The sequence below is a fragment of the Enterobacter sp. 01-M-03-SI-ECC genome, assembly GCF_047530215.1.
GTDB classification, from domain to species: Bacteria; Pseudomonadota; Gammaproteobacteria; order Enterobacterales; family Enterobacteriaceae; genus Enterobacter; species Enterobacter chengduensis.
In genome coordinates, this window is record NZ_JBLKDA010000010.1 from 1 (window position 1) to 114,293 (window position 114,293).

Annotated in this window: 108 protein-coding genes, 1 tRNA gene and 2 rRNA genes (1 of these 111 running past the window's edge); 55 read left to right on the forward strand and 56 right to left on the reverse strand. The window is 54.7% G+C overall.

Annotated elements, in window-relative coordinates; genetic code table 11:
- From rrf (ACMWKK_RS11210) to rrf (ACMWKK_RS11220), 3 genes are all read left to right on the forward strand, one after another.
- A 5S ribosomal RNA gene (rrf, locus tag ACMWKK_RS11210) occupies positions 1-113 on the forward strand; the annotation flags it as partial.
- 14 nt (positions 114-127) lie between these two features.
- Positions 128-203, forward strand: a tRNA-Thr gene (locus tag ACMWKK_RS11215).
- 43 nt (positions 204-246) lie between these two features.
- Positions 247-362 (forward strand): 5S ribosomal RNA (gene rrf / locus ACMWKK_RS11220).
- A gap of 106 nt (positions 363-468) precedes the next feature.
- Here rrf (ACMWKK_RS11220) and ACMWKK_RS11225 read toward each other — a convergent pair.
- From ACMWKK_RS11225 to ACMWKK_RS11255, 7 genes are all read right to left on the reverse strand, one after another.
- The gene (locus ACMWKK_RS11225) at positions 469-1,227 is read right to left on the reverse strand and encodes an amino acid ABC transporter ATP-binding protein (protein WP_014171880.1); all 759 of its coding nucleotides are present in this window, start codon (positions 1,225-1,227) and stop codon (positions 469-471) included.
- Between the two features lie 7 nt (positions 1,228-1,234).
- Positions 1,235-2,338: an amino acid ABC transporter permease gene (locus ACMWKK_RS11230; RefSeq protein ID WP_045329579.1), complete on the reverse strand. Its 1,104-nt coding sequence runs from the start codon at positions 2,336-2,338 to the stop codon at positions 1,235-1,237.
- Between the two features lie 9 nt (positions 2,339-2,347).
- The gene (locus ACMWKK_RS11235) at positions 2,348-3,529 is read right to left on the reverse strand and encodes an amino acid ABC transporter permease (protein ID WP_112780535.1); all 1,182 of its coding nucleotides are present in this window, start codon (positions 3,527-3,529) and stop codon (positions 2,348-2,350) included.
- A 67-nt stretch (positions 3,530-3,596) separates the two neighbouring features.
- Positions 3,597-4,622, reverse strand: coding sequence for an amino acid ABC transporter substrate-binding protein (locus ACMWKK_RS11240; RefSeq protein ID WP_045329583.1), 1,026 nt, complete (start codon positions 4,620-4,622; stop codon positions 3,597-3,599).
- 475 nt (positions 4,623-5,097) lie between these two features.
- Positions 5,098-5,319 carry a lipoprotein gene (locus tag ACMWKK_RS11245; RefSeq protein ID WP_008502867.1) on the reverse strand — a complete coding sequence of 74 codons (222 nt, stop codon included), beginning with the start codon at positions 5,317-5,319 and terminating at the stop codon, positions 5,098-5,100.
- A 303-nt stretch (positions 5,320-5,622) separates the two neighbouring features.
- Positions 5,623-8,736, reverse strand: coding sequence for an efflux RND transporter permease subunit (locus tag ACMWKK_RS11250; RefSeq protein ID WP_112780534.1), 3,114 nt, complete (start codon positions 8,734-8,736; stop codon positions 5,623-5,625).
- A gap of 11 nt (positions 8,737-8,747) precedes the next feature.
- Positions 8,748-9,887, reverse strand: coding sequence for an efflux RND transporter periplasmic adaptor subunit (locus ACMWKK_RS11255; RefSeq protein WP_284948523.1), 1,140 nt, complete (start codon positions 9,885-9,887; stop codon positions 8,748-8,750).
- 387 nt (positions 9,888-10,274) lie between these two features.
- On the opposite strand from ACMWKK_RS11255, the gene envR reads away from it, so the two are divergent.
- Positions 10,275-10,994, forward strand: a complete 720-nt coding sequence (gene envR, locus ACMWKK_RS11260) for an acrEF/envCD operon transcriptional regulator (RefSeq protein WP_161656372.1) — start codon at positions 10,275-10,277, stop codon at positions 10,992-10,994.
- Here the strand turns inward: envR and ACMWKK_RS11265 are convergent.
- The 14 genes from ACMWKK_RS11265 to ACMWKK_RS11330 all read right to left on the reverse strand — a co-directional run bounded on the left by ACMWKK_RS11265 (position 10,910) and on the right by ACMWKK_RS11330 (position 23,824).
- Positions 10,910-12,991, reverse strand: a complete 2,082-nt coding sequence (locus tag ACMWKK_RS11265) for a putative bifunctional diguanylate cyclase/phosphodiesterase (RefSeq protein WP_161656373.1) — start codon at positions 12,989-12,991, stop codon at positions 10,910-10,912. The genes envR and ACMWKK_RS11265 overlap by 85 nt on opposite strands.
- Before the next feature lie 138 nt (positions 12,992-13,129).
- Positions 13,130-13,294, reverse strand: a complete 165-nt coding sequence (locus ACMWKK_RS11270) for a DUF2556 family protein (RefSeq protein WP_032642458.1) — start codon at positions 13,292-13,294, stop codon at positions 13,130-13,132.
- A 176-nt stretch (positions 13,295-13,470) separates the two neighbouring features.
- Positions 13,471-13,767: a DNA-binding transcriptional regulator Fis gene (fis, locus tag ACMWKK_RS11275; protein ID WP_000462905.1), complete on the reverse strand. Its 297-nt coding sequence runs from the start codon at positions 13,765-13,767 to the stop codon at positions 13,471-13,473.
- Between the two features lie 23 nt (positions 13,768-13,790).
- Complete coding sequence (dusB, locus tag ACMWKK_RS11280; RefSeq protein WP_045329658.1) at positions 13,791-14,756, reverse strand: tRNA dihydrouridine synthase DusB; 966 nt, start codon at positions 14,754-14,756, stop codon at positions 13,791-13,793.
- A 330-nt stretch (positions 14,757-15,086) separates the two neighbouring features.
- Positions 15,087-15,827, reverse strand: a complete 741-nt coding sequence (locus ACMWKK_RS11285) for a carbonic anhydrase (RefSeq protein WP_112780519.1) — start codon at positions 15,825-15,827, stop codon at positions 15,087-15,089.
- Between the two features lie 128 nt (positions 15,828-15,955).
- Positions 15,956-16,837, reverse strand: a complete 882-nt coding sequence (gene prmA / locus ACMWKK_RS11290; protein WP_094945088.1) for a 50S ribosomal protein L11 methyltransferase — start codon at positions 16,835-16,837, stop codon at positions 15,956-15,958.
- 11 nt (positions 16,838-16,848) lie between these two features.
- Positions 16,849-18,300, reverse strand: coding sequence for a sodium/pantothenate symporter (gene panF / locus ACMWKK_RS11295; protein ID WP_112780518.1), 1,452 nt, complete (start codon positions 18,298-18,300; stop codon positions 16,849-16,851).
- On the reverse strand, positions 18,290-18,532 hold the full coding sequence (locus ACMWKK_RS11300) for a YhdT family protein (RefSeq protein ID WP_112780517.1): 243 nt from the start codon (positions 18,530-18,532) through the stop codon (positions 18,290-18,292). The genes panF and ACMWKK_RS11300 overlap by 11 nt, the downstream gene beginning before the upstream one ends.
- Before the next feature lie 108 nt (positions 18,533-18,640).
- Positions 18,641-19,990, reverse strand: coding sequence for an acetyl-CoA carboxylase biotin carboxylase subunit (gene accC, locus ACMWKK_RS11305; protein WP_003860388.1), 1,350 nt, complete (start codon positions 19,988-19,990; stop codon positions 18,641-18,643).
- A 10-nt stretch (positions 19,991-20,000) separates the two neighbouring features.
- A complete protein-coding gene (accB, locus tag ACMWKK_RS11310; RefSeq protein WP_010436174.1) occupies positions 20,001-20,462 on the reverse strand; it encodes an acetyl-CoA carboxylase biotin carboxyl carrier protein in 462 nt (153 codons plus the stop codon).
- 21 nt (positions 20,463-20,483) lie between these two features.
- Positions 20,484-20,936, reverse strand: a complete 453-nt coding sequence (gene aroQ, locus ACMWKK_RS11315; RefSeq protein ID WP_032642454.1) for a type II 3-dehydroquinate dehydratase — start codon at positions 20,934-20,936, stop codon at positions 20,484-20,486.
- A 234-nt stretch (positions 20,937-21,170) separates the two neighbouring features.
- Positions 21,171-21,770 carry a protein-methionine-sulfoxide reductase heme-binding subunit MsrQ gene (msrQ, locus tag ACMWKK_RS11320; protein WP_112780516.1) on the reverse strand — a complete coding sequence of 200 codons (600 nt, stop codon included), beginning with the start codon at positions 21,768-21,770 and terminating at the stop codon, positions 21,171-21,173.
- Positions 21,771-22,772, reverse strand: a complete 1,002-nt coding sequence (gene msrP, locus ACMWKK_RS11325; protein WP_112780515.1) for a protein-methionine-sulfoxide reductase catalytic subunit MsrP — start codon at positions 22,770-22,772, stop codon at positions 21,771-21,773.
- Positions 22,773-22,849: 77 nt separating this feature from the next.
- The gene (locus ACMWKK_RS11330; RefSeq protein ID WP_045329672.1) at positions 22,850-23,824 is read right to left on the reverse strand and encodes an MDR family oxidoreductase; all 975 of its coding nucleotides are present in this window, start codon (positions 23,822-23,824) and stop codon (positions 22,850-22,852) included.
- Positions 23,825-24,013: 189 nt separating this feature from the next.
- On the opposite strand from ACMWKK_RS11330, the gene csrD reads away from it, so the two are divergent.
- From csrD to tldD, 8 genes are all read left to right on the forward strand, one after another.
- Positions 24,014-25,954 carry an RNase E specificity factor CsrD gene (gene csrD, locus ACMWKK_RS11335; RefSeq protein WP_047723262.1) on the forward strand — a complete coding sequence of 647 codons (1,941 nt, stop codon included), beginning with the start codon at positions 24,014-24,016 and terminating at the stop codon, positions 25,952-25,954.
- Positions 25,955-26,236: 282 nt separating this feature from the next.
- Positions 26,237-27,280, forward strand: coding sequence for a rod shape-determining protein MreB (mreB, locus tag ACMWKK_RS11340; protein ID WP_000913396.1), 1,044 nt, complete (start codon positions 26,237-26,239; stop codon positions 27,278-27,280).
- A gap of 62 nt (positions 27,281-27,342) precedes the next feature.
- Entirely contained in the window at positions 27,343-28,359 is a 1,017-nt protein-coding gene (mreC, locus tag ACMWKK_RS11345; RefSeq protein ID WP_023309400.1) for a rod shape-determining protein MreC, read from the forward strand.
- On the forward strand, positions 28,359-28,847 hold the full coding sequence (mreD, locus tag ACMWKK_RS11350; RefSeq protein ID WP_045329674.1) for a rod shape-determining protein MreD: 489 nt from the start codon (positions 28,359-28,361) through the stop codon (positions 28,845-28,847). The genes mreC and mreD overlap by 1 nt, the downstream gene beginning before the upstream one ends.
- Positions 28,848-28,856: 9 nt before the next feature.
- Entirely contained in the window at positions 28,857-29,450 is a 594-nt protein-coding gene (locus ACMWKK_RS11355) for a Maf family protein (RefSeq protein ID WP_112780514.1), read from the forward strand.
- Complete coding sequence (gene rng, locus ACMWKK_RS11360; protein ID WP_008502847.1) at positions 29,440-30,909, forward strand: ribonuclease G; 1,470 nt, start codon at positions 29,440-29,442, stop codon at positions 30,907-30,909. The genes ACMWKK_RS11355 and rng overlap by 11 nt, the downstream gene beginning before the upstream one ends.
- A 42-nt stretch (positions 30,910-30,951) precedes the next feature.
- Entirely contained in the window at positions 30,952-34,755 is a 3,804-nt protein-coding gene (yhdP, locus tag ACMWKK_RS11365) for an AsmA2 domain-containing protein YhdP (protein WP_112780513.1), read from the forward strand.
- An 84-nt stretch (positions 34,756-34,839) separates the two neighbouring features.
- A complete protein-coding gene (tldD, locus tag ACMWKK_RS11370; protein ID WP_047716087.1) occupies positions 34,840-36,285 on the forward strand; it encodes a metalloprotease TldD in 1,446 nt (481 codons plus the stop codon).
- 47 nt (positions 36,286-36,332) lie between these two features.
- Here tldD and ACMWKK_RS11375 read toward each other — a convergent pair whose 3' ends face one another.
- Together ACMWKK_RS11375 and aaeR are read right to left on the reverse strand one after the other, a co-directional pair.
- The gene (locus tag ACMWKK_RS11375) at positions 36,333-36,947 is read right to left on the reverse strand and encodes a YagU family protein (protein WP_032642433.1); all 615 of its coding nucleotides are present in this window, start codon (positions 36,945-36,947) and stop codon (positions 36,333-36,335) included.
- A 219-nt stretch (positions 36,948-37,166) separates the two neighbouring features.
- Positions 37,167-38,093 carry an HTH-type transcriptional activator AaeR gene (gene aaeR / locus ACMWKK_RS11380; protein WP_032642431.1) on the reverse strand — a complete coding sequence of 309 codons (927 nt, stop codon included), beginning with the start codon at positions 38,091-38,093 and terminating at the stop codon, positions 37,167-37,169.
- Positions 38,094-38,272: 179 nt separating this feature from the next.
- Between aaeR and aaeX the strand changes: the two genes are divergently transcribed.
- The 5 genes from aaeX to ACMWKK_RS11405 all read left to right on the forward strand — a co-directional run bounded on the left by aaeX (position 38,273) and on the right by ACMWKK_RS11405 (position 43,252).
- Positions 38,273-38,476 (forward strand): p-hydroxybenzoic acid efflux pump operon protein AaeX, encoded by a 204-nt coding sequence (aaeX, locus tag ACMWKK_RS11385; RefSeq protein WP_003860416.1) that lies wholly within the window; start codon positions 38,273-38,275, stop codon positions 38,474-38,476.
- A 7-nt stretch (positions 38,477-38,483) separates the two neighbouring features.
- Positions 38,484-39,416: a p-hydroxybenzoic acid efflux pump subunit AaeA gene (gene aaeA, locus ACMWKK_RS11390; RefSeq protein ID WP_045329683.1), complete on the forward strand. Its 933-nt coding sequence runs from the start codon at positions 38,484-38,486 to the stop codon at positions 39,414-39,416.
- A gap of 5 nt (positions 39,417-39,421) precedes the next feature.
- A complete protein-coding gene (gene aaeB / locus ACMWKK_RS11395; protein WP_112780512.1) occupies positions 39,422-41,389 on the forward strand; it encodes a p-hydroxybenzoic acid efflux pump subunit AaeB in 1,968 nt (655 codons plus the stop codon).
- Positions 41,390-41,479: 90 nt separating this feature from the next.
- Complete coding sequence (locus ACMWKK_RS11400) at positions 41,480-42,934, forward strand: NAD-dependent succinate-semialdehyde dehydrogenase (protein ID WP_112780511.1); 1,455 nt, start codon at positions 41,480-41,482, stop codon at positions 42,932-42,934.
- 45 nt (positions 42,935-42,979) lie between these two features.
- Positions 42,980-43,252 (forward strand): barstar family protein, encoded by a 273-nt coding sequence (locus ACMWKK_RS11405; RefSeq protein WP_112780510.1) that lies wholly within the window; start codon positions 42,980-42,982, stop codon positions 43,250-43,252.
- A 61-nt stretch (positions 43,253-43,313) separates the two neighbouring features.
- Here ACMWKK_RS11405 and yhcN (ACMWKK_RS11410) read toward each other — a convergent pair whose 3' ends face one another.
- From yhcN (ACMWKK_RS11410) to argR, 3 genes are all read right to left on the reverse strand, one after another.
- The gene (gene yhcN, locus ACMWKK_RS11410) at positions 43,314-43,580 is read right to left on the reverse strand and encodes a peroxide/acid stress response protein YhcN (protein ID WP_045329690.1); all 267 of its coding nucleotides are present in this window, start codon (positions 43,578-43,580) and stop codon (positions 43,314-43,316) included.
- A 111-nt stretch (positions 43,581-43,691) separates the two neighbouring features.
- Positions 43,692-43,955 carry a peroxide/acid stress response protein YhcN gene (gene yhcN / locus ACMWKK_RS11415; protein ID WP_045329692.1) on the reverse strand — a complete coding sequence of 88 codons (264 nt, stop codon included), beginning with the start codon at positions 43,953-43,955 and terminating at the stop codon, positions 43,692-43,694.
- 375 nt (positions 43,956-44,330) lie between these two features.
- Positions 44,331-44,801 carry a transcriptional regulator ArgR gene (argR, locus tag ACMWKK_RS11420; protein WP_023309388.1) on the reverse strand — a complete coding sequence of 157 codons (471 nt, stop codon included), beginning with the start codon at positions 44,799-44,801 and terminating at the stop codon, positions 44,331-44,333.
- A 397-nt stretch (positions 44,802-45,198) separates the two neighbouring features.
- Here argR and mdh point away from each other — a divergent pair, with 397 nt between their 5' ends.
- Positions 45,199-46,137 carry a malate dehydrogenase gene (mdh, locus tag ACMWKK_RS11425; RefSeq protein WP_008502835.1) on the forward strand — a complete coding sequence of 313 codons (939 nt, stop codon included), beginning with the start codon at positions 45,199-45,201 and terminating at the stop codon, positions 46,135-46,137.
- Positions 46,138-46,194: 57 nt separating this feature from the next.
- Here the strand turns inward: mdh and degS are convergent, their stop codons facing one another.
- From degS to zapG, 3 genes are all read right to left on the reverse strand, one after another.
- Complete coding sequence (gene degS / locus ACMWKK_RS11430) at positions 46,195-47,262, reverse strand: outer membrane-stress sensor serine endopeptidase DegS (RefSeq protein ID WP_112780509.1); 1,068 nt, start codon at positions 47,260-47,262, stop codon at positions 46,195-46,197.
- A 91-nt stretch (positions 47,263-47,353) separates the two neighbouring features.
- Positions 47,354-48,721 carry a serine endoprotease DegQ gene (gene degQ / locus ACMWKK_RS11435; protein ID WP_045329696.1) on the reverse strand — a complete coding sequence of 456 codons (1,368 nt, stop codon included), beginning with the start codon at positions 48,719-48,721 and terminating at the stop codon, positions 47,354-47,356.
- A gap of 171 nt (positions 48,722-48,892) precedes the next feature.
- On the reverse strand, positions 48,893-49,291 hold the full coding sequence (zapG, locus tag ACMWKK_RS11440; protein ID WP_008502832.1) for a Z-ring associated protein ZapG: 399 nt from the start codon (positions 49,289-49,291) through the stop codon (positions 48,893-48,895).
- 189 nt (positions 49,292-49,480) lie between these two features.
- Between zapG and zapE the strand changes: the two genes are divergently transcribed.
- The 5 genes from zapE (at position 49,481) to sspB (ending at position 53,197) form a co-directional block, all read left to right on the forward strand.
- A complete protein-coding gene (gene zapE, locus ACMWKK_RS11445) occupies positions 49,481-50,605 on the forward strand; it encodes a cell division protein ZapE (protein ID WP_112780508.1) in 1,125 nt (374 codons plus the stop codon).
- A gap of 302 nt (positions 50,606-50,907) precedes the next feature.
- Entirely contained in the window at positions 50,908-51,336 is a 429-nt protein-coding gene (gene rplM, locus ACMWKK_RS11450; RefSeq protein WP_032642418.1) for a 50S ribosomal protein L13, read from the forward strand.
- 15 nt (positions 51,337-51,351) lie between these two features.
- Positions 51,352-51,744 (forward strand): 30S ribosomal protein S9, encoded by a 393-nt coding sequence (rpsI, locus tag ACMWKK_RS11455; protein ID WP_003860436.1) that lies wholly within the window; start codon positions 51,352-51,354, stop codon positions 51,742-51,744.
- A 308-nt stretch (positions 51,745-52,052) separates the two neighbouring features.
- A complete protein-coding gene (gene sspA / locus ACMWKK_RS11460) occupies positions 52,053-52,691 on the forward strand; it encodes a stringent starvation protein SspA (RefSeq protein WP_014885418.1) in 639 nt (212 codons plus the stop codon).
- 5 nt (positions 52,692-52,696) lie between these two features.
- Positions 52,697-53,197, forward strand: coding sequence for a ClpXP protease specificity-enhancing factor (sspB, locus tag ACMWKK_RS11465; protein ID WP_045329761.1), 501 nt, complete (start codon positions 52,697-52,699; stop codon positions 53,195-53,197).
- A gap of 44 nt (positions 53,198-53,241) precedes the next feature.
- Here the strand turns inward: sspB and ACMWKK_RS11470 are convergent, their stop codons facing one another.
- The 4 genes from ACMWKK_RS11470 to gltB form a co-directional block, all read right to left on the reverse strand.
- A complete protein-coding gene (locus ACMWKK_RS11470) occupies positions 53,242-53,535 on the reverse strand; it encodes a hypothetical protein (protein WP_032642415.1) in 294 nt (97 codons plus the stop codon).
- Between the two features lie 321 nt (positions 53,536-53,856).
- Positions 53,857-54,081 (reverse strand): hypothetical protein, encoded by a 225-nt coding sequence (locus ACMWKK_RS11475; RefSeq protein ID WP_112780507.1) that lies wholly within the window; start codon positions 54,079-54,081, stop codon positions 53,857-53,859.
- A 271-nt stretch (positions 54,082-54,352) separates the two neighbouring features.
- Positions 54,353-55,771: a glutamate synthase subunit GltD gene (gene gltD, locus ACMWKK_RS11480; protein WP_112780506.1), complete on the reverse strand. Its 1,419-nt coding sequence runs from the start codon at positions 55,769-55,771 to the stop codon at positions 54,353-54,355.
- 9 nt (positions 55,772-55,780) lie between these two features.
- Positions 55,781-60,241, reverse strand: coding sequence for a glutamate synthase large subunit (gene gltB / locus ACMWKK_RS11485; RefSeq protein ID WP_406542797.1), 4,461 nt, complete (start codon positions 60,239-60,241; stop codon positions 55,781-55,783).
- Between the two features lie 686 nt (positions 60,242-60,927).
- Here gltB and ACMWKK_RS11490 point away from each other — a divergent pair.
- On the forward strand, positions 60,928-61,869 hold the full coding sequence (locus tag ACMWKK_RS11490; protein WP_112780504.1) for a TIGR01212 family radical SAM protein: 942 nt from the start codon (positions 60,928-60,930) through the stop codon (positions 61,867-61,869).
- Here the strand turns inward: ACMWKK_RS11490 and ACMWKK_RS11495 are convergent.
- A complete protein-coding gene (locus ACMWKK_RS11495) occupies positions 61,849-63,351 on the reverse strand; it encodes a helicase HerA-like C-terminal domain-containing protein (RefSeq protein WP_112780503.1) in 1,503 nt (500 codons plus the stop codon). The genes ACMWKK_RS11490 and ACMWKK_RS11495 overlap by 21 nt on opposite strands.
- Before the next feature lie 137 nt (positions 63,352-63,488).
- Here ACMWKK_RS11495 and ACMWKK_RS11500 point away from each other — a divergent pair, with 137 nt between their 5' ends.
- Positions 63,489-65,129 (forward strand): dihydroxyacetone kinase subunit DhaK, encoded by a 1,641-nt coding sequence (locus ACMWKK_RS11500; protein WP_045329707.1) that lies wholly within the window; start codon positions 63,489-63,491, stop codon positions 65,127-65,129.
- Positions 65,130-65,172: 43 nt separating this feature from the next.
- Here ACMWKK_RS11500 and ahr read toward each other — a convergent pair whose 3' ends face one another.
- The 5 genes from ahr to pepA all read right to left on the reverse strand — a co-directional run bounded on the left by ahr (position 65,173) and on the right by pepA (position 71,831).
- Positions 65,173-66,192, reverse strand: coding sequence for an NADPH-dependent aldehyde reductase Ahr (gene ahr / locus ACMWKK_RS11505; protein ID WP_045329708.1), 1,020 nt, complete (start codon positions 66,190-66,192; stop codon positions 65,173-65,175).
- Between the two features lie 83 nt (positions 66,193-66,275).
- Entirely contained in the window at positions 66,276-66,779 is a 504-nt protein-coding gene (locus ACMWKK_RS11510; protein ID WP_112780502.1) for a GNAT family N-acetyltransferase, read from the reverse strand.
- Between the two features lie 122 nt (positions 66,780-66,901).
- Positions 66,902-69,757, reverse strand: a complete 2,856-nt coding sequence (locus tag ACMWKK_RS11515) for a valine--tRNA ligase (protein WP_112780501.1) — start codon at positions 69,755-69,757, stop codon at positions 66,902-66,904.
- On the reverse strand, positions 69,757-70,200 hold the full coding sequence (gene holC, locus ACMWKK_RS11520; RefSeq protein ID WP_008502815.1) for a DNA polymerase III subunit chi: 444 nt from the start codon (positions 70,198-70,200) through the stop codon (positions 69,757-69,759). The genes ACMWKK_RS11515 and holC overlap by 1 nt, the downstream gene beginning before the upstream one ends.
- Positions 70,201-70,319: 119 nt before the next feature.
- On the reverse strand, positions 70,320-71,831 hold the full coding sequence (gene pepA, locus ACMWKK_RS11525) for a leucyl aminopeptidase (RefSeq protein WP_406542798.1): 1,512 nt from the start codon (positions 71,829-71,831) through the stop codon (positions 70,320-70,322).
- Positions 71,832-72,097: 266 nt separating this feature from the next.
- Here pepA and lptF point away from each other — a divergent pair, with 266 nt between their 5' ends.
- The 5 genes from lptF (at position 72,098) to mtgA (ending at position 78,357) form a co-directional block, all read left to right on the forward strand.
- Positions 72,098-73,198, forward strand: a complete 1,101-nt coding sequence (gene lptF, locus ACMWKK_RS11530; protein ID WP_024906345.1) for an LPS export ABC transporter permease LptF — start codon at positions 72,098-72,100, stop codon at positions 73,196-73,198.
- On the forward strand, positions 73,198-74,280 hold the full coding sequence (gene lptG / locus ACMWKK_RS11535; protein ID WP_045329715.1) for an LPS export ABC transporter permease LptG: 1,083 nt from the start codon (positions 73,198-73,200) through the stop codon (positions 74,278-74,280). The genes lptF and lptG overlap by 1 nt, the downstream gene beginning before the upstream one ends.
- Positions 74,281-74,415: 135 nt before the next feature.
- Positions 74,416-76,749 (forward strand): aerobic respiration two-component sensor histidine kinase ArcB, encoded by a 2,334-nt coding sequence (gene arcB, locus ACMWKK_RS11540; RefSeq protein ID WP_112780500.1) that lies wholly within the window; start codon positions 74,416-74,418, stop codon positions 76,747-76,749.
- A 232-nt stretch (positions 76,750-76,981) separates the two neighbouring features.
- Complete coding sequence (gene elbB / locus ACMWKK_RS11545; RefSeq protein WP_161656295.1) at positions 76,982-77,635, forward strand: isoprenoid biosynthesis glyoxalase ElbB; 654 nt, start codon at positions 76,982-76,984, stop codon at positions 77,633-77,635.
- Positions 77,632-78,357, forward strand: coding sequence for a monofunctional biosynthetic peptidoglycan transglycosylase (gene mtgA, locus ACMWKK_RS11550; RefSeq protein ID WP_112780498.1), 726 nt, complete (start codon positions 77,632-77,634; stop codon positions 78,355-78,357). The genes elbB and mtgA overlap by 4 nt, the downstream gene beginning before the upstream one ends.
- Positions 78,358-78,396: 39 nt before the next feature.
- Here the strand turns inward: mtgA and npr are convergent, their stop codons facing one another.
- The 11 genes from npr to ACMWKK_RS11605 form a co-directional block, all read right to left on the reverse strand.
- Positions 78,397-78,669 carry a PTS phosphocarrier protein NPr gene (npr, locus tag ACMWKK_RS11555; RefSeq protein ID WP_003861872.1) on the reverse strand — a complete coding sequence of 91 codons (273 nt, stop codon included), beginning with the start codon at positions 78,667-78,669 and terminating at the stop codon, positions 78,397-78,399.
- Positions 78,666-79,520 carry an RNase adapter RapZ gene (rapZ, locus tag ACMWKK_RS11560; RefSeq protein WP_014885397.1) on the reverse strand — a complete coding sequence of 285 codons (855 nt, stop codon included), beginning with the start codon at positions 79,518-79,520 and terminating at the stop codon, positions 78,666-78,668. Before rapZ ends, npr begins: the two co-directional genes overlap by 4 nt.
- Positions 79,521-79,565: 45 nt before the next feature.
- Positions 79,566-80,057 (reverse strand): PTS IIA-like nitrogen regulatory protein PtsN, encoded by a 492-nt coding sequence (ptsN, locus tag ACMWKK_RS11565; protein WP_008501443.1) that lies wholly within the window; start codon positions 80,055-80,057, stop codon positions 79,566-79,568.
- An 82-nt stretch (positions 80,058-80,139) separates the two neighbouring features.
- Positions 80,140-80,427 carry a ribosome hibernation promoting factor gene (gene hpf, locus ACMWKK_RS11570; protein ID WP_008501444.1) on the reverse strand — a complete coding sequence of 96 codons (288 nt, stop codon included), beginning with the start codon at positions 80,425-80,427 and terminating at the stop codon, positions 80,140-80,142.
- Positions 80,428-80,449: 22 nt separating this feature from the next.
- Positions 80,450-81,883, reverse strand: coding sequence for an RNA polymerase factor sigma-54 (gene rpoN / locus ACMWKK_RS11575; protein ID WP_045329720.1), 1,434 nt, complete (start codon positions 81,881-81,883; stop codon positions 80,450-80,452).
- Between the two features lie 47 nt (positions 81,884-81,930).
- Positions 81,931-82,656 carry an LPS export ABC transporter ATP-binding protein gene (gene lptB / locus ACMWKK_RS11580; protein ID WP_023309359.1) on the reverse strand — a complete coding sequence of 242 codons (726 nt, stop codon included), beginning with the start codon at positions 82,654-82,656 and terminating at the stop codon, positions 81,931-81,933.
- A 6-nt stretch (positions 82,657-82,662) separates the two neighbouring features.
- The gene (lptA, locus tag ACMWKK_RS11585; protein WP_023309358.1) at positions 82,663-83,217 is read right to left on the reverse strand and encodes a lipopolysaccharide ABC transporter substrate-binding protein LptA; all 555 of its coding nucleotides are present in this window, start codon (positions 83,215-83,217) and stop codon (positions 82,663-82,665) included.
- Positions 83,186-83,761: an LPS export ABC transporter periplasmic protein LptC gene (gene lptC / locus ACMWKK_RS11590; RefSeq protein ID WP_032642380.1), complete on the reverse strand. Its 576-nt coding sequence runs from the start codon at positions 83,759-83,761 to the stop codon at positions 83,186-83,188. The genes lptA and lptC overlap by 32 nt, the downstream gene beginning before the upstream one ends.
- On the reverse strand, positions 83,758-84,324 hold the full coding sequence (kdsC, locus tag ACMWKK_RS11595) for a 3-deoxy-manno-octulosonate-8-phosphatase KdsC (protein ID WP_112780536.1): 567 nt from the start codon (positions 84,322-84,324) through the stop codon (positions 83,758-83,760). Before kdsC ends, lptC begins: the two co-directional genes overlap by 4 nt.
- Before the next feature lie 14 nt (positions 84,325-84,338).
- On the reverse strand, positions 84,339-85,325 hold the full coding sequence (gene kdsD / locus ACMWKK_RS11600; RefSeq protein ID WP_023333606.1) for an arabinose-5-phosphate isomerase KdsD: 987 nt from the start codon (positions 85,323-85,325) through the stop codon (positions 84,339-84,341).
- 13 nt (positions 85,326-85,338) lie between these two features.
- Positions 85,339-86,316: a calcium/sodium antiporter gene (locus tag ACMWKK_RS11605; protein WP_112780497.1), complete on the reverse strand. Its 978-nt coding sequence runs from the start codon at positions 86,314-86,316 to the stop codon at positions 85,339-85,341.
- Positions 86,317-86,543: 227 nt separating this feature from the next.
- On the opposite strand from ACMWKK_RS11605, the gene mlaF reads away from it, so the two are divergent.
- The 7 genes from mlaF (at position 86,544) to murA (ending at position 91,337) form a co-directional block, all read left to right on the forward strand.
- Positions 86,544-87,356 (forward strand): phospholipid ABC transporter ATP-binding protein MlaF, encoded by an 813-nt coding sequence (mlaF, locus tag ACMWKK_RS11610; RefSeq protein ID WP_112780496.1) that lies wholly within the window; start codon positions 86,544-86,546, stop codon positions 87,354-87,356.
- Between the two features lie 7 nt (positions 87,357-87,363).
- Positions 87,364-88,146, forward strand: coding sequence for a lipid asymmetry maintenance ABC transporter permease subunit MlaE (gene mlaE / locus ACMWKK_RS11615; RefSeq protein WP_010436044.1), 783 nt, complete (start codon positions 87,364-87,366; stop codon positions 88,144-88,146).
- Between the two features lie 4 nt (positions 88,147-88,150).
- A complete protein-coding gene (gene mlaD / locus ACMWKK_RS11620) occupies positions 88,151-88,699 on the forward strand; it encodes an outer membrane lipid asymmetry maintenance protein MlaD (protein ID WP_045329765.1) in 549 nt (182 codons plus the stop codon).
- An 18-nt stretch (positions 88,700-88,717) separates the two neighbouring features.
- Positions 88,718-89,353 (forward strand): phospholipid-binding protein MlaC, encoded by a 636-nt coding sequence (gene mlaC, locus ACMWKK_RS11625; RefSeq protein WP_045329730.1) that lies wholly within the window; start codon positions 88,718-88,720, stop codon positions 89,351-89,353.
- Positions 89,353-89,646, forward strand: coding sequence for a lipid asymmetry maintenance protein MlaB (gene mlaB, locus ACMWKK_RS11630; RefSeq protein WP_045329732.1), 294 nt, complete (start codon positions 89,353-89,355; stop codon positions 89,644-89,646). Before mlaC ends, mlaB begins: the two co-directional genes overlap by 1 nt.
- Before the next feature lie 126 nt (positions 89,647-89,772).
- Complete coding sequence (gene ibaG / locus ACMWKK_RS11635; RefSeq protein WP_008501458.1) at positions 89,773-90,027, forward strand: BolA family iron metabolism protein IbaG; 255 nt, start codon at positions 89,773-89,775, stop codon at positions 90,025-90,027.
- A gap of 50 nt (positions 90,028-90,077) precedes the next feature.
- A complete protein-coding gene (gene murA, locus ACMWKK_RS11640; protein ID WP_024906358.1) occupies positions 90,078-91,337 on the forward strand; it encodes a UDP-N-acetylglucosamine 1-carboxyvinyltransferase in 1,260 nt (419 codons plus the stop codon).
- A 60-nt stretch (positions 91,338-91,397) separates the two neighbouring features.
- On the opposite strand, the gene sfsB is transcribed toward murA, so the two are convergent.
- Together sfsB and ispB are read right to left on the reverse strand one after the other, a co-directional pair.
- Entirely contained in the window at positions 91,398-91,685 is a 288-nt protein-coding gene (sfsB, locus tag ACMWKK_RS11645) for a DNA-binding transcriptional regulator SfsB (RefSeq protein ID WP_045329734.1), read from the reverse strand.
- Positions 91,686-91,917: 232 nt separating this feature from the next.
- Positions 91,918-92,889, reverse strand: a complete 972-nt coding sequence (gene ispB / locus ACMWKK_RS11650) for an octaprenyl diphosphate synthase (protein ID WP_045329735.1) — start codon at positions 92,887-92,889, stop codon at positions 91,918-91,920.
- 257 nt (positions 92,890-93,146) lie between these two features.
- On the opposite strand from ispB, the gene rplU reads away from it, so the two are divergent.
- The 4 genes from rplU (at position 93,147) to cgtA (ending at position 95,988) form a co-directional block, all read left to right on the forward strand.
- Positions 93,147-93,458, forward strand: a complete 312-nt coding sequence (rplU, locus tag ACMWKK_RS11655) for a 50S ribosomal protein L21 (protein WP_003025032.1) — start codon at positions 93,147-93,149, stop codon at positions 93,456-93,458.
- 19 nt (positions 93,459-93,477) lie between these two features.
- On the forward strand, positions 93,478-93,735 hold the full coding sequence (gene rpmA, locus ACMWKK_RS11660; protein WP_004385076.1) for a 50S ribosomal protein L27: 258 nt from the start codon (positions 93,478-93,480) through the stop codon (positions 93,733-93,735).
- Positions 93,736-93,831: 96 nt separating this feature from the next.
- On the forward strand, positions 93,832-94,797 hold the full coding sequence (locus tag ACMWKK_RS11665; RefSeq protein WP_045329737.1) for a DMT family transporter: 966 nt from the start codon (positions 93,832-93,834) through the stop codon (positions 94,795-94,797).
- A 15-nt stretch (positions 94,798-94,812) separates the two neighbouring features.
- Positions 94,813-95,988, forward strand: coding sequence for an Obg family GTPase CgtA (cgtA, locus tag ACMWKK_RS11670; RefSeq protein WP_023309345.1), 1,176 nt, complete (start codon positions 94,813-94,815; stop codon positions 95,986-95,988).
- A gap of 33 nt (positions 95,989-96,021) precedes the next feature.
- On the opposite strand, the gene pmrB is transcribed toward cgtA, so the two are convergent.
- Genes pmrB through dacB form a run of 3 tightly spaced genes read right to left on the reverse strand, consistent with a single transcriptional unit; the run spans position 96,022 to position 99,160 of the window.
- Positions 96,022-97,065, reverse strand: a complete 1,044-nt coding sequence (gene pmrB, locus ACMWKK_RS11675) for a two-component system sensor histidine kinase PmrB (protein WP_112780495.1) — start codon at positions 97,063-97,065, stop codon at positions 96,022-96,024.
- Positions 97,062-97,724, reverse strand: a complete 663-nt coding sequence (pmrA, locus tag ACMWKK_RS11680) for a two-component system response regulator PmrA (protein ID WP_024906362.1) — start codon at positions 97,722-97,724, stop codon at positions 97,062-97,064. Before pmrA ends, pmrB begins: the two co-directional genes overlap by 4 nt.
- A 2-nt stretch (positions 97,725-97,726) precedes the next feature.
- Positions 97,727-99,160: a serine-type D-Ala-D-Ala carboxypeptidase gene (gene dacB / locus ACMWKK_RS11685; protein ID WP_112780494.1), complete on the reverse strand. Its 1,434-nt coding sequence runs from the start codon at positions 99,158-99,160 to the stop codon at positions 97,727-97,729.
- A 228-nt stretch (positions 99,161-99,388) separates the two neighbouring features.
- On the opposite strand from dacB, the gene greA reads away from it, so the two are divergent.
- The gene (gene greA, locus ACMWKK_RS11690) at positions 99,389-99,865 is read left to right on the forward strand and encodes a transcription elongation factor GreA (protein ID WP_014171793.1); all 477 of its coding nucleotides are present in this window, start codon (positions 99,389-99,391) and stop codon (positions 99,863-99,865) included.
- 151 nt (positions 99,866-100,016) lie between these two features.
- Here the strand turns inward: greA and yhbY are convergent, their stop codons facing one another.
- Positions 100,017-100,310: a ribosome assembly RNA-binding protein YhbY gene (gene yhbY, locus ACMWKK_RS11695; RefSeq protein ID WP_003861814.1), complete on the reverse strand. Its 294-nt coding sequence runs from the start codon at positions 100,308-100,310 to the stop codon at positions 100,017-100,019.
- A gap of 127 nt (positions 100,311-100,437) precedes the next feature.
- Between yhbY and rlmE the strand changes: the two genes are divergently transcribed.
- The 13 genes from rlmE to icmH form a co-directional block, all read left to right on the forward strand.
- Entirely contained in the window at positions 100,438-101,064 is a 627-nt protein-coding gene (rlmE, locus tag ACMWKK_RS11700) for a 23S rRNA (uridine(2552)-2'-O)-methyltransferase RlmE (RefSeq protein ID WP_003861812.1), read from the forward strand.
- Between the two features lie 102 nt (positions 101,065-101,166).
- A complete protein-coding gene (ftsH, locus tag ACMWKK_RS11705; RefSeq protein ID WP_045329743.1) occupies positions 101,167-103,101 on the forward strand; it encodes an ATP-dependent zinc metalloprotease FtsH in 1,935 nt (644 codons plus the stop codon).
- Between the two features lie 98 nt (positions 103,102-103,199).
- Positions 103,200-104,048 (forward strand): dihydropteroate synthase, encoded by an 849-nt coding sequence (folP, locus tag ACMWKK_RS11710; RefSeq protein WP_045329744.1) that lies wholly within the window; start codon positions 103,200-103,202, stop codon positions 104,046-104,048.
- A complete protein-coding gene (glmM, locus tag ACMWKK_RS11715; protein ID WP_112780493.1) occupies positions 104,041-105,378 on the forward strand; it encodes a phosphoglucosamine mutase in 1,338 nt (445 codons plus the stop codon). Before folP ends, glmM begins: the two co-directional genes overlap by 8 nt.
- Positions 105,379-105,683: 305 nt before the next feature.
- Entirely contained in the window at positions 105,684-106,202 is a 519-nt protein-coding gene (gene tssB / locus ACMWKK_RS11720) for a type VI secretion system contractile sheath small subunit (protein WP_112780492.1), read from the forward strand.
- A gap of 29 nt (positions 106,203-106,231) precedes the next feature.
- The gene (tssC, locus tag ACMWKK_RS11725) at positions 106,232-107,710 is read left to right on the forward strand and encodes a type VI secretion system contractile sheath large subunit (protein ID WP_406542799.1); all 1,479 of its coding nucleotides are present in this window, start codon (positions 106,232-106,234) and stop codon (positions 107,708-107,710) included.
- 3 nt (positions 107,711-107,713) lie between these two features.
- Complete coding sequence (gene tssE / locus ACMWKK_RS11730) at positions 107,714-108,142, forward strand: type VI secretion system baseplate subunit TssE (RefSeq protein WP_112780490.1); 429 nt, start codon at positions 107,714-107,716, stop codon at positions 108,140-108,142.
- Positions 108,143-108,157: 15 nt separating this feature from the next.
- Positions 108,158-109,936 (forward strand): type VI secretion system baseplate subunit TssF, encoded by a 1,779-nt coding sequence (gene tssF / locus ACMWKK_RS11735; RefSeq protein ID WP_112780489.1) that lies wholly within the window; start codon positions 108,158-108,160, stop codon positions 109,934-109,936.
- Entirely contained in the window at positions 109,936-110,892 is a 957-nt protein-coding gene (gene tssG, locus ACMWKK_RS11740) for a type VI secretion system baseplate subunit TssG (protein ID WP_112780488.1), read from the forward strand. The genes tssF and tssG overlap by 1 nt, the downstream gene beginning before the upstream one ends.
- A gap of 5 nt (positions 110,893-110,897) precedes the next feature.
- Positions 110,898-112,154: a type VI secretion system-associated FHA domain protein TagH gene (gene tagH, locus ACMWKK_RS11745; RefSeq protein WP_161656292.1), complete on the forward strand. Its 1,257-nt coding sequence runs from the start codon at positions 110,898-110,900 to the stop codon at positions 112,152-112,154.
- Complete coding sequence (gene tssJ, locus ACMWKK_RS11750) at positions 112,151-112,669, forward strand: type VI secretion system lipoprotein TssJ (protein WP_112780486.1); 519 nt, start codon at positions 112,151-112,153, stop codon at positions 112,667-112,669. The genes tagH and tssJ overlap by 4 nt, the downstream gene beginning before the upstream one ends.
- The gene (gene tssK / locus ACMWKK_RS11755) at positions 112,669-114,009 is read left to right on the forward strand and encodes a type VI secretion system baseplate subunit TssK (RefSeq protein ID WP_112780485.1); all 1,341 of its coding nucleotides are present in this window, start codon (positions 112,669-112,671) and stop codon (positions 114,007-114,009) included. Before tssJ ends, tssK begins: the two co-directional genes overlap by 1 nt.
- 6 nt (positions 114,010-114,015) lie before the next feature.
- On the forward strand, positions 114,016-114,293 hold the 5' end (the start) of the coding sequence (gene icmH, locus ACMWKK_RS11760) for a type IVB secretion system protein IcmH/DotU (RefSeq protein ID WP_112780484.1). It continues 502 nt past the right edge of the window; the window shows 278 of its 780 coding nt (coding positions 1-278); its start codon is at positions 114,016-114,018; the stop codon falls past the right edge of the window.

Here is a 114,293-nt window from a genome sequence, read left to right on the forward strand (position 1 = left end):
GGCGGCTTTAGCGCGGTGGTCCCACCTGACCCCATGCCGAACTCAGAAGTGAAACGCCGTAGCGCCGATGGTAGTGTGGGGTCTCCCCATGTGAGAGTAGGGAACTGCCAGGCATCAAATTTAGCGTGCTGATATGGCTCAGTTGGTAGAGCGCACCCTTGGTAAGGGTGAGGTCCCCAGTTCGACTCTGGGTATCAGCACCACTTTATACTTAGGTTAAAGTTCGGCAAGAAGTAAAAGAATTTGTCTGGCGGCTTTAGCGCGGTGGTCCCACCTGACCCCATGCCGAACTCAGAAGTGAAACGCCGTAGCGCCGATGGTAGTGTGGGGTCTCCCCATGTGAGAGTAGGGAACTGCCAGACATCAAATAAGTGAGAAGGCCATCCGAAAGGATGGCCTTTTTGCGTTTATGCGCAGAAAAAACGGTAGGCCGGGTAAGGCGAAGCCGCCACCCGGCAGAGTAAACGATTAGTGAATCACCTGCGACAGGAATGCTCGCGTGCGTTCTGACTTCGGATGCGCAAAGAACTCATCCGGCGGCGCCTGCTCAACAATCTCCCCACGATCCATAAAGATCACCCGGTCAGCCACGGTTCTCGCGAACCCCATCTCATGCGTGACGCACAGCATGGTCATGCCGGATTGTGCCAGCCCAATCATGGTATCCAGCACCTCTTTCACCATTTCCGGGTCGAGGGCTGATGTCGGTTCATCAAACAGCATAATTTTTGGCTTCATACACAGTGAACGGGCGATAGCCACACGCTGCTGCTGACCACCCGATATCTGGCCTGGAAACTTATTGGCGTGTTCTGCGATACGTACGCGCTCCAGGTAGTGCATTGCCAACGCCTCGGCTTCCTTTTTCGGCATCTTACGTACCCAAATTGGCGCAAGCGTACAGTTCTGCAGAACGGTCAGGTGCGGAAATAAATTAAAGTGCTGAAAGACCATTCCCACTTCCTGACGCACGCGTTCGATATTGCGGATATCTTCATTCAGCTCGATGCCATCAACCACAATGCGTCCTTGCTGATGTTCTTCAAGATGATTAATGCAGCGAATGGTCGTGGATTTCCCGGAGCCGGAAGGGCCGCACAGGACAATGCGTTCGCCCTGCTTAACCTTAAGATTAATGTCCTTCAGTACATGAAACTGCCCGTACCATTTATTCACGTTTTCCAGCGTAATCATCGCGTCGGCGGGTGTCATAGTTATTTGGCTCATAATTTCCTCAGTGCGGCGTACGCCCGGTGTTAAAGCGCTTTTCCAGATGCTGGCTATAGCGCGACATGCTGAAACAAAAGATCCAGTAGATCAGTGCGGCAAAGACATAGCCTTCGGTGGACATGCCAAGCCAGACAGGGTCAACGGTCGCCTGCTGCACGCTGCTAAAGAGATCGAACAATCCGATGATGATCACCAGGCTGGTATCTTTGAAAAGGGCAATGATCGTGTTGACCAGACCCGGGATGACCAGCTTGAGTGCTTGCGGAAGAATGACCAGCCCCTGCGTTTTCCAGTAGCCGAGCGCCAGTGATTCCGCCGCTTCGTACTGGCCCTTAGGCAACGCCTGCAGACCACCGCGCACCACTTCAGCAACATAGGCGGACTGGAAGAGAATCACCCCAACCAGGGCACGGATCAGCTTGTCGATGGTTGTCCCTTCAGCCATAAACAGCGGCAGCATGACCGAGGACATAAACAGAACGGTAATAAGCGGTACGCCGCGCCAGAACTCAATAAAGATAACGGAGAGCACGCGTACGATCGGCATTTTTGAACGCCGTCCCAGGGCAAGTAATATCCCCCAGGGTAGAGCACCGGCTATCCCCACTGATGCGATAATCAGCGTCAGCGTCAGCCCGCCCCACTGGCGTGTTTCAACGCGTTCCAGTCCCAGGAAACCGCCATACAACAGCACCCAGACGATAATCGGATAAACCACCGCCCAGACGGCAATGTAGCGTCCACGGTGAGGCAGCTTTTTCCAGAACATGGCCGCGACAGAGAGCAGGCCGATAACCAGTGCCAGATTGATCCGCCAGCGCTGTTCATGCGGATACAATCCATACATGAACTGACCGAAGCGCTCATGGATGAACACCCAGCAGGCGCCCGCTTTGGTGCAGTCTGCCCGGGTTGAACCGACCCAGTTGGCCTGTAAAAACGCCCAGTTCAGCAGGGGAGGAATCAATTCCCACATGAGCCACAGGCAGACAATCGTCAGCAGGCTGTTACTCCAGCTGGAGAACAGATTCTTGCGCGCCCAGAGGATAAAACGTCCACCTGTCGAGTTGGCAGGGCGCGAGGCGTGCGACAGTATCGCTTTTGTCATCATAGATCCTTAGCGCTCGACCAGTGCTATACGACGGTTATAAAGGTTCATCAGCAATGAAATCACCAGGCTGATGATCAGATAGACAGACATCGTGATGGCGATAGTTTCAATGGCCTGTCCGGTCTGGTTAAGCACGGTTCCGGCGAAGAGTGACACCATATCCGGGTAACCAATGGCTGCAGCCAGCGACGAGTTTTTGACAATGTTGAGATACTGGCTGGTCAGGGGCGGAATGATGACCCGTAAAGCCTGCGGAATGATGACCTGGCGAAGCGTCACGGTATGGGGTAATCCCAGCGAGCGAGCCGCCTCGTGCTGTCCGTAAGGTACGGCCTGGATCCCCGCACGAATAATCTCTGCGATAAACGCGGACGTATAAATCGACAGCGCCAGCGTCAGGGCTGCCAGCTCGGGAATTAATACCATCCCGCCCTGAAAGTTAAAGCCACGCAGATGGGGAATATCCCAGTGCAGAGCGGCCCCAAACAGCCAGTGTGCGATGAGCGGCAGGCTAACGATCAGAACAGCTGCCGTGGGCCAGGTTCTGCGAAGCTGACCGGTTTTGATCTGATGTTTGCGGTTAAAGCGGAATATCCCGGCAGAGAGGGTTAGCGCGATCACAATCGCGGCGATGAAAGCGAACAGTCCTTCACCCGGCTGAGGAGAAGGAATGGACAACCCACGGTTGCTCAGGAAAAACAGCTCAAACGCGTCCACGGCCTGACGGGGACCGGGAAGGTTGCGCAGTACGGCGAAATACCAGAAGAAGATCTGCAGGAGCGGGGGAATATTGCGGAACGTCTCGATATAAACAGTCGACAGTTTCCGCAGAAGCCAGTTTTCAGAAAGACGCGCCAGACCAATAAAGAAGCCCAGAATCGAGGCGAAGACGATACAAAGCGCCGATACCAACAGCGTATTCAGTAAACCGACCACGAACACGCGTCCGTACGTGTCACCTTCCTGATAATCAATAAGGTGCTGAACAATGCCAAACCCCGCGCTGCGATCCAAAAACGCAAAACCGGAGGTAATGCCGCGGTTATTCAGGTTGGTAATGGTGTTATGGATGAGATACACGGCGATGAGAACAACCGCAACGATAGCAATAATCTGGAATAGCCAGGCGCGGACCGCGGGATGAGAAAAGGATAGCGATCCTTTTACGGCTGAGCGGCGATGGGACATAAAGAAACCTCAGTAACCATGACTCTGGAGTGGGGACTGCCTGAGCAGTGCCCGTTACAGCTATGACTTAACGTACTGGTGGCGCGTACTGAATACCGCCGTTGTTCCAGAGATTGTTCTGGCCGCGCTTGATCTTCAGCGGGCTTTCCGATCCCACGTTGCGTTCAAAGATCTCCGAGTAGTTGCCCACCTGCTTGATGATGTTGTAAGCCCATTTGTTATCCAGCTTCAGATCCTTGCCGAAATCGCCTTCTTTACCGAGCAGGTGCGCCATATCCGGATTGGATGGATTAGCCGCTTTCTCATCAACGTTTTTCGAGTTGATGCCCATCTCTTCTGCGTTCAGCATGGCAAACAGCGTCCAGCGAACAATGGAGAACCAGTCTTCATCGCCACGACGAACGACGGGGCCGAGAGGTTCTTTGGAGATCACTTCAGGCAGGACAATCCACTCTGCCGGGTTGCTCAGCTTAATACGTAAGGCATACAGCTGCGACTGGTCAGAGGCCAGCGTGTCGCAACGGCCGGATTCCAGCGCTTTGGCTGATTCATCCGAGCGGTCGAATGTCACCGGGGTGTATTTCATGTTGTTTGCTTTGAAATAATCGGCGACGTTCAGCTCGGTATCGGTGCCCGCCTGAATACAAACGGTGGCACCATCCAGCTCCTTCGCGCTTTTCAGGCCCGCTTTATTGTGGGTCAGGAAGCCAATGCCGTCATAATAGGTCACGCCCGTAAATGACATCCCCATCCCTGCGTCACGGGAAGAGGTCCAGGTGGTATTACGGGAGAGCAGGTCGACCTCGCCGGACTGCAGCGCCGTAAAGCGTTCTTTCGCCGTCAGCGGGGTATATTTTACTTTGCTGTCATCGCCAAAAACGGCAGCTGCAACGCCACGACAAACATCCACATCAATACCGGTAAATTTGCCGTTCGCATCGGCATAAGAGAAGCCAGGCAAACCGTCACTGATACCACATTGAACAAAACCTTTCTTTTTAACGGCATCCAGTGTCGTTCCCGCATGGGCTTGACCGGCTACGGCGAACAACATGCCTGCTGCGGCCAGGCTGGCTATCATCGTCTTTTTCATAATGCATCCTGTGTGGCGAAATTTATCGTTATAGAGGCGTTTTTTAAACGCTTTACCTGTCTGTGGCTTTGGCCAACGTTTATAAAGCAAACGTAATGCCAGTTTTGCGTTCGAGAAAATAAGAGACGAGTGAACGCTTAATGCTGAGTGTAGACAGGCTTAAATAAAACGAGCGCCCCGAAACGGTGCGAAATTACAACCTGTGCCACAAATCGGAGCAAAAGTTTTAAATCGGGTCAGGAAAAAGAAGAGATAGTTTCCGGTGTGAATATTGGCAGGGTATTCAATAATATGAATGTGTGAAAGTCATCACGGCAGGCCAGGTAATTTGACTGAGTATACGAAAAAGTTGTGACTAGCTTCAGGCTTAAATTAATTACGTGAATAAATACGGGGCTATTTTTTTACTTATTTGAAGATACTGCACTCATTAAAAGCAAAAAGCGCGGCCGGAGCCGCGCTTTCTCAACAGACGTTACTTCGTCAGGGCTACAATACCCAGCGTCAAACCCGCTACTGCGGCAGCACCGCCGGCGATAGCACCCGCTGTCTCCCAGTTATCCTGGGTGGTGCCTTTCATACAGGTATTGGTATGAACCAGTCGGCCCTGGTCGTCGTAAACCGGTACACATGGAGAGTCGTGCGCGCAGCCAGCAAGCAGCGCAGCGAGAAGTGCAACGGAAATGAATCTTTTCATGATGTTACCTCAGTATTATTTCTCATTCGCTATAAAGCCAGGAGGGCTATTAACGAACTGGCGGTTATTTTACCATCGGGGTAACTCCCCGTTACACGAGGAATAATCTCAATTTATGTAGTTTGTAAAAATCGTGGAGAAAAGTCGGCTTCAGGATGAATTAATGGAGACATTATGAAGATGCAAAAGACTGTTTTTACTTAATGCAAATCGTCCTGTTTTTAAAACGGCCTCTTTGTAAAACCTAATTCGTTGTTTATGTTAAAAATAAAAAGGCACCAAAGGTGCCTTTTCAGGGAAACATTAATCGTTATGGCGAGTAAACCGCCGCCGGACAACCACAAAGAAGACGGGCACGAAGAAAATCGCCAGAAGCGTTGCGGAAAGCATGCCCCCCATCACGCCGGTACCGACGGCGTTTTGCGCGCCGCTCCCGGCCCCGGTGCTGATCACCAGCGGCATGACGCCAAGGATAAAGGCCAGGGACGTCATCAGGATCGGACGAAGGCGCATCCGTGACGCTTCCAGCGTGGCTTCAATAATGCCTTTACCTTCTTTATCCATCAGGTCTTTTGCAAATTCGACGATCAGGATGGCGTTTTTCGCCGATAAGCCAATCGTCGTCAGCAGGCCGACCTGGAAGTAGACGTCATTGTTTAACCCGCGCAGTGAGGCTGCGAGAAGCGCCCCGATGACCCCTAGCGGCACAACCAGCATAACGGAGAATGGAATGGACCAGCTTTCATACAGCGCTGCCAGACACAGGAATACTACGATAAGTGAAATGGCATACAGTGCAGGCGCCTGGTTGCCCGAGAGCCGCTCCTGGTAAGACATCCCCGTCCAGTCATAGCCGATGCCTGTAGGCAGTTTCGCCGCGAGGCTTTCCATCATCACCATCGCCTCACCGGTACTTTTACCCGGGGCTGATTCACCGAGAATTTCCATAGAGGGCATCCCGTTGTAGCGCTCCAGGCGAGGCGAACCGTAAACCCACTTCGCGCTGCTAAAGGCGGAGAACGGCACCATTTTTCCATTCGCGCTGCGCACGTAAAGGTTGTTGATATCTCCCGGCAACATACGGAATTTTGCATCGGCCTGTACGTAGACCTTTTTCACGCGCCCATGATCGATAAAGTCGTTCACATAGGTGCCGCCTAAGGAAGTCGAAATCGTCTGGTTAACGTCAGAAAGACTAATGCCCAGCGCCTGCGCTTTCTCCTGGTCGACATCCAGCTTGAACTGAGGCGTATCTTCAAGACCGTTAGGACGCACGCGGACCAGCAGGTCAGGATGCTCTTTCACCATGCCGAGCAGCTGGTTACGCGCCTGCGTCAGCTGGGTATGCCCCAGGTTAGCCTGATCGATCAGTTCAAAGTCGAAGCCCGTCGCGGTACCCAGCTCAATAATGGCAGGCAGGTTAAACGGGAACACAAGACCATCTTTAATCTGACTGAAGGCTTTCGTCGCGCGACCCACAATGGCTTCGACGCCATTTTCCGCCCCCGGGCGCTCTTCCCAGGGCTTCAGGCTGATGAAGGCAATACCGGAGTTCTGACCCTGGCCGCTAAAGCTAAAGCCGTTTACGGTAAAGACGGACTCAACGTTCGCCTTCTCTTTGTTCAGGTAGTAGTCCTGAACCTGGTCAAGGACCTGCTGAGTACGCGTCTGGGTTGCCCCTGCCGGAAGTTGAACCATCGTCATAAACACCCCCTGATCCTCTTCGGGGAGGAAGGAGGTGGGCAAGCGCAGAAAGAGCACCGCCATCCCAGCGACGATAATGATGTACACCACCAGATAGCGCCCGGTCTTACGCAAAATACCGCTCACGCTGTTGCTATAGTGATCCACGCTCTTATCAAAAAGCGCATTAAACCAGCCGAAGAAGCCACCTTTCTTCTCATGATGGTCGGCGGATACGGGCTTAAGCAATGTTGCGCAGAGGGCGGGCGTCAGGATGAGCGCAACCAGTACGGACAACGCCATAGCGGAAACGATAGTCAGTGAGAACTGGCGATAGATCGCTCCCGTTGAGCCGCCGAAAAAGGCCATCGGAATAAAGACCGCCGAGAGCACCATGGCGATCCCCACCAGTGCGCCCTGGATCTGCTCCATCGACTTCTGCGTGGCCTCTTTCGGCGGCAGTTTGTCCTCAACCATGACGCGTTCAACGTTCTCAACGACCACGATGGCGTCATCCACCAGCAGACCTATCGCCAGCACCATGCCGAACATCGTCAGGGTATTGATGGAGAAACCGAACGCCGCCAGAACCGCGAAGGTACCCAGCAGAACAACCGGTACCGCGATGGTCGGGATGAGCGTCGCACGCAGGTTTTGCAGAAACAGGTACATCACCAGGAAGACGAGAATAATCGCCTCAAACAGGGTCTTCACAACTTCGTGGATGGAGATTTTCACAAAAGGTGTGGTGTCATAGGGATAGACAACTTTTAGCCCCTGCGGGAAGAACGGCTGCAGTTGCGCCAGCTTGCTCTTGATGGCTGCCGCGGTGTCCAGCGCATTGGCGCCGGTAGCCAGCTTAATCCCCAGACCGGTTGCTGCCTGCCCGTTGATTTTAGTGACCATGTTGTAGTTTTCGCCGCCCAGCTCAATACGCGCCACGTCCTTCAGATGAACCATCGAACCGTCCTGATTCACCTTGAGCGTCACGCGGCCAAACTCCTCCGGTGATTTCAGGCGGGTTTGCGCGATAATCGAGGCATTCAGCTGCTGCCCGGGAATGGACGGCGTTCCGCCCAGCTGACCTGCCGCTATCTGATCGTTCTGCGTTTTCAGCTGATTGATAATATCCAGCGGCGTCAGCTGGTATTTGTTCATCGCGTTGCTGTCGAGCCAGATGCGCATCGCATACTGCGCGCCAAACAGCTGAACGTCACCGACACCAGACGTCCGGCTGATGGCATCTTTGACGTTTGAGGCGACGTAATCAGAAATATCGTTCTGCGTGAGACTTTTGTTGTCTGAAACAAAACCGGCAACCAGCAGGAAGCTGCTGCTGGATTTCTCCACGCCAATCCCCTGCTGCTGAACCTCTTGCGGCAGAAGCGGCATCGCGAGCTGCAGCTTGTTCTGCACCTGTACCTGCGCGATGTCAGGGTCCGTTCCTGACTCGAAGGTCAGGGTAATGGTGACGTTACCCGCTGAATCGCTGGTGGAGGACATATACATCAGCTTATCGATACCGTTCATGTTCTGTTCGATAACCTGGGTCACGGTATCCTGCACCGTTTGCGCGTCAGCGCCCGGGTAGGTCGCCGATATCGCCACCGCGGGAGGCGCGATGGTCGGATACTGTGCGACGGGAAGTTTGAGAATGGCCAGCCCGCCAGCAATCATCAAGATGATGGCCAGTACCCAGGCGAAAACCGGTCTCTGAATAAAGAAATTAGCCATGTCGTCGTCCCTTAACCGGCTGGCGTCGCGGTGGTATCCGGCGTCGCGACGACGGTCACCCCCGGTTTGACTTTCTGTAGCCCGCTGACAATCACGCGGTCACCGTTTTTCAGCCCTTCCGTCACCAGCCAGCGGTCGCCAATTGCCTGCGGGGCGACGACGGTACGCGGCTCTACCTGGTTTTTATCGTTCACCACCATGACGGTTGCATCGCCTCGCGGTGTTCGGGTCACGCCTTGCTGTGGCACCAGAATCGCAACCGGCTGGGTGCCTTCATCAATGCGGGCGCGAACAAACATGCCGGGTAACAGCAGATGCTGAGGGTTGGGGAAAATGGCGCGCAGGGTAATCGAGCCGGTACTTTCATCAACCGTGACGTCTGAGAACTGCAGGGTGCCTTTGAGCGGATAGGGTTGTCCATTTTCCATCAGCAGCTCAACGCTGCTGGCGGTATCGCCTTTCTGCAGGCTCGTCTGTTTCAGGCGCATAAAGTCATTACTGGACTGGGTAACATCGACATAAATCGGATCGAGCTGCTGGACCGTGGCCAGCGCCGTGGCTTGCCCGTTCGTCACCAGCGCCCCTTCGGTCACGCTGGATTTCCCGATACGACCATCAACAGGCGAGGTCACCTTGGTATAGGCAAGGTTGATTCGCGCGCTTTCAACCCCGGCTTTTGCGGCAACCACGCTGGCATCTGCCTGCTGAGCCGTCGCCACGGCCTGGTCATACTCCTGCTTGCTGACATACTGGGTGCCTACCAGCGGGAGATAACGTTTTACCGTCAGATGGGCAATATTAGCCGCCGCCTGTGCCTTCGCCAGTTCGCCTTTGGCACTTTCATAGGCTGCCTGATAGGTCGCAGGATCAATCTGATAAAGTGAATCACCCGCTTTTACATCGCTACCTTCCGTGAAGTTACGACGCAGGATAATACCGCTAACCTGCGGACGAACCTCTGCAACGCGGAACGCATCCGTTCTGCCCGGGAGTTCAGTGGTGACAGCCAGCGGCGCGCTTTTCACAATATGCACGCTGACCTGGGGGGCCTGCGGATGTTGTTGTGGGTTTTCCTGGCCATCGCATCCTGAGAGCAGTACCGCGCAGACAATGAAACCGGCTAAGGGTAAGCGTCTGAAATGATTCGTCATTACTGTTCCTTTAAATACCCATCAACCGATATATGCCGCAAATCGGTAGCTGGGGCAGAGGGATAAAAATAAAATGTAGCTGCGTATAATAATGAGGGTATTTAATGTTTTTTAATTTATAAGTGCGAATGACCGTGCTTGTATAAAAAAATCAGAATCAGACTCGGTCCATTCAGCGATATACTTCAGGCAGATTAATCAGATAACTGGGGTTAATGTCCTTTACTCATTCATCTCGTCTATTTAATTGGTTTGATGTATTTGCATTAATTATAAATTAAGAGGGCTGACTTTTTTTGTGCAAAATTAAAATTGATTTTAGTGAATACTTACATTTTTATGAACGCATTATTATCTTCAAATCCTGTGAGTAACGAGTAGCTGCCTATGGCGCGTAAAAAGAAAGAAGAGGCCCAACAAACCCGGCAGCAGCTGATTGAGGCGGCAATCGGCCAGTTTGCGACGCGTGGCGTAGCCAGCACGACGCTGACGGACATAGCCGATGCCGCAAAGGTGACGCGCGGAGCAATCTATTGGCACTTCACCAGTAAAGCTGAAATATTTAATGCCATCTGGGAACAGCAGCTACCGCTTCGTGACATTATTCGCGACAGGCTTACTCTTTCCGATAGCGACGATCCATTGTTAAAACTTCGTGAGCAATTTATTACTGCGCTGCAATATATTGCCCATGAACCCCGACAATGTGCGCTTTTACAAATTCTGTATCATAAATGTGAATTTAGCAGCGATATGATCCCAGAGAAAGAGATCAGGAAACGGATTGGATTCAATGATGACACGCTGCGCGCCACGCTGGAGACCTGTATCTCGCGGAATATCATTTCGCCAACAATGAATGTGGATCTCACCTTGATTGTCTTCCACGGTTTTTTTAGCGGAATAATTAAAAACTGGTTAATGAATAACGACAGTTTTAATCTTTATCAGCAGGCTCCTGCGCTGGTCGACAGTATACTGGCGACACTCCCTGTCATTCGCGTGTCGCCTGATGATGAGGCCTACAGCTCGGCGCCAGGTAACATTTCCCCTCGGGCGCAAAGTGCTTCTATGGCCTGCGGGCTGGCGGGTTTACCTAACAGATAACCCTGAAGGGTGTTGCAGCCAAGCGCGGTTAAAAAGGCTTGCTGTGCTTCAGTTTCGACTCCTTCAGCCACGACTTTGAGGTTAAGCGTTTTAGCGAGGGCCACAATCGCTGAGACAATAGTGGCATCCTCGCTTTCGCCGCTGAGCTCTTTCACGAACGCCCTGTCGATTTTCAACTCACAGGCCGGTAAGCGCTTGAGGTACAGAAGGCTTGAGTACCCGGTGCCAAAATCATCAATGGAGGCCTTCACGCCCGCATCCGTCAGCTCTGTCAGCACCCTTACGCTCTCGTCCGGGTTGCTCATTGCCGTGGTTTCCGTTACTTCGAGGATCAACATTTCCGGCGGCACGTGGTGAAGTGCCAGACAGTCGAGAACCGTTTTAACCAGCGAAGGCTGTTCAAACTGCAGCGTTGACAGGTTTACCGCCATTGACCAGCTTTTATGCCCCTGAAGATGCCATTCCCGCAGCTGGCGACAGGCTTCATTAATCACCCAGTTGCCAATAGGGACGATCAGCCCCGTTTTTTCCGCTAACGGCAGAAAAAGGTCCGGCGTCAGGAGACCCTGCTTTGGGTGCTGCCAGCGCAATAACGCCTCGAATCCGAGGACAGGACCCGCGGGGGCGTGAAATTTTGGCTGATACAGCAGGCGCAGCTCATGGCGATCGATCGCCATCCACAGATCGTTCATTAGCTGGAGATGGGTCTGCGCCAGGGTGTTCATAGAGGGCTGGAAAAAGTGATAGCCGTTCCGGCCCATATGCTTCGTGTGATACATCGCCGCGTCGGCGTTAAACATCAGCTCGCGCTCGGTTTTGCCGTCGTGAGGATACAGCGCAATACCTATGCTGAGGGTCACCACCAGTTCATAGGGGCCAAGAGTGAACGGACTATCGATCGCGCGCACCAGCGCATTCGCCAGCGATGCCGCGTCGTCCGGGCCTTCTCCCTCTGCCAGCAGAACAAACTCATCGCCGCCGATACGTGCAAGGGTGAACTGGCCTTTCAGAAGCTGCAGCAGACGCTGCGTAACGGCGACCAGCAGCCTGTCACCGACATCATGGCCGTAGGCGTCATTGATGGCTTTAAAGCCGTCGAGATCCATAAACATCAGGGCAAAGTGATTCCCTTCACGATCGGCTTTGCTGATGGCCTGATCGAGTCGGTCTTCCAGCAGGATACGGTTGGGCAGACGCGTCAGGGTATCGTGCAGCGCCAGCTGAGCGAGCTCCCGGTTAGCTTCTGCCAGCGACGAGGCCAGAAGGGCGGTACGAGCCTGAAGGCGGGCATCCAGCATCGACACCAGCAGGGTGATGCCAAGAATAGAGAGCGCGACGACGCTGACCAGCACCGCCAGCCAGCTTCCGTTAATCCCCGCATGGTGAACCATGGTGGACATTGGAAACTGCGCTGCTTTCATTCCGGCATAGTGCATACCGGCAATGGCAATCCCCATCGTGATGGCGGCCCCCATGCGCATCAGCACGACCTGCGCGGCTTCGCGACGCAGGCGGAAGGTCAGCCACAATGCCGCGAGGGAAGCGGCAAGCGCAATGGCGACCGAAATAGCCACCCAGACCTTGTCCCAGATAATCCCCGGCATCACTTCCAGCGCCGCCATGCCGGTGTAATGCATCGCGACAATTCCGCTTCCCATCACCAGCGCGCCGGGCAGCAGTCGGCGCAAGCGTAATTGCTCGCAGCTCACGAGCCATAGCGCGAACAGTGACGAACCCACGGCGATGACCATGGATAACACCGTCAGGCTGGCGTTATAGCTCATGCTCATGGAGAGGTCCATCGCCAGCATGCCGATAAAATGCATGGCCCACACGCCAATGCCCATGGCAATACCTCCCCCGGCCAGCCAGACGCGGGCAGCGACGCCCTCGCTTCCGGCGACGCGTGCAGCCATGTTCAGCGCGGTATACGCAGCAAGGATGGCAACAACAAAGGAGAGGACGACAAGGATAGCGTTGTATTGGCTGACCAGCATGGACGGTTCTACTCAAGTGTGGGGTTACGCTAGAGCGGTTGAGAAGGGCGAGACATTATCACCGTCAGGTAATGGCTCAAAGGGATTTAAATCCCCGTTTTTAGTGGGTAATAACGGGGGATTTGCATAATCAGGCGATTAGTCGAGCTCTGAGCAGTTCACGAGTTTCAGCGGATTGACGGAGTTCATATTGCGACACTTATCGGTTTCGGTGCTCATCAGTTCAATCCACTGCATCAGGAGTGCATCGAAAACGAGAACGAAGATTGCAAAGACAACCAGCCACCAGTATTTACGAATCATTGTGTCATTCCGCGAGAAGAGCGCCAGTAAGGTGGGGGAAATATACACGAAAAACCGTGGTTGAAAAGCGGGAGAAGCGAAGGTTTACAATGCGTTGACGGAGCGCGCAGGAAATAAAAAAGGCGCTTCCCCATGCCGAAGAGCGCCTTTTTAAACAAGCATTTAACTGATTAGTATCAGTTCATGCCGTATTTTTTCAGTTTCTTACGCAGAGTACCACGGTTGATACCCATCATCAGCGCAGCGCGGGTCTGGTTACCGCGGGTGTATTGCATCACCATGTCCAACAGTGGCTGTTCAACTTCAGCCAGTACCAGCTCATACAGGTCATTAACATCCTGACCGTTCAGTTGAGCAAAATAGTTCTTCAGTGCCTGTTTAACCGAGTCACGCAGGGGCTTTTGAGTTACCTGGTCCTGAGAGTTAACGGTAGAAACGGTCAGTACGTCAGAATTTACGCGTTGTTCGAACATAGTTCTGTCAGCTCTTTATTTCATTACGCAAGATTTTCGAAGTATGCCTCCAACGCCTCCAGCTGTACGCTGGCATCCTCTATGGCGTTGAATGTGCGCCGAAACTGGTCATCTGGAGCGTGCTCCTGGAGATACCAGGAGACGTGTTTACGCGCAATTCGGTACCCTTTTGCCTGACCGTAGTGGTCATGCAGTTCCCGAACATGCGAACAAAGCAAGCGCTTAACCTCTGCCAGTGGCAGTGGGGCAAGCAGCTCCCCAGTGTCCAGATAATGCTGGATTTCCCGGAAGATCCAGGGTCTTCCCTGAGCTGCACGTCCTATCATCAGAGCATCAGCTCCCGTATAGTCGAGCACAGCCCTGGCTTTAAGCGGGTCAGTTATGTCGCCATTCGCGATAATCGGAATGGAAACTTTCTGCTTAACTGCCCGAATGCTGTCGTATTCAGCTTCGCCGTTGAACAAACAGGCGCGAGTGCGTCCATGAATGGTCAGGGCCTGAATGCCACAATCTTCGGCCAGTTGGGCAATCTCTACACAGTTACGGTGTTCCGGCGACCAACCCGTGCGAATCTTTAACGTAACAGGAACGTCCACCGCGCTGACAACCGCCGTCAGGATAGCTTTCACCTGATCGGGGTATTGCAGAAGGGCTGAACCTGCAAGCTTGCGATTCACCTTTTTGGCCGGGCACCCCATATTGATATCAATAATCTGGGCACCACTTTCCACGTTAATCCGCGCGGCATCTGCCATCTCTTCAGGCACGCTTCCGGCAATTTGCACGGTGCGTATACCGGGTTCATCAATGTGCACCATCCGAAGGCGGGATTTATCGCTTTCCCAAACCTGCGGGTTAGACGACATCATCTCGGATACGGTTAAACCGGCTCCCATCTCGTAGCACAGCGTCCTGAACGGCCGGTCGGTAATACCTGCCATAGGGGCTGCGATCAGGCGATTTCTAAGCTGGTGGTGTCCGATGCGCATGAGTTAAGAAATGACCATACTGTGACTGCAAGGCGGCGTATATTACGCATTTTTTGCACGAGATGAAAGGCCAAACTTTGAACAATCCACTGCGGTAGATCAAGGAATCGCCGCTGAATCTGTTCGTTCAAAATTATTCACTATTTAAATCATTGTGTTATACGTGAATGGTTATTTTATGGGCGCTTACAATTTCCCGTAACTTCTCATCATTTCTGAATAAATGCGTCGCCAAAGCGGGATAATCTGCTGTTTTAAGCAGCAGATTTCCCCACTTCTTTGCGATCTGCGTCGCATTTTAGAACATGATCGTCAGGCGAAACATGCGTCTTATTCGACCACAACACGCCCATGCAGCGACTGTAACGGCCGGTTATTATCGTGATGCATGGTACGGGTGAATCTCTCAAGCTGTTCTGCAGACACCGTCAGGGGATGCTTAAGCACAATCCAGGTGACGCCTTCTGAACACGGTGGGGTGGTCAAGGAACCGCTAAAGCGCCAGTACGTTTTATCGCCCGGCAGCAGTGAGTTCAGGTTAAGGTCCTGTTTGATGGAGACGTTCTGCTCGGCCTGCTGCGGCATCACGCGCCACAGCTTTTCAAGCTCCGGGTTTGCGGCCCCTTTATCAAACATGACCGCCACCACCGTCAGTTCTCCGCTGGCATTTTTATGAACCAGATGCATTTCCATCGCATACTTCTTGCCATGAACGGTGTTTTCGCTCGGCGCGTGGAAATGAAACTGTTGTAACGTCCAGGTTTGCTTATCAAGAGTCAGGGTGTCGCGGGTGTTCGCCTGCTCGCTTGCCTGAATGGTATGGCCATTGTTCGTCAGCGTAACCGGGCCATCAACGTAGTGGGTTTGTAGCGGGGGAAGATGGGCGTTCGCGGTCGAATCAATATTAATGGGAGACTGGTTCATCCCGCTTTGACAGGTCTTGTAGGCCTCGTCCAGTTCACCCCAGTGTTCCGGCGAACCTTCCCCTTTGTAGCTCCAGTGTGATGCCAATGCTGAAGCCGAAACCATGCTCAGCGCCAGCAGCGCTGCCTTGCCTGTAATGTGTTTCATCATATTCTTCCGGTGAATTTTTATATTACAAATCAACATGATTTGTATGGTTATTTTACCGAAGAATGGCTGAGTGACAGAGGATTATCGAAGGGAGAAAGGCGTGGTCAGATGACCACGCCAAATGCTTATTTTTTACGGCCGGTGATGCGGCACCACTCTTCCTTTTCCACCACCGGATCGAGGGCAAAGAGATCGGCGTAGGCTTCACACACGCTGTCTGCCTGGCTTGCCAGGATACCGGAAAGGCCCAGCAGACCGCCCTCAACGGGCAGCACGCTGATTAACGGGGCCAGCTCGCGCAGTGGTCCCGCCAGAATGTTTGCGACCACCACATCGGCTTTCATGGCCTCTGGCTGGGCATCCGGCAGATAGAGCTCCAGACGATCGGAGACGCCGTTACGCTCGGCATTATCCCGGCTGGCCTGAATGGCCTGCGGATCGATATCGATCCCAATGGCTTTAGCCGCGCCGAGTTTCAGGGCGGCAATGGCGAGGATCCCGGATCCGCAGCCGAAGTCGATCACCGTCTTACCGTCCAGATCCAAACCATCCAGCCACTGCAGGCACAGGGACGTGGTTGGGTGAGTGCCGGTACCAAACGCCAGGCCCGGGTCGAGCATCACGTTGACCGCATTTTCGTCCGGGACGTCGCGCCAGCTTGGGCAGATCCACAGACGTTTGCCGAACTGCATCGGGTGGAAGTTATCCATCCACTCGCGTTCCCAGTCTTTGTCTTCCAGCTGTTCGATTTTGTGCGCAAAACCCGCGCCCAGCAGCGGATGGTTTTCCAGAATGGCAACCACCTCTTTCATGTCGGTTTCGGCATCAAACAGGCCGATCACGTCGGTATCGCCCCACAGGCGGGTTTCACCCGGCAGCGGCTCAAAGACCGGCGTGTCATGCGTGTCCTGGAAGGTAATAGAGACCGAACCGGCCTCCATCAGCGCATCGCTCAGCTCTTCGGCGTTAGCACCGGTTGTGTTCAGTTTTAGTTGGATCCACGGCATGGCAAAACTCTTTATTTATCAGTAGAAATCATAGCGGGCTGCGGTACGGGTTGACCGAAACGGTTCCCGACCACAAACGCCAGTAAACTTAGCAGTAACGATGGGACAATCGGATGGAAGCCCAGGTACTGAATCTTAAACGTTGCGAGAACGGCATAGAGCACGCCGCCGACGATCATTCCGCTTAACGCACCCGCAGCATTGGCCCGCTCCCAGTAGAGACCCAATACCAAAGGCCACAGGAATACGGCCTCCAGGCCGCCGAACGCCAGCAGGTTAAGCCAGATGATCATCTCCGGCGGACGCCATGCGGCCAGCATCATCAGAATGCCAAGCACCAGCGTGGTCCAGGTGGAGATGCGTTTCAGCTTTTGCTCATTATGCAGTTTAGCCGGACGCGCGCTCAGCCACAGATCTTTGATGATAGTGGCTGAAGCCTGCAGCAGGTGCGCGTTAACGTTCGACATGATCGCCGCCATCGGTGCAGCAAGGAACAAGCCCGCGGCCCACGGCGGCAGAACCTGCACCATCAGCGTTGGGATCACCTGGTCCGGCACGGTCAGGTGAGGTAACACGGCACGGCCCAGCGCGCCCGCCAGGTGCATGCCCAGCATCAGCAGCGCAACGACGACGGTGCCAATCACAATCCCGCGGTGAACGGCCTTGCTGTCTTTATAAGAGATACAGCGCACCGCCGTGTGCGGCAGGCCGATAACGCCGAAGCAGACCAGCACCCAGAAGGAGGTCATAAATGCAGGCGTCAGGATATCGTCAGCACCCTGCGGGCTAACCAGCTTAGGGTCGATCTGCTCCAGCGTTTGCACCGCATTGTGTAATCCACCGGCCGCGTAGATGACGCCGACCAGCAGCACAAGGGTGCCTATCAGCATCACCATGCCCTGCATCGTATCGTTTAGCACGCTGGCGCGGAAACCGCCAAACGCGGTGTACAGGGCAATCGTGATCCCGAAGATGAGCAGCCCGGTCTCGTACTTGATACCCGCCGCCGTTTCCAGCAGGCGCGCGCCGCCAATAAACTGTACGGCAATGGCGCCGACGAAGGCGACAATCAGGCTGATGCTGGCAATCCAGACGACCGCGCGACTCTGATAGCGCGCCTGCAGCATGTCGTTTAGCGTAATGGCGTTATAGCGGCGGGCAAGAATGGCAAATTTTTTGCCCAGAATGCCCAATGAGAGCCAGATAGTGGGTACCTGGATCATGGCCAGCAATACCCAGCCGAGCCCATATTTGTATGCTGCTCCCGGCCCGCCAATGAATGAACTGGCACTCACGTACGTGGCGGTTAACGTCATCGCCAGCACAAAGCCGCCCATCGAGCGGCTGCCGAGGAAATATTCGCTCAGGAACGATCCGGTACTGCGCTTGCGCATGGCATAGAAAGAGAGGCCAAACACCACGATCAGATAGACAACCAGCACGGTGATGATTTCAGTTTGCATCACTGTCCTCCAGCGGGAAATCGCGGAAGATAAAGCGCACCATCAGCCAGCTGAGCAAAATGAAAATCAGCGGTACCAGCAGACACGCCATTTCAAACCAGTGCGGCAGGCCGGTTATGCCCGAGGTTGAACCCGGTAAGTAAGCAGTTACTAACCATGCGGCGAGATAGAGAAGGGTCAGCCACAGCGCCCAGCGCGCTTCTTTGTGGGCCTGAACAAAACGTTTGTCCATTTTTTGTCCCTTGTGGATGAAGAAAGCGGGGATTGTACATGATGAGGCTTTCCTGGCCCCAGAAATAAAAAAGGCCGGATAATCCGGCCTTTTCGCACGCGAGCGGTCTTACTTCTCGTTAAGACCGAGTTTCTTCTCGAGATAGTGGATGTTGGTTCCACCATTCTGGAAGTGCTCGTCGCTCATGATACGCATCTGCAGATCAACGTTGGTTTTGATACCGTCGATGATCAGCTCCTGCAGGGCGTTCTTCATGCGGGCAATCGCCACGTCACGGTTTTCGCCGTAGCAGATGAGCTTGCCGATCATTGAGTCATAGTACGGCGGTACGGTGTAACCGGCATAGATATGAGACTCCCAGCGCACGCCAAAGCCACCCGGCGCGTGGAAACGCGTGATTTTACCCGGGCTTGGCAGGAAGGTGTTCGGGTCTTCGGCGTTAATACGGCACTCTACCGCATGGCCTTTCACCACCACTTCTTCCTGCTTGATGGACAGCGGCTGACCGGCTGCAATACGCAGCTGCTCTTTGATCAGGTCAACGCCGGTGATCATTTCGGTTACCGGGTGTTCAACCTGAATACGGGTGTTCATCTCGATGAAGTAGAACTCACCGTTTTCGAACAGGAACTCGAAGGTACCCGCACCGCGATAGCCGATATCCACGCACGCTTTGGCGCAACGCTCGCCGATGTAGCGACGCAGTTCCGGGGTAATGCCCGGTGCTGGTGCTTCTTCGACCACTTTCTGGTGACGACGCTGCATGGAGCAGTCGCGCTCTGCCAGATAGATCGCGTTACCCTGACCGTCTGCCAGCACCTGAATTTCGATGTGGCGTGGGTTTTCCAGGTATTTTTCCATGTACACCATGTCATTGCTGAACGCGGCTTTCGCTTCAGCTTTGGTCATGGAGATGGACTGCGCCAGTTCAGCATCGCTGCGCACAACGCGCATACCGCGACCGCCGCCGCCGCCGGACGCCTTGATGATAACCGGGTAGCCAATGCGTTTAGCATGAGCACGGTTAGCATCCATGTCGTCGGTCAGAGGGCCGTCAGAGCCTGGTACGGTTGGCACGCCGGCTTTTTTCATCGCGGTGATTGCAGACACTTTATCGCCCATCAGGCGGATGGTGTCGGCTTTCGGGCCGATGAAGATGAAGCCAGAGCGTTCAACCTGCTCAGCAAAGTTGGCGTTCTCAGAGAGGAAACCATAACCCGGATGAATTGCCACCGCGCCGGTGATTTCAGCGGCGCTGATGATAGCCGGGATGTTCAGATAGCTTTTTACGGACGGAGCCGGGCCAATACAGACCGTCTCATCCGCCAGCAATACGTGTTTTAAATCGCGATCCGCGCTTGAGTGCACAGCGACGGTCTTGATGCCCAGTTCTTTACAGGCACGAAGAATACGCAGGGCGATCTCGCCGCGGTTGGCGATAACAATTTTATCCAGCATGTTCGCCTCGTTACTCGATGACGACCAGCGGCTCGTCAAATTCAACCGGCTGACCACTTTCGACCAGAATCGCTTTCACAGTACCTGATTTGTCTGCTTCGATCTGGTTCATCATTTTCATCGCTTCAACGATGCACAGGGTATCGCCTACGTTGACCTTCTGACCCACTTCGATGAACGCCTTCGCGTCCGGGCTCGGGGTGCGGTAGAAAGTACCAACCATTGGGGAACGTACGATGTGACCACTGATTTCTGCTGCAGCGGCAGGTGCGGCTTCTGCGGCTGGCGCAACGGCTGCGGAGAGCGCAGGCTGCTGCACTGGCGCAGCATAAGCTTGCTGCATTACCGGGAAGCTAGCGGCTGGGGCTGCACGGCTGATGCGTACAGACTCTTCGCCTTCAGAAATTTCCAGTTCGGAGATGCCTGATTCTTCAACCAGCTCGATCAGTTTTTTAATCTTACGAATATCCATGAGTGGGTTCCGTACTCTTGTTTAGTGTGATTGTGACAAGCGTTTTACCGCTGTCTGTAAAGCGTATGAATAGCCGTCAGCGCCAAGTCCACAGATAACGCCGGCAGCGATATCCGACAGATATGAATGGTGGCGGAACGGCTCTCGGGCGTGCACGTTACTCAGGTGGATCTCGATAAACGGGATACTCACCGCGAGCAGTGCGTCGCGGATAGCAACACTGGTGTGCGTAAACGCGGCCGGATTGATCAGGATATAGTCCACAGTGTCTTTAGCCTGATGAATACGGTCGATGAGTGCGTACTCCGCATTCGACTGAAAATGATCCAAATCCACATTCAGCGACGCTGCTTCCGTTCCCAGACGGTTAACAATTTCACTCAATGTTAGCGTGCCGTACTTCTCTGGCTCACGGGTGCCGAGCATGTTCAGGTTCGGTCCGTTCAAAACTAAGATATGGAACTTATCAGTCATTATGCCGCTATCTCCTGCGATTTTCGGGTAAAAAACAACATATACCTTCGAAACGCAAATGTCACCTTTTCAGAGGCTTAAAACCGCTGTCAGGCGAACCAAGGTCGCACATTATAACGATTTCGTAGCATTTAGCAGCTAAATACTGGTCTTATCAGGGAAGATTATCAACCGCTATCCGAAAAAGATTTGCGGTTGACGGGGAATCTGCGGGAAAACGCACAGTTTCGCGAACTATCGCAACCACTGGCGGAACTTCTTATAACGCCATGCTAAAAGCGCTACGGCCGCCAGTGCATACAGGACCGGCAGCGGGGAGAGGATCTTCACCGACCACAGGTAATGAATGGGCGCGAGGATGGCAACAAGATAGACGAAGTTGTGCAGCAGCTGCCAGCGCCTGCCCAGTTTTCGCTGCGCATATTGCGTGGAGGTTAGCGCCAGCGCCAGTAAAACCACCCAGCTCACGATACCCAGCGTCAGATAAGGACGCGTCACCAGTTCGCGGCCAAGCAGCGCCAGATTGTTAATTCCCAGCTCCAGCAGGGCATAGCTCGTAAGGTGCAGCGTCGCCCAGGCAAAACACCATAGCCCTAATAGCCGACGGGTACGTATCAATAATGGCTGTTTAGCGTAGCGCGCCAGGGGCGAGACGAGCAAGGTGGCCAGCAAGAATTTCAGAGCCATCCGACCGGTAAAATGCTGGATGTCCTTTGCCGGATCGGCGCTAAAGAGCCCCTGGCTGACGGCCCAGAACAGCCATATAAAAGGAAGTAACCCGGCCAGATGCAGCAGCACCTTCAGCCAGACGATCTGTTTTGCCGTTAGACGCACTCAGAAGTTCTCCCGTAAATTGAGGCCACGATACAGCGAGGCCACTTCATCCGCATAGCCGTTAAATAGCAGCGTCGGCTGGCGCTTTACGTCCAGCGCACCGCCGGAACCGATAAACCGCTCGGTTGCCTGCGACCATCGCGGGTGATCCACGTGCGGGTTCACGTTGGCGAAGAAACCATATTCGTCGGGAGCCGCCAGATTCCAGGTGGTTGGCGGACGCTCGCGGGTGAGCTTAATGCTGACGATGGACTTAATCCCTTTAAAACCGTATTTCCACGGCACGGTTAAACGGATGGGGGCGCCGTTCTGCGGCGGAAGCGCCTTGCCGTATACGCCGACGGTCAGCAGGGTGAGCGGGTGCATTGCTTCATCGAGGCGTAACCCTTCCACATAGGGATATTCAAGCCCGCCGCCGATAAACCGGTCTTTTTGCCCGGGCATCTCGTCCGGCGCGTAGCGCGTCTGAAAAGCGACATATTTTGCGTTGCTGGTGGGTTCAGCCATCGCCAGCAGCTTATGCAGGGGGAAGCCGATCCAGGGCACCACCATTGACCAGGCTTCCACGCAGCGCATGCGATAGATACGCTCTTCGAGCGGGAAGCGGGTGGTCAGGTCGTGATGATCCAGCGTCAGGGGTTTCGCCACTTCGCCATCAATCTTCAGCGTCCACGGATCGGTTTTGAGGCTTCCCGCGTTGGCGGCAGGATCGGCCTTATCCAGACCAAATTCGTAGAAGTTGTTATAGCCGGTAACTTTATCTTCCGGCGTCGGCGGCAGTTTGTTTTGCCATTCAGCCGTTTTGGTAAAGGTGAGCGGGGCGCCGGACGGGGCCTTCGGCCGATCGTTGCCCTTAAACCAGTCGAGCAGGTCGGCGTGTGCCGCAGGCGAGAGCGATAGCGCGGTGGCGCTGATGCCAAGCATTTTCAGGATCTGGCGGCGCTGTAGCATAAAGACAGACTCGGACGTTACGTCAGCTTCCGTCAGTTTTCGATTTTTCATGGCATCCTCCATCATGCGTTTTCCTAAGCATGACGGAGGAGTGGGATTCGCGCGAATATGTCACGAAAATTTGAAGATTAGGCGATTTTCACCAGCGCGCGACCGTGGAACTGGTTGTCCATGATCTTACTGGCATAGTCCGGCGCCTGGCTAAGGGTTATCTCCGTGGCGCTCTGAGTGTAGAACGATTCTGGCAGGTCGCGTACCAGACGTTCCCATGCCTCTGTTCGACGCGCCGCAGGTGTCATCACGGAATCCACGCCCTGCAGGCGGACGTTACGCAGAATAAAGGGCATCACGGTGGTTGGCAGGGCAAATCCGCCCGCCAGCCCGCAGGCCGCCACGCAGCCGCCGTAGTTCATCTGCGCCAGCACTTTTGCCAGCACCTTGTCTCCAACGGTATCCACCGCCCCGGCCCAGACCTGTTTTTCCAGCGGACGGGTTTCCGCGAATTCGTCGCGGCCAAGAATGCGGCTGGCACCGAGCTGGCGCAGGTAGTCGTGGGTACTTTCACGGCCGGTCACCGCCGCGACCTGATAGCCCAGCTTGTGCAGCAGCGTGACCGCCGTGCTGCCCACGCCGCCGCTGGCGCCGGTGACGACAATTTCCCCCGACTCAGGGCGGATGCCCGCCTCTTCCAGCGCCATCACGCACAGCATGGCGGTAAAGCCCGCGGTGCCGACGATCATCGCCTTGCGGCCATCCATGCCTTTCGGCATCGGTACCAGCCAGTCGCCCTTCACGCGCGCCTGTGTGGCCAGCCCGCCCCAGTGATTTTCACCTACGCCCCAGCCGGTGAGCAGCACCTGCTGGCCCGGATGGAAGCGCGGATCCTCGCTGGTATGAACCCGGCCCGCGAAGTCAATTCCCGGCACCATAGGGAAATTTCGGATGATTTTACCCTTACCGGTAATCGCCAGCGCATCTTTATAATTTAAACTGGACCAGTCGATGTCGACGGTGACGTCGCCTTCCGGCAGGCGATGCTCTTCTACCGCCTGCACCGAGGCAAGCGTTTTGCCGTCCTGCTGTTCTAAGATCAAAGCCTGCATACGGGGTCCTCTGTCCTCTCGACTCAGATGATTGGAAAATAATTTGTGAAGACTATACTCGCTCAGGGAAACGCAGTGCCGATTTAACGCAATAAATTGCCAGATACGCCCGATTTGGTAGTATGCCGCATTTGAAATGCAAGTTAGCGCTTACTCGCTACCCCATCAACCCACGGAGTAATCTCAAGGATGCGATTAACGACGAAGTTCTCAGCTTTTATCACCTTGCTGACGGGGCTTACCATTTTTGTCACCCTTCTGGGCTGTTCTTTGAGCTTTTACAACGCCATTCAGGACAAGCTGGTCAATCGGGTACAGTCTGTTGCATCGGTGATTGATACGCGCCTGCTGACAACGCCGCTACCGGCGCTTACTCGCGAGCTTGATGAGTTGATGGTACCTGTTGATATTGTTCAGATCGACATTCAGCAGGGAACGCATCGTGTGTTGAGCCACGAACGCTCGGGAAGCTACCATCCTGCGGGCGTAGTGAGCCAGTACCGGGAAGTGACGGTGCACTCCCTTAAAAATCCGGGGATGACCATACGCATGGTCTACCTCGATCCGATGGCCAGCTATTTCCGTTCCATGATGACCACCGCGCCGCTCACCGTCGCCGTTGCGTTTATCGTCCTGCTGATTTTTCTCGCGGTCCGCTGGCTGCGCCGCCAGCTCTCCGGCCAGGAACTCCTGGAGATGCGCTCCGTAAGGATCCTGAACGGCGAACGAGGCCCGCAGGTGCGCGGCTCTGTTCACGAGTGGCCGGCACGCGCCAGCAGCGCGCTGGATACCCTGCTCTCCGAAATCCAGTTTGCCAGCGACCAGCGCAGCCGTATGGATACGCTGATCCGCTCTTATGCGGCGCAGGATAATAAAACCGGCCTTAATAACCGCCTTTTCTTTGATAATCAGCTCGCCACGCTGCTCGACGATTCAGAAAAAGTGGGGACGCACGGGGTCGTGATGATGATTCGCCTGCCCGATTTCGATCTCCTGCGCGACACCTGGGGACAGCGGGTTGCGGAAGAAAATCTCTTTACGCTGATCAACCTGCTCTCCACCTTTATTATGCGCTACCCGGGCGCGCTGCTGGCCCGCTATCACCGCAGCGACTTTGCCGTGCTGTTGCCGCACCGCACGCTGAAGGAGTCGGAAAGCATCGCCAGCCAGCTGCTGAAGGCGGTGGATGCGCTGCCGCAAAGCAAAATGCTCGACAGGGACGATATGGTCCACATGGGGATCTGCGCCTGGCGCGGTGGGCAATCGACAGAACAGGTGATGGAGCATGCGGAAGCCGCCACCCGCAACGCGGTGTTGCAGGGGGCCAACGGATGGGCGGTTTACGATGACTCGCTGCCGGAAAAAGGGCGCGGCAACGTGCGCTGGCGTACGTTGATTGAGCAAATGCTGAGCCGCGGCGGGCCACGTATCTATCAAAAACCCGCGGTCATGAAAAACGGCAACGTGCATCATCGTGAACTGATGTGTCGTATTTTTGACGGGACGGAAGAGGTGATCTCGGCGGAATATCTGCCGATGGTGCTGCAATTTGGCCTGTCCGAAGAGTATGACCGCCAGCAAATTACCCGCCTGATGCCGTTTTTATCCTTCTGGCCGGAAGAAAACCTCGCGTTACAGGTGACCGTGGAGTCGTTAATACGTCCCCGTTTCCAGCGCTGGTTACGTGATACATTAATGCAGTGCGAAAAATCGCAACGCAAACACATTATTTTTGAACTTGCTGAGGCTGATGTAGGTCAACACATCAGCCGGTTACGTCCGGTGGTACGTTTGATCAACGCGCTGGGCGCGCGTGTTGCGGTGACGCAGGCAGGCTTAACGCTGGTCAGTACCGACTGGATCAAGGAGCTGGATGTCGAGTTATTAAAGCTCCATCCAGGGCTGGTAAGGAATATTGAGAAGCGTACGGAAAACCAGCTGCTGGTGCAGAGTCTGGTAGAAGCCTGCAAGGGAACGCGAACACAAGTATTTGCTACGGGCGTGCGGTCCAGAGCCGAATGGCAGATGTTAACAGAGCGCGGCGTCATGGGTGGTCAGGGGGATTTTTTTGCTGCCTCTCAGCCGCTTGACACCAACGTGAAAAAATATTTGCAAAGATACTCTGTTTGACCTGCCGTTTACGCTGTTTTCACGTAGAATATCGCGCCTGTAGCTTTGAGTATGTCGAGCAAAAAGCCAGTGAACGACCTTTAACGGGTTACAAACGTCAGTGGGGAACGCTACTGTTTACTCAGCCCTGAGGGAGTCAGGGGATGATTTTGTAACATCAGGAAACGTACTGCACAAATTTTCACCGTTGCAGATGATTTTTGCGCCTTGTCGCTGCTGCGTGTGGTTGGTAAAGTAAGCGGATTTTGTTTTCCGCCCCAGCTTTCAGGATTATCCCTTAGTATGTTGAAAAAATTTCGTGGCATGTTTTCCAATGACCTGTCCATTGACCTGGGTACCGCGAATACCCTTATTTACGTAAAAGGACAAGGCATCGTATTGAATGAGCCTTCCGTTGTGGCCATTCGTCAGGATCGTGCAGGCTCGCCGAAAAGCGTGGCCGCAGTGGGTCATGACGCGAAGCAGATGCTGGGTCGTACCCCTGGCAACATCGCCGCTATTCGCCCAATGAAAGACGGCGTTATCGCCGACTTCTTCGTGACTGAAAAAATGCTTCAGCACTTCATCAAGCAGGTTCACAGCAACAGCTTCATGCGTCCAAGCCCGCGTGTTCTGGTATGTGTGCCGGTTGGCGCAACCCAGGTAGAACGTCGCGCTATCCGTGAATCTGCCCAGGGTGCAGGGGCACGTGAAGTGTTCCTGATTGAAGAACCAATGGCTGCAGCCATCGGTGCGGGTCTGCCAGTGTCTGAAGCAACCGGTTCTATGGTGGTGGACATCGGTGGTGGTACCACTGAAGTGGCCGTTATCTCTCTGAACGGCGTGGTGTACTCCTCTTCCGTACGTATCGGCGGTGACCGCTTCGACGAAGCCATCATTAATTATGTGCGCCGTAACTACGGCTCTCTGATCGGTGAAGCCACCGCAGAGCGTATCAAACACGAAATCGGCTCTGCGTATCCGGGCGATGAAGTGCGTGAGATCGAAGTGCGCGGCCGTAACCTGGCTGAAGGTGTACCACGCGGTTTCACCCTGAACTCTAACGAAATTCTGGAAGCACTGCAGGAACCGCTGACGGGCATCGTGAGCGCGGTAATGGTTGCGCTGGAACAGTGTCCGCCGGAGCTGGCGTCCGATATCTCCGAGCGCGGTATGGTTCTGACCGGTGGTGGTGCGCTGCTGCGTAACCTCGACCGCCTGTTAATGGAAGAGACAGGTATTCCTGTCGTAGTTGCAGAAGATCCACTGACTTGCGTCGCCCGTGGTGGTGGCAAGGCGCTGGAAATGATCGACATGCACGGCGGCGATTTGTTCAGCGAAGAGTAGTCGAGTTTGAGAGGGTAGCAATTTGCTACCCTTTCTCTCTGACGCGAGAATACGCATAGCCTATGAAGCCAATTTTTAGCCGTGGCCCATCGCTACAGTTTCGCCTCATTCTGGCGGTTCTGGTTGCGCTTGGGGTCATTATTGCCGATAGCCGCCTCGGTACGTTCAGCCAAATCAGAACGTACATGGATACCGCCGTCAGTCCTTTCTACTTTGTTTCAAATGGTCCCCGTGAACTGCTCGACTCCGTTTCTCAAACGCTGTCTTCGCGCGACCAACTCGAACTCGAAAACCGGGCATTACGTCAGGAACTGTTGCTGAAAAACAGTGAACTGCTGATGCTGGGGCAATACAAGCAGGAAAACGCGCGTCTGCGCGAACTGCTCGGCTCGCCGCTGCGTCAGGATGAGCAGAAAATGGTCACTCAGGTGATCTCGACCGTGAACGACCCCTACAGCGATCAGGTTGTGATCGACAAAGGGAGCGTGAACGGCGTGTATGAAGGTCAGCCTGTTATCAGTGATAAAGGCGTTGTGGGCCAGGTTGTCGCCGTGGCTAAACTGACCAGCCGCGTGCTGCTGATTTGCGATGCCACGCATGCGCTGCCGATCCAGGTTCTGCGCAACGACATCCGCGTGATTGCGGCCGGAAACGGCTGTACGGACGACCTGCAGCTGGAACACCTGCCGGCAAACACGGATATCCGCGTGGGTGACGTGCTGGTGACCTCCGGTCTGGGTGGCCGCTTCCCTGAAGGCTATCCGGTTGCGGTGGTCTCTTCGGTGAAGCTGGATACGCAGCGTGCCTATACCGTGATTCAGGCGCGTCCAACCGCCGGTTTACAGCGTTTGCGCTATCTGCTGCTGCTGTGGGGCGCCGATCGTAACGGTGCTAACCCGATGACGCCTGAAGAGGTGCATCGTGTGGCGAATGAGCGCCTGATGCAGATGATGCCGCAGGTTCTCCCGCCAGCGGATTCCATGGGGCCACCTGCGCCAGTTCCGGCGCCGGCAACAGGGTTAACGCAGCCGCTGCCGGATGCGCCGCCACCGCCTAAACTCTCTTCGGGAGGGCAGTAGTGGCAAGCTATCGTAGCCAGGGACGCTGGGTCATCTGGCTCTCGTTTCTCATCGCGCTGTTACTTCAAGTGATGCCCTGGCCGGATAACATTCTTGTTTTCCGGCCAAACTGGGTATTGCTCATTTTGCTCTACTGGATCCTTGCCCTGCCGCATCGCGTAAATGTCGGCACAGGTTTTGTGATGGGTGCCATACTGGATCTCATCAGTGGCTCTACGCTTGGCGTACGCGCCTTGTCCATGAGTATTATTGCGTACCTCGTCGCACTCAAATTCCAGCTCTTTCGCAACCTCGCGCTCTGGCAACAGGCCCTGGTGGTGATGCTGTTGTCGCTTGCTGCGGATATCGTTGTTTTCTGGGCAGAGTTTTTAGTGATCAACGTCTCTTTCCGACCGGAAGTGTTCTGGAGTAGTGTAGTAAACGGTGTGCTCTGGCCATGGCTGTTCCTGCTGATGCGTAAGGTTCGCCAGCAGTTTGCTGTGCAATAAAAGGTTTCTATGACGTCTTTGTATCTCGCTTCCGGCTCTCCGCGCCGTCAGGAACTCCTGACGCAGCTCGGGGTCTCTTTTGAACGCATCGTGACCGGCATTGAAGAAAAACGTGCTGAGGGTGAAAGTGCTCAACAGTACGTGTCACGTCTGGCGCGCGAAAAAGCGAAGGCGGGCGTGGCCAGTGTGCCACGCGATCTTCCCGTGCTGGGAGCAGATACCATCGTTATTCTTAACGGTGAAGTGCTGGAGAAACCGCGCGACGCCGATGATGCGGCGCGCATGCTGCGCAAAATGTCCGGACAAACGCATCAGGTGATGACCGCCGTCGCGCTGGCTGACAGCCAGCACGTGCTGGATTGCCTGGTGGTGACAGAAGTGACGTTCAGAGTGCTTACCGACGACGACATCGCCGCGTATATTGCCAGCGGTGAACCGATGGATAAAGCAGGTGCATACGGTATTCAGGGGCTGGGTGGCTGTTTTGTCAGGAAGATTCATGGCAGCTATCACGCCGTAGTCGGCTTACCGCTGGTGGAAACGTATGAGTTGCTGAGCAATTTTAACTCACTGCGTGAGGGAAGGGATAATTATGACGGCTGAATTGTTGGTAAACGTAACGCCATCGGAAACCCGTGTGGCCTATATTGATGGTGGCATTCTTCAGGAAATTCATATTGAGCGTGAAGCGCGGCGCGGAATAGTAGGCAATATCTACAAAGGTCGTGTCAGTCGTGTACTACCGGGTATGCAGGCGGCTTTTGTAGATATTGGACTCGATAAGGCGGCGTTTTTACATGCCTCCGATATCATGCCGCACACCGAGTGCGTCGCGGGCGAAGAGCAAAAGCAGTTTGCCGTGCGCGATATTTCCGAGCTGGTGCGTCAGGGACAGGATCTGATGGTACAGGTGGTGAAAGATCCCCTCGGTACCAAAGGCGCCCGTCTGACCACCGACATCACCTTACCTTCCCGCTATCTGGTCTTTATGCCGGGCGCGTCGCACGTGGGCGTTTCACAGCGTATTGAGAGCGAAAGCGAGCGCGAGCGTCTGAAAAAAGTGGTCAGCGCCTACTGCGATGAGCAGGGCGGGTTTATCATCCGCACCGCGGCGGAAGGGATTAGCGAAGAAGATCTGGCCTCGGATGCGGCTTACCTGAAGCGCGTCTGGACCAAAGTGATGGAGCGTAAAAAACGCAACCAGACCCGCTACCAGCTTTACGGTGAGCTGGCGCTGGCGCAGCGCGTTCTGCGCGACTTTGCCGATGCGCAGCTCGACCGCATTCGCGTGGACTCTCGCCTGACGTATGAGGCCCTGCTGGAGTTTACCGCTGAATACATTCCGGAAATGCCGGGCCTGCTGGAGCATTACACCGGGCGTCAGCCGATCTTCGATCTCTATGATGTCGAAAACGAGATCCAGCGCGCCCTTGAGCGTAAGGTCGAACTGAAGTCAGGCGGGTATCTGATCATCGACCAGACCGAAGCGATGACCACGGTCGACATTAACACCGGCGCGTTTGTCGGCCATCGCAACCTGGATGACACCATCTTCAACACCAACATCGAAGCCACGCAGGCGATTGCGCGCCAGCTGCGTCTGCGCAATCTGGGCGGCATTATCATCATCGACTTTATCGATATGAGTAATGAAGACCACCGCCGCCGGGTGCTACATTCTCTGGAGCAGGCGCTGAGTAAAGACCGCGTGAAAACCAGCATCAACGGCTTCTCACAGCTGGGGCTGGTGGAAATGACGCGTAAGCGTACCCGTGAAAGCGTTGAGCATGTGCTGTGTAATGAATGCCCAACCTGCCATGGACGCGGAACGGTAAAGACGGTTGAGACCGTCTGCTACGAAATTATGCGAGAAATCGTCCGTGTTCATCACGCCTACGACTCCGATCGTTTTCTGGTCTATGCTTCCCCTGCGGTGGCTGAAGCGCTGAAAGGCGAAGAGTCACACGCGCTGGCGGAAGTGGAAATCTTTGTCGGCAAACAGGTAAAAGTACAAATTGAACCGCTCTATAACCAGGAGCAGTTTGACGTCGTGATGATGTAAAACGCAGTACGCTGCGTGACGAAAGCTGACAAGGAGAGATGCGTGAGGCGATTGCCGGGGATTTTATTGCTTACAGGGGCAACGCTGGTCGTGATTGTCGCGTTGCTCGTGAGCGGGCTACGCCTCGTATTGCCGCATCTGGACAGCTGGCGTCCGCAGCTGCTGGCGAAAATCGAATCCACTACCGGCGTGCCGGTCAACGTCAGCCAGATTAGCGCTAGCTGGCAGAATTTTGGCCCGACGCTCGATGTCCGCGACATCAACGCCAGCCTGAAAGACGGTGGCCACCTCAACATCAAACGCGTGACCCTGGCGCTGGACGTCTGGCAAAGCCTGCTGCATTTTCGCTGGCAGTTCCGCGATCTCACCTTTTACCAGCTCCAGTTTCTGACCAATACGCCAATCTCCGGCGGTGATAATAGTCAGGAACTGGAAGCTAACCATTTCAGCGATCTCTTCCTCCGCCAGTTCGATCATTTCGATCTGCGCGACAGTGAGGTGAGCTTTATTACGCTTTCCGGCCAGCGCGCCGAACTCGCGATCCCGCAGCTAACCTGGCTCAACGGCAAAAATCGACACCGCGCTGAAGGACAGGTGAGCCTCTCCAGCCTGAACGGCCAGCATGGCGTGATGCAGGTGCGCATGGATCTGCGGGACGATGACGGCCTGTTAAACAACGGCAAAGTCTGGCTGCAGGCCGACGACGTCGACGTGAAGCCGTGGCTGGGCGACTGGATCCAGCAGAATATGCAGCTGGAAACGGCCCGCTTCAGCCTTGAAGGCTGGCTGACCCTGACGAAAGGTGAATTTGCCAGCGGCGATATCTGGCTCAAACAGGGGGGCGCAAGCTGGAAAGGCGAAAAACAGCAGCATCAGCTTTCCGTCGATAACCTCACCGCACACGTAACGCAGGAAAAAGAGGGCTGGCAGTTTGCCATTCCGGATACGCGCATCACCATGGACGGCAAGCCGTGGCCGCGCGGTGCGCTGACGCTGGCCTGGATGCCGGAGCAGGACGTGGGCGGCAAGGGCAGTAAACGCAGCGACGAGCTGCGCATCCGCGCCAGCAATCTCGATTTAGCTGCCATTGAAGGGCTGCGCTCGATGGCGGCAAAGATTTCCCCGGACCTCGGCGAAATCTGGCTGGCAACGCAGCCGAGCGGGCAGATAGACGCTCTGGCGCTGGATATCCCGCTGCAGGCGACGGAAAAAACCCGCTTCCAGGCAACGTGGAAAGATCTTGCCTGGAAGCAGTGGAAGCTGCTGCCGGGGGCGGAGCACTTTAGCGGCAAGCTGGAAGGCAGCGTGGAAAACGGCAGGCTGACGGTAGATATGCACAATGCCAAAATGCCTTACGAGACGGTCTTCCGCGCGCCGCTGGAAATCGAACAGGGCAACGCGGTACTGAACTGGCTTCGCAACGATAAGGGTTTCCAGCTTGATGGCCGCCATATCGATGTGAAAGCCAAAGCGGTGCACGCGCGCGGCGACTTCCGCTATCTGCAGCCTGATGGTGATGAACCGTGGCTGGGGATTCTGGCCGGGATCAGTACCGATGACGGCTCTCAGGCCTGGCGCTATTTCCCGGAAAACCTGATGGGCAAAGCGCTGGTAGACTATCTGAGCGGTGCGATTCAGGGCGGGCAGGCGGACAACGCCACGCTGGTCTACGGCGGTAATCCGCATCTTTTTCCGTACAAACATAATGAAGGCCAGTTCCAGGTCCTGGTGCCGCTGCACAACGCCACCTTCGCGTTCCAGCCGGGCTGGCCCGCGCTGGAAAACCTGGATATCGAGCTTAACTTCCTCAATGACGGGCTGTGGATGAAGTCCGACAGCGTGGCGCTGGGCGGCGTAACGGCCAGCAACCTGACGGCCAACATTCCGGACTACTCAAAAGAGAAGCTGCTGATTGACGCCGACATCAGCGGTCCCGGCAAGGCGGTAGGACCGTACTTTGAGGACACCCCCCTGAAAGAGTCGCTGGCCGCCACGCTTCAGCAGCTCCAGCTTGATGGCGATGTGAATGCTCGCTTACATCTTGATATCCCGCTGGACGGAGAGATGACCACCGCCAAAGGTGACGTTCGTCTGAAGAACAACAGCCTGTACATCAAACCCCTTGAGAGCACCCTGAAAAACCTCAGCGGGCAGTTTAGCTTTGTGAACGGTAACCTCAGGAGCGAGCCGCTGACCGCCAGCTGGTTTAACCAGCCGGTGAATATTGACTTCACCACCACCGAGGGTGAAAAGGCCTATCAGGTGGCCGTCAATCTGGACGGTAACTGGCAGCCAGCGCGAATGGATGTCCTGCCGAAGCCGCTTGAGGCGTCAGTAGCCGGCGCGGTCGCCTGGCAGGGGAAAGTGGCCATCGATCTGCCTTATCACGCGGGTGCCCAGTACAAGGTCGACATCACCGGCGATCTGAAAAACCTTCGCAGTCAGCTTCCTGCGCCGCTGGATAAACAGGCCGGGCAGCCGCTGCCGGTCAAGCTTAACGTCGATGGCAATCTGAACAGCTTCGCGCTGACCGGAAGCGCGGGCGGGACAAACCACTTCAACAGCCGCTGGCTGCTTAACAAAAAGCTCACTCTCGACAAAGCCATCTGGACAACGGATAGCCGCTCCACGCCGCCGCTGCCGGAGCAGGCGGGCATTGAGCTGAATCTCCCGCCGATGGACGGTGCAGAGTGGCTGGCGTTGTTCCAGAAAGGCGTTGGGCAAAATGTCGATCAAACCGCTCAGTTCCCGCAAACCATTACCGTACGCACTCCGTCGCTGATGCTGGGCGGACAGCAGTGGAACAACCTGAGTATTGTTTCGCAGCCTGTCGTTAACGGCACGAAGGTGGAGGCCCAGGGCAGAGAGATCAACGGTACGCTGACCATGCGCGATCGCGCGCCGTGGCAGGCGGCAATCCGCTACCTCTACTACAATCCGGCAAGCGCCGCGAGCGGAAAAGACAAACCGGCAGCCACGTCACCGCTGGGTCAAACCTCCCGCATCGATTTTAGCGGCTGGCCCGATCTCCAGCTGCGCTGCGCGGAGTGCTGGCTGTGGGGGCAAAAATACGGTCGTATCGACGGTGATTTCGCTATCCGGGCAAACACGCTTACGCTTTCCGGCGGCCTGGTTGATACCGGTTTTGGCCGCATGACGGCCGCCGGGGAATGGGTCAATAAGCCGGGCGAGCAGCGAACGTCCCTGAAGGGCGATATTAAAGGCAACAAGCTGGATGCGGCAGCCAATTTCTTTGGCATCACCACGCCGCTGCGCGGCTCGTCATTTGACGTCGATTACGATCTTCACTGGCGTGATGCCCCGTGGAGGCCTGATGAAGCCTCGCTGAACGGCATTCTGAAAACCCGCTTCGGCAAAGGTGAAATCGCCGACGTGAGCACGGGGCGCGCCGGACAGATCCTGCGCCTGCTGAGTTTTGATGCGCTGCTGCGCAAGCTGCGTTTCGACTTCAGCGATACCTTCAGCGAAGGTTTCTACTACGATTCCATCCGCAGCACTGCCTGGATCAAAGATGGCGTTCTGCATACCGATGACACGCTGGTGGACGGCCTGGAGGCGGATATCGCCATGAAAGGCTCCGTTAACCTCGTGCGCCGCGAGCTGGATATGGAAGCCGTCGTGGCGCCGGAAATTTCCGCGAGCGTGGGCGTTGCGGCGGCCTTTGTGGTGAACCCGATTGTCGGTGCGGCGGTATTTGCCGCCAGCAAGGTGCTGGGGCCACTGTGGAGCAAGGTCTCCATTCTGCGCTACCGTATTACCGGTCCGGTCGATAAACCGCAGATTAACGAGGTGCTGCGCCAGCCGCGCAAAGATGCACAGCAATGATTTGACGTGGGCAGGTAATTGCCTCACTCTCAATAAATACGATCTTTTTACCGCCACGGGCGGCAACGAACGAGTAGCAATACGATGAGTCTGAACCTGGTAAGTGAACATTTGCTCGCAGCGAACGGCCTGAGCCATCAGGACCTGTTCTCCATTCTTGGTCAACTGACCGAACGCCGTCTCGACTACGGCGATCTCTATTTCCAGTCGAGCTATCACGAATCCTGGGTTTTAGAAGACAGCATCATTAAAGATGGCTCTTACAACATCGACCAGGGCGTCGGCGTCCGTGCCGTCAGCGGGGAAAAAACCGGTTTTGCCTATGCCGACCAGATTAGCCTTGCCGCACTTGAGCAGAGCGCGCAGGCCGCGCGCACCATCGTGCGCGATACCGGTGACGGTCGTGTGAAAACCCTGGGAGAAGTGCAGCACTCTGCGCTCTATACCAGCATCGATCCGCTCCAGAGCATGAGCCGTGAAGAGAAGCTGGACATCCTGCGCCGCGTGGACAAGGTCGCCCGCGCTGCGGATAAACGCGTGCAGGAAGTCTCTGCCAGCCTGAGCGGCGTGTATGAGTTGATTCTGGTGGCCGCAACGGACGGTACCCTCGCGGCGGATGTCCGCCCGCTGGTGCGTCTCTCCATTAGCGTGCAGGTCGATGACGACGGCAAGCGCGAGCGCGGCTCAAGCGGCGGCGGCGGTCGTTTCGGCTATGACTGGTTCCTGGCCGATGTCGACGGTGAAGCGCGCGCTGACGCGTGGGCAAAAGAAGCCGTTCGCATGGCGCTGGTGAATCTGAATGCCGTCGCGGCGCCGGCGGGGTCATTCCCTGTGGTGCTGGGCGCCGGCTGGCCGGGCGTACTGCTGCATGAGGCGGTGGGTCACGGTCTGGAAGGCGACTTTAACCGTCGCGGAACGTCCGTGTTCAGCGGTCAGATCGGACAGCTCGTCTCCTCTGAGCTGTGCACCGTAGTGGATGACGGCACCATGCGCGATCGTCGCGGCTCGGTGGCTATCGACGATGAAGGCACTCCGGGCCAGTACAATGTGCTGATCGAAAACGGCGTGCTGAAAGGCTACATGCAGGACAAACTCAACGCGCGCCTGATGGGCGTTGCGCCGACGGGCAACGGCCGCCGTGAATCTTACGCACACCTGCCGATGCCGCGCATGACCAATACTTACATGCTGCCGGGAAAATCTACGCCGCAGGAAATTATCGAATCCGTTGATTACGGTATCTTTGCGCCTAACTTTGGCGGCGGCCAGGTGGACATCACCTCCGGTAAGTTTGTTTTCTCCACGTCAGAAGCGTATCTGATCGAGAAAGGTAAAGTGACCAAAGCGGTGAAAGGTGCAACCCTGATTGGCTCCGGTATTGAAGCCATGCAGCAGATCTCGATGGTCGGCAACGATCTCAAGCTGGATAACGGCGTAGGCGTCTGCGGCAAAGAGGGCCAGAGCCTGCCGGTGGGCGTGGGCCAGCCAACGCTGAAGGTGGACAACCTGACGGTGGGCGGTACCGCCTGACCTGACCACGCATAAAAAAATGGCGCTACCGATGTAGCGCCTTTTTTTTAACGTAAGTTACCCAGCGGTATCTCCGGATCCGGCTCGTGAGTGATGCGGTTACGCAAGTCACGACGAATGATTTCGATCGACCAGAACCAGACCAGATGGCCCACGATCTCTGACACGTGTTCATACCACGGCAGCTCGAACAGCGGTGGCGTCAGCCCCATCAGCGGGAAGGAGATCATATGCACAAAAAGCTGAGCTAACGCACCCGCCAGCAAACCCTGCCAGAGTTTAATTTTCGGGAAGACTTCTGCCACTACACAATAGCCTACGGCGAAGACGATTGAGAAAATAATATGCGTCACGCCGACCCAGTTAAATATATGTCCGGCAAATGTATAAACTGCCGCGTTAGGGTCAACAACGCCCAGCCAGTCGCGTAAAAATACATAGGGAGGGTTTAAAAAATTACGTGAGCAGTCAATCTGGCTTGCGGCCCTTATTAATTGCTCAGGTCCACATGCGCCGGTGAATAAATCGGTGGGGCTGCGGGGCGGAAGCGGCACTTCGGCTCCCCATTTGACAAAGGCGGAGACAATACCTGCAATTAAACCGATGAACGCGGCGAGCCCATAGCGCCTGCGTGAAGGCGGTGTTTGTTCAAAGAGATTCATTTCTTTTCCTTGTTTAACGTCATCCTGCGGAATACATTTTATTATTCATATCAGTAACAAATTAATAACAGCCTGATGAACAGACTGCATATAAAGTAATGGGCGGGCGGCAGGAGTGTCAATTAGCTATTCCTGATAGTAACGAGGGAATATTCCAGAATGCGGATGTGATTCATCCTGGAAATATTCATCGCTCATATACTTTCACGGATAAATCGATTATTCCTTTCTTCTTCCGCGCATGCCCTGAAACAGCTCCGCCACGTCCACAAAATACTCGGTCAGATAGTTAATACACACCTGTACCTTGAGAGGGAGTTTGTCTTTTTCGGTATACAGGGCGTACACCGGACGCGGATCGGACTGATAGCGTGGGAAGAGGATCTCCAGCACGCCGCTGTTAATCTCGTTGATCACCCACATTAGGGGGACGTAGGCGATCCCGGCCCCGGCCACCAGCCAGCGCGAAATGGTCATCGGATCGTTAGTGACAAACCGCCCTTCCGGCAGCAGCCTGGTGGAGATCCCTTCCGGGGCAATCAGCTCAAATTCATTGTCGGGCCGCACGCTGTACTCCAGCCACGAGTGGTTGGTGAGATCGGCAGGCTTCTCCGGAACACCGTACTGCGCCAGATAGCTCTTCGAGGCGCAGACGACCATCGGCATGCTCCCCAGTCGACGCGAGAACAGGCTGGAATCCTGCAGCGCGCCGACGCGGATCACCACATCCAGCCCGTCGGCAATCAGATCCGGCGCCGGGATACCCGTCACCAGATTGACGGTCAGCCCGGGGTACTCCTTCAGCATATCCGCAGTCATGGCAGCGAGAACATTTTGTGCCATAGTTGAAGAACACCCGATGCGCAGCGTACCAATGGGGGTGTTGTTGAAGGCGTAGAGCTGTTCGTGGACGTCCTGCACTTCGTGCATCATGCGTCGGCAACCCTGATAGTAAATTTTACCCGCTTCCGTCAGCCCAATGCTGCGGGTACTGCGGTTGAGCAGCTTGACCTGAAGCTCATCTTCCAGTTTAGACACCGTCTGGCTGATGGATGAGACGCTCATCTGAAGCTGGCGTGCCGCGGCGGTAAACGAACCCAGTTCAACCACTTTGGCAAAGACCGACATGCGTTTTAAACGTTCCATTGTTCACTCTGGCTTAAAAGTGATTTAGAACACATATTATAGATAACAGCATAACAGTTACGTTAATATATTATTTATTACATAACGGCTGCGCCATTCTCGCCCGGCGTTTCTTGCCCTCCTGCGAAGGCGCACGCTAAAAAATTCTGAAGCCTGCACTCTCTCTTATCAAGGTCAACATGAGTCTGTTTCCCGTTATCGTGGTGTTCGGTCTGTCGTTCCCACCGATATTTTTCGAGCTTCTTTTATCACTGGCGATCTTCTGGCTGGTGCGCAAGGTGCTGGTCCCTACCGGGATCTACGATTTCGTCTGGCACCCTGCATTGTTCAATACCGCGCTGTATTGCTGCCTGTTTTACCTGATATCGCGCATGTTTGTCTGAGGTTGATGTGAAAACGCTAACAAGAAAAATCTCCCGCACTGCCATCACCATGGCGCTGGTTATCCTCGCCTTCATCGCTATTTTCCGCGCCTGGGTTTATTACACCGAATCGCCGTGGACGCGTGATGCACGCTTCAGCGCCGATGTGGTGGCCATCGCCCCTGACGTGGCCGGTCTTATCACGGCGGTCAACGTCCACGATAACCAGCTGGTGAAGAAAGATCAGGTGCTGTTCACCATCGACCAGCCTCGCTATCAGAAAGCGCTAGAAGAGGCGGAAGCCGACGTGGCCTATTACCAGGCGCTGGCTTCGGAGAAACGCCGCGAGGCAGGCCGCCGCAATCAGCTGGGCGTTCAGGCCATGTCCCGCGAAGAGATCGATCAGTCCAACAACGTGCTGCAAACCGTGCTGCACCAGCTGGCGAAAGCGCAAGCCACGCGCGATCTCGCTAAGCTCGATCTGGAGCGCACCGTGATCCGCGCCCCGTCGGATGGTTGGGTGACCAACCTGAACGTCTATGCCGGGGAATTCATTACCCGTGGTTCAACCGCCGTGGCGCTGGTAAAGCAGAACTCCTTCTACGTGCTCGCCTATATGGAAGAGACCAAGCTGGAAGGCGTACGTCCGGGCTATCGGGCAGAAATTACGCCGCTGGGCAGCAACCGCGTCTTTAAAGGTACCGTCGACAGCGTCGCGGCAGGGGTGACTAACTCCAGCAGCTCGAACGATGCCAAAGGGATGGCAACGGTGGATTCCAACCTGGAGTGGGTGCGTCTGGCCCAGCGGGTGCCGGTGCGTATCCATCTGGACGAACAGCAGGGCAACCTGTGGCCTGCGGGGACCACGGCGACGGTGGTGATTACCGGTGAAAAAGACAGGGATGCCAGCCAGGACTCGTTCTTCCGTAAAATCGCCCACCGCCTGCGCGAGTTTGGTTAATCGCTATGGGCATTTTTTCCATCGCCAGCCAGCACATTCGCTTCGCCGTGAAGCTGGCGTGCGCCATTGTGCTGGCGCTATTTGTCGGCTTCCACTTCCAGCTTGAAACGCCTCGCTGGGCAGTGCTGACGGCCGCCATTGTTGCGGCGGGTCCGGCCTTCGCCGCGGGTGGAGAGCCTTACTCTGGTGCGATCCGCTATCGCGGGATGCTGCGTATCATCGGGACGTTCATCGGCTGTTTTGCGGCGCTCACCATTATTATTCTGATGATCCGCACCCCACTGCTGATGCTGATGGTCTGTTGCATCTGGGCGGGTTTTTGTACCTGGATCTCGTCTCTGGTGAAGGTGGAGAACTCCTACGCCTGGGGTCTGGCGGGCTATACCGCGCTGATTATTATCATCACCATCCAGTCCGAGCCGCTGCTTGCTCCTCAGTTTGCGGTAGAGCGCTGCAGCGAAATTGTGATTGGTATTGTCAGTGCGATTGTCGCGGACCTGCTGTTCTCCCCGCGCTCCATCAAGCAGGAAGTCGACCGTGAGCTTGATGCCCTGATTGTCGCCCAGTACCAGCTGATGCAGCTCTGCATTAAGCATGGCGACAGCGAAGAGGTGGATAAAGCCTGGAGCGGGCTGGTTCGCCGAACCCAGGCGCTGGAAGGGATGCGCAGCAACCTTAACATGGAGTCGTCACGCTGGGCCCGCGCGAATCGTCGCCTGAAAGCCCTCAACACCGTCTCTCTGACGCTGATTACCCAGGCATGCGAAACCTACCTGATTCAGAACACCCGGCCGGAAGCGGTCACCGATACGTTCCGCGAACTGTTTGCCGAGCCGGTAGAAACCGTGCAGGACGTGCATAAGCAGCTTAAGCGCATGCGCCGGGTGATTGCCTGGACCGGGGAGCGCGACACGCCGGTAACCATCTACACCTGGGTCGGCGCCGCGACGCGCTATCTGCTCCTGAAACGCGGCGTGATCGGCAACACCAAAATCAGCGCGGCGGAAGAAGAGGTGCTGCAGGGAGAAGTGGTGATCAAGGCGGAATCCGCCGAGCATCATCACGCCATGGTCAACTTCTGGCGTACCACGCTCGCCTGCATGCTCGGCACGCTGTTCTGGCTGTGGACGGGCTGGACGTCCGGCAGCGGCGCAATGGTGATGATTGCTGTCGTAACCGCGCTGGCGATGCGTCTGCCTAACCCGCGTATGGTCGCCATTGATTTTCTGTACGGCACCATTGCCGCGCTGCCGATTGGCGCGCTCTATTTCCTGGTCATCATCCCGTCGACGCAGCAGAGCATGCTGCTGCTCTGTATTAGCCTGGCGGTGATGGCGTTCTTTATCGGCATTGAGGTGCAAAAGCGGCGGCTGGGATCGTTGGGGGCGCTGGCGAGTACGATTAACATCATCGTGCTGGATAACCCGATGACCTTCCATTTCAGCCAGTTCCTCGACAGCGCGTTAGGTCAGCTGGTGGGCTGCTTCCTGGCAATGATGGTGATTCTGCTGGTTCGCGATAATTCGCAGGCAAGGACGGGGCGCGTGTTGTTGAACCAGTTTGTGTCGGCGGCCGTGTCGTCGATGACAACCAATACCGCGCGCCGTAAAGAGAACCACCTTCCCGCGCTCTATCAGCAGCTGTTTTTACTGCTGAACAAGTTCCCGGGCGATATCGCGAAGTTCCGCCTGGCGTTAACCATGATCATCGCACACCAGCGCCTGCGTAACGCGCCCGTGCCGATAAACGACGATCTGTCGGCCTGGCACCGCCAGCTGCGTCGTACCGCCGATCATGTGCTTTCTGCCAGCAGCGATGACAAACGGCGTCGTTACTTTACGCAGCTGCTTGAAGAGCTCGACATCTATCAGGAGAAGCTCAAGCACTGGGAGGCGCCGCCTCAGGTGACCGAGCCGGTAGGACGGCTGGTGTTTATGCTGCATCGCTACCAGAATGCCCTCACGGATAACTGACTGAAGTAAAAAAACCGACGCCAAAAGCGTCGGTTTTTTTGTGGCTATACTTATTCCAGCACGTTCTTACATTTCAGGAAGGGAGGACACATGACGACCCAGGCGCTTCAGGACCATATCCTTTTTCAGACCGGTTATCTGGTCAACGGCATTTGGAAAACGCTGGACACAACGTTTGATGTGCTGAACCCCGCGACCGGTGAGGTCATTGCTAAAGTTGCAAAAGCGGGTAAAGCGCAAACCGAAGACGCAATCGCTGCGGCGACCAAAGCCTTCCCGGCCTGGCGTGCCAAAACCGCGAAAGAACGCTCGGCCATTCTGTACCGCTGGTACGAACTGATTATTGAGAATAAAAGCTGGCTCGGGCGACTAATGACCACCGAGCAGGGTAAACCGCTGAAAGAGGCGGAGGGGGAAGTCGAGTACGCCGCCAGCTTTATCCAGTGGTTTGCTGAAGAGGCCAAGCGCGCGAACGGCGAAATTATTCCACCAATCAAACCCGGCTCGCGCATTCTGGCAACCCGCGAACCCATTGGCGTGGTCGCGGCGATAACGCCGTGGAACTTCCCGATGGCCATGCTCACCCGCAAGTTAGGCCCGGCGCTGGCGGCAGGGTGTACCGGGGTGATCAAACCGGCCAATAACACCCCGCTCAGTGCCTTTGCGCTGCTTGCGCTGGCTAAACAGGCCGGTGTCCCCGACGGCGTGCTCAACGCCGTGGCCGGGAATACGCATGAGATCAGCGATGCGATCATGGCCAGCCGCGACGTGCGTAAAATCTCCTTTACCGGTTCAACCTCCGTCGGCAAAACGTTGGTGCGCAACGCCGCCGAAACCATGAAGAAGGTCTCGATGGAGCTGGGGGGCAATGCGCCGTATATCGTTTTTGAGGATGCGGACATTGATGCGGCGGTTAAGGGAGCGATTGCCAACAAGTTCCGCAATGCCGGGCAGGTCTGCGTCAGCGTTAACCGTTTTTACATTCAGGAAACCGTCTACGACAGGTTTGTGAATAAACTTGCCGATGCCGTGAAGGCGCTGAAGGTGGGTAATGGTCTTGAGGACGGCGTCGTCGTCGGGCCGCTAATTGAATCTTCTGCGCTCGATAAGGTGCGGGAGCATGTCGACGATGCCGTCGCCCGAGGCGCAACCGTGCTGGCAGGCGGTAAGCCCCATCCGCTTGGCGGGAACTTCTGGATGCCAACCGTGCTGGGCGACTGCCATGAAGGCATGAAGCTGGCTGAAGAAGAGACGTTTGGCCCGGTTGCGGCGTGCTTCCGCTTCACCTCTGAAGATGAAGTCATCCAGCGCGCCAATAACACGCCCTACGGGCTGGCGGCTTACTTCTATACCCAAAATCTCTCGCGGGTCTTCCGCGTTTCGCAGGCCATCGAGAGTGGGATGATCGGCATTAACGAGTGCGCCGTTTCCACGGAACTGGGTCCCTTTGGCGGCGTAAAAGAGTCAGGTCTTGGACGCGAGGGCTCCGTGCTGGGGCTGGAAGAGTATCTGGAAGTGAAAACCCTGCATATCGGGGGATTATAATAAACAGGGCGGCATCTGCCGCTCGCCTGGACAGGGTAGCTGGCAATGAAAACCTATACGTTTGATTTTGATGAGATTGACAGTCAGGAAGACTTCTACCGTGAATTTATTCGGGTGTTTGAGCTTGAACGGGAGAGCGTGACGAATCTGGATACGCTGTGGGACGTGGTCACCGGCAGCCAGTTGCCGCTACCGCTGGAAATTGAGTTCATCCATTTGCCCGAAAAGCTGCGCAGACGCTTTGGCGCGCTGATATTGCTGTTCGATGAAGCGGAAGAAGAGCTGGAAGGACAGCTGCGCTTTAACGCGCGGCATTGAATGAAAAAAGCCCCTGACCATGAGGCCAGGGGCAAGTCGTATGATGAGATACGACGAGGGTTTATTTATACAGTTCTGCCGTGGCATGCCAGTGGTCGCCCTGATTCAGTTCGGTGACGCGATAGCTGCTGGCGCCTGCTTTTTCAGCTTTGGCGGCAAGTTCGTGACGAATATCCATCGGTGAACCGGTGACAGACGTGACGGAGACGCTGCCCATACGCTGGAGATTCTGTGCCTGTTCGGCATTTACCTGCTGTACGGCTGCGCTCGCACCGAAAGAGAGAACGGAAGCCAGACCGAGGGTTGCGATGATCAATTGAGTTTTCATAGTCTTTACTCCTGAATAGGGTTTTTGACTCAACAGCGAGAAGGGTTGAACCGCTATTTTTATGCCTGGTGCCGTTGAGTGAAGATTTACGTTTTCAGTTATTACTAAAACTTATTTGTACAGCTCAGCGGTGGCGTGCCAGTGGTCGCCCGAACGCGCTTCGATGATGCGATAGGATGACGCACCCTTTTCTTCCGCTTTTTTGTTCAGCATCTCATGCATGTCCATTGGTGATGTGCCTACCGCACCGACAGAAACCGTACCGATGGACTGGCGGGATTGCGCCTGGTCAGCATTGATGGCGTCAGCCGCGAAAGCACCAAATGACAGGACAGACAGGACGCTCAGCGCCGCTACAGTTGTTTTGATTTTCATGATTCTTACCTCGTCGAATTTTTTAGTGGGGTCTTGTTTCGTGACCCTCATCACAAAATCAAGTATACACTAATAACGGCAAAAATTAATACCAGACTAATGGTTTCTATTGTTATTACGTGTTAACTGCGCGGTTTTTTATAACCAATTTGCATAATATTGGGTGTTTTTTGTACTTAATTGAAGGTTATATCTAATTAAATCATATGGATATCTGCTTTTGATTTTTTGTGCGATTTTTTGATTTAGCATTCACCAGATGAATGTTAATGGGCGGTAAAAAGCACTATTTGTTAAAGTGAAGGGCAGCAGAAAAGAGGGGGAAATGCAGCGGAAGTAGAACGATCCCCGCAGCGGCGCTACGGGGAGAGGGGTTTAGAGTTCCTGTTCGAACAGAACCAGAATCGCTTCGTGGAGATCTTTCACCGAGAAACCGCTGGCCGGTGTGGTAAAGATGGTGTCATCTCCGGCGATAGTGCCGAGGATACCTTCCGTTTTACCCAACGAGTCCAGCATGCGGGCAATCAGCTGTGCCGCACCGGGGCTTGTGTGGATTACCACAACGGCGTCGTTATGATCGATATCCAGAACCAGATTTTTGAGCGGGCTGGAGGTGGTCGGCACGCCAAGTTCTGCCGGCAGGCAATAGACCATCTCCATCTTGGCGTTACGGGTACGCACCGCGCCAAACTTGGTTAACATGCGGGAGACTTTCGACTGATTGATGTTATCGAAGCCTTGTTCCTGCAGCGCCTGAACGATTTCTCCCTGAGAACTGAATTTCTCTTCTTTGAGTAGCGCCTTAAACGCCTTTACTAATTCTTCTTGCTTAGACGAGCTTCGCATAAGTCACCCGGAATATGACGATAGAAACAACATTATTATGCATGTGGATGAATTTTTATGCAAATTATCTACCGAGCGGTAGGCTGAAATAATGTTATGAAAGGGAGTGATTTTATCAGATTTCGTTATCAGAAAACATGCCTGGGTCACGCCGCGCAAATAAGCTTAAAAGTAAATTAAATGTTATCAAAATGATGTTGTTTTGGTGGCGGGGCAGGGTGTATTGTAACCACCTCTTAAAGCGTTGCCCTCTGTCGTCAGATAGTCTTCTGGTGAGAGATAAAGTCGCGTGACCTCAAATTCTTTAGCTACGAAAATTGTAATTATTTACCTGCTGAATTATGGTCGCCGCAACGGATTTACAGATACTTAAGTTAACCATAATAAGGAGTTTAGGATGAAAGTCGCAGTCCTCGGCGCTGCTGGTGGTATCGGCCAGGCGCTTGCCCTACTACTGAAAACCCAACTGCCTTCAGGCTCAGAACTCTCCCTGTACGATATTGCCCCGGTAACCCCAGGTGTGGCGGTTGACCTGAGCCACATCCCGACCGCTGTTAAAATCAAAGGCTTCTCCGGTGAAGATGCACGCCCTGCCCTGCAGGGTGCCGACGTGGTGCTGATTTCTGCAGGCGTGGCGCGTAAGCCAGGCATGGATCGTTCAGACCTGTTCAACGTCAACGCGGGCATCGTGAAAAACCTGGTGCAGCAGATTGCAGAAGTCTGCCCGAAAGCGTGCATCGGGATCATCACCAACCCGGTGAACACCACCGTGGCTATCGCGGCAGAAGTGCTGAAGAAAGCGGGCGTTTACGACAAAAACAAACTGTTCGGCGTGACCACGCTGGATATCATCCGTTCCAACACCTTCGTTGCTGAGCTGAAAGGCAAACAGCCAACAGAAGTGGAAGTGCCGGTTATTGGCGGTCACTCAGGCGTCACCATCCTGCCTCTGCTGTCGCAGATCCCAGGCGTGAGCTTCACCGAGCAGGAAGTGGCTGATCTGACTAAACGCATCCAGAACGCGGGCACCGAAGTGGTGGAAGCGAAGGCGGGTGGCGGTTCTGCAACCCTGTCTATGGGCCAGGCGGCTGCACGTTTCGGTCTGTCACTGGTTCGCGCGCTGCAGGGCGAGAAAGGCGTTGTTGAATGCGCTTACGTTGAAGGCGATGGCGAACACGCCCGCTTCTTCTCTCAGCCGCTGCTGCTGGGTAAAAACGGTATTGAAGAGCGTAAGTCTATTGGCACGCTGAGCGCGTTTGAACAACACGCGATGGAAGGCATGCTGGATACGCTGAAGAAAGATATCACCCTGGGCGAAGAGTTCGTTAACAAGTAAAACGCACCGTCTCCCGGTAAAAAAAACGGAGCGTATCGCTCCGTTTTTTTATGCCTGTCAGTTCGTTGCCGGGTATTCCTGAATGGTGACCTGCAGCGTCAGTTTCTTATCGTTGCGCATGACTTCAACCGGGATGATAGAGCCCGGGCGAATTTCTGCCACCTGATCCATCGTCTCCAGCGCAGAGACCGCTGGCGTGCCGTTGACCGACACAATGACGTCATTCACCTGAATCCCCGCGTTGGCCGCCGGCCCCCCTGGCGACACCTCGTTAACCACGATGCCCTGGATTTGATCGATACCGCCGCCCTGGGTATGCATTGGAGCGATTTCGCGCCCGCCGATACCGATATAGCCGCGGATCACGCGTCCGTCGCGGATAAGCTTGTCCATAATCTTGGTTGCCAGCTGGAACGGAATGGCAAAGCCAATCCCTTCCGGCGTCTCGCCGTCGTTACTTTTATCGAACGAGAGGGTATTGATACCCATCAGCTCGCCCAGCGAGTTGACCAGCGCCCCCCCGGAGTTACCGTGGTTGATGGAGGCATCGGTTTGCAGGAAGTTCTGCCGCCCGGAGGGGTTCAAACCGATACGACCGGTCGCGCTGATAATCCCCTGGGTGATGGTCTGGCCCAGGTTGTAGGGGTTGCCGATAGCCAGGACGACGTCACCGATGTGCGGGGTACGTCTACGGTTGATCGGAATGACCGGCAAACCGCCCGTGGCGTTAATTTTCAGGACGGCCAGGTCGGTCAGGCTGTCAGACCCAACGAGCAAGGCCTCAAACACGCGGCCATCCTGCAGGGCGACGATGATCTGGTCGGCATCGTTAATGACGTGCTTGTTGGTAATAATGTAGCCGCGCTCGTCCATGATCACGCCGGAGCCGAGGGTACGGATCTCAAGCTGATTATGGGCGGAGGTGTTCAGGCCACGGTTATAAACGTTAACCACGGCAGGTGCGGCGCGGCGAACGGCCTGGTTATAGGTGGCCGGCGTTTCATCCGTGCTATCGAACCTGGGAGCCGACAGTTTATTGAACTGACGTAATGACGGCAGCGCCAGCAGCAGAAGGCCAGCGACAATCAAACCGATGACAATAGAACGTAAGAGCTTTAAAAGCATGATGCGCGTGTCGTTAAAAAAGGAACGATTTGCAGCATAACATGAGTTATCCGGACATCACACGCAGCGGTGATGTCCGGGTCGCAAATGCTTAGCGCAACAAAATATAGATGGATTCATTGCCACGCATGACCTGCAGGGCAATCACCGCCGGTTTACTCTCCAGCACCTTGCGCAGTTCGGCAATAGACTGCACGCGGTTGCGGTTTACGCCAATGATCACGTCATCCTGATGCAATCCCGCCTGGGCAGCGGGGCTGCTCTTCTCGACGGTGTCGACGCTAATGCCCTTCGTACCGTCTTTCAGCTGCCCATCGCTCAGCGTCGCCCCCTGCAGCGCCGGGGCGATAAGTTCCGCACTGGCCGAGGAGGAGGTGCTCTTGTCCAGCGTCACTTCCACGTCCAGCGGCTTGCCGTCACGGATCAGCCCCAGCTTCACTTTGGCGCCAGGTTCGGTTGTGGCAATCCGCGAACGCAGTTCTGCAAAGCTGCTCAGCGGTTTGTCGTTCAGGCTGACGATCACGTCGCCCGATTTGATCCCCGCTTTTGCCGAGCCGGAGTTAGGCAGCACTTCACTGACAAACGCCCCGCGCTGTACGTTGATGTTGAACGCTTTTGCAATATCCGCGCTCATCTCCATCCCTTTAATGCCCAGCAGCCCGCGCTTGATTTCACCGAACTGGATCAGCTGCTGTGCCAGCGTTTTGGCCATATTGCTGGGGATAGCAAAGCCGATCCCGATGCTGCCGCCGCCCGGGGCCAGAATCGCCGTGTTGATCCCAATCAGCTCGCCGTTAAGGTTAAGCAATGCCCCGCCGGAGTTCCCGCGGTTGATTGAGGCATCGGTCTGGATAAAGTTTTCCAGCCCTTCCAGGTTGAGGCCGCTGCGTCCCAGCGCGGAGACGATCCCGGAGGTGGCGGTTTGCCCTAAGCCAAAGGGGTTACCCACGGCAACGGCAAAGTCACCGACGCGCAGTTTGTCGGAATCCGCGATGGCAATCTGGGTCAGGTTGCTCGGGTTTTGCACCTGCAGCAGCGCGATGTCGCTCTGGTCATCGCCGCCAATCAGTTTGGCATCAAATTCGCGGCCATCGTTTAGCTGGACGCTGATTTTATCGGCCTGGCTGATGACATGGTTGTTGGTCAGGATATAGCCTTTCGCCGCATCAATAATGACGCCAGAACCCAGGCCTTCAAACGGCTGTGCCTGCTGCTCGGGCGACTCATCGCCAAAATATTTTTTCAGTTCTTCAGGGACGCGTTGGCTTTGTACCGCCGTGCCTTCAACCTGAACGCTGACGACCGCAGGCAACACTTTTTCCAGCATGGGTGCAAGGCTTGGAATGGCCGCCTGGCCGGGCACCTGGGTGGGAATGGCGGCGAAGACAGGGACGGACGCCGAGAGAGATAACCCGACACTTAACGCAATAGCGCTCAACAGCTGGTTTTTTTTCTTCATCGATGTTGACTCTCGTAACCTGGAATAAAGGAAAAACGGCCCCAAAAACACGTTGATGTTATTGAATTTTAAACCGCTGAACAATGAGGTGTTTAACTAAATGATAGCTGGGGTCATCAAGAAAGGACGGGCGCAACCGCTGCGCCCGCAAAATAAATTCAGGTTGTGCGATTAATCGCGTTTTACACCGCCGCGCAGCAGGCCGGACGCGCCATCGGAATAGTCGCGAGGCATCTGAACGGGCGCCTGATCGTTACCGGCTTCAGAGTCAGCCAGACGGTTGCGGAACGGGTTGGTTTCCGCGGTCATTTCCGGCAGCAGGCTGCTGGAGCTTTTTGCCATATGTTGATACAGCTGACGATAGTCGGTCGCCATGTTGTCCAGCAGCTCGGCGCTACGGGCAAAGTGGCTGACCAGCTCTTCACGATACTCTTCCAGCTCGGCTTTGTTCTTTTCCAGTTCGTACTGCAGTGACTGCTGCTGACGCAATTTGCGATTACCGAAACGCATGGCCACAGCACCGATGACGATGCCGACGACTAAACCGATTAGCGCATATTCCCAGGTCATGAACTTCTCCCGTTGTCTTGTTGTTCCGTAGGGTGTTGGCTCGGCTCCTGCCTGTGCCTGATAATGCCACTATAACCGCTATTTCTGCAGAAGTGGAATCCTGACGTATCATCGCGTAGTGTAGAACGGCCTTTTTTTCATCAGTCACGTCTGCTGGTGAGCGTTAATTGAAGGAATAACAATAAGATTATGCAAAACCTGTCCCCTGCATCGCGATACCAACTGGCCCTTAACGAGGGCACCCATCAGCCTGATGACGTTCAACGTGAGGCGGTAAACCGTCTGGAGATGATTTATCAGGAGCTCACGGCCAAACCCGCGGAAGCCGAACAGAACGGCGGGCTAAAGGCGGCATTTGGGCGGCTGCTCGGTAAAAAAGCGCCAGTGGCTCACGCGCCTGCGCGCGGTTTATATATGTGGGGCGGAGTCGGTCGCGGTAAGACCTGGCTAATGGACATGTTCTATCTGAGCCTGCCTGGCGCACGTAAACAGCGTCTGCACTTCCACCGCTTTATGCTGCGGGTGCATGAAGAGCTGACCGCGCTGCAGGGTAAAAGCGATCCGCTGGAGATTGTGGCGGACAGGTTCAAGGCGGAGACGGACGTGCTTTGCTTCGATGAGTTTTTTGTGTCTGACATCACCGATGCCATGCTGTTAGGCGGCCTGATGAAGGCGCTGTTTGCCCGCGGGATCACGCTGGTGGCCACGTCAAATATCCCGCCGGACGAGCTGTACCGCAACGGCCTGCAGCGCGCACGCTTCCTGCCTGCCATCGACGCCATCAAGCAGCATTGTGACATTATGAACGTCGATGCCGGCGTCGATTATCGCCTGCGCACGCTGACCCAGGCGCACCTGTGGCTTTCACCGCTCAATGCTGAGACCACCCGCGAGATGGATAAACTGTGGCTGGCGCTGGCGGGGGCAAAACGCGAGCACGCCCCGGCGCTCGAGATTAACCATCGTCCGCTGCCGACGCTCGGCGTTGAAAACCAAACGCTGGCGGTCTCCTTTACGACGCTCTGCGTGGATGCCCGCAGCCAGCACGATTACATCGCGCTGTCGCGGCTGTTCCACACCGTGATGGTGCTGGATGTGCCGGTGATGACGAAGCTGATGGAGAACGAGGCACGCCGCTTCATTGCGCTGGTGGACGAGTTTTATGAGCGTCACGTCAAGCTGGTGGTCAGCGCCGAGGAACCTTTATATGAGATTTACCAAGGCGAGCGGCTGAAGTTTGAGTTCCAGCGCTGCCTGTCGCGCCTGCAGGAGATGCAGAGCGAGGAATACCTGAAGCTGGAGCATATGCCGTAATAAATGCCACCCTCTCCCTGAGAAGGGAGCCTTGTAGGCCGGGTAAGGCGCAGCCGCCACCCGGCATTTTCCACCGCCCCGAAAAACCCATTCCAAATCACATTTAAGGGTCGATCTTTGACCTCAACTTCTCTATAATCTTGCGACCCCACGTTACGAGAAGGTTTTTTTCCCGAAACTTTCTATGTGTCGGCATGAGCTATTCGAAGGGGTAGGTTTGCCGGACTTTGTCGTGTGAACCTCAACTGACTAAACGTTTGGGTGTTCACCAACGTGTAACTTATTATTTGGGTAAGCTTTTAATGAAAACTTTTACAGCTAAACCAGAAACCGTACAGCGCGACTGGTATGTTGTTGACGCGACCGGTAAAACTCTGGGCCGTCTGGCTACTGAACTGGCTCGTCGCCTGCGCGGTAAGCACAAAGCGGAATACACTCCGCACGTAGATACCGGTGATTACATCATCGTTCTGAACGCTGACAAAGTTGCTGTTACCGGCAACAAGCGTACTGACAAAGTGTACTATCACCACACCGGCCACATCGGTGGTATCAAACAAGCGACCTTTGAAGAGATGATTGCCCGCCGTCCTGAGCGTGTGATTGAAATCGCGGTTAAAGGCATGCTGCCAAAAGGCCCGCTGGGTCGTGCTATGTTCCGTAAACTGAAAGTTTACGCAGGCAACGAGCACAACCACGCGGCACAGCAACCGCAAGTTCTTGACATCTAATCGGGATTATAGGCAATGGCTGAAAATCAATACTACGGCACTGGTCGCCGCAAAAGTTCCGCAGCTCGCGTTTTCATCAAACCGGGCAGTGGTAAAATCGTAATCAACCAGCGTTCTCTGGAACAGTACTTCGGTCGCGAAACTGCCCGCATGGTAGTTCGCCAGCCGCTGGAACTGGTTGATATGGTAGAAAAACTGGATCTGTACATCACCGTTAAAGGTGGTGGTATCTCCGGTCAGGCAGGTGCGATCCGTCACGGTATCACCCGCGCTCTGATGGAGTACGACGAATCCCTGCGTTCTGAACTGCGTAAAGCTGGCTTCGTTACTCGTGACGCGCGTCAGGTTGAACGTAAGAAAGTGGGTCTGCGTAAAGCACGTCGTCGTCCACAGTTCTCCAAACGTTAATTCATTCTGCTTACGCAGAACGATTGGCGAAAAACCCGCTTCGGCGGGTTTTTTTATGGATAATGCGCAGGTTATCCACAATATCCATGCATATATCTTCTCTTTTTCCACATTTCCAGAATCCCCTCACCACAAAGCCATCAAAATCTGGTAAACTATCATCCAATTTTCTGCCCAAATATCGGTGAATACTCGATTTTTGTTCGTTTCTTGAACAATGTGTCTTCTCTGGGATGGGCGATACAACATCTGGCTGGCCCCTGTTGGGCTGGTAGCAGTAAAAATTCTGAATATACCTGGAGGTTTTCATGGCTGTCGCTGCCAACAAACGTTCGGTAATGACGCTGTTTTCTGGTCCTACTGACATTTATAGCCATCAGGTTCGTATCGTGCTGGCCGAGAAGGGTGTCAGTTTTGAGATCGAGCATGTGGAAAAGGATAACCCGCCTCAGGATCTGATCGATCTCAACCCGAGCCAAAGCGTACCGACGCTGGTGGATCGCGAGCTGACCCTGTGGGAATCCCGTATCATTATGGAATATCTGGATGAGCGTTTCCCGCATCCGCCGCTGATGCCTGTTTACCCTGTTGCGCGTGGTGAAAGCCGCCTGTACATGCAGCGCATCGAAAAAGACTGGTATTCGCTGATGAACGTGATTACCAGCGGTTCCGCTTCTGAAGCTGACGCTGCACGTAAGCAACTGCGTGAAGAGCTGCTGGCCATTGCACCGGTGTTTGGTCAGAAACCGTTCTTCCTGAGCGATGAGTTCAGCCTGGTGGATTGCTACCTGGCTCCGCTGCTGTGGCGTTTGCCAACCCTGGGCGTAGAGTTCAGCGGTCCTGGCGCGAAAGAGCTGAAGGGCTATATGACTCGCGTCTTTGAGCGCGACTCTTTCCTGGCATCCTTAACTGAACCGGAACGTGAAATGCGTCTCGGCCGAGGCTAATGACTGTGGAAATGTCACAACTGACCCCACGCCGTCCGTATCTGCTGCGCGCCTTCTATGAATGGCTGCTGGATAACCAGCTCACGCCGCACCTGGTTGTGGATGTGACGTTGCCGGGCGTGCAGGTTCCTATGGAATACGCGCGTGACGGCCAAATCGTACTGAACATCGCCCCGCGTGCGGTGGGTAACCTTGAGCTGGCAAACGACGAAGTGCGCTTCAACGCGCGTTTCGGTGGCGTACCGCGCGTGGTCTCCGTGCCGCTGGCAGCGGTGCTGGCGATCTACGCCCGTGAAAACGGTGCAGGTACCATGTTCGAGCCGGAAGCGGCGTATGATGAAGATGTAGCCAGCCTGAATGATGACGAGTCGCCATCAGGTACTGAAAGTGAGACGGTGATGTCCATTATCGATGGAGATAAACCGGATCATGCTGATGACAACGATCCGGATGACGATCCGCCGCCGCCCCGCGGTGGTCGCCCCGCATTACGCGTTGTTAAATAATCAAACAGGCCCATGGGGCCTGTTTTGCTTTCTGCTTATAGCGGTTAGCTGTTACGTTCCCGCCACTCTTTTATCATTTCAGCAGTGACTTCATTCTGGTAACAAATGGGTGAATAGCCGCCAGCTTTACTCCATGCACTGCGACGCCCGCAGGAACTGCCATTTCGTGCCTGATTAAAAGGGCAGGCGCAGACGCCGGGATAATCAGCGATAGACTCCGCAATAATTTTATCCTTAACCTGAGCATCGGAGAGCAGTTTGGTTTTGGCGACAGCATTACCGACGCTGAAAAACAAAATAGCAAAGAGTAGCCCGGTGACGATTTTATCGAATTTCATAACTTCATTTCCGTATGTAGTATCAATCTATCAGCGGCAAAGAGGTGCCGATGCAGGATCGCACAATATAGTTAAATAAGATTATTGTCGTTTCGTATTAGAGAATACAGCTATATCAAAGTTGAATATTATTTTGAATATATATACAGGCGGTGAATGTTATTGTCGGTATAGACGGACATAAATCTCACCTATGCGGTTGTATTTGCTCTCTCAAAGTCATTCATGTTCAGAAACAGAATAAAAAGCCCCTAAGGGCTTTTAAATAGCGCACATTGAGGCTTTCATCCCAAGGAGTATTACAAAGCACATCTCATTGCCCTAGGGATATACACGGAACAGAGGCGGTTGATCTAAGTCCTTAAGATGGCGCTCGCGGGCGACATGGACCGCATAACCCTCTTTCAAAGCCCAATCGGCAGCCTTTTCCTGCGTTTTCTCTGTATGTATCTCTTCGCCGTCAACAATCACCACATGATGGATAACTTCTTCATCCTCACTCGTTGATTTAGGGCGATATTCTACATAGGCATGTTTTTTAGCCATTATTTTAAATCCCTTTTGTTTACGGCGCAGATATTACGCCGCTCTTCTATTACTCCGTTATATGAACTTATGCTTCAACACTTAATTATATTTTTATTGTGGATATACGATTGCGTTCACGATTTAAAGGCAATCACGGACCGTTGATAAAGGCTCGCCATTTAATGGGGCGTAATAAATCTCAGCCTGATGGAATCAGTCTGAGATTAAATGAGGGCAAAATAAGAGGAGGTGAACATGCGGTGATGATAAACCGCATGTTCAGCCGGTATTACACTTCCAGGAAGTTCATGATCCCGTCAGCTGCCTTGCGCCCTTCGGCAATCGCCGTGACCACCAGGTCAGAGCCGCGAACGATATCGCCACCCGCGAAGATTTTCGGGTTGCTGGTCTGGAACGCGTTATCGCTGCCTTCTGGTGCGATAATACGGCCCTGTGAATCCAGCTCAACGCCGTGCTTCGCCAGCCACTCCATGCTGTGAGGACGGAAACCGAACGCCATCACCACGGCATCGGCCGGGATCACGTGCTCGGAGCCAGCGACGATCTCCGCGCGACGGCGGCCTTTCGCATCAGGCGCGCCCATCTCGGTGCGCGCCATCTTCACGCCGCTCACTTTTCCGTTGGCATTCACTTCAATACCCAGGGGCTGGATGTTGAACTGGAACTCCACGCCCTCTTCACGCGCGTTTTTCACTTCGCGCTTAGAGCCCGGCATGTTCTCTTCGTCACGGCGGTAGGCGCAGATCACGTGTGCCGCATTCTGACGAATGGAGGTACGCACGCAGTCCATCGCGGTATCACCGCCTCCCAGCACCACCACGCGTTTGCCTTCCATGCTGACGAACGGCTCGTCGGCGGTTTCACCATAGCCCATGATCTGTTTGGTGTTGGCAATCAGGAACGGCAGCGCGTCGTAGACGCCCGGCGCATCCTCATTCTCCAGGCCCCCGCGCATGGACTGGTAGGTGCCCACGCCGAGGAACACGGCGTCGTAATCCTTCAGCAGGTCGTCGAGCTGCACGTCGCGGCCCACTTCCACGTTCAGTTTGAACTCAATGCCCATGCCGGTGAAGATTTCACGGCGGCGGGTCATGACCTCTTTCTCCAGCTTGAAGGCCGGGATACCGAAGGTCAGCAGGCCGCCGATTTCCGGATGGCGATCAAAGACCACCGCCTTCACGCCGTTGCGGGTCAGGACGTCCGCACAGGCCAGGCCCGCCGGGCCCGCGCCGATGATCGCCACGCGCTTGTCGGTTTGACGCACGCCGGTCATGTCCGGACGCCAGCCCATCTCAAACGCTTTATCGTTGATGTAGCGCTCGATGTTGCCGATGGTCACCGCGCCAAACTCGTCGTTCAGCGTGCAGGAGCCTTCGCACAGACGGTCCTGAGGGCACACGCGGCCGCACACTTCCGGCAGGGTATTAGTCTGGTGAGACAGCTCGGCGGCTTCAAAAATACGCCCCTCGTTGGCCAGCTTCAGCCAGTTCGGGATGTAGTTGTGTACCGGGCATTTCCATTCGCAGTAAGGGTTACCGCAGGACAGGCAGCGGTCCGCCTGCGCTTTGGCCTGGCCTTCTGAAAACGGCTCGTAAATCTCAACAAATTCAATTTTGCGGATCTTCAGCGGTTTCTTTGGCGGATCAACACGCTGCAGGTCGATAAACTGGTATACGTTCTGGCTCATCTGAATTCCTTACTGCGCCTGCACGCGCAGCTCTGCTGCGCTACGACTACGGTGACCCAACAGGGCTTTAACATCGCTGGACTTCGGCTTAACCAGCGCGAATTTCGCAGAGAACGCCGGCCAGTTCGCCAGGATCTCTTCGCCGCGCGAAGAACCGGTATGCTGCACGTGTTCGGTAATCAAACCGCGCAGGTGTTCTTCATGGATAGCCAGCGTATCAACGTCCAGCACTTCCACCAGCTCCGGGTTCACGCGTTTGCGGAACTCACCGTCTTCATCCAGGACGTAGGCGAAACCGCCCGTCATGCCTGCGCCGAAGTTCACGCCGGTTTTACCCAGAACGCACACAATCCCGCCCGTCATGTACTCACAGCCGTTATCGCCGATGCCTTCCACCACGGTGATGGCACCGGAGTTACGCACCGCAAAACGCTCGCCCGCACGGCCAGCGGCGAACAGGCGACCGCCGGTCGCGCCGTAAAGGCAGGTGTTACCGATGATGCTCGCTTCGTGGCTGCGGAAGGTGGAGCCGACCGGAGGACGTACCGCCAGCAGACCGCCCGCCATGCCTTTGCCGACGTAGTCGTTGGCATCGCCGGTAAGGATAAGCTCAACGCCGCCCGCGTTCCACACGCCGAAGCTCTGACCCGCGGTACCGCTGAAGTGGGCTGTAATCGGATCCGCCGCCAGCCCCTGGTCACCGTGCGTCTGTGCGATATAACCGGAGAGGGAGGCACCCACGGAGCGGTCGGTGTTGCGGATATCAAACCAGAACGTTTTGCTCTGCTTCTCGTCCACGTACGGCTTCGCCTGCTGCAGCAGCTGTGCGTTCAGCACGCCGTTATCGAACGGCGGGTTATTCTCGGTGCAGTAAACCGCTTTGCCAGGATGCGGCTGCGCGGTTTCCAGCAGCTTAGACAGTTCCAGCTTCTGCTGCTTCGCCGTGAAGCCTTCCAGCTCTTTCAGCAGGTCGGTACGGCCAATCAGATCCACCAGACGCTTCACGCCCAGCTGCGCCATCAGCTCGCGGGTTTCGCGGGCGATGAAGTCAAAGTAGTTGGTTACCTTGAACGGCAGACCGTGATAGTGGTTCTTACGCAGCTTCTCGTCCTGGGTCGCAACGCCCGTTGCGCAGTTGTTCAGGTGGCAAATACGCAGGTATTTACAGCCGAGCGCAACCATTGGGCCGGTACCGAAGCCGAAGCTTTCCGCGCCCAGAATAGCTGCCTTAATGATGTCGAGGCCGGTTTTCAGGCCGCCGTCCACCTGCAGGCGGATCTTGTGACGCAGACCGTTAGCCACCAGCGCCTGCTGGGTTTCCACCAGGCCAAGCTCCCACGGGCAGCCCGCGTACTTCACGGAAGAGAGCGGGCTGGCGCCGGTACCGCCGTCATAGCCGGCAATGGTAATGAGGTCCGCATAGGCTTTCGCCACGCCGGTGGCGATGGTGCCAACGCCCGGTTCGGACACCAGCTTCACGGAGATCATCGCCTTCGGGTTGACCTGCTTCAGGTCAAAAATCAGCTGCGCCAGGTCCTCGATAGAGTAGATATCGTGGTGCGGCGGCGGGGAGATCAGCGTCACGCCCGGTACCGAGTAGCGCAGTTTGGCGATGTACGGGGTAACTTTATCCCCCGGCAGCTGACCGCCTTCGCCCGGTTTTGCACCCTGAGCGACTTTAATCTGAATCACGTCGGCGTTGACCAGGTACGCTGGCGTCACGCCAAAGCGACCGGATGCCACCTGCTTGATACGAGACACTTTATTCGTGCCGTAACGCGCCGGATCTTCACCGCCTTCGCCGGAGTTCGAGTTGCCGCCGATACTGTTCATGGCTTCCGCCAGCGCTTCGTGGGCTTCCGGGCTCAGCGCGCCGATGGACATCGCCGCGGTATCGAAGCGTTTGAACAGTTCTGACGCAGGCTCAACGTCGTCAATGCTGACCGCTTCATCACCCGGGTTCAGGGCAATGAGGTCGCGTAGCGTTGCCGCCGGACGGTTGTTCACCAGCTCAGCGTACTGGTGATAATCGCTGTATTCGCCGCTCTGAACCGCCTGCTGCAGCGTGCGCACCACGTCCGGGTTGTAGGCGTGGTATTCGCCGCCGTGAACGTACTTCAGCAGCCCGCCCTGATCCAGCGGCTTACGTGCCAGCCAGGCACGTTTGGAGAGGTTCACCAGATCCTGCTGGAAGTCAGCAAAACCTGCGCCGCCGATGCGGCTGACCACGCCCTGGAAGCAGAGATTGGCGACCTCGTCATGCAGGCCGACCGCTTCAAACAGCTTCGAGCAGCGGTAAGAGGCAATGGTCGAGATGCCCATTTTGGACATGATCTTGTACAGACCTTTGTTTATGCCGTTGCGGTAGTTCAGCATCACCGCGCGGTAATCTTTATCGATCGCGCGGGTGTCTACCAGACGGGCCAGCGTTTCGTAGGCAAGGTACGGGTAGATTGCCGTCGCGCCAAAGCCTAACAGCACGGCAAAGTGGTGCGGGTCGCGGGCGCTGGCGGTTTCCACAATGATGTTGGCGTCGCAGCGCAGGCTCTTGTCCACCAGACGCGTCTGGATAGCACCTACCGCCATCGGGGCCGGTACCGGCAGACGGTTTTTCGCGATGTTGCGGTCGGACAGCACCAGCAGAACGGTACCGTTACGCACCATCTGTTCGGCTTTGTCGCACAGCGCATTCACCGTCTCTTCGAGGCTCGCGTCGTTCACGTCGAAGGTAATATCGAGCGTGTCGGCGCGGTAGTGCTCCTCTTTCATGGTGGTGAGCTGTTTGAAGTCGGAGTACAGCAGGATCGGCGACTTAAAGGTCAGACGGTGCGCCTGGCCTTCGGCCTCGCAGAAGACGTTCATCTCGCGACCGATGCTGGTGGCGAGCGACATCACGTGCGCTTCACGCAGCGGATCGATTGGCGGGTTGGTGACCTGCGCAAACTGCTGGCGGAAGTAATCGTAAATGATGCGCGGCTGGCTGGAGAGCACGGCAAACGGGGTATCGTCCCCCATCGAGCCGACCGCTTCCTGGCCGTTCTCACCGAGCACGCGGATGACGGAGTCCAGCTCTTCCGCGCTGTAGTTAAACTGTTTCTGGTAGCTGGCGAGGGTATCGTCGTCCAGCTCGCGGCTGCCCACCTCTTCGTCCGACAGATCTTCAAACGGCACCAGACGACGGACGTTTTTCTCCATCCACTCTTTGTACGGATGGCGGCTCTTCAGGTCGTGGTCGGTTTCGGCAGAGTGGAGGATGCGCCCAACGCGGGTGTCGATAACCATCAGCTCGCCCGGCCCTACGCGGCCTTTTTCGACCACTTCATCAGGCTGGTAATCCCAGATGCCGACTTCAGAGGCGCAGGTGATGAGCTTGTCTTTGGTGATGACGTAGCGCGCCGGACGCAGGCCGTTACGGTCCAGGTTACAGGCGGCAAAACGGCCGTCGGACATGACGATGCCCGCCGGGCCGTCCCACGGCTCCATGTGCATGGAGTTAAAGTCGAAGAACGCGCGCAGCTCAGGATCCATATCCGGGTTGTTCTGCCATGCCGGTGGAACCAGTAGACGCATGGCGCGCACGATGTCCATCCCGCCTGCCAGCAGCAGTTCCAGCATGTTGTCCATGGAGCTGGAGTCCGAGCCGGTTTCGTTGACGAACGGCGCGGCATCGTGCAGGTCAGGGATCAGCGGCGTCTGGAACTTATAGGTACGGGCGCGGGCCCACTGGCGGTTACCGGTAATGGTGTTGATCTCGCCGTTGTGCGCCAGGTAGCGGAACGGCTGCGCCAGCGGCCAGCGCGGCACGGTGTTGGTGGAAAAGCGCTGGTGGAACAGGCAAATGGCCGATTCCAGACGCAGGTCCGCCAGGTCCAGGTAGAAGCGCGGCAGGTCAGCCGGCATACACAGACCTTTATAGATGTTCACCAGGTTAGAGAGGCTACAGACATAGAACTCTTTATCGTCCTGGAGGCGTTTTTCAATGCGGCGGCGGGCAATAAACAGGCGGCGTTCCATATCACGCGGACGCCAGCCCGCAGGCGCATTAACGAAAATCTGTTCAATACGAGGCAGCGAGGAGAGGGCGATTTCACCAAGCACCCCTTCGTTGGTTGGCACATTGCGCCAGCCGACAATCGACAGGGTCTCACGCTGAAGTTCTTCTTCGACGATGCGGCGTGAGGCGGCAGCCTTTTCAGGATCCTGGTTCAGGAACAGCATGCCGACAGCGTAGTTTTTGGCTAAACGCCAGCCGCGCTCTTCCGCCACGATGCGGAAGAAACGATCCGGTTTTTGCAGCAGCAGGCCGCAACCGTCGCCGGTTTTACCATCGGCAAGAATAGCGCCACGGTGCTGCATTCGGGCCAGTGCGTGAATAGCAGTACGCACTACCTTGTGGCTAGGTTCGCCTTCTATGTGGGCGATCAGGCCGAAACCACAGTTATCCTTCTCAAGGGATTTATCGTACAACATATCAGTGAACCTCCCCAGGCTCGTCGGGCTTCTCTCTGAACTTTACCGTGGCGCACAGGCGCAGAAAGAGCATGGCGACGGGGTTTGCGTTTCATACGCGGACCTCGCATTCGCCCTCTTTTTCATCCTTTCGCGCAGGTAAACAAGTTTGAGGACTTGCTTCAGAGGGAATCTCAATTACTGCATAAATATGATGAGCAGGCCGCTCATCCAGAAAGCTTCCAGCGGATTTCCAACTTATCGGGAATTGGTACACAGGTCAAATGGCAATCTTATTTATACAAAAATGTGCTAAAGCAGGCTTATCTAATTGTATATAAAAGGTATTTAACTAGTTTTACATTGATTGAAAGGCCGTGAAGCGCACCGGGGAGTGTGATCTGACTCACTATATGAAAGCGGTATTATCAATGTAGCGTGCTGAATAGCCTTTTTAGAGCAGAATAATAATCTGGCATTGACTGCAAACCCGCATAAACCCACTGTTTTTCGGCGGTGGCGCTATAAATAAAAAAACAATCAGAACATAAGGAAAAGTAATCACGCACGGCGTGAATGAAATTGCAGTAATCCTGAGTATTTATTCATATAGATAAAGGCCGTCCAGGGCGATTGATCCAGGTCATCGCCGACAGAGGCTAAAAGTGGCAGGCTTGTCCCCTTTCTTCGGGACGGTCTATCAGATTATGCAGTTACAGAAATTAGTCAATATGTTTGGTGGGGATCTTTTGCAGCGGTACGGGCAAAAGGTTCACAAGCTGACGCTTCACGGCGGTTTTAGCTGCCCGAATCGCGACGGTACCATCGGGCGCGGCGGCTGCACCTTCTGTAACGTCGCCTCCTTTGCCGACGAAGCCCAGCAGCACAACTCGATTGCAGAGCAGCTCGCCCACCAGGCCAGCCTGGTGAACCGCGCGAAGCAGTATCTGGCCTATTTTCAGGCCTACACCAGCACCTGGGCGGAAGTGCAGGTGCTGCGCTCCATGTACCAGCAGGCGGTCAGCCAGGCCAATATTGTCGGGCTGTGCGTGGGCACGCGCCCGGACTGCGTGCCGGACGTGGTGCTGGACCTGCTCAGCGAGTATAAGGAGCAGGGCTACGAGATCTGGCTGGAGCTGGGCCTGCAGACCGCGCATGACAAAACCCTGCACCGCATCAACCGCGGCCATGATTTTGCCTGCTACCAGCGCACGACGCGGCTGGCCCGCGAGCGCGGGCTGAAGGTCTGTTCCCATCTGATTGTCGGTCTGCCCGGGGAAGGCCAACAGCATGGTCTGGAAACGCTGGAAAGGGTAGTTGAAACCGGCGTGGACGGCATCAAGCTTCACCCGCTGCACATCGTGAAGGGCAGCATCATGGCGAAAGCCTGGGAGGCCGGGCGTTTAGGCGGTATCGAACTTGAAGACTATACGGCCACGGCAGGGGAGATGATTCGCCACACGCCGCCGGAAGTGGTTTACCACCGCATCTCGGCAAGTGCACGCCGTCCAACGCTTCTGGCACCGCTGTGGTGTGAGAACCGCTGGACGGGGATGGTGGAAATCGACCGCTATCTGCAGGAGAACGGCGTTCAGGGTTCGGCGCTGGGCCGCCCGTGGGTTCCTCGTTTAGCGGCGGCGACCGCCTAACAGACTTCCCAGCATACCGCGCACGATCTGATTGGTGACCTGTCGCGCAGCGCTTTTGGCCATGGTCTGCACCACGCCATCGCGCTTGCCGCCGCGCGGACCGGTGCTGCCGAACAGAATGTCTCTGAGCCCGCCCAGAATGCCGTCATCCACCGCGACAGACTGCCCTTTAGCGGCAGGTGCATCCTGGGATTCTGTTGTCGCCTGGACCCCTTTTTGCAGGATCTCGAACGCCGACTCGCGGTCCACCTCGTCTTCGTACTTGCCGTAAACCGGAGAGTGGTTAATCAGGCCGTTGCGCTCATCGTCGGTCACCGGCCCCATCCGCGAGCTGGGCGCGATCACCATGGCGCGTTCCACCACGGACGGGCTGCCCTTCGCATCAAGGAACGAGATCAGCGCTTCACCGGTGCCTAACGCCTGAATCGCCGCTTCGGTGTCAAAGGCAGGATTGGCGCGCATGGTTTGCGCGGCGGCTTTTACCGCCTTCTGATCTTTCGGCGTAAAGGCGCGCAGGGCATGCTGCACGCGGTTGCCGAGCTGGCCGAGCACGTTGTCAGGGATATCCGACGGGTTTTGCGAGACAAACCAGACGCCGACCCCTTTGGAGCGGATCAGGCGGATGACCTGTTCAATCTTATCCAGCAGGACCTGCGGCGCATCGTTAAACAGCAGGTGCGCTTCGTCAAAGAAGAATACCAGCTTCGGTTTTTCCAGATCGCCTGCTTCGGGTAGCTGTTCGTAGAGCTCGGAGAGCATCCACAGCAGGCTGGCGGCGTAGAGTTTCGGCATCTGGTAGAGCTTTTCCGCACTCAGAATGTTGATAATGCCTTTGCCGCTGCTGTCGGTGCGCATCCAGTCTTTGATATCCAGCATCGGCTCGCCGAAGAAGTGCTCGGCCCCTTGCTGCTCCAGGGTCAATAACCCACGCTGAATGGCGCCCACCGAGGCGCTGCTGATATTGCCGTACTGGTTCTGGAAGGATTTAGCGTTATCGCCGATGTACTGCGTAATGGCGCGCAGATCTTTGAAATCAAGCAGCAGCAGCCCCTGGTCATCGGCAATGCGGAAGATAATATTCAGCACCCCGGACTGCACGTCGTTGAGGTTAAGCAGACGGGCCAGCAGCAGCGGGCCGAGATCGGAAACGGTGGCGCGCACCGGATGGCCTTTTTCACCGAAGATGTCCCACACCACGACCGGGTTACCGTGCGGCGTCCAGTCCGTGATGCCGATATTCTTCAGCCGTTCGAGCAGTTTTTCAGAGGCCGTCCCCTCCTGAGCCACACCGGTTAAATCGCCTTTTACGTCAGCCATAAAGACCGGCACGCCGATCTCCGAAAGCGACTCCGCCAGCTTTTGCAGGGTGACGGTTTTCCCCGTCCCGGTCGCGCCGGTGATCAGGCCGTGGCGGTTCGCCATCCCGGGCAGTAGATACAGCTCTTTTTCCAGCGTCCGGGCAATTAACAGTGGTGTACTCATGATGCGCTTCCTCTCTTAGTCCTGGGTGGAGTATAGGCAACCTGATGGCAAATTGGTTGAGTAAATTCCTGACTTTGCGGCGCATTATCCAGCGCGGACTATGCTTTTGCATACGGTTCACAAAATAGTGGGAAACTATGTCCAGATTCTTCTTTAACGACCGCAAACAGCTGGTCAACGATGCCATTGAAGGCATACTCCTTTCTGCGCCGCACGCCAATCTCGTCAAGCTTGATATCGATCCGGCCATCAGGATCGTCGCACGCGGTGACTGGGACAAAAGCCGCGTGGCGGTGATCTCCGGCGGCGGCTCCGGTCACGAGCCCGCACACGCCGGGTTTGTCGGCAAAGGGATGCTGACGGCGGCAGTGTGTGGCGATCTGTTTGCCTCGCCGAGCGTGGATGCGGTGCTGAACGCCATCGTCGCGGTCACGGGCGATCGCGGCTGTCTGCTGATCGTCAAAAACTACACCGGCGACCGCCTGAACTTCGGCCTGGCGGCTGAAAAGGCCAAACGCTACGGTCTGAAGGTGGAGATGGTGATTGTGGCGGACGATATCGCCCTGCCGGATAACAAACAGCCGCGCGGCATTGCCGGTACGGCACTGGTGCACAAGATCGCGGGCTATGCGGCGGAGCAGGGAAAATCGTTGAGTGAAGTGCGGGATATTGCGCAACAGGCCTGCGACAGCCTCTGGAGCCTGGGCGTGGCGATGCAAACGTGCAACCTGCCGGGCAGCGATGATGAAGAGGGGCGTATCAGGCAAGGTCATGTCGAGCTGGGGCTGGGCATTCACGGCGAGCCGGGGGCATCCGTCGTGGATACGCAGAACAGCAAAGCCATTATCGACACGCTGGTGACGCCGTTACGCGCGCAGGCGGGAGAGGGGCGTTTTGCGGTGTTGATTAACAATCTCGGCGGCGTATCGGCGCTGGAGATGGCGCTGTTGACCAAAGAGCTGGCGCACTCGGCGCTGAAAGCGAATATCGCTTACCTGATTGGCCCTGCGCCGCTGGTGAGCGCGCTGGATATGAAGGGCTTTTCGCTCACGCTGCTGAAGCTCAACGATTTCTTTGAAAAGGCGATTCACGCTGAGGTCGAGACGCTGGGCTGGCAGAAGCCCGTCGCGTTTGCGCCGCTGCGCACCGTGGCGCATAGCGCCATTCACGATCGCGTGGAATATACCCCGTCGAACAATCAGCGGGTAAGGGAATATGTCTCCTCGGTGACCAACACGCTGATCCAGCTGGAAAATCGACTGAACGCGCTGGATGCCAAAGTGGGCGATGGCGATACCGGCTCGACGTTTGCGCAAGGCGCGCGGGATATTGCGCAGCGTCTGGAAGAGAACGGGCTCCCGCTTGATGATGTCTCTAAGCTTCTGCTGCTGGTGGGCGAGCGGCTGGCGACGGTGATGGGCGGGTCGAGCGGGGTGCTGATGTCGATCTTCTTCACCGCGGCCGGGCAAAAGCTTCACGATGGTCAGCCGCTACCCGAGGCCTTGCTCAGCGGGCTGGCGCAGATGAAGCAGTATGGCGGCGCGGATCTCGGCGATCGCACGCTGATCGACGCGCTGCAGCCGGCGCTGGAGGCGCTGCGAAAAGGCGATCTTAAGGCGGTGGCAAAGGCGGCGCAGGCAGGTGCTGACGCGACGGCGAAGATGGAAAAAGCGGGGGCAGGGCGTTCGTCGTATGTGAATAAAGAAAACCTGGATGGGGTGATGGATCCGGGAGCGGTCGCGGTAGCGGAAGTATTTAACGTATTGGCGAAGCAGTGAAAGTAGGCCGGGTAAGGCGAAGCCGCCACCCGGCACTGTCACATCAAAAATCCGCTTTCAACACCACGCGGTAGCGGGCTTTGCCGTCGCGCACGTGCTGGATTGCTTCGTTGATTTTCGACATCGGATACAGTTCGGTGGTCGGCGCCACTTTGGTGCGTCCGGCGAATTTCATCAGCTTGCGCAACTCGTACGGCGTACCGGTCGCGGAGCCCGACACGCTGCGATCCCCGCCGATCAGGGTAAACGCCGGAACCGGCAGCGGCTTCATCACCGCACCGACGGTGTGGAAGTTACCGCCGTAGGCCAGCGCTTCAAAGTACGGCTGCCAGTTGAGATCCACGTTCACGGTGTTGATGATCAGGTCAAACTGCCCGGCCAGCGCGTTCAGGGCGTCCGGATCGCGGCTGTTCACCACCTTGTCTGCACCCATCGCCAGCACTTCTTGTTCTTTCGCCGGGTTCGAGCTGAACGCCGTGACCTCACAGCCCATCGCGTGAAGCAGCTTGATGGCGATGTGGCCCAGACCGCCAATACCGATGACGCCTACGCGGCTGGTGGCGGTGACGTGGTGCATCAGCAGCGGTTTGAAGACGGTGATACCGCCGCACAGCAGTGGACCGGCGGATTCGATATCAATGCTGTCCGGCAGCGGGATGACCCATTGCCAGTCGGCGCGCAGTTTATCGGCGAAACCGCCTTTATTCAGAATGGTGGGAACGGCGCCTTCGAGGCAGTTGATCTGATTACCGCTGATGCAGGCGTCACAATGACCGCAGCTGCGTGCCGTCCAGCCAATGCCCACGCGCTGGCCGATCTTCAGCCCTTTGTCCTGCGCGGCGCTACCGAGCGCAACGACGCGACCGATGACCTCGTGTCCGGCAACCAGCGGATAGCTGGAGAAGCCCCATTCGTTGTCGATCATTGAGAGATCCGAGTGGCAGATCCCGCAGTAATCCACCTGCACTTCGACGTCTTCTGCTTTTAGTTCGCCCGCATCGTACTCGTATAGCTCAAGTTCTGCACCCGCCTGCGGTGCGGCGTAGCTTTTTATCTTCGACATCGTGTTTCCCCCGTTATGGTGTGAACTGAGAGTGTAGAGCATTCAGTTTACGGTCGCTTAACAGAAGAGGGCAGGAACGAAAGTTACAGACTTTTCAGCATTCTGACTTCGCAGTCAACGTGGCCGGTACAGCCCAGCGGCGCGTCAATGTGCTCAAAGCCCAGATGTTCATACAGGCCAATGGCCTCTTTGAGGAAGGCGGTTGTTTCAAGGTAGCAGCGGGTAAAACCCTGCTTGCGCGCGTGGTCCAGTGCGATCAGCGCCAGCTTTTTCGCCAGTCCTTGCCCGCGCGCCGCTGGCAGGAAATACATTTTCTGCAGTTCGCAGATATCCGGCTCGCTGCAGCTGAGGGGCGCCACGCCGCCACCGCCGACCACCTGGCCATTCTGCTCGATGACCCAGTAGGCATGCCCTGGCTGGCTGTAGAGCTGGAAAAGCGCGTCCAGGTTCGGGTCAGCGACCGTGTAGCCTTTGTCAGCCGTCAGGCCATATTCGGCAGAAACGGTGCGAATAACGGCGGCGATAGCCGGGTTATCCTGCTCAACGATTCGGCGCATCGTCGTCGCGACGGGGGTAATCACGCTCATAGCATTACTCATTACAAAAATTGACACATAACTGCTGTTAATAGCACCGCAGAAAGGGGAGTGCAAGCGAGGAGTTTTCAGGAAGGGTACCCCTTACGCCCTGAAGCGTAAGGGGTAAAGCATTACAGGGCAGCGATAACCGCCTGCTGCTCAATCAGCCTGGTCTTCGCATCGGCGAAGGCAACCAGACGCTCACGCTCTTTGGCAATGACCGCTTCCGGCGCGCGGGCAACAAAGCCTTCGTTCGCCAGCTTGCTTTCGATTTTGCCAATTTCCACGTCGACTTTCGCCACTTCTTTCGCCAGACGCGCCAGCTCGGCGTCTTTGTCGATCAGGCCCGCCATCGGGATCAGCAGCTCGGCACCGTCGATGATTTTGGTCACGGAAACCGGACCTTTGTCATCCGCAGGCAGCACGGTGATGCTTTCCAGACGCGCCATGGTCTTGAGGAAGGTGTTGTTCTCGGTGACGCGACGAACGGCCGCTTCGCTGCAGCCGCGCAGCAGCAGCTCCAGCGGTTTGCCAGGGGCGATGTTCATTTCAGCACGGATGTTACGTACCGCCACGATCGCCTGCTTCAGCCACTCGGTATCCGCTGACGCTGCTTCATCCACTTTCGCCGCATCGAATTCCGGGAACGGCTGGAGCATGATGGTGTCGGCGTTGATGCCGGCAATCACCTTCACGCGCTGCCAGATGGTTTCGGTGATGAATGGAATGACCGGATGCGCCAGGCGCAGCAGGCCTTCCAGCACGGTAATCAGCGTGTTGCGCGTGCCGCGCAGCTCTGCCTCAGTACCGCCGTTCATCACCGGCTTCGCCAGCTCCAGATACCAGTCGCAGAACTGGTTCCAGGTGAATTCATACAGGATGCCCGCCGCGATATCGAAGCGGTAGCTGTCCAGCGCCTCGCGGAACGCTTTCACCGTCTGGTTGAATTCCGCCAGGATCCAGCGGTCTGCCAGAGACAGGGTCATTTCACCGCCGCTGAAGCCGCAATCCTGATCTTCGGTGTTCATCAGCACGAAGCGGCTGGCGTTCCACAGCTTGTTACAGAAGTTACGGTAACCTTCCAGACGCTTCATGTCCCAGTTGATGTCGCGGCCGGTGGAGGCCAGCGCCGCCAGGGTGAAGCGCAGGGCGTCGGTACCGTGAGACTCGATCCCGTTCGGGAACTGCTTCTCGGTGCGCTTGCGGATTTTTTCAGCCAGCTGCGGCTGCATCATGTTGCCGGTACGTTTTTCCAGCAGCTCTTCCAGCGAGATACCGTCAACCATGTCCAGCGGGTCGATAACGTTACCCTTGGATTTGGACATCTTCTGGCCTTCATCGTCGCGGATCAGACCGGTCATGTAGACGGTATGGAATGGAACCTGCGGCTTGCCGTCTTCGTCTTTGATGAAGTGCATGGTCATCATGATCATGCGGGCGATCCAGAAGAAGATGATGTCGAAACCGGACACCATCACGCTGGTCGGGTGGAACTGACGCAGCGCGTCGGTGTTCTCAGGCCAGCCGAGGGTGGAGAAGGTCCACAGCGCGGAGGAGAACCAGGTGTCCAGGACGTCTTCATCCTGACGCAGCGCAACGTCCGCGCTCAGGTTGTTTTCCTGACGCACTTCGTCTTCGCTGCGGCCAACATAAACGTTGCCTTCGTTGTCGTACCAGGCCGGGATACGGTGGCCCCACCACAGCTGGCGGGAGATACACCAGTCCTGAATATCGCGCATCCAGGAGAAATACATGTTTTCGTACTGCTTCGGCACGAACTGAATGCTGCCGTTTTCAACGGCTTCCACCGCCGGTTTTGCCAGCACGTCGGCACGGACGTACCACTGGTCGGTCAGCATTGGCTCGATCACTACGCCACCGCGGTCGCCGTACGGCACGGTCAGATCGTGAGGTTTAATCTCTTCCAGCAGGCCGAGGGCGTCAACGGCAGCCACGATGGCTTTACGCGCCGCAAAACGTTCCAGCTTCTGGAACTCCGCCGGGATGTCGCTGGAGTAAACGTCGGATTCGTTGCCTTTGGTGTCGTACACTTCTGCGCTTTCGCGGATATCGCCGTCGAAGGTCAGAATGTTGATCATCGGCAGGGCGTGACGACGACCCACTTCATAGTCGTTGAAGTCGTGCGCCGGGGTGATTTTCACGCAGCCGGTGCCTTTTTCCATGTCGGCGTGTTCGTCGCCCACAATCGGAATACGGCGGTTTACCAGCGGCAGCACCACGAATTTGCCGATCAGATCTTTATAGCGCGGATCTTCCGGGTTAACGGCCACGCCGGTATCGCCCAGCAGGGTTTCCGGACGGGTGGTCGCGACCACCAGATAATCTTTACCGTCTGCGGTTTTTGCGCCGTCGGCCAGCGGATAGCGGATGTGCCACATGGAGCCTTTAGACTCGCGGTTTTCCACTTCCAGGTCAGAGATGGCGGTGCGCAGTTTTGGATCCCAGTTGACCAGGCGTTTGCCACGGTAAATCAGGTCTTCTTTGTACAGGCGGACGAAAACTTCTTTTACGGCATTGGACAGGCCTTCGTCCATGGTGAAGCGCTCGCGCTCCCAGTCCACGGAGTTGCCGAGGCGGCGCATCTGACGGGTAATGGTGCCGCCGGATTCCGCTTTCCACTGCCAGATTTTGTCGATGAACGCGTCGCGACCATAGTCGTGGCGGGTTTTACCTTCTTCAGCGGCAATCTTACGCTCAACCACCATCTGGGTTGCGATACCCGCGTGGTCCGTCCCCGCCTGCCACAGGGTGTTTTTACCCTGCATGCGCTGGTAGCGGATCATGGTGTCCATGATGGTCTGCTGGAAAGCATGACCCATATGCAAACTGCCGGTGACGTTCGGCGGCGGGATCATGATGCAGAAGGACTCTTTGCTTTCGTCGCCGTTAGGCTTGAAATAGCCCTGCTGTTCCCAGTGCTCGTAAAGCGGCTGTTCGATATCGCGTGGGTTATATGTCTTTTCCATTATTTCCAGGTTGCCGTATTCAGGTTAAAACCAGCCAGGCGGTACGCTTTATAGCGTTCGCGCGCCAGTTGTTTCAAAGATTCTTCGTAGGGGACAAAGTCTACCACTTCTGTGAAAGCGGTGGCAAAATCTGCAAAATCTATCCGCAGGCTAATCAGAATATCGCGCGCGCTGCTGTTGCGCTTTTGCGGCCAGGCAATTTCAACCGGTGCGCCACCGCGCGGGCCTTCGCCCGACAGGTTATGCGGCACAAAACTCTCCGGCGGGCGCGCCCACAGCGCTTCATCCAGGCGAATGGCCTGCTGTTCATCTTCGCAGGCAATCAGAACGCGCTTGCCCGCGCGCCAACGTTCTGCGGCAATTTCACACACCAGTTGTTCAACGGCGCTGAGGCCATCCTGATGGGTGTCGTTGTCCAGAAGGTAGAACGTTGCATTCTTCATATATGGGGCTTCTTGTATTCGGATTCAAATGCAAAGCCGGGTGGCGCTACGCTTACCCGGCCTACGGTTGAGTGGCATGGTAGGCCGGGTAAGGCGAAGCCGCCACCCGGCGTTTTACATTACTCGTCGCCGTTAAAACCCGCACGGTTCAGCAGGAACTGCGACAGCAGCGCCACTGGACGCCCGGTTGCGCCTTTGGCCTTACCGGAGCGCCATGCGGTGCCCGCGATATCCAGGTGCGCCCAGTTGTACTTGCGGGTGAAGCGCGCCAGGAAGCAGCCTGCGGTAATTGCACCGCCAGGACGTCCGCCAATGTTCGCCATATCCGCAAAGTTAGACTCCAGCTGATCCTGGTACTCGTCACCCAGCGGCAGGCGCCACGCGCGGTCGCCAGCCTGCTCTGAGGCACCAATCAGCTCGTGCGCCAGCGGGTTGTGGTTCGACATCAGGCCGGTGATGTGGTGGCCCAGCGCAATCACGCAGGCACCGGTGAGGGTCGCGACGTCAATCACCGCTTCAGGCTCGAAGCGCTCGACGTAGGTCAGCACGTCACACAGCACTAGACGGCCTTCGGCGTCGGTGTTCAGCACTTCAACGGTCTGGCCGGACATGGTGGTCAGGACGTCACCCGGACGATAGGCGCGGCCGCCAGGCATGTTTTCGCAGCCCGCCAGGACGCCAATCACGTTGATGGGCAGCTGAAGTTCCGCAACCATGCGCATGACGCCGTAAACCGCCGCCGCACCGCACATGTCGTATTTCATCTCGTCCATGCCTTCGGCTGGCTTGATGGAGATACCGCCGGAGTCGAAGGTCAGGCCTTTACCGACGAGCACGACAGGGCGCGCGTCTTCGGACGGATTGCCTTTGTACTCAATGACCGACATCAGGGATTCATTCTGCGAGCCGTTACCGACCGCCAGGTAAGAGTGCATGCCCAGCTCTTTCATCTGCTGTTCGCCGATGACGCGGGTAATGACGTTTTTGCTGTAGGCGTCGGCCAGCTGGCGCGCCTGAGAGGCCAGGTACGCCGCGTTACAGATGTTAGGCGGCATGTTGCCGAGATCTTTCGCCGCTTTAATACCGGCAGCGATTGCCAGACCGTGCTGGATGGCGCGTTCGCCGCTGGTCAGCTCGCGACGGGTTGGCACGTTAAAGACCATTTTGCGCAGCGGACGACGCGGCTCGCTTTTGTTGGTTTTCAGCTGATCGAAGCTGTACAGGCTCTCTTTTGCGGTTTCGACCGCCTGACGCACTTTCCAGTATGTGTTGCGCCCTTTGACGTGCAGCTCGGTCAGGAAGCAGACGGCTTCCATTGAGCCGGTATCATTCAGGGTATTGATTGTTTTCTGAATCACCTGCTTATACTGACGTTCATCCAGCTCGCGTTCTTTGCCGCAGCCAACCAGCAGAATACGCTCTGACAGTACGTTCGGAACATGGTGCAGTAACAGCGTCTGCCCAGGTTTGCCTTCCAGTTCGCCGCGGCGCAGCAGGGCGCTAATATAGCCGTCACTGATTTTATCGAGTTGTTCGGCGATCGGGGAGAGTCGGCGTGGTTCAAAGACGCCCACAACGATGCAGGCACTCCGCTGTTTCTCCGGGCTACCACTTTTTACACTGAACTCCATGCACTACGCTCCTGAATCTTAAAGACAACGGCGGCTGCTACGGATAGAATTGAAACCTTTCGTAACTCATGTCCGCTGTTGTGGTGACTTCGTGTTAATCTTACGTTACTACGGTTTCGACACGTCAGAAAAAGTCCTGAAGCGTGAATCCGCTGGATGTTTTAATCTTAGCGATGATTTCGACGACTCAAGAGAATAAATGACGTTTAAGCCATGAAACAAGCGAAATTCCTGCAAAGAGACGGGTTTTTACGGGCGTATTTAAAGTGATAATCATAAGATATCTGGTGCGGGAGACGCTCAAAAGCCAACTGGCGATCCTCTTCATCCTGCTGCTGATTTTTTTCTGTCAGAAGCTGGTTAAGATCCTCGGTGCGGCCGTTGACGGCGAAATTCCAACAAATCTGGTGCTTTCCCTGCTTGGTTTAGGGATCCCGGAAATGGCGCAGCTCATCCTGCCGCTAAGTCTTTTCCTTGGCCTGCTCATGACGCTTGGGAAACTTTACACCGAGAGTGAAATCACGGTGATGCATGCCTGCGGCCTGAGCAAAGCCGTCCTGGTGAAAGCGGCCATGATACTGGCGCTGTTCACGGGTATCGTTGCGGCGGTCAATGTGATGTGGGCGGGCCCTATGTCTTCCCGTCATCAGGACGAAGTGCTGGCCGAAGCGAAAGCCAACCCCGGCATGGCGGCGCTAGCCCAGGGGCAGTTCCAGCAGGCGACCGACGGCAACTCCGTGCTGTTTATCGAGAGCGTTGACGGCAGTAAATTCAACGACGTATTCCTGGCGCAGCTGCGTCCGAAAGGTAACGCGCGTCCTTCGGTGGTGGTTGCAGACTCCGGTCAGCTTGCTCAGCGCAAAGATGGTTCTCAGATCGTGACGCTGAACAAAGGCACCCGGTTCGAAGGCACCGCGATGCTGCGCGACTTCCGTATCACGGATTTCCAGAACTATCAGGCCATTATCGGCCACCAGGCGGTGGCGCTCGATCCCACGGATACCGAGCAAATGGACATGCGTACCCTGTGGAATACCGATACAGACAGAGCGCGCGCTGAGTTCCACTGGCGCATAACGCTTGTCTTCACCGTGTTTATGATGGCGCTGATTGTCGTCCCGCTGAGCGTGGTAAACCCGCGCCAGGGACGCGTGCTCTCTATGCTGCCGGCGATGCTGCTTTATCTGATCTATTTCCTGCTGCAAACCTCGATTCGTTCTAACGGCGCGAAGGGCAAGCTGGACCCGATGGTCTGGACATGGTTCGTCAACAGCCTGTACATCTTACTGGCGCTGGGATTAAACCTGTGGGATACGGTGCCTGTGCGCCGCATACGTGCCCGATTCTCGCGTAAAGGAGCCATCTAATGCAGGCGTTTGGCGTTCTCGATCGCTATATCGGTAAAACCATTTTTACCACCATCATGATGACGTTGTTCATGCTGGTGTCGCTCTCCGGCATTATCAAATTTGTCGATCAGCTGAAAAAAGCCGGGCAGGGGAGCTATGACGCGCTGGGCGCGGGGATGTATACCCTGCTCAGCGTGCCGAAAGATGTGCAGATCTTCTTCCCGATGGCGGCCCTGCTGGGCGCGCTGCTGGGGCTGGGAATGCTGGCGCAGCGCAGCGAGCTGGTCGTTATGCAGGCCTCAGGCTTTACCCGCATGCAGGTGGCGCTGTCGGTAATGAAAACCGCGATCCCCCTGGTGCTGTTGACCATGGCGATTGGCGAGTGGGTTGCGCCACAGGGTGAACAGATGGCGCGTAACTACCGTGCTCAGGCCATGTACGGCGGTTCGCTGCTCTCGACTCAGCAAGGTTTATGGGCGAAAGACGGTAAAAACTTCGTCTACATCGAACGGGTTAAGGGGAATGATGAGCTGGGTGGCGTGAGCATTTACGCTTTCGATGACCAGCGTCGCCTGCAGTCCGTACGCCACGCCTCGTCGGCGAAGTTTGACGCCGAGCATAAGCAGTGGCGGCTGTCCCAGGTGGATGAATCTGACCTGACCGATCCGAAACAGATCGCCGGTTCCCAGACGGTAACCGGTACGTGGAAGACCAACCTGACCCCCGATAAGCTCGGCGTTGTGGCGCTGGATCCTGACGCGCTTTCCATCAGCGGGTTACACAACTATGTGAAATACCTGAAGTCGAGCGGACAGGATGCGGGGCGTTATCAGCTCAATATGTGGAGCAAAATCTTCCAGCCGATGTCCGTGGCGGTAATGATGCTGATGGCGCTGTCGTTTATCTTCGGCCCGCTGCGCAGCGTGCCGATGGGCGTGCGCGTCGTGACCGGCATCAGCTTCGGCTTCGTGTTCTACGTGCTCGACCAGATCTTCGGTCCACTGACGCTGGTTTATGGCATTCCGCCGATGATTGGCGCGCTGCTGCCAAGCGCCAGCTTCCTCCTGATCAGCCTCTGGCTGCTGCTGAAGCGCTCCTGATTGACCTCTCCTCGCTTCCGGTTCGCCGGGAGCGAGGCTAATCTCCTGTTTCACCCCGCACTTTTTCTCACAACCTTCAACGCCTCGCCCTGAATTTGAGTATTATTGAGCGATAACGTCGTGAAGGGATCCTCTATGAAGCAAATTCGAATGCTCGCCCAGTATTACGTCGACCTGATGATGAAGCTTGGGCTGGTGCGTTTTTCCATGCTGCTTGCGCTGGCGCTGGTCGTTCTGGCCATTGTCGTGCAAATGGCCGTTACCATGGTTCTGCATGGCCAGGTCGAGAGTATCGACGTCATCCGCTCCATCTTCTTTGGCTTGCTTATTACGCCCTGGGCGGTCTATTTCCTTTCCGTGGTGGTGGAACAGCTGGAAGAGTCCCGCCAGCGCCTGTCGAAGCTGGTCGATAAGCTGGAGGAGATGCGCGATCGCGACCTGAAGCTCAACGTCCAGCTCAAGGACAATATTGCGCAGCTGAACCAGGAGATCTCAGACCGCGAGAAGGCGGAGGCCGAGCGTCAGGCCACGCTGGAGCAGCTGAAAATCGAAATGAAAGAGCGCGAGGTGACGCAGATCCAGCTTGAGCAGCAATCCTCTTTCCTGCGCTCGTTCCTCGATGCGTCGCCGGATCTGGTTTTCTACCGTAACGAAGATAAAGAGTTTTCCGGCTGTAACCGGGCGATGGAGCTGCTCACCGGCAAAAGCGAGAAGCAGCTGATTCACCTGAAGCCGCAGGACGTTTACTCAGAAGAGGCGGCGGCCAAGGTCATGGAGACGGATGAAAAAGTCTTCCGCCATAACGTCTCGCTGACCTATGAACAGTGGCTGGACTACCCGGACGGACGCAAAGCCTGCTTTGAGATCCGTAAGGTGCCCTATTATGACCGCGTGGGGAAACGCCACGGCCTGATGGGCTTTGGCCGCGATATCACCGAACGTAAGCGCTATCAGGATGCCCTGGAGCGCGCGAGCCGCGACAAGACCACCTTCATCTCGACCATCAGCCACGAGCTGCGTACGCCGCTTAACGGCATTGTCGGGCTGAGCCGTATTCTGCTGGATACCGACCTGACCGCAGAGCAGGAAAAATACCTCAAGACTATCCACGTCTCAGCGGTCACGCTGGGTAATATCTTCAACGATATTATTGATATGGATAAGATGGAGCGCCGTAAGGTTCAGCTTGATAACCAGCCTGTTGATTTCACCAGCTTCCTTGCCGATCTGGAAAACCTGTCCGGCCTGCAGGCGCAGCAGAAGGGGCTGAGTTTTGTCATGCAGCCCACCCTGCCGCTGCCGCATAAAGTGGTGACTGACGGCACGCGTCTGCGCCAGATCCTGTGGAACCTGATCAGCAACGCGGTGAAATTTACCCAGAAGGGACAGGTGGCGGTGCGCATCCGCTATGACGAAGGTGACATGCTGCACTTCGAGGTGGAGGACTCCGGGATTGGTATTCCGCAGGAGGAGCAGGACAAAATCTTTGCCATGTATTACCAGGTGAAGGACAGCAACGGCGGGAAACCGGCGACCGGGACGGGCATTGGCCTGGCGGTGTCTAAACGGCTGGCGAAGAGCATGGGGGGCGATATCACCGTGACCAGCCTGCCGGGCAAAGGCTCAACCTTCACCCTGACGGTGCACGCACCAGCGGTGGCGGAAGAGGTAGAGGATACCTTTGAAAACGACGATATGCCGCTGCCAGCCCTGCACGTCCTGCTGGTGGAAGACATTGAGCTGAACGTGATTGTGGCGCGCTCCGTGCTGGAAAAACTGGGCAATAGCGTGGATGTCGCGATGACCGGAAAGGCCGCGCTCGAAATGTTTAAACCGGGCGAATACGATCTTGTCCTGCTGGATATTCAGCTGCCGGATATGACCGGGCTGGATATCTCGCGTGAGTTGACGCGTCAGTATGCGGCCGACGAACTGCCGCCGCTGGTGGCGTTGACGGCGAACGTACTGAAAGATAAAAAAGAGTATCTCGATGCCGGTATGGACGATGTACTCAGCAAGCCGCTGGCGGTGCCTGCTCTGACCGCTATGATCAAAAAGTTCTGGGATACCCACGATGAAGAGGAGAGCACCATGACGTCTGTTGATAGCGCAAAAGCCCAAACGATACTCGATACCGCGATGCTGGAGCAGTACATCGATCTGGTGGGTCCGAAACTGATTACCGACGGCCTGGCTGTGTTCGAAAAAATGATGCCGGGCTATCTGAGCGTGCTGGAATCAAACCTGACGGCGCGTGACCAGAAGGGCATCGTGGAAGAAGGCCATAAAATTAAAGGTGCTGCCGGCTCGGTTGGGTTACGCCATCTGCAGCAGCTGGGTCAACAGATTCAGTCGCCTGATTTACCTGCATGGGAAGATAACGTGGGTGATTGGGTTGAAGAGATGAAGCAAGAGTGGCAAAACGATGTTGCGGTGCTTAAAGCCTGGGTCGACGCCAGAAAAAAATGACCCCGGCTAGACCGGGGTGCGCGAATACTGCGCCAACACCAGGGAAATCGTGGCTGCGCCTGTTTTTAAACGTTATTTTCGAAAGGGCGCTGCCTGAAAAATTTAGGCCGCACGCAGATAAGATAGCAAATCTTAAATGGTTTGTTACATGAATCAGTGAAATGTGTGAAGCATAGCGTTTTAATCAAAATTATTAATGTGCTTCAGCAAGTTGCAGAAAAGGATTGTCATGATGAAAAAGATTGGTGTCGTGCTGAGCGGATGCGGTGTTTACGATGGTTCTGAGATACATGAAGCCGTCATTACGCTGCTGGCCCTGGCTAAGCAGGGGGCAGAGGCGATCTGTTTTGCGCCCGATAAAAATCAGGCGGATGTGATTAATCACCTGACCGGCGAGCCGATGGCGGAAACCCGTAATGTACTGATTGAGGCCGCGCGTATTGCGCGCGGCGATATCCATCCTCTTATTCAGGCAGACCCTACTGAGCTTGACGCGCTCATTGTGCCGGGCGGGTTTGGCGCGGCCAAAAATCTCAGTACCTTTGCCGCGCAGGGGGCGGAGTGCCAGATCGATCCTCATCTTAAAGCGCTGTCGCAGGCCATGCATGCGGCAGGAAAACCGCAGGGCTTTATCTGCATCGCGCCGGCCATGCTGCCGAGGATTTTTGATTTCCCGCTGCGCCTGACGATCGGAACGGATATTGATACCGCAGAGATCGTCGAGGAAATGGGGGGCGAACACGTCCCGTGCCCGGTTGATGACATTGTGGTTGATGAAGATAACAAAATAGTCACCACGCCAGCCTATATGCTGGCGAGTAACATCGCTGAAGCTGCCACCGGTATTGAAAAGCTGGTGGCCCGCGTGCTGGTGCTGACGGAATGAGGCGACACGCTTCCGCTGGAAAATGGGTGAAAGACCTTCTTTTGCGCATCGTGCTCGTGCTGGCGGTGTTCTGGGTCGGCGGACTGGCGGTGTTCAGCATTTTGCCCGTGCCGTTCTCTGCCGTGATGGTTGAGCGTCAGCTCGGGGCCTGGTTCAGCGGCGATTTCGGCTATGTTGCCCACTCTGACTGGGTGAGCATGAACGAGATTTCTCCGTTCATGGGGCTGGCGGTCATTGCGGCGGAGGACCAGAAATTCCCGGAGCACTGGGGGTTTGACGTTGCGGCCATTGAGAAGGCGCTGGCCCACAACGAACGCCATGAAAATCGCGTGCGCGGTGCGTCAACCTTGTCGCAGCAGACGGCCAAAAATCTGTTTTTGTGGGATGGTCGAAGCTGGGTGCGTAAAGGGCTGGAAGCGGGGTTAACCCTGGGGATGGAAACGATCTGGAGCAAAAAACGGATCCTGACCGTCTATCTCAACGTCGCTGAGTTTGGCGACGGTATTTTTGGTGTCGAAGCTGCCGCCCAGCGGTATTTCAATAAGCCTGCCAGCCGTCTGAGTATGTCAGAAGCCGCGCTATTGGCCGCGGTTTTACCGAATCCCATCCGCTTTAAAGCCAGTGCCCCATCGGGATACGTGCGAAGCCGGCAGGCGTGGATCATGCGCCAGATGAATCAGCTGGGCGGAGAAGGGTTTATGCAGCGTAACAACTTAATGTAGGGCGGGTAAGCACAGCGCCACCCGCCGACGTGGCGAGCGTTAGTCTTCGTCAAACCCGGCGTTAAACAGGGCAATCACCGCCGCCAGCGCTTCCTCTTCCTGAGGGCCGGTGGCTTCGACTTCAATCTGGCGCCCTTTGGCAGAGTCCAGCATCAGCAGCGCGATAACGCTGTTCGCCTCCGCCTCGGTGCCTTCGTCATTGCGCAACAGAACCTCTGCATCGAAACCCTGCATCAGCTCAAACAGCTTCATCGCCGGGCGCGCGTGCATACCCAGCTTGTTGGTGATCTCAACGGTTTGTTTTACGGTCATGTTTTACGTTTTTCCAGCGTGCGATGACGGGACTGAACGTTCTTTCCGCGCGAGCGGAAATAGTCGGCCAGCTGTTCGGCGATGTAAACCGAACGATGTTTACCGCCGGTACAGCCAATCGCCACCGTCAGGTAGCTACGATTGTTTGTCTCCAGCATAGGTAACCATAGCTCAAGGTAGCTTCGCGTCTGGTAGATAAAATTGTGAACTTCTGTGTGCCGGTCGAGGAAGGCCGCGACGGGTTTATCCAGGCCGGTCATGGGACGCAGCTTTGGATCCCAGTGCGGGTTGGGCAGGAAGCGCACGTCGAAAACATAATCCGCGTCGATCGGAATACCGTGCTTAAAGCCGAAGGATTCGAACACCATCGTCAGTTCACGCTCGCGCTTGCCCAGCAGCCGGGTACGCAGCATTTCCGCCAGCTCGTGAACGGACATCTCAGAGGTGTCGACAATCAGGTCGGCACGAGAGCGCAGCGGCTCCAGCAGGTCGCTCTCTTCATCGATCGCGCTCTCCAGAGAGAGATTCTTACTGGAAAGCGGGTGCAAACGACGGGTATCGCTGTAGCGGCGAATCAGCGTATTGCGATCGGCATCTAGGAACAGCAGCTGAGGCGAGAACGCGTCAGGCAGGTTGCTCATGGCCTGTTCGAAGATCTCTGGCGATTCCGGCATGTTACGGACGTCGATACTGACGGCGGCAGAGGTTTGTCGCTCTGCAAGCGTGCGGGCCAGGTCAGGCAATAGCACGACCGGCAGGTTATCGACGCAGTAAAAACCCATGTCTTCCAGGGCGCGCAGAGCAACGGATTTTCCCGACCCTGAACGACCGCTGACAATCATCAGCACCATGTTCCGTTTCTCCTCAGGACAACAGATGTGAAGGCCATCTCCTGGTTATGCATCATCCTGATTGCCTTCTGCTTCGGTGATAATTTGATAGAGCTCTTCATCACTTTGGGCCGAGCGCAGTCGACGGCAAATGGTTTTATCGGCCAGACGCTTAGCGACCAGCGACAGCGTATGCAGATGGGTTTTCGTCTGATCGGCAGGCACCAGCAGCGCGAAGAGGAGATCGACGGGCTGGTTATCAATAGCATCAAAAGCGATGGGTGTTTCAAGCTGCACAAACACACCCACGGCACGCAGGGTATCCTCTTCCAGTTTGCCGTGCGGGATCGCGATGCCGTTGCCGATACCGGTACTGCCCATTTTTTCACGGGTCAGAATCGCTTCGAAAACCACCTGCGGCGGCAGGCCCAGCTGTTTTGCGGCCAGTTCACTGATGATCTCCAGCGCACGTTTTTTGCTCTGGCAGTGAACCGCACTGCGGGTACATTCCTGGTTAAGGACATTGCTCAGTTGAAGAGCGGAATCGTTGTTCATCATAATTTCACCTAAGCGCTAACTGTACAAATGGCCTGTTGTGTTTCACAACAGGCCGTCCTGCACCCGTTAACTGCCCGGACAATTAGTGTTGTTTCAGTTTATCTTTATGTTTATTGAGCTGTCGCGCAAGCTTATCAATCAAGCCGTCGATAGCAGCGTACATGTCTTGCCCTTCCGCACTGGCATGCAGTTCACCCCCGTTAACATGCAGGGTGGCATCCGAGATATGAGTCACTTTCTCCACTTTCAACACAATATAGACCTGATTGATCCTTTCGAAATACTGCTCGAGTTTTGCAAACTTCGCGTTTACGAAGTCGCGTAAAGCCTCAGTAATTTCGACGTTTTGTCCAGTGATGTTGAGCTGCATAGTGTCTTCCTTATCGGTTGTGTCAGACCAGCTGTTTACGCTGGTTGGACGGCGGAATGGATAAAGACTCTCGATACTTCGCAACAGTACGGCGCGCCACCATAATACCCTGATCGGACAGCAGGGTGGTTAACTTACTGTCGCTTAGCGGCTTCGCGGGGTTCTCCGCGGCGATCAACTTCTTCACCAGCGCGCGAATGGCCGTTGACGACGCTTCGCCGCCGCCCTCGGTATTCACATGGCTGGAGAAGAAATACTTAAGCTCAAAAATACCGCGTGGACTGTGCAGATACTTCTGCGTGGTGACACGGGAAATGGTTGATTCATGCATCTCGACGGCCTGGGCGATATCCGCCAGCACCATCGGTTTCATATACTCTTCGCCCTGCTCAAAAAAAGCCTGCTGCTGTTCGACAATACAGCGGCTGACGCGCAGCAGCGTATCATTTCGACTCTCCAGACTTTTGATCAGCCATCGCGCTTCCTGAAGATTGCTGCGAATATATTGATTGTCGGAGTCGTTACGCACGCTGGTGCACATGGAGGCATACTGCTGGTTGATTTGCAGCCGAGGGATGCTGTCTGAATTCAGTTCAACGACCCAGCGGCCGTTGTGTTTCCTGACCAGCACATCCGGGATCACGTATTCCGGCTCGCTGGTCTGGATCGACTGCCCCGGGCGCGGATCGAGCGACTGGATCAGATTCACCGCTTCTTTGAGCACCTCTTCCTTCAGACGCGTAACGCGCATCAGGGAGCGGAAATCGTGGTTCGCCAGCAGATCCAGATGATCGCTGATGATTAAGCGCGCCTCGTCGAGCCATGGCGTCTCTTTGCTGAACTGAGAGAGCTGGATCAGCAGGCAGTCGCGCAGATCTTTTGCGGCTACGCCTACCGGATCGAAACGCTGGATGCGCTTCAGAACGGCTTCAACTTCCTCAAGCTCGATATCGTCGTCGCCCATGCTTTCCAGAATATCGTCCAGGGTGACGGTCAGATAGCCGGTGTCGTCAACGGCATCGACAATGGAGGTGGCAATCGCGCGATCGGTGTCGGAGAAAGGGGTGAGCTCCACCTGCCACATCAGGTAATCCTGTAGCGACTGGGTGGTTTCTCCCTGATAGACCGGTAGCTCATCGTCCTGGTAGTCCGCACGCGTCCCGGAAGGGGTTCCGGCGGTGTAGATTTCATCCCAGCTCGCATCCAGCGGAAGCTCGTCGGGCATCTCTTTTTGTTCGAGTGCATCCGCGGTGTCGAGCGCTTCTGTATCCTGCGATTGCTGGGTGTCTACCTCGTCATGAAGATCGGTTTGTTCCAGCAGGGGGTTGCTGTCCAGCGCCTGCTGGAGCTCCTGCTGAAGTTCTAACGTGGACAGTTGCAACAGGCGAATTGCCTGCTGTAGCTGCGGCGTCATCGCCAGTTGTTGGCTGAGCCTTAATTGCAAACCTTGCTTCATGTTCAGAGCATTTTTCTCCGGTTCGGCGTTACGTTACCTCTACCCTATCAGAGTCTGAAGTCTTCCCCAAGATAGACGCGCTTAACATGATCGTCTTCGAGGATCTGCTGCGGCGTACCGTGGGCGATCAAATTGCCCTGGCTCACAATATACGCGCGTTCACACACGGCCAGCGTTTCACGGACGTTGTGGTCGGTGATCAGTACGCCAAGCCCGCTGTCGCGCAGGTGTTCAATGATGCGTTTAATGTCGATAACGGAGATCGGGTCAACGCCCGCAAACGGTTCATCCAGCAGGATAAATTTCGGGTTGGCGGCCAGCGCGCGAGCAATCTCGACGCGACGGCGTTCCCCCCCGGAGAGCGCCTGGCCGAGGCTGTCACGCAGATGCTCAATGTGGAACTCTTCCATCAGCTCGTTGGCACGATCCTGACGCTGTTCGCTGGTCAGATCGTTACGAATTTGCAGGACCGCCATCAGGTTATCGTAAACGCTGAGACGACGGAAAATGGACGCTTCCTGCGGTAGATAGCCGATCCCGCGGCGCGCGCGCGCGTGCAGCGGCAGCAGGCTGATGTCTTCATCGTCAATGATAATGTTGCCGGCATCGCGCGGCACAATCCCAACGACCATGTAGAAGGTGGTGGTTTTACCCGCACCGTTAGGGCCAAGCAGCCCTACAATTTCGCCGGAGTTGACGGTCAGACTGACATCTTCCACGACACGGCGGCCCTTATAGGCCTTCGCGAGATTTTTTGCAGTTAATGTTGCCATAACGAATTAGTTACTCTTCTTCTGTGCCGGGGCCTGGCCTTTGCCTTTGTCCTGCAGCTGCGACGGAACCAGTACGGTCGTAACGCGTTTGCCTTTCTCGCTCGAGGCCTGCATTTTTTGCTCTTTCACCAGATAGGTGATCTGGTCGCCGGTAATGTTGCTGTCCAGCTGTTCCAGATACGCATTTCCGGTCAGGATGACCAGGTCCTTCGCCAGCTCATAGTGCATATGCGAGGCGTGGCCTTTCACCGGCTTGCCGTTGTCCTGCATCTGGTAGAAGGTGGCCGGGTTGCCGTAACCATCAATGATCTCTTTGCCCTGCTCGCCACCCGGACGGGTCACGACCACTTTATCGGCGTTAATTTTGATCGTCCCCTGGGTCATGACGACGTTACCCGTGAAGGTAACAACGTTCCCCTGCATATCGAGAGACTGAGTGTCAGACTCGATATGGATCGGCTGGTCGGTATCGCCCGTTACAGCAAGCGCGGGGAGACTGGTCGCCAGCATCGCGCTGGCGATAATTACTTTAAGGCTGAGTTTGTTTGTTTTGAATTTCATAGGAGGTTCTAACCTTTTCAATCAGCTCGGCGTTTTTGCTGCGTAAGTTCCCGCGCATTCTCAAACCGCTGGAATTAAATGTTGTGCCATACAGTGTGACCAGATCTTGCGAGGTCACGTCCTGGGTAACCAGGTTGATTTGGGCATTATCCGTCGTAATTTTTCGCAGTTGCGAGTCAGCGGTCAGGGCGTTGACTTCAACGTGGCCATACAGATAAAGCATACGGTCATTTGTCAGTTTTGCCCGATCTGACTTAATTGACCACGTCGGCACTTTGTCTTTATCAAATGTGGTCATGACGGGCTGGGTAAACCATGAAACACCGTCATCTGAAAAATATTCAACATGCTGAGCAATCAGGCGATAGTTCAGCGCGCCTTCCGGGCTATAGACCACGGTGTCGCTGTGATCGCTTTTATAGGTTGGATCGTTATTGTTGATCGCTTCCGTTTGCGTTTCGTCGCGATCGGCAAGGTTCACGCCAATCAATACCAGGGCGACAAGCGCAAGCAAAATGATAATCCAACGTCTGGTTTTACTCATATCGATTGCCCTTTGGCCTCATCAAGCTTGCCCTGCGCCAGCAGAAGCAGATCGCAGACTTCACGGACGGCACCGCGGCCACCGTTAATGTGGGTAACGTAGTCCGCGCGCGGGATCAGCAGCGGATGCGCATCCGCAACGGCGATACTCAGCCCGACTTCAGCCATCACGGGCCAGTCAATGAGATCGTCCCCGACGTAGGCCACGTTTTCCGGTGCGATAGCCAGTTTACCCAGTAAATCCCTAAACGCCGCCATTTTATCGGATTGACCCTGATAAAGATGGGTAATGCCTAAGGTTTCACAGCGATCTTCTACCAGTTTAGCGTTTCGCCCGGTGATGATCGCCACCTCAATACCGGAGGTGAGCGCACAGCGGATACCGTAGCCGTCGCGAACGTTAAACGCTTTCAGCTCTTCACCGCTATTGCCCATGTAGATCAGGCCGTCGGAGAGTACCCCATCCACATCCAGGATGAGCAGACGAATGTTTTCCGCCTTTGCCATCATTTGGGTACTCACCGGGCCATAACAGGTTGCAAGGGATGCACCCGCATTACTCATTGTCTTATCCTTCATTACACTACGCCTGCGCGCAGCAGATCATGCATATGTACCACACCCAGCAACTGGTCGCCATCGGCAACCATAACGGAGGTGATATGGCGGGACTGCATCAGGTTCAGCACATCCACTGCCAGCGTACCCGGACGCACGCGGATACCGCCCGGCGTCATCACATCGGCAATGCCGAGCGTGCGGACATCGACACCCATGTCAAATACGCGACGCAGGTCGCCATCGGTGAAGATCCCCTGAATTTTCATGAGATCGTCGCACACCACCGTCATACCCAAATTCTTGCGGGTGATCTCCAGCAGCGCATCACGCAGGGAGGCCTCTTTACTGACGTGAGGGATCTCATCCCCGGTGTGCATAATATCGTTTACCCGCAGCAGCAGCTTGCGCCCCAGCGCACCGCCCGGGTGGGAAAGCGCGAAATCTTCCGGCGTAAAACCGCGGGCTTCCAGCAGCGCGACGGCAAGCGCATCCCCCATTACCAGCGCGGCGGTGGTGCTCGACGTCGGCGCCAGGCCGAGCGGACAGGCCTCCTTGGGCACTTTCACGCACAGGTGAATATCGGCTGCACGCGCCATGCTACTTTCTGGACGGCTGGTCATGCAAATAAGCGGTACCTGCAGTCGCTTCAGCACCGGGATCAGCGCCAGAATTTCATTGGACTCACCGGAGTTGGACAGCGCGATGACGATATCCTGCGGCGTCACCATACCCAGGTCACCGTGCGCGGCTTCCCCCGGATGGACAAAGAAGGAGGAGGTTCCGGTGCTGGCAAACGTGGCCGCCATTTTGCGTCCAATGTGGCCGGATTTGCCCATCCCCATCACCACGACTTTACCGGCACAGTAGAACATCTTCTCACAAGCCAGACTAAAATCCTGATTAATGTACTGATCTAACTGCGCCAGACCTTCACGTTCAATCTCCAGAACCTCTTTGCCTGCCTTCTGAAAGTCAAAACCCGGCTGCAATTCTATTTGCGACATAATGCGTTTCCGTTTACCCAGAGAGAAGAGGCGAGAGCCAGTACAGCATCGCCATCCATACGATAAATCCACCCGTCAGCAGCGCGCCTGCGCCTTTGCCGATCTGTCGTTGCCGCCGCCAGCAGAGCAGGGCAAATATCACGCTGACCAATAACATCACGCCGTAGTCGCGTGAGAACGCCAGAGGATTAAAGGGCCCTGGCGTAATCAGGGCCGGCAGACCCATCACAATGGCGATATTAAAAATGTTAGAACCGATGATATTACCAATGGCAATGTCATCCTCGCCTTTACGCGCTCCGGCAATGGCCGTGGCCAGCTCCGGCAGGCTTGTACCGATGGCAATCACCGTCAGCCCAATGGTCAGTTCACTGATGGCGAAATAGTTCGCCAGCACCGTCGCGTTATCCACGACCATGCGCGTGGCCATCGGCATGATGATCAGCGCAACGCCAAGCCAGAGCAGGGCGACAGGCAGCGTGCCTTCCCGCGGCAGTTCGGCAACCTGCTCGCGCGTGAGGCTGTCCTGGCCCTGTTTCTCAGCCAGACGGGCGATTTTAACACTATACAGCAGCCAAATGACGGCCAGCGCCAGCAGGAAAATGCCGTCGCTGTAGCTCAGTACCCCATCGTAAAATACGCAGCCTGCCAGCAGACTTACAATTAACATTAGCGGCAATTCACGGCGCAGAACATCAGAATGCACGCGAAATGGATGGTGCAGGGCGGCCAGGCCTAAAATCAAGAGTATATTGACGATGTTAGAGCCAATCGCGGTGCCTACCGCGAGGTCTAACTGACCATGCAGCGAAGCCGTAACGGAGACGATGATTTCAGGAAGTGACGTTCCCACGCTGACCACGGTCATCCCGATGACGACAGGCGGCACGCCCGTCAGACGACAGAAGATAGATGCAGCAAACACTAAACGGTCAGCACTGTAGACCACCAAAAGTAAACCAATTATTAACAGTGCTGTTGCTAAAAGCATCAAAAGTCCTTTCTTCAGGTATACTCGTCGGTCCATCGCGCGGGAATGGCTGGACTGCATACAGTCTGAGGCGTAACGAATTCCTAATTTTGACTTTATGCGCCGGAAAAGTAAAACAAATGCCAGCTTTCGCTAACCTCAACGGCTATTATTCTGTAAAAATGCGCAGTTGAGGGCTGATTCAGTCGGCATGCCTTAACGTGAGCAGGGTAATAAAGGAACCATAAATGAGCCAAACGATGGCGAATTTAGTCGATGTTCGCGGTGTGAGTTTTTCTCGCGCCAACAGATTGATATTTGACGATATTTCGTTGACCGTACCGCGTGGCAAGATCACTGCCATCATGGGGCCGTCCGGGATCGGTAAAACGACCCTGCTGCGCCTTATTGGTGGGCAGATCCCACCGGATAGCGGTGAAATCCTCTTTGATGGCGAAAACATCCCGGAGATGTCGCGCTCGCGCCTGTATACTGTCCGCAAACGCATGAGCATGCTCTTTCAGTCGGGCGCCTTATTCACCGACATGAACGTCTTTGATAACGTGGCCTATCCGCTGCGCGAGCATACCCGCCTGCCGCCTGAACTGCTGAAAAGCACGGTAATGATGAAGCTCGAAGCCGTCGGTTTGCGGGGCGCCGCGAAGCTGATGCCTTCCGAACTGTCCGGCGGGATGGCGCGTCGCGCCGCGCTGGCACGCGCGATTGCATTAGAACCCGATCTCATCATGTTCGACGAACCGTTTGTTGGACAGGATCCCATCACGATGGGCGTGCTGGTGAAGCTCATCTCTGAACTGAACAGCGCGCTTGGCGTCACCTGCATTGTGGTCTCTCACGATGTACCGGAAGTATTGAGCATTGCCGATTACGCCTATATTGTGGCGGACAAAAAGATCGTCGCACACGGCAGCGCCCAGGCGCTGCAGGAAAATTGCGATCCGCGCGTGCGGCAGTTCCTTGACGGTATTGCAGATGGCCCCGTGCCGTTCCGCTACCCGGCGGGCGACTATCGTGACGATTTACTGGGAATAGGGAGTTAAGCCACTCATGCTGCTAAATGCGTTGGCCGCTCTCGGACACCGTGGCATAAAAACCATCAGGACGTTCGGGCGCGCCGGATTGATGTTATTCAACGCGCTGGTCGGCAAGCCGGAATTCCGTAAGCACGCGCCGCTGCTGGTGCGGCAGCTTTATAATGTCGGCGTGCTGTCGATGCTCATCATTATTGTCTCCGGTCTGTTTATCGGTATGGTGCTTGGGCTGCAGGGCTATCTGGTTCTGACAACCTACAGTGCAGAAACCAGCCTCGGGATGCTGGTGGCACTCTCGCTGCTGCGTGAACTGGGGCCGGTTGTGGCGGCGCTGCTGTTCGCCGGGCGCGCGGGGTCGGCATTAACGGCTGAAATTGGCCTGATGCGAGCGACCGAGCAGCTCTCCAGCATGGAGATGATGGCGGTCGATCCGCTGCGTCGCGTCATCTCGCCGCGTTTCTGGGCGGGAGTCATCTCTTTACCGCTGTTAACGATTCTGTTCGTCGCGGTGGGTATCTGGGGCGGTTCGCTGGTTGGCGTGCACTGGAAAGGCATTGATGCCGGTTTCTTCTGGTCCGCGATGCAGGACGCCATTGACCTGCGAATGGATCTGGTTAACTGCCTGATTAAAAGCGTGGTCTTTGCCATTACGGTCACCTGGATTGCATTGTTCAACGGTTACGATGCAATCCCAACGTCGGCGGGCATTAGCCGCGCCACTACACGTACAGTCGTACATTCGTCGCTGGCCGTACTGGGCCTGGATTTTGTGCTCACCGCACTGATGTTTGGGAATTGAGTTCATGCAAACGAGAAAAAATGAAATTTGGGTCGGTGTATTCCTGCTGCTGGCGCTGCTGGCCGCGCTGTTTATCTGCCTGAGAGCGGCGGATATCACCTCAGTGCGCACCGAGCCGACGTATCGCATCTATGCCACCTTCGATAACATCGGCGGGCTGAAGGCGCGTTCACCGGTCCGCATCGGCGGCGTGGTGATAGGACGCGTAACTGACATTACTCTTGATGAGAAAACCTATCTGCCGCGCGTCGCGATGGATATCGAAGAGCGTTACAACCACATTCCGGACACCAGCTCCCTTTCTATCCGTACTTCCGGGCTGCTGGGCGAACAATATCTGGCGCTTAACGTCGGCTTTGAAGACCCCGAGCTGGGAACGACTATCCTTAAAGACGGTAGCGTTATCCAGGACACCAAGTCCGCCATGGTGCTGGAAGATATGATTGGTCAGTTCCTTTACAACAGTAAAGGGGATGATAAAAAGTCTGACAATGCCCCTGCGCAGAGTGAAGACCATACCAATGCGGCACCGACCCCAGGTGCGGCGAATTAATATCAGGAGAAGTCATTCATGTTTAAACGACTGTTAATGGTTGCCATGCTGGTCATCGCTCCTCTCACCGCGGCTCATGCTGCGGATCAGAGTAACCCGTACAAACTGATGGACGAAGCGGCGAAGAAGACCTTCGATCGTCTTAAAAACGAACAGCCTAAAATTCGTGCTAATCCTGATTATCTGCGTGACGTCGTTGACCAGGAGCTGCTGCCGTATGTGCAGATTAAGTACGCGGGTGCGCTGGTGCTGGGCCGCTATTACAAAGACGCCACCCCTGCGCAGCGTGATGCGTACTTTGCCGCGTTCCGTGAATACCTGAAGCAGGCGTATGGTCAGGCGCTGGCGATGTACCACGGTCAGACCTATCAGATTGCGCCTGAGCAGCCGCTGGGCGATGCGACTATCATCCCTATCCGCGTGACAATCAGCGATCCAAACGGTCGTCCGCCGGTGCGTCTGGATTTCCAGTGGCGTAAAAACAGCCAGACCGGTCACTGGCAGGCGTATGACATGATTGCCGAAGGGGTAAGCATGATCACCACCAAACAGAACGAATGGAGCGACCTGCTGCGTACCAAAGGCATTGATGGCCTGACCGCGCAGCTGCAGTCCATTGCTCGTCAGAAAATTACCCTGGACGAGAAGAAGTAATGTCACAGCAACTCAGCTGGTCGCGTGAAGGCGAGACGTTAAAGCTGTCCGGTGAGCTGGATCAGGATCTGCTGAACCCACTGTGGGACAAACGCCATGAAGCGATGCAGGGCGTGACGATTATTGATTTAACCGACGTCTCGCGGGTGGATACGGCGGGTGTGGCGCTGCTTGCCCATCTGGTTGCGGTAGGGAAAAAGCAGGGGGCTCGCGTCACGCTTCACGGCGCGAGCGATAATGTCGTCACCCTTGCGCAGCTCTACAATCTGCCTCAGGACGTCCTGCCTCGTTAATATTTTCAGTGCGTTACTTCCTAAAGCCCTGACAGTTTCATCGTCGGGGCTTTTTGCTTGTTTATGACCGCGCCACTTTGCTCTAAGATGTTTGGCTTGTTTTCACTATCAGATGATTAAGAGCCCATGGAAAATCATGAAATCCAGACAGTGCTGATGAACGCACTCTCCCTTCAGGAAGCCCACGTCACTGGCGATGGCAGTCACTTCCAGGTTATTGCTGTGGGTGAGATGTTCGACGGTATGAGCCGTGTGAAGAAGCAGCAGGCTGTGTACGCGCCGCTGATGGAATATATTGCGGATAACCGCATCCACGCCCTGTCGATTAAAGCGTTCACCCCGCAAGAGTGGGCACGCGATCGCAAACTAAACGGTTTTTGAGCTGAGGGCGACAGGCCCGCAGCACGGTTGAATTTATAAGAGAGCACACAATGGATAAATTTCGTGTACAGGGGCCAACGCGTCTCCAGGGCGAAGTCACAATTTCTGGCGCGAAAAACGCCGCGCTGCCAATCCTCTTCGCTGCGCTGCTCGCGGAAGAGCCGGTAGAAATTCAGAACGTACCGAAGCTGAAAGATATCGACACCACCATGAAGCTGCTCACCCAGCTGGGCACGAAAGTTGAGCGTAACGGTTCCGTCTGGATCGACGCCAGCAAGGTGAACAACTTCTCTGCCCCTTACGATCTGGTGAAAACCATGCGTGCATCCATCTGGGCGCTTGGGCCGCTGGTGGCGCGTTTTGGTCAGGGGCAGGTCTCTCTGCCGGGCGGCTGCGCCATCGGTGCGCGTCCGGTTGACCTGCACATCTTTGGTCTGGAGAAACTGGGCGCAGAGATCAAGCTGGAAGAAGGTTACGTTAAAGCGTCCGTTAATGGCCGTCTGAAAGGCGCGCACATTGTCATGGACAAAGTGAGCGTGGGCGCAACGGTGACCATTATGTCTGCGGCGACGCTGGCTGAAGGTACCACTATCATCGAAAACGCCGCGCGCGAACCGGAAATTGTGGACACCGCCAACTTCCTCGTGGCGCTGGGTGCGAAGATCACCGGTCAGGGTACCGACCGTATCACTATCGAGGGCGTTGAGCGCCTGGGCGGTGGTGTTTACCGCGTGCTGCCGGACCGTATCGAAACCGGTACCTTCCTGGTTGCCGCGGCGATCTCTGGCGGCAAGATTGTTTGTCGTAACGCGCAGCCAGATACGCTGGATGCGGTGCTGGCGAAGCTGCGTGATGCGGGTGCAGATATCGAAATCGGTGAAGACTGGATCAGCCTTGATATGCACGGCCAGCGTCCAAAAGCGGTCAATGTGCGTACGGCGCCGCATCCGGCGTTCCCGACCGATATGCAGGCGCAGTTCACCTTGCTGAACCTGGTCGCCGAAGGTACCGGCTTCATCACAGAAACCATTTTCGAAAACCGCTTTATGCACGTACCGGAGCTGATCCGTATGGGCGCGCATGCTGAGATCGAAAGTAATACCGTGATTTGCCATGGCGTGGAGAAACTGTCAGGTGCTCAGGTGATGGCAACCGATCTGCGTGCGTCTGCAAGCCTGGTGCTGGCGGGTTGTATCGCGGAAGGCACAACGATCGTGGATCGTATCTATCACATCGATCGCGGTTATGAGCGTATCGAAGATAAACTGCGCGCGCTGGGTGCCAACATCGAGCGTGTGAAGGGCGAGTAATCGTTCCGGCAGCCCCCTGCCAGAGATGACCGGGGGGTTGCTGTTCCTGTCAAAAATGCGTTATTCCTGCGGTTCTTTTTTTACTTTTCTCTGACGAATCATGCGCGATCTGTCGATAAATTCATGGGTAATGGGATCGTGGTAGCGCGAAGGCCAAATTATCCACGGATGCGTATCCAGCGCCGTCGCGATAATTAATTCTCCCTTGGGCCAGGGGCGGGTGAGGGCATTTGCCAGAGTTGAAGAACTCAGTCCATGGCGGCGGGACTCTGCTGCCAGTGACGTGCCTCTTTTGCGCAGTGCGGCAATAATATCAGCCGTGTGCCAGTCGATAAACTTCGTATCCATAACGCTGTCCTTAAGTTCGGATTCACCTACGCCGTTTCTTCTGAAACGACGGGGTTTACTATACCCATTTCAAACTTTTGTTCTAAAAAGTTCGCGTTACTTGACGGGATATTCAGAATAAGACACGGCTTTATTCATGCGGTCTCTAAACCGATGAATTTACATGAATGCGGAATTTACTGGAGTGTACTTGCTTCTCCCCGGCGTGGTTGCGGGGAGAAGCAAGGAGGGATTAACGGTCGCGCTGAACGGCGATGTGGGCAAGACCAATCAGTGCGTCGCGCCACGGGCTGTCGGGAATAACCTGGAGAGCTTCGATGGCTTTATCGGCTTCTTCTTCAGCACGCTGACGCGTCCACTCCAGCGATCCGCAGATAGCCATGGTTTCCAGTACAGGTTCCAGGAGATGGCGGCCATTTCCCTGCTCGATCGCTTCACGGATCATTTTCGCCTGTTCCGCGGTTCCGTTGCGCATCGCATGGAGCAGCGGCAGGGTCGGCTTGCCTTCGTTGAGGTCGTCGCCGACGTTTTTGCCGAGCGTCTCGCCGTCGGCACTGTAGTCCAGCAAATCATCAATCAGCTGGAAGGCCGTACCCAGATAGCGGCCATAGTCCTGCAGGCCTTTTTCCTGTGCTTCGGTACAGTCAGCCAGAATGCCGGAACACTGGGCCGCCGCTTCAAACAGGCGCGCGGTTTTGCTGTAAATAACGCGCATGTAGTTTTCTTCGGTAATGTCTGGGTCGTTGACGTTCATCAGCTGCAGCACTTCGCCTTCAGCAATCACGTTTACGGCTTCGGACATCACTTCCAGCACTTTCAGAGAACCCAGGCTGGTCATCATCTGGAAGGCGCGGGTATAGATAAAATCCCCCACCAGGACGCTGGCTGCGTTGCCGAACGCGGCGTTTGCCGTGGCTTTGCCACGACGCATATCCGATTCATCCACCACATCGTCATGCAGAAGCGTTGCCGTGTGAATAAATTCGATGAGCGCTGCGATCGTGATGTGGGCATTTCCCTGATAACCAACGGCTCTGGCAGCCAGTATGGCGATCATCGGACGAATGCGTTTACCACCGCCGCTGACAATGTAATAGCCCAACTGATTAATCAGCTGAACGTCAGAGTTGAGTTGCTCCAGGATTGCTGCATTCACACCCGCCATATCTTGCGCGGTTAACTCGTTGATTTTTTCTAGATTCATCGCAAAAGCCGGGCTTTTTATCCTGTTGTTCCCATCTTCAATGGGGTAACGAAGGGTTTCGGTTTATCAATAGTAGCGCTGATTGTACTGAAAAAACGGCTCAGATAAACGTTACCGTACGTGTTGTGTTTTTTTTCTTCATGTATTGACGGTAGCACTTGTCAAAGGCTCGCGTTTTGCGTAATATTCGCGCCCTATTGTGAATATTTATAGCGCACTCTGATTCATACGAGGACGTGCGCGGAAGCGGAGTTTATATGTACGCGGTTTTCCAAAGTGGTGGTAAACAACACCGAGTAAGCGAAGGTCAGACCGTTCGCCTGGAAAAGCTGGACATCGCAACTGGCGAATCTGTTGAGTTCGCAGAAGTTCTGATGATCGCAAACGGTGAAGAAGTCAAAATCGGCGTTCCTTTCGTTGATGGCGGCGTTATCAAAGCTGAAGTTGTTGCACACGGTCGTGGCGAGAAAGTTAAAATCGTTAAGTTTCGTCGTCGTAAGCACTACCGTAAGCAGCAGGGCCACCGTCAGTGGTTCACTGATGTGAAAATTACTGGCATCAGCGCCTAAGACCTGAGGAGAGATTTAAATGGCACATAAAAAGGCTGGCGGCTCCACACGTAACGGTCGCGATTCAGAAGCTAAACGCCTGGGCGTTAAGCGTTTCGGTGGCGAATCCGTTCTGGCGGGTAGCATCATCGTTCGTCAACGTGGTACCAAATTCCACGCTGGCAACAACGTAGGTTGCGGTCGTGACCACACTCTGTTTGCTAAAGCAGACGGTAAAGTGAAATTTGAAGTTAAAGGCCCGAACAACCGTAAATACATCAGCATCGTTGCTGAGTAAGGTTTTCTCGGTCCGGTAACGGATTAAAGCCCCGCAACCTGTTGCGGGGCTTTTTACATTGGAAACCCGGTAATTTTTTCTGTAGGGAAAACGGGCATGAAGCAGCAGGCCGGCATAGGAATTCTTTTGGCGCTCACTACGGCAATGTGTTGGGGTGCGCTGCCAATTGCAATGAAGCAGGTACTGGAAGTGATGGAGCCGCCTACGGTGGTCTTTTATCGCTTTCTGATGGCAAGCATCGGCCTCGGGGCCATTCTGGCCGTCAAAGGTAAGCTTCCTCCCCTGCGGCTCTTCCGTAAACCGCGCTGGCTGGTGTTGCTGGCTATCGCGACGGGCGGTCTGTTCGGTAACTTCATCCTGTTCAGCTCTTCCCTGCAATATCTCAGCCCCACGGCGTCGCAGGTGATAGGTCAGCTTTCACCGGTGGGCATGATGGTTGCCAGCGTCTTTATCCTCAAGGAAAAGATGCGCGGTACCCAGATTATCGGGGCGAGCATGCTGTTGTGCGGTCTGGTGATGTTCTTCAACACCAGTCTGATAGAAATTTTTACCCGCCTGACGGATTACACATGGGGTGTAATTTTTGGTGTGGGGGCAGCAACGGTCTGGGTGAGCTATGGCGTCGCACAAAAGGTGTTATTGCGCCGACTTGCCTCACAGCAGATCCTCTTTTTGCTGTACACTTTGTGTACAATAGCGTTGCTGCCGTTAGCGAAGCCGGGTGTGATTGCCCAGCTTAGCGACTGGCAGCTGGCGTGCCTCATTTTTTGTGGGCTCAACACGCTGGTTGGCTATGGCGCGCTGGCCGAGGCGATGGCGCGCTGGCAGGCAGCTCAGGTGAGCGCGTTAATCACGCTTACCCCGCTGTTTACGCTGTTATTTTCAGATTTGTTATCAATGGCCTGGCCCGATGTCTTCGTCAGACCGATGCTCAACCTGTTGGGCTATCTCGGTGCGTTTGTCGTGGTTGCGGGCGCGATGTATTCCGCCATTGGTCATCGTCTTTGGGGACGTTGGCGCAAAAATGAAGCGGTTGTAGTGGTCCCCCGCTCAGGCGAATGAGTTACGGAGAGTAAAATGAAGTTTGTTGATGAAGCGACGATCCTGGTCGTGGCTGGTGATGGCGGCAATGGTTGCGTGAGCTTCCGCCGTGAAAAGTATATCCCTCGTGGCGGCCCTGATGGCGGCGACGGCGGGGATGGTGGTGACGTGTGGCTGGAGGCGGATGAGAACCTCAACACGCTGATCGACTACCGTTTCGAAAAATCTTTCCGCGCTGAACGTGGCCAGAACGGCCAGAGCCGTGACTGTACCGGTAAACGCGGTAAAGACGTGACCATTAAAGTTCCGGTCGGTACGCGCGTGATTGACCAGGGCACCGGTGAAACCATGGGTGACATGACCAAGCACGGTCAGCGCCTGATGGTGGCGAAAGGCGGCTGGCACGGTCTGGGTAACAGCCGTTTCAAATCTTCCGTTAACCGTACCCCGCGTCAGAAAACGATGGGTACGCCGGGCGATAAGCGCGACCTGCAGCTGGAGCTGATGCTTCTGGCTGACGTGGGCATGCTGGGTATGCCAAACGCCGGTAAATCGACGTTCATTCGCGCCGTCTCTGCGGCGAAACCAAAAGTGGCGGACTATCCGTTTACCACGCTGGTACCAAGCCTGGGCGTTGTCCGTATGGATAACGAGAAGAGCTTTGTGGTCGCCGATATTCCGGGCCTGATTGAAGGCGCTGCGGAAGGCGCGGGTCTGGGTATTCGCTTCCTGAAACACCTTGAGCGTTGCCGCGTGCTGCTGCACCTCATCGATATCGATCCTATCGACGGTTCCGATCCGGTTGAAAACGCGCGCATCATCGTTGGTGAGCTGGAAAAATACAGCGAAAAACTGGCAAATAAACCACGCTGGCTGGTCTTCAACAAGATCGACCTGATGGACAAAGCCGAAGCGGAAGCCAAAGCCAAAGCGATTGCTGAAGCGATGGGTTGGGAAGATAAGTACTACCTGATCTCTGCGGCAAGCCAGGTTGGCGTGAAAGATCTCTGCTGGGATGTGATGACCTTCATCATCGAGAACCCAATCGTTCAGGCGGAAGAAGCTAAACAGCCTGAAAAAGTCGAATTCATGTGGGATGACTACCACCGCCAGCAGCTCGAAGAGCTGGAAGCGGAAGAAGACGATGAAGACTGGGACGATGACTGGGATGAAGACGACGAAGAAGGCGTCGAGTTCATCTACAAGCACTAACAGCTGTCCAGGCCCCCATCATGGGGGCTTTTTCTATTCCAGCGTTGAGGGAAGCCAGCAGCTGGCGATTAAACCGCCTTCAGCGCCATTCTCAAGCGTCAGCCTGCCGCGGTGAAGCTGCACGATGCGCTGCACGATGCTCAGGCCCAGACCGCTGCCGCCGTAGCGCTGGTCAAGACGGCGGAACGGCTCGGTAATTGACTGTCTGTGCGCTTCATCAATCCCCGGCCCCTGATCGATAACGCTAATCTGCGTTCCCCCGTCGACCTCGGTTAATGTCACCGTAATTGTTGTCCCTGCCGGACTGTAGCGTCCGGCATTCTCCAGCAGGTTGCGCAGCATCAGGCGCAGGAGCACAGCGTCTCCCTGAACCGTGAGGGCGCTTTTAGCGGGCCAAATCACCGTATGCTCTTTGGCTTCATGCCCCAGGCCGAGCGGTTCAATGATATTTTCCGTCCAGTTAACGGTTTCGTAGTGGCCGCTGGCCATTGCCTGCCCCGCACGGGCCAGCATCAGCAGTTGCTCAACGGTATGCATAAGCTGATCGATACGGCTAATCAGCGTTGCGGCCTGTGGCGCGCCCGACTGCGCCATCAGCTCAAGATGGAGCCGGATACCGGCAAGAGGCGTTCGGAGCTCGTGCGCGGCGTCTGCGGTGAAGAGACGCTCCTGTTGAATGGTATTGTCCAGCCGGGCGAGAAGCTGGTTCAGGGAGGTCGTCACCGCGCCGATTTCCTCCATGTCGGAATACATCGGCAGCGGCGTTAAGTTATCGGCCGAACGGTTAGCGAGGCTGTCGCGGAGTTTATTCAGCGGCCGGGTTATCCAGGTGACCGCCCAGAAGGAGAAGAGCAGGGTGAAGCCGACCATCACCAGAGAAGGGACCAGAAGAGAGGCGATTGCCTCGCGGATCTCTTTCTCAACATGGTTATTGCGGGCTTTCGCCGACAGCGTTTCACTGACCAGAAAACTAATCTGCTCGCGGCTTTCGTGCCATAGCCAGATGACGCTTATCAGCTGGAAAAATAACAGAATGACCGCCAGCAGCACCATCAGACGCCGACGCATGCTGTTCATTTCTGGCTCTCCAGACGATAGCCGACGCCGCGAACGGTTTTGATCCTGTCCTTGCCGAGCTTACGCCGCAGGTTGTGGATATGGACCTCAAGGGTATTTGAGCCGGGATCGTCCTGCCAGGAGTAGATATCCTGCTGGAGCGTCTCTCTGTGCACCGTTTGTCCGCTGCGCATGATCAGACGCGTAAGCAAGGCGAACTCTTTTGGCGTCACCTCTACGGCCTGATCCTGACGCAATACCTGCTGGGTTTGCAGATTCAGGGTAATATCGCCGTCGGTCAGTAAGTTATCACTATGCCCCTGATAGCGGCGAATTAACGCTCGCACCCGAGCCTGCAGCTCCGCGAGCGCAAAAGGCTTCACCAGGTAATCATCTGCGCCTGCGTCGAGGCCGGTGATACGATCTTCAATGGCATCGCGCGCCGTCAGGATCAAGACCGGATTGGCGATACCGCGGCGTCGCCATTGGCTGAGCAGCGTGGCGCCGTCTTTATCCGGCAAGCCCAAATCGAGGATCACCAGACTGTATTCGCCGCTCTGAATCAGGGCGTCCGCCTCTGCTGCGGTGCCGGCACAGTCGAGGGCGTACCCTTCGTTCGCCAGCCCCAGCGCCAGCCCTTCCTGCAATAACAGATCGTCTTCAACTATAAGTAGTTTCATCGCTAGTTATTCTGGTAGATGTCCTTATAAAGCCTGCTTTCGAAGCGAACAAGCGGAATACGACGATTGCGCTGGTCGGTCGGTTCGACGGCATAGCCGGAAAGATACTGCACGAATGCCATGCGCTGTCCGCTGGCGGTGGTGATGAAGCCTGCAAGGTTATAGACCCCCTGCAGTGAGCCTGTTTTAGCGGAAACTTTGCCGTCCACGCCGGCAGCGTGAAGCCCGGCGCGGTACTGCAGTGTGCCGTCATGCCCGGCCAGCGGCAGCATCGAAATAAAGTTTAGCTCAGTGTCATGCTGTGCAATGTACTGAAGTACCTGCATCATCGTGGCCGGAGAGATCAAGTTATGGCGCGATAGTCCGGAGCCATCGACGGCGATGGTATTCCCCAGATCGATCCCCGCCTGCTGGCGGAGGATCTGACGAACCGCATCTGACCCCGCGCGCCAGGTGCCCGGCACGCCGAAACGGGCGTGACCAATCATGCGGAACACCGTGTCGGCAATCATGTTGTCTGACTTTTTCAGCATGATTCGCAGCAGGTCGTGCAGCGGAGGAGACTGTTTGCTGGCGACGACCGTACCGGGCTGGTTGACCTGCGTCTGACGAAGCAGCGTGCCGGTGTAGGTGATGCCCGCTTGTTTCAGTTCATCCTTCAGAATGGCGCCCGCATAGCTTGCACCATCCTGTATCGCAAAGGCCAGCGGCAGGGGATCGGCGCGCTGCGTCAGGCAGCCGGTAAGCGTGAAGCGGTTAAGATCGCCCGGCACAACGTCAAGTTCACAGTACTGCGCATCCGGGGATCCTTTCGCCAGCGTGCGAACCTGGCTAAACATGGTCACCGGATAGTAGGACGCGATGCGGATAAACGCTAAATCATCGGGCTTTGGCGCGCTGTAAAGCGAAACCGAGAAGCAGTTACGGTCAACAATCGCGGCGGCGGGCGGGGCGCTAAAGCACTGGGTCATGTCGTTCCACGGCCAGCCGGGCGCTTTATCGTGGCTGGCAAAAATGGAGGTATCGATCAGCACGTTACCCTCGATTTTCTGTACGCCAGATTTTTTCAGCACCGCAACCATGTTGCGGATATCCTGGCGCTTAAAGGTCGGATCGCCGCCAAAACGGGCGATAAGATCGCCTTTCAGTTCGCCAGCCTCGACGTTACCTTTGGTTTCGAGCGTGGTCGTAAAGCGGAAGTCGGGCCCGAGCTGGAGCAGGGCGGCGAGGGCAGTGATCACCTTTTGGGTACTGGCAGGCAGCGCCATCTGTTGACTGTGATAGTCAATCTCCGGAGCCGGCGCGCCAACCTTCTGCACCATCAGGGCGAGGTTCGCGCCTGCGGGGAGCTGATTAATGTACTCATCAACGTTCGCGGCCTGGGCGGCGAACGTTAAACTGGTAGTCAATCCGATGATAAATCTGGAAAATCGCATAATCTCGCGCTAACAACCCGAAAACAAACCGTCATACTACGGTGCATGGCACTGCAAAGTAAACGATGACCCATAGTGAACTTCGCGGTAAAATGCATATCAAATTGAAAAATTGCTGCTGACCTGGGGCGTTGCTCCCGGGTCGGTTTTCTTTTTGCTTCTTGCCCGCTTCGGGGGGCAGGAGCAGGGAACACTGCTCCCAACAGGAATGTTTAAGAGGTATAACAAATGCAAGCTATTCCGATGACCTTACGTGGTGCCGAAAAACTGCGCGAAGAGCTGGATTTCCTGAAATCCGTGCGTCGCCCTGAAATCATCGCCGCTATCGCGGATGCGCGCGAGCATGGCGACCTGAAAGAGAACGCTGAATACCACGCCGCGCGTGAACAGCAGGGTTTCTGTGAAGGGCGCATTAAAGATATCGAAGCCAAACTGTCTAACGCACAGGTTATCGATATCACCAAAATGCCGAACAATGGGCGTGTGATCTTTGGCTCTACCGTTACCGTGCTCAACCTGGACAACGACGAAGAGCAGACCTATCGCATCGTGGGCGATGATGAAGCAGACTTCAAACAGAACCTGATTTCAGTGAACTCGCCGATTGCTCGCGGCCTGATTGGCAAAGAGCAGGACGATGTGGTCACCATCCGCACCCCTGGCGGTGAAGTGGAATACGAAATTATTAAGGTTGAATACCTGTAATTCGCTTCTCTACTAAGATGTTGATACATTGTAAAGAAAAGAAAAAGGCCGCATAGCGGCCTTTTATCAACTCAAGGAGCATGGCATTTTGCTCGCCTGCTGACAGAAATCCCTCGTTTCACACAGAAAATGTGTTTGATTCAGGATATCCTTAGCGTGGCAGCGAGATTTTACGCTCTTTAGATGGGCGGTAGAGCACCAGCGTTTTACCGATGACCTGTACATTACAGGCGCCGGTTTCGCGCACGATGGCTTCCACGATCAGGTTTTTAGTGTCTCTGTCTTCAGAGGCGATTTTCACCTTGATCAGCTCGTGGTGTTCCAGCGCTTGTTCAATCTCGGCAAGCACCCCTTCGGTCAAACCATTGTTGCCAAGCATCACTACAGGCTTGAGCGGATGTGCCAGACCCTTAAGGTGCTGTTTTTGTTTAGTACTCAGATTCATCGTATATTTTTGCTTACGTTGGGATTGAAAACGGTTCATTCTACCGCCATCTCCCTTATATCGCCAAATAGCTGCGTAGAAATTTACGTCACAGGCAAGTAACGATGAACCACGACGGAAATGTTAAATGACAGGTAAAAAGCGTTCTGCCAGCTCCAGCCGCTGGCTTCAGGAACACTTTAGCGATAAATATGTTCAACAGGCACAGAAAAAGGGGTTACGTTCCCGTGCCTGGTTTAAACTTGATGAAATACAGCAAAGTGACAAACTTTTTAAGCCGGGGATGACGGTGGTTGACCTCGGTGCGGCACCTGGCGGATGGTCCCAGTATGCGGTAACGCAGATCGGCGGAACGGGCCGAATCATCGCGTGCGATCTTTTACCAATGGATCCCATCGTCGGTGTCGACTTCCTTCAGGGCGACTTTCGTGATGAATTAGTGCTGAAAGCGTTACTTGATCGTGTAGGTGACAGTAAGGTCCAGGTAGTCATGTCAGATATGGCACCAAATATGTGCGGAACACCGGCGGTGGATATCCCCCGCGCCATGTATCTGGTGGAGCTAGCGTTAGAAATGTGTCGTGATGTACTAGCGCCTGGTGGTAGTTTTGTTGTGAAGGTGTTTCAGGGCGAAGGTTTCGAGGAGTATCTTAAGGAAATTCGCTCCCTGTTTGCGAAGGTCAAAGTTCGTAAGCCGGACTCTTCCCGGGCCCGTTCCCGTGAAGTGTATATTGTAGCGACCGGGCGAAAATGATAACCGGGAGATTTCAGACGAAAGTTTGAATGAAACTGGATATAGAGTATCCTGACGCTGTTTTTAACACAGTTGTAATATGAGGTTAATCCCTTGAGTGACATGGCGAAAAACCTAATACTCTGGCTGGTCATTGCCGTTGTGCTGATGTCAGTATTCCAGAGCTTTGGGCCCAGCGAGTCGAATGGCCGCAAGGTGGATTATTCTACCTTCCTGCAGGAGGTCAATCAGGACCAGGTTCGCGAAGCGCGTATCAACGGACGTGAGATCAACGTTACCAAGAAAGATAGTAACCGTTACACGACTTACATCCCGGTGAACGATCCTAAGCTGCTTGATAACCTTCTGACCAAAAACGTCAAGGTGGTTGGTGAGCCGCCAGAAGAACCAAGCCTGCTGGCTTCTATCTTCATTTCCTGGTTCCCGATGCTGCTTCTTATCGGCGTCTGGATCTTCTTTATGCGTCAGATGCAGGGCGGCGGTGGCAAAGGTGCCATGTCGTTCGGTAAGAGCAAGGCGCGTATGCTGACGGAAGACCAGATCAAGACCACGTTCGCGGACGTCGCCGGTTGTGACGAAGCGAAAGAAGAGGTGGGTGAACTGGTTGAATACCTGCGCGAGCCGAGCCGTTTCCAGAAGCTGGGCGGTAAGATCCCGAAAGGCGTGCTGATGGTTGGCCCTCCGGGTACCGGTAAAACCCTGCTGGCGAAAGCCATCGCGGGTGAAGCGAAGGTGCCGTTCTTTACTATTTCAGGTTCTGACTTCGTTGAAATGTTCGTGGGTGTCGGTGCATCTCGTGTGCGTGACATGTTCGAGCAGGCCAAGAAGGCAGCACCGTGCATTATCTTCATCGATGAAATCGACGCCGTAGGCCGCCAGCGTGGCGCAGGTCTGGGCGGTGGTCACGATGAACGTGAACAGACCCTTAACCAGATGCTGGTTGAGATGGACGGCTTCGAAGGTAACGAGGGTATCATCGTTATCGCGGCGACTAACCGTCCGGACGTACTTGACCCCGCGCTGCTGCGTCCAGGCCGCTTTGACCGTCAGGTTGTTGTCGGTCTGCCGGATGTTCGTGGTCGTGAACAGATTCTGAAAGTTCACATGCGTCGCGTACCGCTGGCGCCAGATATCGACGCGGCAATCATTGCGCGCGGTACTCCGGGCTTCTCCGGTGCCGATCTGGCTAACCTGGTCAACGAAGCTGCACTGTTTGCCGCTCGCGGTAACAAGCGCGTCGTATCAATGGTGGAGTTCGAGAAGGCGAAAGACAAGATCATGATGGGTGCGGAACGCCGCTCCATGGTGATGACGGAAGCGCAGAAAGAGTCCACGGCGTACCACGAAGCCGGTCACGCGATTATTGGTCGACTGGTGCCGGAGCACGATCCGGTGCATAAAGTGACGATTATTCCGCGCGGTCGCGCGCTGGGTGTGACCTTCTTCCTGCCTGAAGGCGACGCGATTAGCGCCAGCCGTCAGAAGCTGGAAAGTCAGATCTCCACCCTCTACGGCGGTCGTCTGGCCGAAGAGATTATCTACGGTGCGGAACATGTTTCAACCGGTGCGTCTAACGACATTAAGGTCGCGACAAACCTGGCGCGTAACATGGTGACGCAGTGGGGCTTCTCCGACAAACTCGGTCCGCTGCTGTATGCAGAGGAAGAGGGTGAAGTCTTCCTGGGCCGCTCCGTGGCGAAAGCGAAACATATGTCCGATGAGACGGCACGTATCATCGATCAGGAAGTTAAATCTCTGATTGAGCGTAACTATGCACGTGCTCGCCAGATCCTGAACGACAATATGGACATCCTGCACTCGATGAAAGATGCACTCATGAAGTATGAGACCATCGATGCACCGCAGATTGACGACCTGATGGCGCGCCGCGAAGTGCGTCCGCCAGCGGGCTGGGAAGACCCAGGCGCTTCCAATAATTCTGACAACAATGGCACCCCGCGTGCGCCGCGTCCGGTTGATGAACCGCGTACGCCAAACCCGGGCAACACCATGTCAGAACAGCTGGGCGATAAGTAAGTCACTGCTGTTGACGCGTTTGTCCGTACCTCAAACCCTGGAGCTTGCTCCGGGGTTTTTCATTTCTGTTTAACCACATAGATACCAGGGATTTCGCCATGAAATTATTCGCTCAGGACTCGCATCTCGATCTTTCCCATCCCCATGTGATGGGGATCCTGAATGTTACCCCTGACTCCTTCTCTGACGGCGGCACGCATAACACGCTTATCGAGGCGGTTAAGCACGCAAATTTAATGATTAATGCGGGTGCCACCATCATTGACGTTGGCGGCGAATCGACGCGCCCTGGTGCGGCAGACGTCTCTGTGGAAGAAGAGCTGGCGCGCGTGGTGCCGGTAGTTGAAGCGATTGCACAGCGGTTTGAAGTCTGGATTTCCGTTGATACCTCAAAACCGGAAGTGATTCGTGAAGTAGCGAGAGTGGGCGCTCACATTATTAATGATATTCGTTCGCTCACAGAGCCGGGAGCGATTGAGGCGGCTGCAGAAACCGGGCTGCCGGTTTGCCTGATGCACATGCAGGGGCAGCCGAAAACCATGCAGGAAGCACCGAAGTATGATGATGTCTTTGCCGACGTAAATCGCTTCTTTATTGAGCATATCGCACGCTGTGAGCGTGCAGGTATCCCAAAAGAGAAATTGCTGCTCGACCCGGGGTTCGGTTTCGGTAAAAATCTCTCACACAATTATGCGTTGCTTGCGCGCTTATCGGAATTCCATCACTTTGGTCTGCCGCTGCTGGTGGGGATGTCGAGAAAGTCGATGATTGGGCAGTTGCTGAACGTGGGGCCGAGCGAACGCCTGAGCGGCAGCCTTGCCTGTGCGGTGATTGCAGCGATGCAGGGTGCGCACATTATCCGTGTCCATGACGTCAAAGAAACAGTAGAAGCCATGCGTGTGGTGGAAGCCACACTGGCAGCGAAGGAAAACAAACGCTATGAGTAATCGTAAATATTTTGGTACCGATGGTATCCGTGGGCGCGTAGGCGATGCGCCCATCACCCCTGATTTTGTCCTGAAGCTCGGCTGGGCTGCTGGTAAAGTGCTGGCGCGTCATGGTTCCCGTAAGATCATTATCGGTAAAGACACCCGTATTTCGGGGTATATGCTGGAGTCCGCGCTCGAAGCGGGCCTTGCGGCGGCTGGACTATCCGCCTCCTTTACGGGCCCAATGCCAACGCCGGCCGTTGCGTATCTGACGCGTACCTTCCGTGCGGAAGCGGGAATTGTCATCTCGGCTTCTCACAACCCGTTCTATGACAACGGCATTAAATTCTTCTCCATTGATGGCACCAAGCTGCCGGATGACGTGGAAGAAGCCATTGAAGCCGAAATGGAAAAAGAGATCACCTGTGTGGATTCCGCAGATCTGGGTAAAGCGAACCGTATCGTTGATGCGGCGGGTCGTTATATCGAATTCTGTAAAGGAACCTTCCCGAATGAGCTGAGCCTGGCCCACCTTAAAATTGTGGTGGACTGTGCCAACGGTGCGACCTACCACATTGCGCCAAACGTCTTCCGCGAGCTGGGTGCGAAAGTGATCGCCATCGGCTGCGAGCCGGATGGTCTGAACATCAACGAGCAGGTTGGTGCGACGGACGTTCGTGCCCTGCAGGCGCGCGTTCTGGCGGAAAAAGCCGATCTGGGTATTGCCCTGGACGGCGACGGTGACCGCGTGATCATGGTTGACCACGACGGTAACAAGGTCGACGGCGATCAGATCCTCTACATCATTGCACGCGAAGGCCTGCGTCAGGGCCAGCTGCGCGGCGGTGCGGTGGGGACGCTGATGAGCAACATGGGCCTGGAACTGGCGCTGAAACAGCTCGGTATCCCGTTTGTCCGCGCGAAAGTGGGTGACCGCTATGTGTTGGAAAAACTGCAGGAGAAGGGCTGGCGCATCGGTGCAGAAAACTCGGGTCACGTGATCCTGCTCGACAAAACGACCACCGGTGACGGTATTGTGGCCGCGCTGCAGGTGGTTGCCGCGATGGCGCGCAACCATATGAGCCTGCACGACCTCTGCAGCGGCATGAAAATGTTCCCTCAGATCCTGGTCAACGTCCGTTTCACTGCCGGCAAAGGCGACCCGCTGGAAAATGAGAACGTGAAAGCGGTGATGGCTGACGTTGAAGCGGCCCTGGGCAGCCGTGGACGCGTGCTGTTGCGTAAGTCCGGAACTGAACCTTTGATTCGCGTGATGGTAGAAGGCGAAGACGAAGCGCAGGTAACCGAGTTTGCTCACCGTATTGCGGATGCCGTGAAAGCTGCATAATACTTCAATAAATGACCTCTAAGGCGGCGCTTGCCGCCTTTTTTGTTTAGTAAGCCCTCAATAATTTCCATAAAGTTCCAGATTTTTCTTTTTTTACGCTCAGCGCTAATATTGAGAATAGATTTAATGCCATTTTGGCATGAATACCTTTTCTCTCATCCATAAAATAATTGAATATTATATATTTAACTTTTTATTTTAAACTTTGAAATTATTAAAGCTTATTTTTCCTCGCGTTTTAATTATGCTATAAAAACTCATTTATAAGGCTGGCTGAACTTTACATGGACTGGAGTTAAACGCGGATGAGTAAAAAATTATACGAAGGAAGTATCGCACCCAAAGAACGTATAAATATTAAATATGTTCCAGCAACAGGGGATGAACAAGCTGAAGTCGAATTACCTCTCAACATTTTAGTCGTGGGCGATCTAAAAGGGGGTAAAGAAGATTCGGCTATTGAAGAAAGAGAGGCTATCTCAATTAATAAGCATAACTTTGATTCGGTTATGCAGACGGCTGGCCTACAACTGAATTTTTCAGTAAAAAACAGGTTGCAGGACAATGCTGAGGAAGCGTTGCCGATCAGGTTGAACATTAATGCGCTCAAAGAGTTTTCACCCGATAACGTGGCACGACAAGTTCCTGAATTAAAGAAGTTACTTGACCTAAGAGAGGCTCTGGTCGCGTTGAAGGGCCCATTGGGTAATATTCCTTCTTTCAGGGCAAGTCTACAGAAGTTACTAACAGATGGCGAAATGCGTGCGCAACTTCTCAAAGAACTTGGTATCGCTCGTGAAGAAGATAGCGCCATAAAAGAGTAATTTCCCTGGAGAATTAACAAGGTGTCCGTATGATAGTTGAAAGTGTTACTCAAAACGGTGAATTAAAAAGCGAGTCATCCTCATTACTTGATCACATAATGCATCAGGCCAGGCTTCAACCTGAGGATGAAGGATATGATATTGCTAAGCATGACATATCAGCATTTATAGCAAATTTACTGGAGTCAGGTCAGGAAGATGTTCCAGTAAATAAGTTGATCGTTGATAGAATGATCGCTGAACTCGACCAAAAAATGAGTGCTCAGATGGATGAAATCCTGCATTCTGACGAGTTTCAGAATATGGAATCCTCATGGCGTTCATTAAAACTTCTGGTGGACAGAACGGATTTCAGAGAAAACATCAAAATTACGATCCTGCATGCCACAAAAGAAGAGTTGCTAGACGATTTTGAGTATTCGCCTGAAATTGTACAATCTGGATTCTATAAGCATATCTACGCGAGCGGTTATGGCCAGTTTGGCGGAGAGCCGGTGGCTGCTGTCATTGGTAACTATGCGTTTACACCCTCTGCCCCGGATATGAAACTCCTCCAGTATGTCAGTTCCGTCGGCGCTATGGCGCATGCGCCATTTATCTCTTCGGTCTCACCTGCCTTCTTTGGCCTCAAAAGCTTTACTGAACTTCCTGCCATTAAGGAGTTAAAGGCTGTTTTCGAAGGTCCGGCATACGTCAAGTGGCGTGCCTTAAGAGAATCAGAAGACTCACGATATTTAGGACTCACGGCACCGCGTTTCTTGTTACGCCTTCCTTACGACAGTGAAGATAATCCGGTTAAATCCTTTGATTATCATGAAAATATTCAGAGTGATCATGATAATTACCTGTGGGGAAATACGGCCTATCTGATGGCCTGTAACCTGACGGATAGCTTCGCCCGTTATCGCTGGTGTCCAAATATCATTGGACCTCAAAGTGGTGGTGCTGTGCATGACTTACCAGTACATAAGTTTGAATCCCTTGGGCAACTACAGGCCAAAATCCCAACCGAAGTTCTGATAACCGACCGTCGCGAGTTCGAACTTGCTGAAGAGGGATTTATCACGCTGACCATGCGCAAAGGCAGCGATAATGCCGCTTTCTTCTCGGCAAACTCAGTACAGAAATGCAAAGTATTCCCCAATACGCGGGAAGGGAAAATCGCCGAAACCAATTACCGCCTTGGCACTCAACTTCCTTACATGTTCATCATTAACCGTCTGGCACACTATGTAAAAGTACTCCAGCGTGAACAGCTTGGTGCGTGGAAAGAGCGCCAGGATCTGGAGCGAGAACTAAATCGCTGGATTAGGCAGTATGTCGCTGACCAGGAAAACCCGCCTGCAGAAGTACGTAGCCGCCGCCCTTTACGTGCAGCTCAAATCACCGTTTCTGATGTAGAAGGCGATCCAGGCTGGTATCAGGTGTCCATGGCTGTACGGCCACATTTTAAATACATGGGAGCGAGTTTCGAACTCTCTCTCGTTGGCCGTTTGGACAAGGAATAAGGCGTGTCTGCGCTTACTGCATGGCGAAGGAGTCGTTCTGCCAGCCTTTTTGAGCGCATTGAGGAGTGTAACGCCGCCAGATCTGAGGATGAGCCTGACGATCTGGTGGCTTCTCTAAAACGCAATCTTCAGGCGATACTCAACACTCGCTCTGGTAGCGCGCAGAGTTGTCCGGAATTAGGCATCGTCGATTTCAACGATGCAACGGGAAGCTCTGTGGAAGTCTATTCGGCGATGTGTAGGGCAATAAAAGGATGCATAGAGGATTATGAGCCGAGAATAAGCAGGGCTGAAATTATCGCGCAACCCAATGAAGCCGATCCCTTAACGCTCTATTTTTTGGTTAAGGCGTATGTTTCATTTGAGGATCGCGAGAGCATTATCAATTTCAATTTGCGTATTGATGGAAATCACAAATATAAATTTGAGTGAATATAAATAATATTTATGGAACTAGAAGAGTTTTTCAGGGATGAATTATCCTGGTTACGAAAGCAGGGGGCCGATTTCTCCAGAACCAGCCCCCAGCTCACCCGTTTCCTTGCAGAAAAGAGTGCGGATCCAGACGTTGAGAGACTTCTGGAAGGTTTTGCATTCTTATCAGGCACGCTTCGTGCAAAAATTGAGGATGATTTTCCGGAACTGACTCATGGTTTACTGAATATTTTATGGCCTAATTATCTAAGGCCTGTTCCATCATTTACCATTATTGAGTGCCAGCCCAAGTTGGGATCGATAACCGAGTCTTGCCTTGTTAAAAAAGGGATTAAGCTGGGCTCAGAGGAAATAAAGGGGACTGGATGTACATTTTCGACCTGCAGGGATATCCGGATTTTACCCGTTGAACTTACCAACCTTGTAACGATAAACACTAATGAGAATGGATGCCTTTCGCTGACACTTAAGCCATTTAGCACAATGCCTCTCAATAAGATAAGGCTGGACAACCTAAGATTGTTTCTTGGTAGTGACTACTATGTCGCTACTCAACTCTATCTTTACATGCTTAACCATATTAAAAATGTCACGGTTAAGCTGAATGGTACCGAATTTACGCTGTCTGAAGTCAAAGCTAGCCCAGTCGGGTTTTCTGACGATGATGCCTTGCTGCCGTACCCCAAAAACGTCTACTCAGGCTACCGTATTTTGCAGGAGTTTTTCTGTTTTCCTGAAGGGTTTTTGTTTGTAGACATTCATGGCTTTGACCAGCTTCCGCAGGATATACCGGTAAGCGATATTGAACTCAGTTTCCATTATGACAGACCTTTTCCCTCTGACTGTCGTATTACATCTTCATCAGTTAAATTGAATTGTTCCCCTGCGGCGAATCTCTTTGAACATCATGCAGAGCCCATTCAGCTTCACGGAAAGCGAATACACTATCCGCTCAGGGCAAGCCATATGCTCCCCGAACATTATGAAGTGTTTTCCGTTGAGAAAGTGGAAGGCTGGAAAAGTGAACATGCAGGAAAGGACGGCGAACGGATCAAGGGAAAACTCAGAACATATCATGCTTTTGAAAGCTTCAGACACGACGTTGAGTTTGAAAAAAAGAGGACGATGAATTATTTCAAAGTAAGCATTTGCAACTCCATGAAAATGAAGGGCTATGAGCATAATATTTCATTTCTGCGCAGTGACGAAAGCATTCTGGGGCAAAGTGATGAAATCGTTGCGGTTACGATGCTCTGCACAAACCGGAATTTACCCGCGGAACTTGGAATCGGTGATATCTGCCTCCCTCTTGGAGACTCACCACCCTGGCTCGCTTACAGCAATATTTCGTTACCTTCGCAGACATTGCGTCCGCTGATTGATGAAAAATTACACTGGACCCTTATCTCCAGCATGGCACTCAACTACCATTCACTTCTGGATAAGGATGCGTTGTTACAAATAATTCGGAATTATGATTTCCCGGCGATGAACGATCGGCAGGCGGCAAAAATATCTCAGAAAAGATTTGAAGGGATGGAAAAAATCGAGACAAAACCTGTCGACAGATTGATCCGGGGTATGCCGGTCAGGGGGATCCATTCAACATTATATGCTAAGCAAAGTGCTTTCATGAGTGAGGGGGAGTTTTACTTATTTGGATGCATTCTGGCACGGTTTTTATCACTTTTTTCAAATATTAATTCATTTCATGAGTTGTCATTAATAGATACTGAAAATAATTCCACTTATCACTGGCCATTACAACAGGGTAATCATTCATTGATATAATGAATAATAATTTAAAAGATTATAATTTCTACCAGCTTGTAGAGTTGCTCTATCGTAGTGAAGGGCAGGATATCGAACACCCTGGGAATCAGTCACCCGAAAATGAGCGGATTCGGTACTTTGCCAGTGCTTCACTTGGATTTCCTGCAGGCGATATAGTATCTGTTACTAAGCAAGAATATGGTTATGACATAGAGGTATCGTTCCTCGGACTGCATGGCGCTCAGTCGCCGTTACCCGGATATTACCTGGAAAACCTTGCATGGCAGTATATGCATCAAGAAAATGGACCGGGACAATTTTTGAATTTCTTTAACCATCGTTTTTTGATGCTGCTACATCGTGGATGGAGAAAATATCGTTACCATGTTCGATATCGTCCTGGCGGGGTTGACCGATTTTCTCAATGCATGTTTGCCCTGATAGGGCTGGGAAGTGAAACGCTGCGCGATTCGGTGGCGATAAATCACAGCAAAATGTTAGCCTATGCTGGGCTCCTTGCCGCACCCGGTCGTTCTCCTCAGGTTGTTGAGGGGCTAATTTCTCATTGCTTTGATTTGGATGACGTCAAAATTTTATGTTGGCAATATCGCCGCGTAGCAATAGCAAAGCATCAACAAAATCGACTCGGAAAAGCCAATATGTCACTAGGCAATGATTTTGTCGTTGGAGAATATGCGCCAAATATCAGCAGTAAATATATATTGAAAATTAATAACTTAAGCTATTCTACTTTTTTGCGTTTTCTTCCCAACGGCGATCTTTTTGCGCCGCTAACAAAAGTAATGTCTTTTATAATGAGAGAACAGTTTGCGTGGGATTTAGAGTTGAATTTAGCCCACAACCAGTCTGAAAATACTTGCCTCGGTCGTGGAAAGGGATGTCTACTCGGTTGGACGACTTTTCTTGCTCCTTTGCCAAAAAATTTAAAAGTTTCACTCTGTGTTCAGGAATAATTTATATGAATGATTCAATGGAACTGATTCTAACCATTGTTGATATGAATAGTATCGGCAGAAAACTCGATCGTTCTCATCGTTTTAATAAAGAGGGCGGAACGATTGGGAGTCTTGATGCGGGTGAAACCCGGCACTGGCAGGTGCAGGATAACCGTCAGGAGATCCAAAGTATTCATGCCAGAATTCTCTGGCAAGATGGTCAATTTTGTCTTGAAGATGTCAGTGGAACAACCTTTGTCAATGATGCCGAGCACAGTATAGGCGCGCAAAATGTGGTTGCGTTGTCCGCAGGGGACCAGATCAAAATGGGGAGCATTACATTCACTACGCAGATAATTTTCGGTAGTGAAAAAGTGGATATTGCTGATTATCAACATCCCCAGAGCCTTATTGCTATGTCGAACCAAAGCGATGTAAACCAAATCATTGACGAACCTTCATTAAAGGGGGAGCGTTCAGGCTACCCGCAATCTGTTGTTTATAGTCATCGGCCTTATGATCCGGGCACGCTGGGTATGGGCGGTTCGCTTTTATCCTCAGGATTTATACCTTCAGAAGATAATATTCTCGACACCTCCTCCGCTATTTCACAGGCGGATCCCATGCTGGATGAAGAATTTATTGATATCCCTACGCCAGCGTCGTCTCTTTATGACGAGAGTCATGTAACCCAGCCCTTTGAAAGCGTAGCAATTACGCCGTTAATGCGCGGAATGGGACATTTTTTAAATCTTTCTGACAGCCAGCAGGCCAATGGTTTTTTAGAAGAAGCCGGACGCACGCTGGAGGCTGCTATTAAAGGGATTCTGCTTCTGGAGCAGGATCGCATTCGTGTTAATAAGCAGCTTCAACCTGTAGAAGATAATCCGCTACGGCTAGGCTTAGATTATGTTGCCACGGTTGATGCCCTTTTCGGGGATCAAAAAAGCCAGGTTCATTTGTCGCCATCAGCGGCGATAACGGAATGCCTCTCCTTTTTGAGAATGCACGCGTATGCCTCTCGTCAGGCTGTGAACGAAGCCCTCACGTCTGTGGTTGACACCTTCGCCCCTGACGTTCTTATGGCGCGTTTTCAGCGCTACCGTCGCGATCACCTGGTGGATATAAACGATCCGACATGGATTTGGGAAATGTATAACCACTATTTTGAAGAGCTAAAATCGACAAGGCAGCAGGGCGTCGACCGTCTGTTTCATGAAGTTTTCGAACAAGTCTACGATAAAGCTCTGCGTGAATTACGCGATGAGGACAAAGCATGAGATGGTTGTTAATGTTGATTACAGGCTCGTCGCTCCTCCTGTTTTCAGTACTGCTATCAGGGTGTAAAAATCCCCTCTGGCCTGTAGATAAAACGCCTGATGTTTCGACACTTCCATCGCAAGCTGGGCTCACATTGCTGGCCGACGGTGACATCAATCCTAATGAGAGCCAGGCGGCTTCACCGGCCTCATTTCAGGTTATCTGGATGTCAGAGGATTCTAAACTTTTAGCCTCAGATATTGATCAGCTCACGACCAAAAAAATTGAAGACATTCTCGGTAAAAACTACCTGAACCACCAGGATTTCACCCTTATACCGGGGCAATATAAATATATTCCGCCCGTCGAACTTGACAAACAAACGCGATTTATTGGCGTCGCAGTTTACTTCAGCCAGCCAAATGAAACGCAGTGGAAGAAGGTGATAAAAGTTTCACCCATTGGTCATCGTTATCAGATTTTAATTCATTTGCATAAGAACAGCGTAGATATCCTCAAGGAGAGCGAAGACTGATGTTAACCCGCAATCGGATTGTCTGGGGGGAAGGGTTATTTATCAAGCCCCAACATTTTCAGCAGCAGCAAAGGCATAACGATTATCTGCTTTATACTTCGCTTTCAGCTTTTACTGAGCATTTTTACGGCGTATCTGAGTTAAAAATTAACGAAGATCACTTAGGCTTTGGACGTATTACGCTTGTGACGGCTTCTGGCATCATGCCCGATGGAACCTTCTTTAGCCTACCTTATGAAGATGTTCTTCCCCTTCCGCTGCAGGTCTCAGAGGCAAATTTGGTTGGGCAAGTGGTCTATCTTGCGGTGCCTTTGGCGAGCGATCACATCCTTGAGATAAATACTTCTCTGGAGCATAGCGGAAGCCGGACGCGCTATCAGGCATGCCTTGAGTCAGTTCGCGATCTTTATTCTCAAAGTGCAGAAATAGCAGCAGTAAATGTCGCCAAAGTTAACCTGCGGCTGATGCTTGAAAGTGAGGACAGAAGCACATTTGCGTCGCTCCCTGTTGCGCGAATTGCGGATAAAAGACCTGACGGAAGCTTGCTGCTGGATCCACATTTTATTCCAACCTGCTTAACCATTAATACCGTCACGCATTTGAAAAGCTTTTTGTCTGAAGTCACCGGTCTGGTTTCTGAGCGTGCAAAAAATCTGGCAGACAGGATTGGCTCCCCTGGTCAGCAGGGCGTCGCTGATGTTGCTGAATTTATGCTGCTACAGCTTTTAAATCGCATGCAACCGGTCCTTGAGCATTTAAACAGCCGAGCCGTTGTGCACCCCGAACATCTTTTCACTCTGCTATCCGGATTTTGCGGTGAATTAATGACATTTACCGATCTTAGCCGCTTACCGAAGAGTATCCCACGCTATTATCATGATGATTTACAGCGTAGTTTTCATCCATTAATGCTGGCACTTCGACAGGCGCTGAGTACCGTTCTTTCACCTCGGGCGCAGTCTTTGCAATTACTTGAGCAGCGTTTTGGCGTCTTTGTTGCTGCAGTTACGCAGGAAGAACTGCTCCGTGATGCAGACTTTATCCTTGCAGTGAAAGCGAACATGCCTCTCGATATTTTGAGTAAGCAATTTGTTCAGCAAAGTAAAATCGCAACACCTGAAGCTATTATGAAACTGGTTAGCACGCATACGCATGGTATTCCTTTACGTCCGCTTGCTACTTCGCCTCGTCAGTTGCCATACCATAATGGCTATATTTACTTCTCTTTAGATCGCCAAAGCCCTTACTGGCCCAGAACGGGGACAAACAGCGGGTTTGCTTTTCATATCGGCGGGAAGTTTCCGGAACTGGATATGCAATTCTGGGCTATCAGGAGATAAAATGAAATGAATGCCACACACACTACGTTTGCTCAAGATAACGGCTTAAGGAACATACCCGCGGTGGATGACTTTTCTGGAATGATTAACCATCCCAATCCGTTAATCAGAGAGTCGTCTCCTTTGCTGGGCTTTACTGTTCGGGTTAAAACCTTACTCGATCCCCCTGAAGATAAAAAACTTATTGATCTGATTGAGCAGGATATTCGCCATATATTGTTGCGCCTTGAGGCGGAACGCTATGAACCAGGGATTTTAATTTCCTGGAGTTATTTCTTCTGTAC

Excerpts from the sequence above, each read along its gene's own strand:
- ACMWKK_RS11225 (WP_014171880.1), bottom strand. The coding sequence starts at position 1,227 with ATGAGCCAAATAACTATGACACCCGCCGACGCGATGATTACGCTGGAA.
- ACMWKK_RS11230 (WP_045329579.1), bottom strand. The coding sequence starts at position 2,338 with ATGACAAAAGCGATACTGTCGCACGCCTCGCGCCCTGCCAACTCGACA.
- ACMWKK_RS11235 (WP_112780535.1), bottom strand. The coding sequence starts at position 3,529 with ATGTCCCATCGCCGCTCAGCCGTAAAAGGATCGCTATCCTTTTCTCAT.
- ACMWKK_RS11240 (WP_045329583.1), bottom strand. The coding sequence starts at position 4,622 with ATGAAAAAGACGATGATAGCCAGCCTGGCCGCAGCAGGCATGTTGTTC.
- ACMWKK_RS11245 (WP_008502867.1), bottom strand. The coding sequence starts at position 5,319 with ATGAAAAGATTCATTTCCGTTGCACTTCTCGCTGCGCTGCTTGCTGGC.
- ACMWKK_RS11250 (WP_112780534.1), bottom strand. The coding sequence starts at position 8,736 with ATGGCTAATTTCTTTATTCAGAGACCGGTTTTCGCCTGGGTACTGGCC.
- ACMWKK_RS11255 (WP_284948523.1), bottom strand. The coding sequence starts at position 9,887 with ATGACGAATCATTTCAGACGCTTACCCTTAGCCGGTTTCATTGTCTGC.
- envR (WP_161656372.1), top strand. The coding sequence starts at position 10,275 with ATGGCGCGTAAAAAGAAAGAAGAGGCCCAACAAACCCGGCAGCAGCTG.
- ACMWKK_RS11265 (WP_161656373.1), bottom strand. The coding sequence starts at position 12,991 with ATGCTGGTCAGCCAATACAACGCTATCCTTGTCGTCCTCTCCTTTGTT.
- ACMWKK_RS11270 (WP_032642458.1), bottom strand. The coding sequence starts at position 13,294 with ATGATTCGTAAATACTGGTGGCTGGTTGTCTTTGCAATCTTCGTTCTC.
- fis (WP_000462905.1), bottom strand. The coding sequence starts at position 13,767 with ATGTTCGAACAACGCGTAAATTCTGACGTACTGACCGTTTCTACCGTT.
- dusB (WP_045329658.1), bottom strand. The coding sequence starts at position 14,756 with ATGCGCATCGGACACCACCAGCTTAGAAATCGCCTGATCGCAGCCCCT.
- ACMWKK_RS11285 (WP_112780519.1), bottom strand. The coding sequence starts at position 15,827 with ATGAAACACATTACAGGCAAGGCAGCGCTGCTGGCGCTGAGCATGGTT.
- prmA (WP_094945088.1), bottom strand. The coding sequence starts at position 16,837 with ATGCCGTGGATCCAACTAAAACTGAACACAACCGGTGCTAACGCCGAA.
- panF (WP_112780518.1), bottom strand. The coding sequence starts at position 18,300 with ATGCAAACTGAAATCATCACCGTGCTGGTTGTCTATCTGATCGTGGTG.
- ACMWKK_RS11300 (WP_112780517.1), bottom strand. The coding sequence starts at position 18,532 with ATGGACAAACGTTTTGTTCAGGCCCACAAAGAAGCGCGCTGGGCGCTG.
- accC (WP_003860388.1), bottom strand. The coding sequence starts at position 19,990 with ATGCTGGATAAAATTGTTATCGCCAACCGCGGCGAGATCGCCCTGCGT.
- accB (WP_010436174.1), bottom strand. The coding sequence starts at position 20,462 with ATGGATATTCGTAAGATTAAAAAACTGATCGAGCTGGTTGAAGAATCA.
- aroQ (WP_032642454.1), bottom strand. The coding sequence starts at position 20,936 with ATGACTGATAAGTTCCATATCTTAGTTTTGAACGGACCGAACCTGAAC.
- msrP (WP_112780515.1), bottom strand. The coding sequence starts at position 22,772 with ATGAAAAATCGAAAACTGACGGAAGCTGACGTAACGTCCGAGTCTGTC.
- ACMWKK_RS11330 (WP_045329672.1), bottom strand. The coding sequence starts at position 23,824 with ATGCAGGCTTTGATCTTAGAACAGCAGGACGGCAAAACGCTTGCCTCG.
- csrD (WP_047723262.1), top strand. The coding sequence starts at position 24,014 with ATGCGATTAACGACGAAGTTCTCAGCTTTTATCACCTTGCTGACGGGG.
- mreB (WP_000913396.1), top strand. The coding sequence starts at position 26,237 with ATGTTGAAAAAATTTCGTGGCATGTTTTCCAATGACCTGTCCATTGAC.
- mreC (WP_023309400.1), top strand. The coding sequence starts at position 27,343 with ATGAAGCCAATTTTTAGCCGTGGCCCATCGCTACAGTTTCGCCTCATT.
- ACMWKK_RS11355 (WP_112780514.1), top strand. The coding sequence starts at position 28,857 with ATGACGTCTTTGTATCTCGCTTCCGGCTCTCCGCGCCGTCAGGAACTC.
- rng (WP_008502847.1), top strand. The coding sequence starts at position 29,440 with ATGACGGCTGAATTGTTGGTAAACGTAACGCCATCGGAAACCCGTGTG.
- tldD (WP_047716087.1), top strand. The coding sequence starts at position 34,840 with ATGAGTCTGAACCTGGTAAGTGAACATTTGCTCGCAGCGAACGGCCTG.
- ACMWKK_RS11375 (WP_032642433.1), bottom strand. The coding sequence starts at position 36,947 with ATGAATCTCTTTGAACAAACACCGCCTTCACGCAGGCGCTATGGGCTC.
- aaeR (WP_032642431.1), bottom strand. The coding sequence starts at position 38,093 with ATGGAACGTTTAAAACGCATGTCGGTCTTTGCCAAAGTGGTTGAACTG.
- aaeX (WP_003860416.1), top strand. The coding sequence starts at position 38,273 with ATGAGTCTGTTTCCCGTTATCGTGGTGTTCGGTCTGTCGTTCCCACCG.
- aaeB (WP_112780512.1), top strand. The coding sequence starts at position 39,422 with ATGGGCATTTTTTCCATCGCCAGCCAGCACATTCGCTTCGCCGTGAAG.
- ACMWKK_RS11400 (WP_112780511.1), top strand. The coding sequence starts at position 41,480 with ATGACGACCCAGGCGCTTCAGGACCATATCCTTTTTCAGACCGGTTAT.
- ACMWKK_RS11405 (WP_112780510.1), top strand. The coding sequence starts at position 42,980 with ATGAAAACCTATACGTTTGATTTTGATGAGATTGACAGTCAGGAAGAC.
- yhcN (WP_045329690.1), bottom strand. The coding sequence starts at position 43,580 with ATGAAAACTCAATTGATCATCGCAACCCTCGGTCTGGCTTCCGTTCTC.
- yhcN (WP_045329692.1), bottom strand. The coding sequence starts at position 43,955 with ATGAAAATCAAAACAACTGTAGCGGCGCTGAGCGTCCTGTCTGTCCTG.
- argR (WP_023309388.1), bottom strand. The coding sequence starts at position 44,801 with ATGCGAAGCTCGTCTAAGCAAGAAGAATTAGTAAAGGCGTTTAAGGCG.
- mdh (WP_008502835.1), top strand. The coding sequence starts at position 45,199 with ATGAAAGTCGCAGTCCTCGGCGCTGCTGGTGGTATCGGCCAGGCGCTT.
- degS (WP_112780509.1), bottom strand. The coding sequence starts at position 47,262 with ATGCTTTTAAAGCTCTTACGTTCTATTGTCATCGGTTTGATTGTCGCT.
- degQ (WP_045329696.1), bottom strand. The coding sequence starts at position 48,721 with ATGAAGAAAAAAAACCAGCTGTTGAGCGCTATTGCGTTAAGTGTCGGG.
- zapG (WP_008502832.1), bottom strand. The coding sequence starts at position 49,291 with ATGACCTGGGAATATGCGCTAATCGGTTTAGTCGTCGGCATCGTCATC.
- zapE (WP_112780508.1), top strand. The coding sequence starts at position 49,481 with ATGCAAAACCTGTCCCCTGCATCGCGATACCAACTGGCCCTTAACGAG.
- rplM (WP_032642418.1), top strand. The coding sequence starts at position 50,908 with ATGAAAACTTTTACAGCTAAACCAGAAACCGTACAGCGCGACTGGTAT.
- rpsI (WP_003860436.1), top strand. The coding sequence starts at position 51,352 with ATGGCTGAAAATCAATACTACGGCACTGGTCGCCGCAAAAGTTCCGCA.
- sspA (WP_014885418.1), top strand. The coding sequence starts at position 52,053 with ATGGCTGTCGCTGCCAACAAACGTTCGGTAATGACGCTGTTTTCTGGT.
- ACMWKK_RS11470 (WP_032642415.1), bottom strand. The coding sequence starts at position 53,535 with ATGAAATTCGATAAAATCGTCACCGGGCTACTCTTTGCTATTTTGTTT.
- ACMWKK_RS11475 (WP_112780507.1), bottom strand. The coding sequence starts at position 54,081 with ATGGCTAAAAAACATGCCTATGTAGAATATCGCCCTAAATCAACGAGT.
- gltD (WP_112780506.1), bottom strand. The coding sequence starts at position 55,771 with ATGAGCCAGAACGTATACCAGTTTATCGACCTGCAGCGTGTTGATCCG.
- gltB (WP_406542797.1), bottom strand. The coding sequence starts at position 60,241 with ATGTTGTACGATAAATCCCTTGAGAAGGATAACTGTGGTTTCGGCCTG.
- ACMWKK_RS11490 (WP_112780504.1), top strand. The coding sequence starts at position 60,928 with ATGCAGTTACAGAAATTAGTCAATATGTTTGGTGGGGATCTTTTGCAG.
- ACMWKK_RS11495 (WP_112780503.1), bottom strand. The coding sequence starts at position 63,351 with ATGAGTACACCACTGTTAATTGCCCGGACGCTGGAAAAAGAGCTGTAT.
- ACMWKK_RS11500 (WP_045329707.1), top strand. The coding sequence starts at position 63,489 with ATGTCCAGATTCTTCTTTAACGACCGCAAACAGCTGGTCAACGATGCC.
- ahr (WP_045329708.1), bottom strand. The coding sequence starts at position 66,192 with ATGTCGAAGATAAAAAGCTACGCCGCACCGCAGGCGGGTGCAGAACTT.
- ACMWKK_RS11510 (WP_112780502.1), bottom strand. The coding sequence starts at position 66,779 with ATGAGCGTGATTACCCCCGTCGCGACGACGATGCGCCGAATCGTTGAG.
- ACMWKK_RS11515 (WP_112780501.1), bottom strand. The coding sequence starts at position 69,757 with ATGGAAAAGACATATAACCCACGCGATATCGAACAGCCGCTTTACGAG.
- holC (WP_008502815.1), bottom strand. The coding sequence starts at position 70,200 with ATGAAGAATGCAACGTTCTACCTTCTGGACAACGACACCCATCAGGAT.
- pepA (WP_406542798.1), bottom strand. The coding sequence starts at position 71,831 with ATGGAGTTCAGTGTAAAAAGTGGTAGCCCGGAGAAACAGCGGAGTGCC.
- lptG (WP_045329715.1), top strand. The coding sequence starts at position 73,198 with ATGCAGGCGTTTGGCGTTCTCGATCGCTATATCGGTAAAACCATTTTT.
- arcB (WP_112780500.1), top strand. The coding sequence starts at position 74,416 with ATGAAGCAAATTCGAATGCTCGCCCAGTATTACGTCGACCTGATGATG.
- elbB (WP_161656295.1), top strand. The coding sequence starts at position 76,982 with ATGAAAAAGATTGGTGTCGTGCTGAGCGGATGCGGTGTTTACGATGGT.
- mtgA (WP_112780498.1), top strand. The coding sequence starts at position 77,632 with ATGAGGCGACACGCTTCCGCTGGAAAATGGGTGAAAGACCTTCTTTTG.
- npr (WP_003861872.1), bottom strand. The coding sequence starts at position 78,669 with ATGACCGTAAAACAAACCGTTGAGATCACCAACAAGCTGGGTATGCAC.
- rapZ (WP_014885397.1), bottom strand. The coding sequence starts at position 79,520 with ATGGTGCTGATGATTGTCAGCGGTCGTTCAGGGTCGGGAAAATCCGTT.
- ptsN (WP_008501443.1), bottom strand. The coding sequence starts at position 80,057 with ATGATGAACAACGATTCCGCTCTTCAACTGAGCAATGTCCTTAACCAG.
- hpf (WP_008501444.1), bottom strand. The coding sequence starts at position 80,427 with ATGCAGCTCAACATCACTGGACAAAACGTCGAAATTACTGAGGCTTTA.
- rpoN (WP_045329720.1), bottom strand. The coding sequence starts at position 81,883 with ATGAAGCAAGGTTTGCAATTAAGGCTCAGCCAACAACTGGCGATGACG.
- lptB (WP_023309359.1), bottom strand. The coding sequence starts at position 82,656 with ATGGCAACATTAACTGCAAAAAATCTCGCGAAGGCCTATAAGGGCCGC.
- lptA (WP_023309358.1), bottom strand. The coding sequence starts at position 83,217 with ATGAAATTCAAAACAAACAAACTCAGCCTTAAAGTAATTATCGCCAGC.
- lptC (WP_032642380.1), bottom strand. The coding sequence starts at position 83,761 with ATGAGTAAAACCAGACGTTGGATTATCATTTTGCTTGCGCTTGTCGCC.
- kdsC (WP_112780536.1), bottom strand. The coding sequence starts at position 84,324 with ATGAGTAATGCGGGTGCATCCCTTGCAACCTGTTATGGCCCGGTGAGT.
- kdsD (WP_023333606.1), bottom strand. The coding sequence starts at position 85,325 with ATGTCGCAAATAGAATTGCAGCCGGGTTTTGACTTTCAGAAGGCAGGC.
- ACMWKK_RS11605 (WP_112780497.1), bottom strand. The coding sequence starts at position 86,316 with ATGCTTTTAGCAACAGCACTGTTAATAATTGGTTTACTTTTGGTGGTC.
- mlaF (WP_112780496.1), top strand. The coding sequence starts at position 86,544 with ATGAGCCAAACGATGGCGAATTTAGTCGATGTTCGCGGTGTGAGTTTT.
- mlaE (WP_010436044.1), top strand. The coding sequence starts at position 87,364 with ATGCTGCTAAATGCGTTGGCCGCTCTCGGACACCGTGGCATAAAAACC.
- mlaD (WP_045329765.1), top strand. The coding sequence starts at position 88,151 with ATGCAAACGAGAAAAAATGAAATTTGGGTCGGTGTATTCCTGCTGCTG.
- mlaC (WP_045329730.1), top strand. The coding sequence starts at position 88,718 with ATGTTTAAACGACTGTTAATGGTTGCCATGCTGGTCATCGCTCCTCTC.
- mlaB (WP_045329732.1), top strand. The coding sequence starts at position 89,353 with ATGTCACAGCAACTCAGCTGGTCGCGTGAAGGCGAGACGTTAAAGCTG.
- ibaG (WP_008501458.1), top strand. The coding sequence starts at position 89,773 with ATGGAAAATCATGAAATCCAGACAGTGCTGATGAACGCACTCTCCCTT.
- murA (WP_024906358.1), top strand. The coding sequence starts at position 90,078 with ATGGATAAATTTCGTGTACAGGGGCCAACGCGTCTCCAGGGCGAAGTC.
- sfsB (WP_045329734.1), bottom strand. The coding sequence starts at position 91,685 with ATGGATACGAAGTTTATCGACTGGCACACGGCTGATATTATTGCCGCA.
- ispB (WP_045329735.1), bottom strand. The coding sequence starts at position 92,889 with ATGAATCTAGAAAAAATCAACGAGTTAACCGCGCAAGATATGGCGGGT.
- rplU (WP_003025032.1), top strand. The coding sequence starts at position 93,147 with ATGTACGCGGTTTTCCAAAGTGGTGGTAAACAACACCGAGTAAGCGAA.
- rpmA (WP_004385076.1), top strand. The coding sequence starts at position 93,478 with ATGGCACATAAAAAGGCTGGCGGCTCCACACGTAACGGTCGCGATTCA.
- ACMWKK_RS11665 (WP_045329737.1), top strand. The coding sequence starts at position 93,832 with ATGAAGCAGCAGGCCGGCATAGGAATTCTTTTGGCGCTCACTACGGCA.
- cgtA (WP_023309345.1), top strand. The coding sequence starts at position 94,813 with ATGAAGTTTGTTGATGAAGCGACGATCCTGGTCGTGGCTGGTGATGGC.
- pmrB (WP_112780495.1), bottom strand. The coding sequence starts at position 97,065 with ATGAACAGCATGCGTCGGCGTCTGATGGTGCTGCTGGCGGTCATTCTG.
- pmrA (WP_024906362.1), bottom strand. The coding sequence starts at position 97,724 with ATGAAACTACTTATAGTTGAAGACGATCTGTTATTGCAGGAAGGGCTG.
- dacB (WP_112780494.1), bottom strand. The coding sequence starts at position 99,160 with ATGCGATTTTCCAGATTTATCATCGGATTGACTACCAGTTTAACGTTC.
- greA (WP_014171793.1), top strand. The coding sequence starts at position 99,389 with ATGCAAGCTATTCCGATGACCTTACGTGGTGCCGAAAAACTGCGCGAA.
- yhbY (WP_003861814.1), bottom strand. The coding sequence starts at position 100,310 with ATGAATCTGAGTACTAAACAAAAACAGCACCTTAAGGGTCTGGCACAT.
- rlmE (WP_003861812.1), top strand. The coding sequence starts at position 100,438 with ATGACAGGTAAAAAGCGTTCTGCCAGCTCCAGCCGCTGGCTTCAGGAA.
- ftsH (WP_045329743.1), top strand. The coding sequence starts at position 101,167 with ATGGCGAAAAACCTAATACTCTGGCTGGTCATTGCCGTTGTGCTGATG.
- folP (WP_045329744.1), top strand. The coding sequence starts at position 103,200 with ATGAAATTATTCGCTCAGGACTCGCATCTCGATCTTTCCCATCCCCAT.
- glmM (WP_112780493.1), top strand. The coding sequence starts at position 104,041 with ATGAGTAATCGTAAATATTTTGGTACCGATGGTATCCGTGGGCGCGTA.
- tssB (WP_112780492.1), top strand. The coding sequence starts at position 105,684 with ATGAGTAAAAAATTATACGAAGGAAGTATCGCACCCAAAGAACGTATA.
- tssC (WP_406542799.1), top strand. The coding sequence starts at position 106,232 with ATGATAGTTGAAAGTGTTACTCAAAACGGTGAATTAAAAAGCGAGTCA.
- tssF (WP_112780489.1), top strand. The coding sequence starts at position 108,158 with ATGGAACTAGAAGAGTTTTTCAGGGATGAATTATCCTGGTTACGAAAG.
- tssG (WP_112780488.1), top strand. The coding sequence starts at position 109,936 with ATGAATAATAATTTAAAAGATTATAATTTCTACCAGCTTGTAGAGTTG.
- tagH (WP_161656292.1), top strand. The coding sequence starts at position 110,898 with ATGAATGATTCAATGGAACTGATTCTAACCATTGTTGATATGAATAGT.
- tssJ (WP_112780486.1), top strand. The coding sequence starts at position 112,151 with ATGAGATGGTTGTTAATGTTGATTACAGGCTCGTCGCTCCTCCTGTTT.
- tssK (WP_112780485.1), top strand. The coding sequence starts at position 112,669 with ATGTTAACCCGCAATCGGATTGTCTGGGGGGAAGGGTTATTTATCAAG.